Here is a 111,941-nt window from a genome sequence, read left to right as displayed (position 1 = left end):
CAACAGCGGCTGCGCAACAATCATCGTCAACAGAAAGCAGCGGATTGACAGGACACCAACCACAGAAGTGATCCTCCAAATGACAGCCGGCTGAGGGTGAGACAGGGCGCCAGCGTACCATCTGTAGCTTCTGTCTGTCACCGCTTCTCGTTCCAGCCAGGATCGAAGTAGAAGTTGCGGTCGCCGGTCTCGCCCCGGCCAGCGCCGGAAACCACATAGGCGATCCTGACGATGCGAACGCTACCGGCGCCCTGCTGCAGCCCATAGATGCCTTCCAGCCCGCGGTCGTAAAATCCCGCCGCCGGAACCGAGAGCGCAACACAGGCGAGCGATGCCTGCCAGGCGAGTTTCACGCCATTGGCTCGCAGCGAAATCCTGTTCTCGACGAGGTGCCTGGTGACGATCACAACCACAAGCAGCCCGTAGATCAGCGCATTGAATGCGGCGAACCAGTAGAAGCCGGTGGAATTGGAAGGATGATCCACCAGAAGAACCGGCAAGGACGCACCAATCGCAAGCACCACATACGGAACGATGACGCGCGCCGGCAGAAGGTCCTTGGGGCCGCTGCCCTTGGGAGTAACGCGGAAATCGACGAAGGATTTGGTCAGATAGTCGCGGATCGACGACAGCGTTCCGGCGAGCACCCATGGCCAACGCGCGAAGAACAGGAACAGCGTCCCTTCCCAGCTGAGCGTCTTGGCGGTGATCGGGCGCGAAAGCCCGAACGCCTTCAACATCATCACGAGGACGATGAGGGCAATCGAGTTCGGCGCATAGTAGAACAGGAAGTCGACATACATCACGTTGGCGAAGTTCTGGCCCGAACAGAGCGCGTAGATAGGCATGACGTACATCAGAAGCGCAAATGTGGCGAACAGCGGATACCAGAGCTGGCAAAAAAGGAACTGGAATTTCAGGCGCGGCGGCAGTTTGGAAAGGTAGCTGGGCGAGTATTCGAGCAAGATCGTCATCAGGCTCCGCGACCACTGGAATTCCTGCGTGACAAGATCGGCAAAGGTCTGCGGGCCATCGCCATGCGCGATGGCGTCGATGGCATGCACGCCGCGCCATCCGGCCGCATTGATCAGCATCGACGTCGAATGGTCCTCGGCCAGTTCCGGGCCGAGACCACCCGCTTGCCTCAGCGCGACAGTTCGCACGGCATAGTGCGAGCCGATGCAGAGCGGAGCTCCGCCGCCCGTGTGGCCGGACTGCAAGGGGCCGTGGAACATCCCTTCCGGAAACAGCCTGCCGCGCGCCGACCAGCTCTCTGCGGCATTGTTGTCGCAAATGCTCGGCGCCGAGACATAGCCAACCGCGGGATCGGCGAAGGGAAACAGGATTTCCCTCAGATAGGTTGGCGTCGGCACGTGGTCGGCATCCAACTGAGCGACGAAATCATAGCGCTCATAGCCATAATGATCGTAGAAAAATGCCAGGTTCCCCTCTTTGCAGCGTGTCCGGCGCGGCCACACCTTGCGATGATAATCTTCCCGACCATGTCGGGTCGAAATCATGACATTGTGGACCTCGCACCAGGCAATCGTGTCCTCGGATGGGTCCTCGTCTGCCAGCCAGGTATCGTGTGGATAATCCTGCACCAGCATCGCTTCGAGCGTGCGCGCGACCACTGCAAAAGGCTCGGACGGCGCCTTGGTGACCACCATCGCGACCCGCGAATGCTCAGGGATTGCGTGAAGTTTCGACGGCTTTTTCGACGCATGCACATTCAGGAGGAAGTACAATGGCATGAGCGTGAGCCATACCAGAATGAGCGTCGAGAATGCGTATGGCCCGACATGCTCGACATGCTCGGGCTTCAGCCACCAGAACCAGAAGAATCCGAGCGTGACGAACCAGAAGGCCAGGGCCAGTCTCAAGATCCATTGCTGGGTGGCCGACAGCACGGGCACCAGAAAAGGGCCCTTCCGCGCAGTGGCGAGAGCCGTCTCAGGTCGCCGTGCCCGCCTGTTCGCATGGTCGACAATGCCTGCCTGAACGGAAGCACTCATACACTTACCCGCCGCCACTTTGGGCTCTCCGCCGACAGATGGCTGAAAGCTCTCAAATCCCGGCGACAGAATCAGTCCGCGCCTTGTTAGAGTCAACTAAATTAAGCGTTCGTTAACCATGATTCTTGAGATCTGGTTAACCTAACACCTTGAATCGGGAGGGGAATAACCGCGACCGACGCAGCCCAGAAATGACGAGCCGGCAAAGTTTTCTTGTGTCGGAAGTTCGCTGTGGGGTCGAGGCTCTCCGGTCGCGATCAGGCTCGAGAGCAGCGTTAACCATGTTGTGAAAGACAGGGTTAAGCAACCGTTAATTGCGCTTGACTCCTGGCCGCGACCGGCTCTTAAATTAGCCTGGGATGATATATCGGGATATTGGCGCGAATTTGTGAGTATCGCGGCGAACCTTCTCTCTATAGCGCGTCTATGTCGGCGCCTGAGAGATAGATAATCGTTTGGTGGGCTCTGTGCGAAGGTTCGCACACCCGCCTATGGTCGCTCATAAATCCCGCGGATTCCACCAGTATTGCCGATCGGTTGGGTTGTCGATCAAGCATCGGCGCGCACGGGCGAGGCTTCAACTTCCGCAGGATGTTGAAGCTATGGGAGTATAAAACATGAAACACACCACAGCAAACGCACTTGCGATCGCGCTTGTATTGGGCGCAAGCGCCGCGTTCCCCACTGCGGGAAGCGCCGGCTCCGTGGCCACGACCGACCCCGTTCAGACGAGCAGCGCCGCGTCGGCGTTCGGATCCTATGATCCCTACGGTGACTTCAGCGCCGACAAGAGCGCCAGCATCGAAGAGTTGTTCCTGCCCTGGGAAGACGTCGACCTGGCGAGCCTTCCCCTGGCCGACGCCTATGCCCTTCAGCGAAACCGATCGCTGTTGATCACCATCGAGCCGTGGACCTGGTCGAAGGACTGGCGCATCACTCCGACCGAACTGCGCAACGGCATATTGAGCGGCAAGTATGACGCCAACATGCAGGCAATCTGCAATTTGGTGGGAGCCATGAAGAGCCCGGTAACCATTCGCTGGGCGCAGGAAATGGAGGACAAGAACGGCCGCTTCACCTGGGCCAACTGGGCTCCCAAGGACTGGATCGCCGCTTACAAGCGCGAGGTCGATATCTGCCGCAAGGCTGCCCCCGCCGCCAAATATATGTGGTCACCCAAAGGCGAAGAGGGTCTGGAAAAATACTATCCCGGCGACGACTACGTCGACGTCATCGGCCTGTCGGTGTTCGGGCTGCAGAAAAAGGACAACAACGAGACCGGACACGACCGGACGTTCGCCGAGGCGCTCAAGCCCGGCTATGACCGCGTCGCGGGCTTCAACAAGCCGGTCGTGGTGGCGGAGCTCGGCTATGTCGGGAAGCAGGAATATGTCTCGAAATGGGAAATCGATTCCCGCAAGTCCTATTCTGAATTTCCGGCCCTGACCTCGGTCGTCTACTTCAACCAGAAGGAAGTGTGGCCGTGGCTGGGTGGCTATGGACTGCCCGATTGGAGGGTTACCCAGCATATCTTGCCCTAGGGGGTGCTGTACCGGGTGTGGTGCAAAACTGGGCGTGGCGTAAAATAGTGGGGTAGGGTCGTGAAACGAGTATTGGGGAATTGTATCGGAACGGCGCTTGCCTGTTCCATCGGTGTCTTTGCCTTCCAGCTTCCCGCGGCAGCGATGACAGCGGCGCAGGTCGCCGAAATGGCGAGCCAAGCGGAGGCGGTGCCCGATGCGGGTATCTACCAGATGTACCAGAACCGTTCGTGGCTCTGGGGTCAAAACGGTGCCGGATTTTTTGCCGTGCAGCGCCGCCAATTCAGCGCCTGGACCTCGGACAAGGGCAAGCTGGGCTACGGCGACGGCATCTGGTTCCTCCCTGGAGGAGGCAAGCTGTGCTTCCGCGCAAAATGGCACGGAGCAGGAGGTGACTCCGACGCCCTTACCTGTTTCGAGCATCGCCAGGCCGGCAGGGTGGTTTACCAGCGCAAGATTCCGGATGGCGACTGGTACGTTTTCAGGAGCTCGGATCGCAACATGGCGGACGAGTTCATGAAAGTAAAATACGGCGACTACGCCACTTGGAAACAAAACCGGATCAAGGCAAGGCCGTAGGGTCATGCGCGACAAGCCATTGGCCTACGCCTTGCGCTCCCAGCGGCGGTCCGGCGTCTGCTGCCAGTAGGTGACGGCGTGGCCGGCGTCCTTCATCGTCTTCCAGTGCCTCCGGGCCGCCTCGACCTGGGCGGCATCGTGGCCGTCGAACAGGAACACCGCACGCTCGTAGCCGCCAAGCTCGGGCGGCATGGCGCCATCGACCAGGAAGCGGATTTTTGCCTCGTTGAGATTGCCGTCGCCGGTGGTCAACAGGATCGGCTGTTCACCGGGATAGGCCTCACGATCGGTTGCATGGGCGAGGAACGAATCGTCGCGAAAAGTCCAAAGATGCTGGTCGAGCGCATCGCGGCGTTCCTCGGTGCCGGTCTGCACCACGGCGCGCCAACCACGGTCGATGCTGCGCTCCAGGAGGCCGGGCAGTGCATCCTCCAGCGTCGATTCGGTCAGGTGGTAGAACAGGACGTCGGCCATCGCCTCAGCCTATACCGGATGAACCCGCTTACTGCTCATAATTGTCTCGCACCAGCCGATCGAGCAGCCTGACGCCGAAACCGGAACCCCAGGACTGGTTGATCTCGTTCGATGGCGAGCCCATCGCCGTGCCGGCAATGTCGAGATGCGCCCAAGGGGTCTCCTTGACGAAACGCTGCAAGAATTGCGCGGCGATGATGGCACCGCCATAGCGGCCGCCAATGTTCTTCATGTCGGCATTCTTGGAATCGATCAGCTTGTCATATTCGGCGCCGAGCGGCATGCGCCACAGCCGCTCCTGCGTCGCCTGCCCCGCCGCCGTCAGCCTTTGCGCCAATTCGTCATTGTTGGAAAACAGGCCGGCATGGTGCTGGCCAAGCGCCACCATGATGGCGCCGGTCAGCGTCGCCAGATTGACCATGAATTTCGGCTGGAAACGGTCGTTGCAGTACCACAGCGCGTCGGCCAGCACGAGGCGGCCTTCGGCGTCGGTGTTGAGCACCTCGATGGTCTGCCCCGACATCGAAGTGACGATGTCGCCGGGGCGCTGGGCATGGCCGTCGACGGCGTTCTCGACCAGGCCGATGACGCCGACGACATTGGCCTTCGCCTTGCGCGCGGCCAGCGCATGCATCAGGCCGGTGACGGCGGCGGCACCACCCATGTCGCCCTTCATGTCCTCCATGCCGGAGGCCGGCTTCATCGAATTGCCGCCAGTGTCGAACGTGACGCCCTTGCCGACGAACGCAACCGGGCTGTCCTTTGGCTTGCCGCCGTTCCAYTGCATGATCGCCATGCGGGCGCCGCGCGGCGAGCCCTGCGCGACACCGAGCAGCGAGCCCATGCCGAGCTTCTTCATCTCCTTCTCGGCCAGGATCTCGACCTTGACGCCGAGCGCCTCGAGTTCCTTGGCGCGGGCGGCGAACTCAACCGGCCCAAGCACATTTGCCGGTTCGTTGACGAGATCACGCGCCAGAAGCACGCCGTCCATCACCGCCTCGGCGTCAGCGAAGGCCTTCTTCGCAGCGGCCGGAGCGGCGGTGTGGATGGTGACCTTGACAGGCTTTTTCGGCTCGGCCTCGTCCTTGTCCTTCCTGGTCTTGTACTTGTCGAAGGCATAGCTGCGCAGAAGAATGCCTGCCGCGAGGCTTGCCGCCTCCTTGCCGCTCGGCGAGGCGCCGACCATTTCGAGCACCACGGCCACGTCGGTCGCCTTGCGCAGCGACCCGGCAATGGTGCCGCCAAGCTTCAGCCACGCATATTCGTCGAGCCCCGACACCTTGCCGGCGCCGATCGCCACCAGCCTGTCGAGCGACGCTCCTTCGGGCGCCAGAACTTCGACGGTGCTGGCGAACTTGCCGGTGAATTCGGCGACCGGAAAGGCCCGCTCCAATGTCTTGCCCGGATCGCAAGCCTTGGCGGCGTCGCTCAGGCCGCCCTCATCCGCCGACAGCACGAAGACCGTGCCATTCTTGGGCGCGGAAAATTTGGCGAAGGCGATCGACGGTCTTTGGCTCATCATGTCCTGCTTTCGGAAAATGCGTAGCTTTTGGGGAAGTGGTTCGAAGCGATGCGCGACATTTGGTCGTTTTCCCGCATTTGGCAAGACTTTGCCAAATTCGCACCCCATATGACCAACGGAATCGATGGTGATTCTTCGCGGCACGGCCCCGCTTTTTGCCGCAACTTGTTGTTAACCATCGATGTTTTCCCTTTCTTATCCATTGCCGCCGACACTCCGACCGCCGGGGCGCGCGCAATGTGGGACGGAACCGGATCGACCATCCATGGAGCCAGTTGTGCAGGCGCCGCCGGACAGCTACCTTGTGCGGTGGCATGATGCCGTTCGAGAAAATCGAGAAAAGCCTTCATGAAGGTCATTGAACGCTACATCATGCGCCGCGCTTTCGTGGTCTTCCTGGCTGCGCTGGTGTGGACGCTGGCCATCGTCTGGACGACGCAAGTGCTGGCCAAGATCGACCTGGTCACCGACAGCGGCCAGTCGTCGCTGACCTTCTTCGAGGTGGCCGCTCTCATCCTTCCCTCCATCATCCCGATCGTCGTGCCCTTTGCCGTGGTGGTGGCGGTGGCACAGACACTCAGCGTCATGAATTCGGATTCCGAGCTCGCCGTCGTCAACGCCGCGGGCGCCTCGCGCTGGACGATCGTGCGGCCGATCATGCTTCTGGCACTCGCGGCCAGCGTCTTTTCCTTTGCCGTCGACAATGGCATCGACCCTTATGCGCGGCAGAAGAACCGGGCCCTGGTGGCGGCGTCGCACGCGGACCTGCTGTCGCTGATCATCCAGGAAGGCACCTTCCGCAAGATCGAGGATGGGCTGTTCCTGCAGATCGGCGAGCGGCTTCCCGACAATCGGTTGGGCGGTATCTTCGTCGCTGATTCGCGCGAAGAAGGGGTCAACCTCGTCTACTACGCCAAGACCGGCAGCATCATCGAACGCGGCGGCGAAAAGGTGCTGATGATGAATGATGGCGTTATTCATCGCAAAACACTGACCGGCGACCTGTCGGTCATCCGGTTTACATCCTATGCCTTCGACATGTCGGCCTTCATGGCGGCGGCCTCGGAGGTGACGCTGCTGCCGAAGGACCAGACGACGCAGTACCTGCTCAATCCAAACCCCAACGACAAGAACTACCAGCAAATCCCGCTTGAATACCGGGCCGAACTCAACCAGCGGTTTTCGGAATGGACCTATTCCATCGTCTTCGCACTGATCGCGCTCGCGGTCGCCGGGGACGCGCGCTCGCACCGCGAGGCACGCGTCAATCCGCTGATCACGGCGATTTCAGTATCGCTGTTCGTGCGCTGGCTGGGCTTCTTTGCCGCCAGCAAGGCCGATGAGGTCCCGCAATATGCCTATATGGTCTACGGCGTGCCCATCGTGGCATCGGCGGTGGCGATCTGGTTCATCGTATCCAACCGGACCTTGGAACTGCCGGTAGCCTGGGCGGACTGGATGACCAATTTCGCCACCCGCATCGGTGACAGCTGGAACGCGCTGAAGCTGCGTTTGTCCGGCACTTCAGGGCAAGGGGTCAGCTGATGGGCTGGACGCTGGGCCGCTATTTCTTCTTCCGCTACGTGACGATCACCTTCTGGTTCTTCATCGGCCTACTGGCGCTGGTGTTCCTGATCGATTTCACCGAGCTTTCCGGCCGCACCACCGGCCTACCCGGCTTCACTTACGGGACGGCAGTGGCCATTTCCGGGCTGCGGATGCCGATGATCATGCTGCAGACGGTGCCGTTTGTCGGCCTCTTCTCGGCGATGGCGACGCTGGTGTCGCTCAACCGGCGTTACGAGCTGGTCATCGCGCGTTCCGCCGGCGTTTCGGCCTGGCAATTCCTGTTGCCGTGCTGCATCGGAGCGTTGCTGTTCGGCGTCCTGTCGGTTGGCGTCATCAATCCACTCGCCGCGCACGCCTTTTCCTGGTCCGAGCAGATCGAAACCGAGCTGCGCTCCGGCAAATCGAACACGGTTTCGGCCGATGCCGCACCCTGGATCCGGCAGAAAACCAGCTCCGGGGACACCATCATCGGTGCGCGTGCCATCCTCAACCAAGGCCTCGAGATGGCCGATGTCGTCTTTTTCGTTCTCGACCCGCAAGGCAACATCGTCGAGCGCAAGGATGCCGCGCGCGCCTTCCTGCGCGACGGCTATTGGGAATTGCAGGACGTCAGGACGTTCCAGAACGGCACGATCCAGACAGCGACAAACGATCGCGTGCCGACCAATCTGAAGCCCGAATTCGTGCAGGAGCGGCTGGCGCGCCCCGAAACCATTCCGTTTTATGATCTGCCCGGAAAAATCGAGGTTGCCCGCTCCTTCGGCCTCAAGGCAAATGCCTTTGCCATGCAGTTTGATTCGCTGGTGGCGTTGCCGTTCCTTCTCGTCGCCATGACGCTGATTGCGGCAACGGTATCAATGCGATTTGCTAGGATGGGACAGTCAGCGACGATGATTCTGGGTGGCATCGTCGCCGGCTTTCTGCTTTATGTCGTTTCGGTTCTGGTGAAGGCATTCGGCGTGGCGGGATTTGTGCCGACTGTCGTAGCCGCCTGGGTCCCGGTCGTGGTGGCTATGTTCTTCGGGGTGACTTTCCTGCTATACAAGGAAGACGGCTAGTGAGGGAGGCGTTTTTGCCCAGCAACAGGCAGGCCGGTTTGGCGCGCCTCTATGCGGCTAGCGCCTTGGCGTGCCTGCTTGCCTGCGCCGTGCCGATGCCCGCTCTTGCGCAGGACGTCAGCGACATGGCGGCCACGGTTCCGTCCGGCTCGCAGATGCTGCTGGCGGCCGACACGCTGGTCTACAACAACGACAACCAGACGGTGACCGCCGTCGGTGGCGTGCAGATCGACTACGGCGGCAATCGCCTTGTCGCCCAGCGGGTCGAATACAACCGCAACACCAAGCGGATGGTCGCTAGCGGCAATGTCGAGGTCGTCAACAGCGACGGCACCAAGATCAATTCGGAACATATCGACATCACCGATGATTTCGCCGACGGCTTCGTCAACGCTTTGCGCGTCGAAACCATCGACAAGGCCTATTTTGCCGCCGAAAGCGCCGAACGCATGGGCGGCGTGCTGACCACGTTCCACAATGGCGTCTACACCGCCTGCGAACCGTGCGAGGACAAGCCCAACAAGGCGCCGACATGGCGCGTCAAGGCCAGGAAAATCATCTGGAACGGCGAGAAGAAGACGGTTCGCTTCGAGAATGCGAATTTCGAGTTCTTTGGCTTCCCCCTTGCCTACCTGCCCGCGTTTGAGATTGCCGACCCGACAGTGAAGCGCAAGAGCGGCTTCCTGATCCCCAGCATCGTCTACAAGAGCGATCTAGGCGTCGGCGTAAAGGTTCCCTATTATTTCGCCTTGTCACCGACCTACGACCTGACCGTCACCGGCACCGGCTACACCAAGCAAGGCTTCCTCGGTGAGGCCGAGTGGCGCCAGCGCTTCAACAATGGTCAGTACAGTTTGAAGATTGCCGGGATTCAGCAGCGGGATCCTGATGCCTTCCTGGACACGGATGCATTCCCGGCCACGGCTGGCCACAACATCAATTCGGGTGAAGTTGGCGATCCGAACAAATTCCGCGGGATGATGGGCACCCAGGGGCAGTTCGCCATCAATCCGCGCTGGAATTTCGGCTGGGATGTGCTGCTGCAGACCGACAAGAACTTCTCGAACACCTACGGCATCGACAAGTACGGCAGCAGCGTCCACCAGTCGTCGGTCTACCTGACGGGCCTCAACGGCCGCAACTATTTCGACCTGCGCGCCATGCACTTCGAGGTGCAGGAAGATACGCCCAACAGCAATATCTCTGCACGCAGCAACCAGCAGCCCTGGGTGCTGCCGACGCTCGACTACGCCTATATTCCCGACATATCGGTGGCCGGCGGTCAGTTGTCACTCAATGCCAACGCGCGCGTCATCCGCCGCGACGATCTTGATCAGACCTACTTCACCCCCTACACACCGGCGTCGGGCGTCCAGCGTGTCCGCGGCATCGAAGGCGAATCCGGACGTCTCACCACCGAGGCCGAGTGGAAGCGGTCCTTCGTCACCGATAATGGGCTGGTGCTGACGCCGTTGCTCGCGCTGCAAAGCGATGTCGACTACGTCAACGCGTCATCGGCTTCGCTTGCCGCAGTCAACCAGATGGCAACGAATTTGGGCCAGCAGGACGATATGCGTTCCTCGTTTGCCCGTTTCATGGCCACCGCCGGGCTCGAAATGCGTTGGCCGGTGCTGTTTTCGGCTGCCAATTCGAGCCATGTGGTCGAACCGATGGCACAGGTCTTCATGCGCCCGAACGAGCAATATGTCGGCGGGCTTGCGGTTCCCAATGAAGACGCCCAAAGCATGGTCTTCGACGCGACCACGTTGTTCGAACGCGACAAGTTTTCCGGCTACGACCGTGTCGAAGGCGGTTCGCGCGCCAATGTCGGCCTGCGCTATTCCGGCTCCTACAACAATGGCTGGGGCACCAATGCCATTTTCGGCCAGTCGTATCAGATTGGCGGCGAGAATTCCTTCGCCGCGCCGGATCTGGTGAATGTCGGCGCCTTCTCGGGCCTCGACAACACCAAGTCCGACTATGTCGGCCTGTTTGGCGTCAACAGCCCCAATGGCTTTGCCGCCTCGGTTAGCGGCCGGTTCGACGAACAGAGCTTTGAAATGCGCCGCGGCGAGCTAAAGGCCGCCTATACCGGCCTGCCGGTATCGCTGACCGCCAAATACGCCTTCATCCAGGCACAGCCGCTTTACGGTTTCACGACCGACCGCCACGAAGTCACGCTTGGTGCGTCGACGCATCTCGCTGAGAACTGGCGCGTCTTCGGGACCGGAACCTATGATTTGCAGGAAAGCCTGCTGGTCAGCGACGGCGTCGGCTTCGCCTACAACGATTCCTGCTTCACCTATCTGATGACGTACTCGCAGTCGCGCGACCTGAACACTCGGGAGGTGTCGCAGACCATCGGCTTCAACCTGTCGTTCCGTACCCTCGGCGATTTCGGCTCGTCGAGCAGTGCCATCGACACGATCCAGTAACAGTCGGCGACATCGTTTCGCCGCATAGGGCTGGCACGGATTTCGTGCACCCGGAACGCATGAATTGGGCGGAACCGGGATAGAATTGGGATGCCAACGATGAGGAAATATCTGTTTTCAGCAGGGTTCGCGCTGCTTTTGGCGGCGACGTCCGTGTCGGTCACCGTGATGACGCCGCCGGCTTTCGCCAGCGAGATCAAATACGTCGTCAACGACGTTCCGGTCACCTCCGGTGACATCGCGCATCGCGCCGCCTTCTTGAAGCTGCAGCGCAAGAAGGGCGATGCCGCCCAGGAAATGATCGACCAGACGCTGCGACTGGCCGAGGCCAAGCGGCTTGGTATCCGCATCAGCGATGCGCAGGTCGAGGCTGCCTACCAGCGCTTTGCCTCGAACAATAAGATGCAGCTCAGCCAGCTCGACGGCGTCATGGAGAAATCAGGCGTCACCAAGGGCCACTTCAAGGAATTCATCCGCGCCCAGATGGCCTGGAACCAGGCCTTGAGCGCGCGTTACCGTTCCGGCGATGGCACCGGCGCCGTCAGCGAGCAAGACCTTGTCAGGAAGATGCTCGAAAAAGGCGGCTCCAAGCCGAGCGCTACCGAGTACATGCTACAGCAGGTCATCTTCGTGGTACCGGCCGCCGAGCGCAGCGCGACGCTGGCCAAGCGCAAGCGTGAGGCTGACGCCATGCGCGCCCGCTTCAACGGCTGCAACACGACGCATGAGTTCGCCAAGGGTCTGATCGACGTCACCGTTCGTGACCTGGGCCGGGTGCTGGCGCCGCAACTGCCGTCGGACTGGGCCGAGCAGATCAAGGCGACCAAGGTCGGTGGCGCAACCGTCACGCGCGAGACCGAACGCGGCGTCGAATTCATCGGCATCTGCTCGTCGCGCGAAGTCTCGGACGATAAGGTTGCCCAGATGGTGTTCCAGAGCGAAGGCTCAGGTGGTGACAAGAACGCCGATGAGCTCAGCAAAAAATATGTCGACGAGTTGAAGGCGAAAGCCCGCATCGTCAAGCGCTGACGTGGGCAGCACAGTGATTGCGCTCGCCTTGAGCGCCGGCGATCCGTCCGGCATCGGGCCGGAGATCGCGATTGCCGCGTTCATGGCGCGAGAGGCCGCAGCCTTGCCTCCCTTCTATCTGCTCGCCGATCCGGCGCTGATCGCCTCCCGGGCCCGCCTCCTCGGCATTTCGCTGCCGGTCGTTGAAACGACACCCGCGAAAGCGGCGCAAGTGTTTGGCCGCGCCCTGCCGATCGTGCCGCTGGCTGCTCGCTGCATCGATAGCCCCGGCCGGCCGGACCCGGCCAATGCGGCCGCCACTATCGAAGCCATCGACCGCGCCGTCGCCGACTGCCTTGCCGGCGACGCCGCCGCTGTCGTCACCTGCCCGATAGCCAAAAAGCCGCTCTACGATGCCGGCTTTGGCTTTCCCGGTCATACCGAATATCTGGCGCATCTGTCGGCCCGACACACCGGCGTCGAGGCGATGCCGGTGATGATGCTGGCCGGCCCCGAGTTGCGCACCGTCCCCGTCACCATCCACATCGCGCTGGCGGCGGTGCCCAAGGCGCTGACCACCGAATTGATCGTCGCGACGGCGCGCATCACCGCTGCCGACCTCATCGGCCGCTTCGGCATCGCCAGGCCGCGGCTGGCCGTTGCCGGGCTCAATCCGCATGCGGGTGAAGGCGGTGCCATGGGCCTCGAGGACGAGCGCATCGTGCGCCCGGCGGTCGACATCCTGCGAGCCGAAGGCATCGACGCTTTCGGCCCCCTGCCCGCCGACACATTGTTCCACGCCCGTGCGCGGGCCGGCTACGACGCGGCCCTATGCATGTACCACGACCAGGCGCTGATTCCGGCCAAGGCACTGGCCTTCGACGAGGCGGTCAATGTCACGCTCGGCCTGCCCTTCATTCGCACCTCGCCCGACCACGGTACGGCCTTCGACATCGCCGGCAAGGGCGTGGCGAGGCCCGACAGCCTGATGGCGGCGCTGAAGCTCGCCAGGCGATTGGCCGACAGCGGCACGAGGGCCGCCGCAGTATGAGCGCTTCCTGCCTGAGCCTGCGCGCATGAGCATCGATGGGCTGCCGCCGCTGCGCGAGGTGATCGAGCGTCATGGGCTGCAGGCAAAGAAGGCGCTCGGCCAGAATTTCCTGTTCGACCTCAACCTCACCGGCAAGATCGCCCGCACCGCCGGCGACTTGTCCGATGCAACCGTGATCGAGGTCGGTCCCGGCCCTGGCGGGCTGACCCGCGCATTGCTCGCCAACGGGGCGCGCCACGTCATTGCCATCGAGCGCGACGAACGCTGCCTCGCGGCGCTCGCCGAAATATCGGATCATTATCCCGGCCGGCTGGAGATTGTATCCGGCGATGCGCTGAAGACGGACTTCGCAGCCCTTGCCGATGGGGGAGCCGGCGGCCCGGTCAAGATCATCGCCAACCTGCCGTACAATATCGGCACGGAGCTGCTGGTGCGCTGGTTGACGGTCGGCGAATGGCCGCCCTTCTATGCATCGATGACGCTGATGTTCCAGCGCGAGGTGGCCCTACGCATCGTCGCCACACCCGGCAGCGATGCCTATGGCAGGCTTGGCGTGCTGGCCGGCTGGCGCACGCAGGCCAGGATCGCGTTCGACGTGCCGCCCCAGGCGTTCACACCGCCGCCCAAGGTCACCTCTTCAGTGGTGCATCTGGAGCCGCGCGCGACACCCCTGCCCGCCGATGTGAAAAAACTCGGCCGCGTCACCGAAGCCGCCTTCGGCCAACGCCGCAAGATGCTGCGGCAGAGTGTGAAAAGCCTCGGCGGCGAAGCTTTGCTCGAACGCGCCGGCATCGATCCGACACGCCGCGCCGAAACACTCAGCGTCGAGGAATTCGTGCGCCTGACCAACACGAGGTAGCTTTCTTCTCCCTGTTCACAGGGGAAGGAAGAAGCATCAGCCGGTCTTCTCGTCCAACAGCCCCGAGACGAAATCGAACAGGCCGGGCCGGCGATCGCGTCTCAGCCGCTCGGCGACGACGATGCCGCGCACTTCGGCGAAGGCGCGGTCGAGGTCGTCATTGACGATGACGAAATCATATTCCTTCCAGTGCTCGATCTCGTTGCGGGCGTTTTTCAGCCGCGTCTCGATCACCGCCTCCTGGTCTTCGGCGCGACGCTTCAGCCGCGCCTTCAATTCCTTCATCGACGGCGGCAGGATGAAGATCGAGACGATGTCGGCACGCATCTTCTCCTTGAGCTGCTGTGCGCCTTGCCAATCGATGTCGAACAGCATGTCGCGCCCTTCAGCCAGTGCCAGTTCGGCCGGCTCGCGCGGTGTCGCGTAGCAATTGCCGTGCACTTCGGCCCATTCCAGCAGGGCGTCGGAATCGCGCAGCCGCTCGAAATCGCGCATTGTCCGGAAATGGTAGTGAACACCTTCGATCTCACTGCCGCGGCGCGGTCTGGTGGTGACCGAGACCGACAGTTCGAGGCTGGAATCGCTTTCCAGAAGGTTGCGCGCGATCGTCGACTTGCCGGCGCCGGACGGCGACGACAGGACGAGCATCAGGCCCCGGCGGCGAATGCGGGACCCTAAATCCTTGGCAACCATCGGCTACTCCAGATTCTGGATCTGTTCACGAAACTGGTCGACCACGGCCTTCAGCTCCAGCCCGATCGCGGTGACCGTAGCGGCGTTCGACTTCGAGCACAGCGTATTCGATTCGCGGTTAAATTCCTGTGCCAGAAAATCGAGCTTGCGGCCGACCGCGCCGCCGCCCTCAAGCAGTGCCCGACCAGATGCGACATGCGTTTTCAGGCGGTCGATCTCTTCGCGAATATCGGCTTTGGTGGCCAGGAAAGCCGCCTCCATGTGCAGCCGGCTGGCGTCCAGATTGGCGGACGCGTCCATCAGCAGCCTGACCTGCTCGGCGAGGCGTTCGCGGATCGCCGCCGTCTCGCGAGACGGATCGGCCTCTGCCCGCAACGTCAACGCCTCGATTGCATCGATATGGCCCGCCAGCAGCAGGGCCAGTGCGGCACCTTCGCCCTGTCGCGCCTGTTCCAGTCCTTTGAGGGCCACCTCGAGCGCGGCCGTGATCGCGATGTCGAGCGCGGCGCGCGCCTCTTCGGTTTCGACAGTCTCGGGAATATCGAGCACGCCGCGCAGCGAAAGCAATCCGTCCGATGTCGCGGGGGCGACACCGAACTGCTCCTGCAACCGCTTGGCGAGCCCCGCAAGGTCCTTCAGAAAGACTTCGTTGACGACGGGCTGCGCCTGAGCGCCGGCGGCACGGCCAATGGTCAGCGTCGCCTGGAAATTACCCCGCGCAAAGCGCTTCTGAAGCGTCTGCCTGACAGCCGGTTCCAGCCGTTCGAAACCTTGCGGCAATCGCAGCCGCACCTCGACGCTCTTGCCGTTGACGGACTTGACCTCCCAGGCGATCGCGGTGCCTTCATGCTCGGCGACGGCACGTGCAAAACCGGTCATGCTCTGCAAATTCATATCGCCCACAAGTCCCTGGCACATCGCTCCGAAACCGGTTTTCCGGAGGGGAGCACGTGCGGCTTAAAAATGACTGCGCCGCAGGCACGCCGAAATCGGACGCGCGGCGCTGCTCCAAATGTCAGGGGCGCCGCCTTGTGGCAACGCCCCTCTTCGTCCTACTGGGCAGCGCCCGCATCGCCGCCGCCGCTGTCGTCGCCGGCGTCAGCCGGCTTGTCAGCATTGCCGTCAGCCGGCTTGTCGGCATTGCTGTCGCCGGCGCCGGTGGTGTTGGCGCCTTTGGCGGCGTCGTCGGCCTGCTTCTTCTGCAACGCGCGATAGCGGGCGACGTTCTCATTGTGCTCTTCCAGCGTCGCGGCAAAGACATGGCCGCCGGTACCATCGGCGACGAAGTAAAGATCGTCGGTCTTCGACGGGTTGGCCACTGCCTCCAGCGCCGCCCGACCCGGATTGGCGATCGGCGTCGGTGGCAGGCCGTTGATCACATAGGTGTTGTAGGGCGTCTGCTTCTGGATGTCCGACTGATAGATCGGCCGGTCCGCCGGCTTGCCCTTGCCGCCGAACAGACCGTAGATGATGGTTGGGTCGGATTGCAGGCGCATGCCCTTGGCCAGCCGGTTCAGGAAGACCGCGGCAACCCGTGAACGCTCGTCACCCTTGCCCGTTTCCTTCTCGACGATCGAGGCCAGCGTGACGAACTCTTCGACATTGGCCAGCGGCAGGTCCGGCGCGCGCCGCTGCCAGACTTCGTCGACCAGCTTCTTCTGATCTCCCAGCAACTTGTCGATCATCTGCTGGCGCGTCGCGCCGCGCGTGAAGCGCAGCGTATCGGTGGCGAGGCTGCCCTCGGGAGGAGTGGTCGCCGGCATATCGCCGCTCAAGGCCGGCTCATCGGCGATGCGCTGCAGCGCCTGCTCGACCGTCAGCCCTTCCGGAACGGTCAGCGAATACATCACCGACTTGCCGCTCTTCAAAAGCTCCATGATGTCGCGCATGGAAGCCTTGGGCTTGATCTCGTACTCGCCGGCCTTCAGCGCCGAGTCATTGCCGTAGGCGCGCACGCCAAGGCGGAAGATCCGGGCGTCGCTGATCAGTCCGCGGCGTTCGAGCTGGTCGGCAATATCCTGGACGCCGGTATTCGGCTTGACCAGGAACGTGTCGCCATTGGCCGAGGGGCCAGCTTCGGTGAATTCCTGCTTGCCGAAATAGACCGCGGCGCCGGCCGCCAGAACCATCAGCATCACCACGGAGATGACGAAGTTCATGAACACGACGACCTGGCTGCGCGAAGCACGCGAGCGCTTCGGCGGCGGTGTGCCGGCCTCCGGCCGCAAGGCCTCGCTCGCCGTCTTCGGCATGATCGGCCCCGATGCCGGACGCTGTCCGAATTCTCCGTTGCCCGCCGGATTTGTGTTCATTTTGCCCTACCGTTTGATCGCTCAACGAATCCCCTGCGGCAGAGTAGGGGCGAATATGGCAAAATTGACGGCATGCCGAAGCATCGCCGGGCAGTTGGACGATCAGCCATTATAGCGCTGGAAGACAAGCGAAGCGTTGGTGCCGCCAAAGCCGAAGGAATTGGACAGTGCAACGTCGATCTGGCGAGCGCGCGGCTTGTTGGGCACCAGGTCGATCGCGGTCTCGCGCTCCGGGTTGTCGAGGTTGATGGTCGCCGGCGCGACATTGTCGCGAATGGCGAGGATCGAAAAGATCGCTTCGGCAGCACCGGCCGCCCCCAGCAGATGGCCGATCGACGACTTGGTGGACGACATCGAAATCTTAGACGCGGCATTGCCGACAAGCCGCTCGACGGCGCCGAGTTCGATCGTATCGGCCATGGTCGAGGTGCCGTGCGCGTTGATGTAGTCGACATCGGCGGGCGTCAGCTTGGCCCGGTTCAACGCCGCCGTCATGCAGCGGAAGGCGCCGTCGCCGTCTTCGGCAGGCGCTGTGATGTGATGGGCATCACCGGTGAGGCCGTAGCCGGTCACCTCGGCGTAAATCTTGGCGCCGCGCGCCTTGGCGTGTTCGAGCTCTTCAAGCACGACGACGCCGGCGCCCTCGCCCATGACGAAGCCGTCGCGGTCGCGGTCGTAGGGGCGCGATGCCGTTTGCGGCGCATCGTTGCGATCGGTCGACAGTGCCCGGCACGCGGCGAAGCCGGCGATCGACAGCCGTGTCACCGGCGCTTCGGCGCCACCGGCGACCATTACGTCGGCATCGCCCCACATGATCAGCCGGGCAGCGTCGCCAATGGCGTGCGCACCGGTCGAACAGGCGGTGACGACGGCGTGGTTCGGGCCTTTCAGCCCGTGCCTGATCGAGACCTGCCCGGAAACGAGATTGATGATCTGGCCCGGGATGAAGAACGGGCTGATGCGGCGCGGGCCGCGTTCCTTGAGGATCATCGCGTTCTCGGCGATGCCTTCGATGCCGCCGATGCCGGAGCCGATCAGCACGCCGGTGGCGCACTGCTCGGCATGGGTTTTTGGCTCCCAGCCGGAATCCTTCAGCGCCTCGTCGGCGGCGGCAATCCCGTACAGGATGAAGTCGCCGATCTTGCGCAATTCCTTCGGCTCGAGCACGGCTTCGGGATTGAAGGTGGCATTGCTGCCATCGCCACGCGGAATGACGTGGGCGATCTTGCAGGCAAGATCCTCCACCTCAAACTCGGTGATGCGTTTGGCTGCGCTGCGGCCGGTCAGTAGTTCCTTCCAGCTGTGCTCGAAGCCCATGCCGAATGGCGACAACAACCCAAGGCCCGTGACGACGACACGCCTCATCGCAGGTCCTCCCCGGTGATGACTGCGGAAAGCGTCAGGCGGATGCCTTGTCGATATACTTCACCGCGTCGCCGACGGTCAGGATGGTCTCGGCCGCATCGTCGGGAATCTCGACGCCAAATTCTTCTTCGAACGCCATGACGAGTTCGACCGTGTCGAGGCTGTCGGCGCCCAGATCATCGATGAAGCTCGCCTGCTCCGTCACTTTGTCGGCATCGACACCAAGGTGCTCGATGACGATCTTTTTGACGCGCTCTGCGGTGTCACTCATTTGGGGCATCCTCGTCTTTTGTTTGTCTGTCTTCGTTAGCGGGCAGAATGCCGCTAATCAAGCTGAAAGATGGTCCTGCCGGAAACGCAACGGCCACGGACCGGTTTTTGCCCGAACCGCCGGGTTGCGGGCCGCATTACACGAAAAATAGCTGAGGTCCAAGCCGAAATGGTCTCTTTTCACAAGCCGGCAACAACTCCGCCGGACCTCGTTCAGATCATCGCCATGCCGCCATTCACATGGATGGTCTGGCCGGTGACGTAGGCGGCTTCGTTGGAGGCGAGATAGGCAACGGCGGATGCGACTTCAGCGCCGGTGCCCATGCGGCGCGTCGGGATCGCCGCCATGATCGCTTCCTTCTGCTTGTCGTTGAGCTTGTCGGTCATCGCCGATTCGATGAAGCCCGGGGCGACGCAGTTGACGGTGATGTTGCGGGTGGCGATCTCCTGCGCCAGCGATTTCGAAAAGCCGATCATGCCGGCCTTGGAGGCGCAGTAGTTGGCCTGGCCGGGATTGCCGGTGACACCGACAACCGAGGTGATGTTGATGATACGGCCGTGACGGCGGCGCATCATGGGATGGGTGAGTTCGCGGGTCAGCCTGAAGACAGCGGTCAGGTTGACCTCGAGCACGGTATCCCAGTCGGCGTCCGACATGCGCACGAACAGCCCGTCCTTGGTGATGCCGGCATTATTGACCAGGATGTCGACGCCTTCGAGATCGGCCTCCGCCTTCTGGCCGAGCGCCTTGACCTCGTCACGGTTCGACAGGTTGGCCGGGAACAGCTTGACCCGATCGCCAAGCTCCGCGGCCAGCGTCTCCAGTTTCTCGACGCGCGTGCCATGCAGGCCGACGATGGCGCCTTGCGCATGCAGCACCCTGGCGATCGCCTCGCCAATGCCTCCCGATGCGCCGGTGACGAGTGCCTTGCGGCCAGTCAATTCGAACATTTTTGTCTCCTGATTGAGAAGAGAACACCCTTTGCACGGGCAGGGTCAAATGGCACTAGATTAAGCAAGCGTCGCCAGCGCCGCCTCGACATCAGCCGCGGAGCCGACCGACGCGATGGCGATGTCGCGGTTGATGCGCCGCGCCAGGCCTGAAAGCACCTTTCCGGCGCCGATCTCGTAAAGCGTGGCGATGCCGTTTGCGCCGAACCATTCCACAGTCTCGCGCCAGCGCACGCGGGCAACCACCTGCTCGACCAGACGCCGCGCGATCTCGTCCGGATCATTGGTCGGGGTGACGGTGACGTTGGAGACGATGGGAACCACCGGGGCGGCCTTCGCCACGCTGGCCAGAGCCTCGCGCATGATCTCGGCCGCTGGCATCATCAGCGCGGAGTGGAAAGGCGCCGAAACCTGCAGCATCAGCGCCCGCTTGGCGCCCTTTTCCGTGCAAAGTTTCGCCGCCAGCTCCACTGCGCCCTTTGTGCCTGAAATGACCAGTTGGCCGCCGCCATTGTCGTTCGCCACCTGGCAGACAGAGCCAGCCCCTTGGGCAGCCTCGGCGCAGGCGGCTTCTACATCCGCCTGTTCCAACCCGATGATAGCCGCCATGGCGCCCTCGCCGGCCGGCACCGCCGCCTGCATGGCATTGCCCCGGATGCGCAGCAGCCTGGCGGCATCGGCAACCGAAACGAAGCCGGCGGCCGCGAGCGCCGAATATTCGCCCAGCGAATGGCCGGCGACATAGGCGACCTTGTCCTTCAGCGAGAAGCCGCGCGATTCCAGCGCCCTGATCGCGGCCAGCGACACCGCCATCAGCGCCGGCTGGGCATTGGCGGTCAGCGTCAACGTCTCCTCCGGCCCTTCCCAGATCAGCTTCGACAGGTTTTCGCCAAGCGCGTCGTCCACCTCCTGGAAGACCCTGCGCGCCTCGGGAAAGGCATCGGCGAGATCCTTGCCCATGCCGACAGCCTGGCTGCCTTGTCCAGGAAAGGTGAATGCAACGGCCATATGAGGGCTCCCAAGGGCTGGTTTTGCTTGCCCGATAGTCGGGTTTTTCTTGCCTGTGACGCAAGGCAGGCCGCCAAGTCAAGCCCAGTTCGACCCTGGCCGGCGGCACCATCGCCGGCCGAGTGCCTGTTCCGAAAGGCTTTTTGGCGATCACTCCTGATGAAAACCGCTCACGAATCGTTTGCTGGCTCTTCTTATTTCCGCCACAGGCGCTAGCTTTGCGTGACAATTATATGACAATCGAGTGACGAGTTTGTCGCTGGGTGGGGAAGTTAAAGTGGCAAAGAGTTCTAAACGCGTCGGCAAAGCCGCGCCACAGTTCCTGGAAGACGACCCGTCCACCGGTTATCTGCCGGGCAGGACATGGCCGGTCGTGCGCTATGGGCTGGTCAGCCTGGCAATCGCGGCCGTCATGGTGTTTGCGATCGAATTGATCGTGCGCGGCGACTTTGCCGGCACGGTCGCCTTCTTCCTGCAGCCGCTCAAGCCGGGTTGGACCACCATCGTCGTGTTCGCGCTGATCCTGATCGGCCTTGATGCCGTGCTTGGCCGCAGCCACCAGAGCCTGATGATCGTCGCACCGCTGACCCTTTCCCTTGCCTTCGTCGGCCACCAGAAGTCGCATTATCTCGGCGATCCGCTCTATCCCACCGATTTCCTCTATGCCCGCCAGATCTTCGCGCTGCTGCCCCTCCTGGTGCGCGACCGGCCGATGACCGCGCTCGCCATGGTGGTCGGCATCGTCGCCGGCCTGTCGCTGCTCGTCTATGGCTGGCGGCTATGGCGCCGCAAGGTTCCGGCGCTCAGCCGCAAGGGCCGCCTTGCCCGGCTGACGCTGGCGGTGCCGCTGCTCGCCTTCTTCGTTTCGATCATGGACTACGCCACCTTCTCCTGGACCAGGGACCGGCTGCAGATCATCCCGATCATGTGGGACCAGAAGGAAAATTATGCCTCCAACGGCTTTGCCCTGGCCTTTGCCCTCAACGTGCCGATGGCCCATGTCTCGGCACCGCCAGGCTATTCAGACAAGGCAATCGCGGCGATCGACAGGACCGATGTGACCGCCTCGATGCCGGCGGAAAAGCCCGACATCATCATTGTCATGAGCGAATCCTTCTGGGATCCGACCAAGCTGCCCGGCGTCACCATCACGCCCGACCCGATCCCCAACGTGCGCGCGTTGCGCTCGGGCTCGATGTTCTCGCCCGAATTCGGCGGCATGACCGCCAACATCGAGTTCGAGGCGCTGACCGGCTTTTCCAACGCCTTCCTGCCGGCCGGCAGCATCCCCTATCAGCAATATGTGCGCACGCCGACGCCTTCGCTCGCAACCTTCCTCAAGAGCCAAGGCTACCGGGCGCGCGCCATCCATCCCGGCACCAACTGGTTCTGGAACCGTGGCGCGGTCTATGCGGATTTCGGCTTCAACGATTTCAAATCAGAAGAGACGCTGCCCCCTTTGCAAAAGCGCGGGCCGCTGGCGTCCGACGCGGCGATGACCGACGAGATCATCAGCGAGGCCGACGCCAGCGATGAGCCGGTGTTTTTCTTTGCGGTCAGCCTGCAAAACCACGGCCCCTACGAGCCGAACCGCTATTACAATCCAACACACACGGTGCAGGCACCGATCAGCCAATGGGCACGCGAATCGCTGCTAAGCTACGCCGAGGGGTCAGCCGACGCCGATCGTGGCCTTGAACGCCTTGTCGAATGGGCGAAGAAACGCTCCCGTCCCACCGTGATCGCCTTCTTCGGCGACCATCTGCCGCCGCTGGGGCCGGTCTATGTCGAAACCGGGTTCCTGAAAGACAATGTCGCGCCGCGCAAGGAACCGACGCCGCAAGCCGCACTTGAACATCACCAGACGCCGCTGATCATCTGGTCGAACCACTCCGGTCCGGTCGAGAACCTGGGCGCGGTGAGCCCGGCGTTCCTGCCCTATCACATCCTCACCACTGCCGGCATCACCCACCCCTACTACACCGGCTTCCTGGGTGAGATGCGCGAACGCTACCGCGTCGTCGACCGCAATTTGTTGCTGACGCCGACGGGCGAAGCCACGCCAGATTGGTCACGGCAGAAGGAAATCGATCCGACGATCCGCGATTTCCGCCTGCTGCAGTACGACATGATGTTCGGCAAACGCCTCGCGGCGCCGGACTTCTTCCCCGAAACGGTCGACAAAATTGTCGCCCATACGAGTTGAGCCAAACGATCCCGCGAGGATCGGGCCTGGCGACCCTTCACACGTTCAATCCGTCAACTGCAGCTTCGAGAACTTGTTGGCGATCTGCTGGAATACGTCCGGCAGTTTGGTCGGATCGTTGACGGCATAGTAGCCGCTCGGATCCGTGGCGCACGCGCTGTAAAGCGAGCGGTTGGCGGCGGTGTCGGATTGCAGCACCATGGTGTAGATTTGCACGCCCTCGTTCTTCAACTGCGTGCAAACGCTTTTGGTCCAACCGTCGACATTGCGCGCCGCGGTCGCCTGGCTGTCCGATCCAAAACGGCCACCTGCGAGATAGCCATAGGATGTGTAGTCGGACTTCGTCGGCTGTTCGCTGGCGCCATAGACGACGTTCTCGCCGTCGGTGAGCAACAGCACGATCTTGCTGACGCCGGGCGTCTTCCACGCCGCTCCGTCCGTGTAGGGCGCGGCGGGCGACAGCACCCGCATGCCCCACGACAGGCCCTCGGAGACATTGGTGCCTGAACCGTTCCACTCGGTCATCTGGCTTGCTGCCTTGCGCAGCTTGTCGAAATCGTCTGTCAGCGGGACAACGGGTGTGGGACAAGCGCGGTTCGGGCCAACGGTGACGGGGGTGCCCGTCTCGGTGATGAACTCCTTGGCGGGCGCAACATATTTGGCGACCTTTTCCTTGGCGCTCGTACCGGGCGACAACAAATCGCCGAGCAGATCGTTGAGATCGATGCCGAGAAGGTTGCCCTTCTGCTTGGCGAGCTTGGTCTTGTCGCTGACGTCGTCGAGATAGGAATTGTTGTAGTATTTATCCGAATTGCCATAGGAGGCAGACGGCTTCTGGGCAACTTCGGGGTCGTCTGGCGCAAAATACGGAACAAACAGCGTGTCGGGCTCGTCCGGGTCGGGTGGGGTATCGGAAATGTTGTAGGCGCCCGGCCGCGCCTCGACACAGCCCTTCCATCCGGTGTTGTTCCATCCGGGCTCGGTCCATCCGGTCTGCTTGAGCTGCTTGAAAAGCGCCATATGGTTGGGACGCTTGCCGTCGATGACCGGGAAATTGACGCCGTTGGTGGAGGACTTGCCGTCCATGTCGATCCAGGACGGGTCGAATTCATCGCCATCGACGTTGACGGCCGTGACGAACGGAACCAGCGAGGCGCGAATCTGGCGCGTCGGCGATTTTGTCGCCTCGAGCGTGTCGAGCAATGATTTGGTCGCCGTCCTCAACGCCGTCATGCGCGCGCCGGCCATGGAGCCGGTGTTGTCCAGCACCAGCACGACTTCGAGCTGGTTGTTCGATTCGACGGCGGAGGCATCGACCTCGATGTGCTTTTCCTTGCCGAACAGGAAGGCAAAGTTGAGAGTGACGTCGGCTGAGGCAACCGCCTTCGTCTTGACGAAATTGACGCCTTTGTCGACCGTCAACGTCGCCTTCGCATTGCCGAGTTCGCCATGGCCGGCGATGTTGGCCTGGAAATAGCGGTCAAAGGCGTCATTGCGGGTGACATCGAGATCGCCCAGATGCGAAGAGGCAAGGTTTGCCGCATCGAGGGCATTCTGCAGGTTGCTCTTGGCCCGCATCAGGGTGGAGACATCGGTTGCGAAGGCGACAGCCGTGAGGATGGCCGGCAACCCCAGCCCCAGCACAAGCGAAAAATTGCCGCTCGTCGAGCGCCAGAACTTGTTAAAAGCATCCTTACCCCCCGGAAATGCTTGCCGCTTTTGTGCGCGGATTGGCCTGGCTTCTGCGCCTTCTTTGATGAATCGACCGTTGACGGGAGAATCTCAACTCCACACAACCTGACATTGTGGTTAAGGCCCGGTTGCCGGAAACCACGAAGCCTTGTCATTGTTGCTGCTTGATTTTTCCGCCCCTGCGACACAAGGGAATGCCGCTTGCGCTTGCGTTGTGGGCGGATTGCTATATAGACGCCCCCAATCTGCCGGTCCCAGCTGGGGGCTGAACGGAGGGCCGGAGGTTTTTTCGAAAACCTTCGTGTGAAGCCAGAAGTGCTTCCGCCTCCCGTGTCTCCGCTCTCGACCGTCTCGTCATGCTCCTTTCTTCCCCGCCCCCTTTTACCGGGAACGGCGGGTCAGAGAAGTTGCAGAGGCTTTTGCCGCCGGGAACCGGGAGAGAAACGAAGAAAGGCACTGATACACTATGGCTCTTTACGAACATGTGTTTCTTGCCCGGCAGGACCTCTCGCAGCAGCAGGTCGATGCGCTTGTCGAACAGTACAAGGGCGTCATCTCCGCAAATGGCGGGTCCGTCGGCCGGGTCGAGAACTGGGGACTGAAGTCCCTCACCTACCGGGTCAACAAGAACCGGAAGGCTTACTACACGCTGATGGACCTGAACTGCCCGCCGGCCGCGCTCAACGAGATGGAGCGCCAGATGGGCCTGTCCGAAGACGTGCTGCGTTTCCTGACCATCAAGGTCGAGGCGCATGAGGAAGGCCCATCGGCCATGATGCAGAAGCGCGAAGAGCGCTCGGAACGCGGTGGCTTCGGCGACCGTGACCGTGGCGATCGTGGTCCGCGCTCGTTCGGCGACCGTGATCGCGGCGACCGTGGCGATCGTCCGCCGCGCTCGTTCGGTGACGCCGGTGCCGATCGTGGTCCGCGCCGTCCGCGCGAAGGCTTTGAAGGGGGTGCAGAATAATGGTCGACATCAACCAGATCCCGACCCGGCGCCCGTTCCATCGCCGCCGCAAGACCTGCCCGTTCTCCGGCGCCAACGCCCCCAAGATCGACTACAAGGACGTGCGTCTGCTGCAGCGCTACATTTCCGAGCGCGGCAAGATCGTGCCGTCGCGCATCACCGCCGTCAGCCAGAAGAAGCAGCGCGAACTCGCCAAGGCGATCAAGCGCGCCCGCTTCCTCGGCCTGCTGCCCTACGTGGTTCGCTAAGACTTTCGAGCGGGCGGCTTGCCGCCCGCTTTTTTCACCTCGGCGACGGGCGCCGCGGGATCGCATTCAAATCCCGAGTTGAGGTCAGACCTCTAACTGCCTGAACAGGCAGGACAGCGACACCGGCGCCAAGGCGCGCCCCAAGCTTCCTGACCTGTTCCCAAGACAATTCGGCGTCGATCGCATGATTGCCGCCCAACTGAAGGAACAAAACCATGGAAGTCATTCTTCTCGAACGCGTTTCCCGCCTCGGCCAGATGGGCGATACCGTCAAGGTCAAGGACGGCTTTGCCCGTAACTTCCTGCTGCCGCAGGGCAAGGCGCTGCGCGCCAACGAAGCCAACAAGAAGAAGTTCGAAGGCCAGCGCGCCCAACTCGAAGCCCGCAACCTCGAGCGCAAGTCGGAAGCCAGCCAGGTCGCCGAAAAGCTCGACGGCAAGAGCTTCATCGCCGTGCGTTCGGCTGGCGAAACCGGCCAGCTCTACGGCTCGGTGTCGACCCGTGACATCGCGGATCTGCTGACAGCGGAAGGCTTCACGGTCAACCGCAACCAGATCCTGCTCAACCAGCCGATCAAGACCATCGGCCTCACCAATGTGGCCATCGCGCTGCATCCGGAAGTCGAGGTCACGATCACGCTCAACATCGCCCGCACGGCCGACGAAGCCGAACGCCAGGCCAAGGGTGAGACGCTGACCACCGCCGAAGCCATCTATGGCGACGACATCAACGACAATGCGCGGCCGGAAAACTTCTTCGACCCGAACACCGAGTTCGAAGGCGGCGAAGACAACGTCTGACGATTTGAGTTGCCGGTGCGCCCTTCCGGGCGTGCCGCACTTTAGCTTCCCAGTTGGCCTCAGCTATACTGGACCAATGCCCGGGTCTCTCGCCCGGGCATTTTTGTGCCAAATGGAACTTTTCGAACCCCTATATATTGATGCAGACTACAGCGTCGCGCGTCCTTTGGCCGCGCAAAGGACGCTGTGAAACTTTGGTTTGGCGCACGATCCCTTTCCCGAAAGTCGATTTCGATTTTCGGGGTCGTGGGCCGAGACAGCCTGTCTGAGGGGACATTTGGTCATGAATATTCTGCTGAAGCGCGTTCTCGACCGCCTGGTGCGCACCGGCAATCTCAAGGTAACCGGCCCCAAGGGCGCTGCGGTGGTGTTCGGCGACGGCAGCGGCGAGCCGGTGCACATGCACATCAAGACCACGCATGCCGAGCGCGCCATCACCTTCGATCCGATGCTGGCGGTGCCGGAAGCCTACATGGACGGCGAACTCGACATTCTCGAAGGCGGCGTGCTGGGTGTGATGCGCATCGCCTTCCAGAACATGGGCAGCGGCGGCATCGACGCCACATGGTCGAAAGCCATCGAAGGCCTGCGTCATGCCTTCCGCCGCCTGCAGCAGATCAACACCGCCTCGCGCTCACGCCGCAACGTGCAGCGCCATTACGACCTGTCGGGCGACCTCTACCGGCTCTTCCTCGACGAGGACATGCAGTATTCCTGCGCCTATTTCGAGCAGCCGGACATGACGCTCGACGAAGCGCAGGCTGCCAAGAAACGCCACATCGCCGCCAAGCTCAGGCTGAAGGCCGGCCAGACGGTGCTCGACATCGGGTCCGGCTGGGGCGGGCTCAGCCTCTATCTCGCCAAGGCGTTCGACGTCGACGTGCAAGGCGTGACACTGTCGACCGAACAGCATGGCGTCGCCACCGACCGCGCGCACGCGCAAGGGTTGGAAAGCCGCGTGCATTTCGAGCTGAAGGACTACCGCGAGCTCAACGAGCGTTTCGACCGCATCGTCTCGGTCGGCATGTTCGAACATGTCGGCGTCAACCATTACCGCACCTTCTTCGACAAGTCGGCGACACTGCTCAAGCCGGATGGCGTTATGCTGTTGCACACGATCGGCCGCTCCGGCGTTCCGTGGGCGACCACCGCCTTCGTCCGCAAATACATCTTCCCGGGCGGCTATGTCCCTGCGCTCTCCGAAGTCATGCCGGCGATCGAGAAGTCGGGGCTGGTCGTCACCGACATCGAAATCCTGCGGCTGCACTATGCCGACACGCTGAAGCACTGGGGCGAGCGCTTCGCCGCCAACCGCGACAAGGCCAAGGCGATCTACGACGAGCGCTTCTGCCGCATGTGGGAGTTCTACCTGGCCGCTTCGGAAGCCGCTTTCCGCTGGCAGGATCTGGTGATCTTCCAGATCCAGATCGCCAAGAAGAACGACACCTTGCCGACGACGCGCGAGTACATGGCCAAATGCGAGAAGGCGCTTGAGATGCGCGATATGGGTCACCGTGAAACGGATCCCATCGAGAAAAGCCCGGTAGCCAAGGCAACTCGCCGCCGCAAGGTCGCGGACCAGAAATAGCATTGCGGCTTGCCATTGCCAGCGCGTGCACTGAAAAAGGTCCAGTGATCGCCACCGGACCTTTTTCATGACCTATGTCCTCTACGTCGCTGCTGCCCTGGCCGAGATCGCAGGCTGCTTTTCGTTCTGGGCGTGGTGGCGGCTGGAGAGGTCGCCACTGTGGCTGCTCCCCGGTCTCGCCTCGCTCGCTTTATTCGGCTTCCTGCTGGCGCTGGTCGATGCCAATGCCGCCGGCCGCGCCTACGCCGCCTATGGCGGCATCTACATCGCGGCGTCGCTTGGCTGGCTGTGGCTGGCGGAGGGCGTGCGCCCCGACCGCTGGGACCTCGCAGGAGCTGCGTTCTGCATTGTCGGCGCCTCGGTGATCCTCGTCGCGCCACGCGGAGCCTGAGCATGGAGTTACCGGCCCCACTTCGCCAGGGTGTCGAGCGTCTGCTCGAGAACGTTCCGCTGGCGACACTCAAGCAGGCGGCAAAAACGCTGTCCGACCGGTACCGCGCCGAACTGCGCGATGGTCGGCTGCATATGGCTGAGAACCTGGCCGTGCAAGCCTACCTGGCGACGCGGCTGCCGGCGACCTACGCCGCCGTCCGCGCCAGCCTCGATGCGCTCGGCGACGCCAGGCCCGGCTTTCAACCCAAGAGCCTGCTCGATGTCGGCGCCGGCCCTGGTACGGTGCTTTGGGCCACGAGCGACTTGTGGCCCGATCTCGAACAGGCGGTGCTGTTCGAAGCCAGCGCCGCGGCGCGCAAGGTCGGCGAAACGCTTGCCGCCGGGGCGATTGCCGCCCGAACCAGATGGCTGGCCGGCGACGCCACCATCGACCTTGCCGACATCGAGCCGGCCGATCTGGTCACTTGCGCCTATGTGCTCGACGAAATTGTCCCTGCTTCAGTGCCAAAGCTCATCGGTCGGCTGTGGCAACTCACCGACGATACGCTGCTGGTCGTCGAGCCGGGCACGCCGGCCGGATGGCAGCGCATCCTTGCCGTGCGCCGGCAACTGATCGAGGCGGGCGCGCATGTGCTTGCGCCCTGCCCGCATCAGGCGCCCTGCCCGCTCACCCCGCCCGACTGGTGCCATTTTTCCCGCCGCGTCGCCCGCTCGCGCTTGCATCGGCTGGCCAAGGATGGCGACGTGCCGTGGGAAGACGAGAAGTTCATCTATGTCGCCGCTTCGCGACAGCCTGCTCCTTCCCTTCAGGCGCGGGTCATCGCGCCACCAAAATCAGGATCCGGCAAGGTGTTGCTGAAACTTTGCGAGAGCAATGGCAGTGCCGGCGAAAGGCTGTTCACCAAGCGCGACGGCGAGACGTTCAAGGCAGCGCGGCGGTCGGACTGGGGCGACGTTCTGGAGATTTGACCGGCACAATTGTTCTTGCTTCGTTCTTGTTTTTCGTGTAGATTGTTCCTTTGCCGAGTCAACAGAAATCGGGGGACGGGAATTCTGTCCTGTGGACGATTTGTTGTTCCTGTGAACAAGCGAACATTGATGTTGGTTGGCATCGGCACTGTTGCAGATAAGTCAGCACTGACTTTTGTCATTCTGGTATCGAAGAGCCGGGATCGAAATCGGGGATATCATGGCAGAGGCAGCGCGAAAATTCGGCGTCGCGGAAACACCGCTTTATCGTGAGGCGCCAAACAACATCGAGGCCGAGCAGGCGCTGCTCGGCGCCATCCTGGTCAACAACGACGCCTTCTACCGTGTCTCGGACTTCCTGAAGGCCGGCCATTTCTACGAACCGCTGCACCGCAAGATCTATGAGGTGGCGTCCGAGTTCATCCGCATGGGCAAGGTTGCGACGCCGATCACGCTGAAAACCTTCCTGCCGGCCGATGAGAAGGTCGGCGACATGACGATGGCGCAATATGTCGTGCGGCTGGCGGTGGAAGCCGTCACAGTCGTCAACGCCACTGACTATGGCCGCGCCATCTATGACCTTGCGACGCGTCGCGCGCTGATCACCGTCGGCGAGGACATGGTCAACATCGCCTATGACGCGCCGGTCGACATGGCGCCCACCGAACAGATCGAGGATGCCGAGCGGCGGCTGTTCGAGCTGGCCGAAAACGGCCGTTACGATGGCGGTTTCGAGAGTTTTTCCGACGCGTTGAAGAACGCCGTGGACATGGCCAGTGCCGCCTATATGCGCGATGGGCACCTGTCCGGCATTGCCACCGGCCTGCGCGATCTCGACCACCGCATGGGCGGCCTGCAGCCGTCGGATTTGATCATCATCGCCGGCCGTCCGGGCATGGGCAAGACGTCGCTGGCCACCAACATCGCCTACAACATCGCTGCCGCCTATGAGCCTGCCCAGCAGGCGGACGGCTCCGTCAAGGCGGCCAATGGCGGCGTCGTCGGCTTCTTCTCGCTCGAAATGTCGTCGGAGCAATTGGCCACCCGCATCATTTCCGAGCAAACCGAAATCCCATCGTCGAAAATCAGGCGCGGCGACCTCACGGAAGCCGATTTCGGCAAGCTTGTTGCCTACACGCAGGAGAACCACAAGCGCCCGCTCTACATCGACCAGACGGGCGGTATCTCGATTGCCCAGCTTGCGGCTCGCGCCCGCCGCCTCAAGCGCCAGCGCGGGCTGGATCTGATGGTCATCGACTATATCCAGCTCATGCAGGGTTCGTCCGCCAAGGCGTCGCAGAACCGCGTCCAGGAAATCACCGAGATCACCACCGGACTGAAGGCGCTCGGCAAGGAGCTTGGCGTGCCGATCATCGCGCTCTCACAGCTCTCGCGTCAGGTCGAAAGCCGCGACGACAAGCATCCTCAGCTGTCGGACTTGCGCGAATCGGGTTCGATCGAGCAGGACGCCGACGTGGTGCTGTTTGTGTACCGCGAGGAATACTACATCAAAAACAAGGAGCCCGAGAAAGGCACGCCCGAGCACCTCGCCTGGGAAACAAAGATGGTCGAGGTCCAGGGCAAGGCCGAAGTGATCATCGCCAAGCAGCGCCATGGACCGACCGGCACTGTCAGCCTTGCCTTCCAGGGCGAATTCACCCGCTTCTCCGACCTCGCCGAAGAGCATCATTTGCCTGAAAGATTCGAGTGACCTCTTGAGAAAGGTCTCGTTCCTTCGCGCCCCTCTCTGTCCTGCCGGACATCTCCCCCTCAAGGGGGGAGATTGGCAGCTTCATAGTACGCTCCCCTCCTTCGATGTCGAAGATTGGCGAAAGCCGATGCGACTTCCAATCTCCCCCCTTGAGGGGGAGATGTCCGGCAGGACAGAGGGGGGCACTGTCCYGCAGACCTATCTGTCAACTGGCGACCAAGCAGGCCCTGCCTGATGGCCAAATCGCGGGTTCAGTTCATCTGCCAGAATTGCGGATCGGTGCATCAGCGCTGGGCCGGCAAATGCGATGCCTGCGGCGAGTGGAACACGCTGGTCGAGGAAGGCACGTCCGGCGGCATCGGCTCAGGGCCGGCCAACACGCGCAACGCCCGCAAGGGTCGCGCGGTGGTGCTGACAACGCTGTCGGGCGACATCGAGGACGCTCCGCGCATCATTTCAGGCATCGGCGAACTCGATCGCGCCACCGGCGGCGGCTTCGTGCGCGGCTCGGCGCTGCTGGTCGGCGGCGATCCCGGCATCGGCAAGTCGACGCTTTTGACCCAGGCCGCGGCTGCACTGGCGTCAAAAGGCCACCGCGTCGTCTACGTCTCGGGCGAAGAGGCCGTCGCGCAGATCAGGCTGCGGGCGCAGCGGCTCGGTGTTGCCGCCACGCCGGTGGAACTTGCCGCCGAGACCAATGTCGAGGACATCCTCGCCACCATCGCCGACGGCAGGCGGCCGGACCTGGTGATCCTCGATTCGATCCAGACGCTGTGGACCGACCTCGCCGATTCGGCCCCAGGCACCGTCACCCAGGTGCGCGCCGCCGCCCAGGCGATGATCCGCTACGCGAAATCCACGGGTGCGGCGATCGTCCTGGTCGGCCATGTCACCAAGGAAGGTCAGATCGCCGGGCCGCGCGTCGTCGAGCATATGGTCGACGCCGTGCTCTACTTCGAGGGCGAAGGCGGTCACCATTTCCGCATCCTGCGCACGGTGAAGAACCGTTTTGGGCCGACCGACGAGATCGGCGTCTTCGAAATGTCGGACAAGGGCCTGCGCGAGGTCGCCAACCCGTCCGAGCTTTTTCTCGGCGAGCGCCACGCGAAATCACCGGGTGCAGCGGTATTCGCCGGCATGGAGGGCACAAGGCCTGTGCTGGTGGAGATCCAGGCGCTGGTCGCCCCCTCCTCGCTCGGCACGCCGCGCCGCGCGGTCGTCGGCTGGGATGGCGCCCGGCTGTCGATGATCCTGGCGGTTCTGGAAGCCCATTGCGGCGTGCGCTTCGGCAGCCACGATGTCTATCTCAACGTCGCCGGCGGCTATCGCATTTCGGAGCCCGCGGCCGATCTGGCGGTGGCGGCGGCCCTGGTTTCCTCGCTCACCGGTCTTGCCCTTCCCGCCGATTGCGTCTATTTCGGCGAAATCAGCCTTTCGGGCGCCGTGAGGCCGGTTGCGCATGCGCAACAGCGCCTCAAGGAAGCCGAAAAGCTGGGTTTTGGAAGCGCGGTTCTGCCCTTGGGCAGCGAGGAACTTGCCGGGGGGATCGGGGCCGGCGCTTTCCAGCCGACCGAGCTTGCCGACCTCGTGGCACGCATAGCCGGCACACGCCGAAGCCGCGTGGACGAGCAAGACTAGAGCATCGGACCCAAAAACTGGGAACCGGTTTTGGGAAAATCCGATGCTCCGCGCTATAATGCGGCTCATGGAGTGGGGCGAAAGACATGCCGATTACGCTGCTTGACGGAATTCTCGTCGGCTTCACCCTGGTCTCGGCGATGCTCGCCATGGTTCGCGGCTTCTCACGCGAAATCCTGTCCGTCGTCTCCTGGGCAGCGGCGGCAGCGGCGGCGTTCTTCTTCTATAAGCCGGTCCTGCCTTACCTCAAGCCTTACATCGACAACGAAAAGATCGCCATGGCGGCCGCCGCAGGCATCGTCTTCGTCATCGCGCTGATCGTCGTCTCGGTCATCACAATGAAGCTCGCCGACTGGATCATCGATTCCAGGATCGGCGCTCTCGACCGCACGCTCGGCTTTCTCTACGGCGCGGCGCGCGGCATTCTGGTCGTTGCCGTCGCGCTGCTGTTCTTCAACTGGCTGGCTGGCGCCAAGGCACCGGCCTGGGTCACGGATGCCAAGTCGCGGCCGTTGCTGGAGCAGATCGGCGCCAAGCTCGAAAGCCTGCTGCCCGAGGATCCGGAAAACGCCATCCTCAAGAAGCTCAATCCGAATCAGCCGGCTGCTGAGACGCCCGCTGCTCCGGACGCACCGGCGGCGGATGCCCCGGCAGGTGGCGAGGATGCCAACACGCCCGCTCCCGACGATGACGCCGCAGCACCGCCCGCGGAGAACGCTCCGGCCAATCCAGCGCCGGCTGCACCGGCAAACTGACGCCCGGAACGGGCGCCAGGAACTGACGATGGTGTGAACGGCTGCACGGGCGCGTTGCTTTCGACGCGAACCCGCACTATATGGCGATTTTAGCGGAGCTTAAGATGGCAGACGCAGACGACGTGCTTTCCGCCGAGGCCGACGACCATTTCCACGACGAATGCGGCGTGTTCGGCATTTTCGGCCGGCAGGATGCGGCGGCCATAGTCACACTTGGCCTGCATGCGCTGCAGCATCGCGGCCAGGAAGCGGCCGGCATCGTTTCCTATGACGGCACCCAGTTCCATGTTGAACGCCATGTCGGCCTGATCGGCGACACCTTCACCAAGCAGCGCGTCATCGACAGCCTGCAAGGCAACCGCGCCATCGGCCATACGCGCTACGCCACGACAGGCGGCGCAGGCATGCGCAACATCCAGCCCTTCTTCGCTGAACTGGCCGATGGCGGCTTTGCCGTCGCCCACAACGGCAATTTGACCAACGCCATGACCGTGCAGCGGGCACTGCAGAAGCAGGGCGCGATCTTCTCCTCCACTTCCGACACCGAGACGCTGTTGCACCTCGTCGCCACCAGCAAGGAGCGCGATTTGAACTCGCGTTTCATCGATGCTGTGCGCCAGGTCGAGGGCGCCTTCTCGCTGGTGGCGATGACATCCAAGAAGATGATCGGCTGCCGCGATCCGCTCGGCATTCGGCCGCTGGTGCTCGGCGATCTCGACGGCGCCTGGATCCTGGCGTCGGAAACCTGCGCGCTCGACATCATCGGCGCGCGTTTCGTGCGCGATCTCAAGCCCGGCGAGATGGTCGTCGTCACGTCCAAGGGCATTGAAAGCCTGTTCCCGTTCGAGCCGCAGAAGACCCGCTTCTGCATCTTCGAATATGTCTACTTCGCCCGGCCGGATTCCTCAGTCGAGGGCCGCAACGTCTATGAGGTGCGCAAGCGCATCGGCGCCGAACTGGCGCAGGAAAGCCCGGTCGAGGCCGACATCGTCGTGCCGGTGCCGGATTCCGGCACGCCGGCTGCGATTGGCTTTTCGCAAGCCGCCGGTATTCCCTTCGAGCTCGGCATCATCCGCAACCACTATGTCGGCCGGACCTTCATCCAGCCGGGCGATTCGATCCGCCACATGGGCGTCAAGCTTAAGCACAACGCCAACCGCCGCATGATCGAGGGCAAGCGCGTGGTGCTGGTCGACGACAGCATCGTGCGCGGCACCACCAGCCAGAAGATCGTGCAGATGGTGCGAGATGCCGGCGCCAGGGAAGTGCATATGCGCATCGCTTCGCCGCCGACGCGCGCCTCCTGCTTCTATGGCGTCGACACGCCGGAGAAATCCAAGCTTCTGGCATCGCGGATGTCGGTGGAGGAAATGGCCGAGTTCATCCGGGTCGATTCGCTCGGCTTCCTCACCATCGACGGCCTTTACCGCGCCGTCGGCGAGGCCAGCCGCGACAACGACCAGCCGCAATTCTGCGATGCCTGCTTCACCGGCCAGTACCCGACCCGCCTGCTCGACTTCGAAGGCCACGACAATGTGCGCACGCTGTCGCTGCTGGCGACGAGCGGGTCATAGGATTGCCGCACCGTCATCCGCGTTAGTTAAATTCCCGGAATCCATCGCATGACCCTCGACCTTACCGGCCGCGTTGCGGTCGTCACCGGCGCCTCGCGCGGCATCGGCTATTTCATCGCCAAGGAGCTTGCTGCCGCCGGCGCGCATGTCATCGCGGTAGCGCGTACCGTCGGCGGGCTGGAAGAACTCGACGACCAGATCAAGGCGGCCGGCGGCCAGGCGACGCTGGTGCCGCTCGACCTCGCCGACATGGCCGGCATCGACCGGCTGGGCGGCGCCATCCATGAGCGCTGGGGCAAGCTCGACATTCTCGTCGCCAATGCCGGTGTGCTCGGCGTCATCTCGCCGATCGGCCATGTCGAGGCGAAAACGTTCGAGAAGGTGATGACCATCAACGTCACCTCGACATGGCGGCTGATCCGCTCGGTCGATCCGTTGCTGCGGCTCTCCGACGCCGGCCGCGCCATTTTGCTTTCCGCGAATTCGGCCCACTCGGCGTGCGCCTTCTGGGCGCCCTACGCGGCGTCCAAAGCGGCGGTCGAGACGATGATGCGCTCCTGGGCGCATGAGACGCAAAGCCTGCCGCTCAGGGTCAACGCCGCCGACCCAGGCCCCACCCGCACCGCGATGCGCGCCCAGGCTGTACCCGGCGAGGATCCGGCAACACTGCCTCACCCCTCGGAGGTCGCCAAGCTTATCGTGCCGCTGGCCAGCCCGGACCTGAAGGAGACCGGACTGATCTTCCAGGCCAAGCACAACCGCTTTGTCGCCTATCGCCAGCCGGAATAGCTGCTTTTTGTCGGAAGATTCTCGGCGTCGCCGACGTTCTTCGAATGTCATACATTCGAAACCTGAACGGAGGACCACCATGCGCAGACTGCTTCTCGCCACCGCCGCCGCCCTGATCGCGGCCGCAGGCGCCGCCTATTCGCAAGACGCAAAGATGAGCTTCTTCGTCACCAGCGTTGGCTCCGGCAAGGGTGCCGACCTCGGCGGCCTCAAGGGTGCGGACGCGCATTGCGCCTCGCTGGCGGAAGCCGCCGGCGTCACCGGCAAGAGCTGGGCCGCCTATCTGTCGACCAGCGATACCGACGCGCGCGACCGCATCGGCAAGGGGCCGTGGGTGAACGCCAAGGGTGTGAAGATCGCCGACGATGTCGCCTCATTGCACGGCGACGCCAATGGCATCACCAAGCAGACGGCGCTGAACGAGAAGGGCGAAGTGGTCAATGGCCGTGGCGACAAGCCAAACCGCCACGACATGCTGACCGGCTCCAAGCCCGATGGCACGAAGATCGCCGACCAGACCTGCGGCGACTGGACGATGAGCGAAGCGGAAGGTGCAGCGATGATGGGCCATCACGACCGCACCGGCCTCGACGATTCGGCGGCCGCCAAATCCTGGAACTCCTCGCATGCCTCGCGTGGCGGCTGCAGCCAGGAGGCGCTGAAGGGCACCGGCGGTGACGGCCTGTTCTATTGTTTTGCCACCAACTAAGCCCGCTTGGGTTTAGATCTGGGCCCAGATCCGCCATCGCATCACGCGGCTGTGATGTCATGGCGGAAGGCTGCGCGGCGGTCATGCTTTCGTCATTTCGGCGGAGTTGATAGGATCGCAGCGACTCCCGCAACAAGCGCCCCAATTGGGCAGAACAAGGACATCCCCATGGCAACGACCGCAGCGTTGGTCTGGTATCTGGTAATCGCTGGCCCGCAGGGCGGCATGGTCGTGCTGCCCAGCACATTCGACAAGCGCGAACAGTGCACCGCCGCCATCACCGAATATCAGAAGCAGCCGACACCGACCGGCTGGTCGGTGCAATGCGTGCCGAGCGCCTCGCCCTTCACCGACGAGGGCGACGCCGAAGAGCCGGCAGCGCAGTAAGCATCCGGCGCACGGCGTTTCAGCGCCGTGCGCTCACCGTCAGCTGCGGCTTCTGGTTGATGGTCTGGAACACCACGCAATAGCGCTCGGTCAGCTTCAGCAGGGAGTCTACCCGCTCCTGCGGCTCGTCGGTATCGAGATCGAAATTGAGCCGGATGGCGCGAAAGCCGACCGGCGCATCCTTGGCGACACCGAGCGTGCCGCGAAAATCGAGGTCGCCTTCGGCTTCCACCGTGGCAGCGCCCAGCTTGAACTCCAGCGCCGTCGCCACCGCCTTCAGCGTCACCCCGGCGCAGGCCACCAGCGCCTCCAGCAGCATGTCGCCCGAGCAGAGCTCGAGCCCCGAGCCACCGGTTGCCGGATGCAATCCGGCGATCGCGATCGCCCTGCCCGTCTCCACCTTGCAGGCAACCGACTGGTCGTCGATCGACCCTTTGGCGCGAAGCGTGATCAGCGCCTGCGCAGCGTCGTCGCGATAGGCCTGCTTCAGTGGCGCCTGCATCGCCTTCAGTTCGGTCGCATCCATTTCCGTTCCTTCGCTCTCGTGGCCGGACAGCGGCGTGGCTTTGTCAGATATAAGTGCCGATTGCCTTCTGGAAGCAAGGTCGCCATCCCCTGCCCCAACGCAAGCTTAGGCCTGGCGTAGCGCTGTGCCGACTTTCGCCCGTATAGCTTTTGGTACGGGAGACTTCCTCTCGCGTCGCTCCACACAGCATTTTGCCGCCCCCTGCAACACTGGTCCCGCGCCTTATGGCCGATGTCGCGATTCTCGAAACACGCGAAAGGGTTCTCGCCGGAATCCTGCTGACCGGTGCGGCCTATTTCCTGTTTTCGACGCAGGATGCCTCGATCAAGCTGCTGGTCACCGGCATGACGGTCTGGCAGATCATGTTCTTCCGCAGCATCACCATTCTGGGCGCCTGCGCGGCGATCGGCGGCCAACGGCTGTTTGCCGACACGGTGCGCTCGCCGATCGTGCGGCCGATGCTGGTGCGCAGCGCCTTCACGCTCGCCGCCTGGCTTTGTTACTACAATGCCGCGCGCAGCCTTCAGCTTGCAGAACTGACCACCGTCTACTACGCGGCACCGATCATCGTCACCGTGCTTTCGGTGGTGATGCTGGGCGAAAAGGTGCCGATGCTGCGCTGGTTTGCGGTGCTGATCGGCTTTGCCGGCGTCTTCGTCGCTTGCGACCCGACCCATCTCGGCCTGTCCGTGCCGGTGCTGCTGGTGCTGGCGGCGGCCTTTTTGTGGGGCATAGCCATCGTGCTCCTGCGCAAGACCGCGCTTGCCGGGCGTTCGATGATCCAGCTTCTCCTCAACAACTTCTACTTCCTGCTCTTTTCGGCGGGACCGGCGCTGCTCTGGTGGCAAAAGCCGGACTGGGCCCAGTTGCTGCTCCTTGCCAGCGTCGGCGCGCTCGGTGGGTTTGCGCAATATCTTCTGTTCGAAGGCATGAAGCGAACGCCGGCTTCGATCCTCGCACCCCTCGAATACACCTCGCTGTTGTGGGCGTTCGCGCTCGGCTTTGCGATCTGGGGCGACGTGCCGCGCCGTGAAGTGTTCTTCGGCGCCGCCCTTATCATCGCCGCCGGGCTGCTGATTGTCGGCAACGAGCATTTCCGCAAGCGGCTATGATGTGGATCGCCGTCACTGCTGACGCTACGATGTCAGGACGCAACGGCGTAGGCTGGCGGCATGAGTGACATTGCAGCCCCGACGGACAGCACCACTGAGCGCACGCTGGGTATCCTGCTGGTGTCGTTATCGGCGGCGGTGTTCGGCCTGACCGGGGTGCTGACCAAGTCGATCCACGCCGATCCGTTGACCATCACCTGCTGGCGCGGCTTTGTCGGCTCGATCCTGATCAGCCTCTATGTGCTGTGGCGCCGCCATCGCTCCGGCAACCGCGAAACGTTGCGTCTTGGCTGGCGCGGCTGGCTGCTGGCGGTGGAAGGGGCGCTGGCCAGCATCGCCTTCATCTCGGCCTTCAAGTTCACCTTCGTCGCCAATGTCGCGATCATCTATGCCACCGCGCCTTTCGTCACAGCGCTGCTGGCCTGGGTTCTGACGCGCGAGCCGTTCCGATTGCAGACGATGGTCGCCGCCGCCGTCTCGCTGTGCGGCGTGGCGATCATGGTCTGGTCCGGCTTCGGCACCGGTCATCTGTTCGGGGACGGGTTGGCGCTGCTGATGACCATCGGCAGCGCGCTCTACATGATCATGGTGCGCGCCTTCCGGGAGACGCCGGTGGTGTGGGCCGGCGCGGTTTCGGCCTTCCTCTTGTTCGTGCTCGGCTGGTTCGTCAGCGATCCGCTGGCGGTCACGCAACGCGACGCGGTGCTGCTTGCCACCTTTGGCTCATGCTTTGCGCTGTCCTCGATCCTGTGGACGGAAGGGGCGCGGCTCATTCCGGCGGCCGAATCCGGGCTGCTCGGCTCGGCCGAAGTGCCGTTTGCGATCCTGTTTGCCTTCCTGTTCCTGGGCGAGATCGCACCAGCCGCCAGCATGATCGGCGGCGCCATCGTGTTGTGCGCGGTGTTTGCCCATGCGGGGCGAGATTGGCTGATGGCCCGCTCACAACGGCTGGCGTCAAATATTTCGTAAAAAAGTTACACAGTGACGGAACCATCGTCCGGCTCATGCATTGTTGGTGTGACGGGCCACCCCCAAGTCCCCCCAAACCCCTCGGCCCGTCCTACTCCCAAGCCGACCGCAAGGTCGGCTTTTTCTTGGGCGTTTGATCCGCAGAGAGATCGGAGCTTGTCGATCAGCCAAGGAGGCCGGGCAGAGCCAAATTGCCGCTGAGCAGTGCCGCCAGATCAGCTGCCGGACCATCCGCACCGGCGCGCAGCCGAACGGCAAATTCAGCTATCGGAGCCTGCGGCAGACCAAGGCCGCGCGGCGCTTCGACAATGCCGAAATGGGCAAAGCGCGCGGTGCGCAGCGTCAGCGCAACACCCGCATTCACCGCCGTGCGCAGACCGGCCAGGCTGGCGCTGCCGGCGGCGATGCGATAGCGGCGGCCGGCCGCATCGAGTGCGGCAAGTGCTGCTTCGCGAAAGCCGCAATACGGATCGAGCAACGCCAGCGGCAATTCTTCCTGGCGCGAGGCCAGCCCCTTTTGCGAACACAGCCATATCATCGGTTCGCGCAGCACGCCGACTTCGTCCGGCGCAGCAGTCTGGCGCATGACGATCGCCAGATCGAGCCCGCCGGACTGCATCGCTTGCGCCAGTTCGGCGGAGCGGCCGACACGCAATTCGATCCTGACGCGCGGATGGCTGACGGCGAAGGCGCGCAGCAGATCGGGCAGACCGCTGTCGGCAAAATCCTGCGTCGTCCCGATGGCAACGCGCCCGGCGGCACGCGCGCCCTTCAACGCCAGCCACGCCTCGCGGTGAGCGGCAAGGATGCGCCTTGCATGGCCGACGAGATCCTCGCCGGCCGGCGTCAGGCCTCGGCCCCGGCCCTGCGGCGCCAGAAGCGCTTCGCCGATGATTTCCTCGAGCCGCTGCATCTGCGCGGTGACCGCCGAGGGTGAACGGCCGACGCTCGACGCCGCCTGCGCCAGCGAGCCGCTGTCGACGAAAGCGATAAAAGTCCTGAGCAGGTCGGGATCGAGCATTTCCATAGTTCGATAATATCGAACCTTCAGTTGAAAACAATTCGATTTTTTTGACTCGATGACAGTGACATGGTCCTTCCAACGGCGATCCGACGCCGCTCAAACCAGGAGAAGAGAAATGCCCATCATCAACGTCAGCGTCACCGGCAAGCCTGATGCCGCGCTGTCCGCCCGGATCGCCGGAGAAATCACCGAGATCACCGCCGCGCAGCTGCGCAAGGATCCGACGATCACCGCGGTTGCCGTTTCCTATATCGATCCGCAGCACTGGTTCGCCGGCGGCAAGTCACTGGCCGAGCATGGCATCAACACGTTCTGGCTCGATATCAAGGTGGTCGACGGCACCAACACCAAGCTCGAGCTGGAGGCCTATCTGAAGGCGATCTTCGACGCCTTCGGCCGCCTTTTGGGCGGTGTGCATGAGGAAAGCTATGCCTTCGTGCATGAAGTGCCGGCCGCCGCCTATGGCTATGGCGGCAAGACGCAGGAGTTCCGTTTCATCAGCGGGCGGTTGAAGGCGGCGTGAGCTGCGGCCTTCCCTTCTCTCCCAAAAGGGGGAAGGAAGCGAGCGCTGCGCCTCCACATTGACGTTGCCCTCCATTCCGCTACGCTCTGCCCCGAAGCGGTCGCAAAGAGCCGCGATGCTAGAATCGTTGGGAGAGAAGCGGCATGATCCTGACACTGGCGCTGCTTGCGGGTCTTGTCCTGGCCTGGCTGCTGATCGGCGTGGTGGAGAAATTCCGCCTCGGCCTGCGTTTCACCCAGGCACTGCTCTATGTGCCGTTCAAGCTTGCCTACCGGATCAGCGACAACCGCGTCAGGATCGCCCGCAAGGCGCAGGCCCCTGTCATCTACGTCATCTCGCATCAATCGCGTTTCGAGCCGGCGCTGATGCTGTCGCTGCTGCCGGACGACACACTGCATATACTCGACGAGGTCTCGGCGCGATCGCCATGGCTCGAACCGTGGCGCGAGCTTGGCCGCACCATCGCCTTCAACGCCGAACATCTCTTCGTCAGCCGCAGGCTGGTGCGCGTGCTGAAGGGCAAGGGGCGGCTCGCCGTCTATCTGCCGGACGCGGTCGAGCCCAACGTCAAGACGTTTCGCCTGTTTCGCGCCGTCACCCGCATCGCCATGCAAGCCGACGCCAAGATCGTGCCGATCTTCGTCGCCGGCGCGCGCAGCCTGCCGGTGTCGCTGACGCCGGCGGACAAGGCGCCGCGGCACTGGTTTCCGCAACTGTCGATCAGCGTGCTGGAACCGATGACCATCGCCGAACTGGCAGCGCGCAACCCGGACCAGGCCTCGAACACCAACGCGCTGTTCGACCGTGTCGCCGAGGCCCGGCTTTTCGGCGCCGACCTCGATCGTGGCCTGTTCCTGGCCATGCGCGACGCTGCTGCCCGTGTCGGCGCCTCGCACCCGATCATCGAGGACGTCATCTCCGGCGCGCTGAGCTACCGCAAGATGTTCATCGGCGCCCGCGTCCTGGGCCGCCGGTTCGAGGCGGTGACGGCGCCGGGCGAAGCGGTCGGCCTGCTGCTGCCCAACGCCAATGGCGTGGTGTTGTCGTTTGTCGGCCTGCTGTCTGGCGGCCGGGTGGCGGCAATGATCAACTACACCGCCGGCCCGGCCAGCGTGACCGCGGCGGTGCGCACAGCGGTGATCCGAACGGTTGTCTCCTCCCGTGCCTTCGTCGAGAAGGCCGACCTCGCCGATATCGTCGCGGCGGTCGAGAACGGCGGCGCCAAGCTGCTTTGGCTGGAGGATGTGCGGGAAGACGTCACCGCGCTCGACAAGCTTGCCGCGGCCTTGCTGTGGCGCTGGCCGCTGCAGCGGCAGGATGCGGCCAAGCCTGCGGTGATCCTGTTCACCTCGGGTTCGGAAGGCACACCCAAGGCAGTGGTGCTGTCGCACAAGAACCTGCTTGCCAACGCCATGCAGGCCGAGGCGCGCATCACCATCTCGCCCGCCGACATCCTGCTCAACGTGCTGCCGGTGTTCCATTCCTTCGGCCTGACGGGCGGCACCATCCTGCCGCTGGTCACCGGGGTAAAGCTGTTCCTCTACCCCTCGCCGCTGCACTACAAGATCATCCCCGAGATCGCGCGCAAGGTGAAACCGACCATCATGTTCGGCACCGACACGTTCCTCGCCAACTATGCGCGCACCGCCAAGGACGGCGATTTTTCCAGCCTGCGCTTCGTCGTCGCCGGCGCCGAGGCTGTGAAGCCGGAAACCCGCCGCGTCTATCGCGAACGCTTCCAGGCCGAGATCATCGAAGGTTTTGGGCTGACCGAAGCCGCACCCGTGGTTGCCGTCAACACCGCGATCCATGGCCGCGACGGCACGGTCGGCCGGCTGCTGCCGGCGATGCGCATGAAGCTGGAGCCGGTCGAAGGCATATCCGACGCCGGCCAATTGTGGCTCGACGGACCGAACCTGATGATGGGCTACATGACTGCCGATCGCCCCGGTGAGCTGCAGCCGCTGACCGGCTGGCACGACACCGGCGACATCGTCGCCGTCGATCGCGAGGGCTTCATCACCATTCGCGGCCGCGCCAAGCGCTTCGCAAAGATCGCCGGCGAGATGGTGTCGCTGGGCGCTGTCGAGATGCTGGTGCAGTCGCTGTGGCCGGAAGAACGCCATGCGGCAGTGGCGGTGCCGGACAAGAGACGCGGCGAGCGCATCGTGCTGGTCACCACCGCCGACGACGCCAATCCCGACGAGTTGCGCAAATTCGGCAAGCAGGCAGGCGCCGCCGAATTGATGGTGCCGAACGACATCATCAAGGTCGAGGAAATCCCGGTGCTGGGCTCCGGCAAGACCGACTATGTGTCGACCAGAAAGCTGGCGATCGACAGGCTGGGGCTAGGTGTGGCGGCCTGAAGCAGACGCAAAGCGGAGCGCAGGACCCCAGGATGACGAATGCGGAGCGGCTTCGAGAAACCCTACCCGATGTCCGAAGGCGGCACTTTCTCGCCCTCCTGCTTGGCGCGCTTTGAATAGGCGCGCACGCTGAACGGCAGGAAGAGCAGATAGCCCGCGACCGAAGCGGTCAGCGTGTACCAGGGGTAGGTCATCAGCAGCAGCACGTAGAGCACGACGCCAAGGATGATCGGCAGCACCTTGTCGCCTGGCACTCTCAGGCTCTTGCCGGAATAGACCGGCAGCCGGCTGACCAGCAGGAAGGCAACCAGGATGGTGAAGCCGGTGGCGACGAAGGCAGCCGGGCGACTGGGCTCCAGACCTGTGCGCAGGAAATACAGGTAGAGCGGCAGCATCACCAGCACGGCGCCCGCCGGCGCCGGCACGCCGACGAAATATTCGGACTGCCACACGGGGCGCTCGGCCTTCTCGTCGTCGAGCACGTTGAAGCGGGCAAGCCTGAGCCCGCAGGCGATGGCGAACAGAAGTGCTGCGATCCAGCCCGGCGATCCGGCGCGGTCGAGCAGGAAGGCATAGAGCACGAGAGCGGGCGCAACACCGAAGTTGACGATGTCGGCCAGTGAATCCATCTGCGCACCGAACTTGGAGGTCGCCTTCAGCATCCGCGCCAGCCGCCCGTCAATGCCGTCGAGGAACGCCGCGAGCAGCACCATCACCACTGCCGGCTCAAAACGGCCCTCAAAGCCGAAACGGATGCCGGACAGGCCGGCACAGATGGCCAGCACGGTGACGAGGTTAGGCAGCACCATGCGCATCGGGATTTCGCGGATGCGGGGGCCGCCGCTGGCATGGGCTTCGAACTTTTTGTATTGCGTGCCCACCGGTCAGGAAATCCGCACGAGGGGAGTGCCGGCGACACCGCCGAATTCGGCCAGCACGGTTTCACCGCCGACGGCCGTCTGGCCGACGGCAACACGCGGCGTGGCGGTGAGCGGCAGGAACACGTCGACACGGGAGCCGAAGCGGATCAGGCCGAAACGCTCGCCGATGGCAATGGAGCCGCCGGCCTCGGCCCAGCAGACGATGCGGCGCGCCACCAGACCGGCGATCTGGACAGCCGCGACCGTGCCGTTGGGGCTGTCGATGACCAGGCCGTTGCGCTCATTCTCGGTGCTCGCCTTGTCGAGTTCAGCATTGAGGAATTTGCCAGGCCGGTGCTCGATCTTGGCAATACGGCCGCGCACCGGGGCGCGGTTCACATGGCAGGAAAACACGTTCATGAACACCGAGATGCGGGTCATCTCGACATTGCCGAGGCCAAGTTCGCGCGGCGGCACGGCCGGTCCAACCGCCGAGATGATGCCGTCGGCGGGGCTCACCACAAGGCGATCGTCAACCGGGGTGACACGCTCAGGATCGCGGAAGAAATAAACGCACCAGGCGGTCAGGATAAGGCCGATCCAAAACAGGATCGACGAGAAATAGCCGAGGAAAAGCGTCGCCGCGCCGAAGGCCGCGATAAAGGGATAGCCTTCGCGATGGATCGGTACGAACGCGTTCTTGACCGTATCGACAAGGCTCATCGGGCTGGGGCAGGCTCCGTTTCAAGTTCGGCCTCAATAGCCGAAAGCCCAATTCACCGCAACGCAACAATCGGCAAGGCCGCATTGGCCGCAATTGGCAGGAGCCTTGATGCGCTTGCCTGTCGGCATCATTGCCACCAGAATTCAGGCCACCGCCGGTTCGCAGCCCAGAGAAAAGGCCGACAGCCCATGATCCGACATCCCAACGGGGCCAGCCTTGATTCCAGGAGATGGGCTGAAATCGGTGCGGTTCTGGCCGCACTGCTGGCATCTAATGGCAGCGCAATGGCACAAGCCAGGCCATCCTTCGACTGCACCAAGGCCGCCAGCGCGGCTGAGAAGGCCATCTGCGCCGACCCTGCCCTGGCGCAGGCCGATGCAGACGTGGCGAAAACCTACGCAGCGGCGCTGAAGACGCTCGATCCTCACGCCGGCAAGGCCTTACGGGACGACCAAAGCGATTTCATTGCGTATCGCGACCAGATCGCCGGCTTCAACGAGAACACACCCAAGGATCGGCAGAATTTCGATCTCGGCGAATTCCTGCGCGACCGCGTGGCCTTCCTCGCCGGTATCCGCAAGCCCAAGGATACCGGTTTCATCGGCACATGGAGCAGCGTTCGCGGCACGGTCGAGATCAAGGCTGCTGGCGCGGGCAAGCTCGACCTGTCGGAAGAGGTCGCCAATCCTGTGTCCGGCAGCGGTTCGTGTGAGATCGGCGGCACAGTCAAGGCACATAAGGAATTGCGGTTGGTCGATACCGACGACAACGAAAAGCCGACCGGCTTTGTTTTCACCTTCTATCGCGATGGCGATGCGCTCGTCGTCGAGCAGGGCGGCACCGGCAAGGACGGCATTTCGGAACCGCCATCATGCGGCGCCAACGGTCATGCCGATGGCAATTTCTTCCTGAGCGAAAAACAGTAGGACTGCTGTCGGGGATCCGTCCCCTCGCCCGTCCTTGGTGAGACAGCGCTTCATTCCGCCCGCAAGGGCCGACGACGCGTGCAACGGAGGCTCCCGATCATGCAGGCATCATCTGGCAACAAAGCTCGTGTCGTGACGGAAGGCCTCGCCTTCGGGGAATCGCCGCGCTGGCATGACGGTCGCCTGTGGCTCTGCAACTGGGGGACCGGCGAGATCATCGCCGTCGATGCCGACGGCAGCCGCGAGATCGTTCTCACCGTGCCGGCTGTGCTGCCCTACTCCATAGACTGGCTGCCGGACGGTCGCCTGCTCGTCGTCTCCGGTCGCGAGGGGTTGGTGTTGCGCAGGGAACCGGGCGGTTCACTGGTTACCCACGCCGATTTGCGCAGCCTGTCGAAAAGCCCGTGGAACGAGATCGTCGTCGACGGGCGCGGCAACATCTATATCAATGGCGGCGGCCCGGCGCCGGCTCCCGGCCAGTACTTCGGCCCAGGTACCGTCGTGCTGGTCACGCCGGACGGCGCGGTCCGGCAAGTGGCGGAAAACATCGCCTTTGCCAACGGCATGGCGGTGACGCCGGACAACAAGACGCTGATCGTCGCCGAATCGCATGCCAACAGGCTGACCGCCTTCGACATCGCCGCGGACGGCAGCCTCGCCAACCGCCGCGTCTGGGCCGACCTTGATGGTTTTCCCGACGGCATCTGCCTCGATGCCGAAGGGGCGGCCTGGTACGCGGACGTTCCCAACAAGCACTGCGTGCGGGTGCTTGAAGGCGGTGAGGTGCTGCAGACCGTCAATGTCGATCGCGGCTGCTTTGCCTGCATGCTGGGCGGTGCGGACCTGAAAACGCTGTTCATCGCCGCCGCCGAATGGCGCGGCTTCGAGCACATGACCGGGGATGCCCGCACCGGCCAGGTGCTCAGCGTTGAAGCGCCGGCACCTGGCGTCGGCTGGCCGTAGAAGCCTTACACCCCGGGAATCCGCTGATAGTTGGCGATGTCGGCTCGCACGCCGAGCCGGGCGATCGTCTCCTGCGGATTGAAACCGGCTCGCGCATGCTCGGCCGTGACGATCGGCACGACTCGGTCGACGACCGCCTGGCTTTCCCATTCGACGATCGTGACCAGGTTGAATTCGCCCGGACCCGAGAATTGCTCGAGCAGGAAATCCTGCACGAAGCCATCCTGCCGGCGCAGCACCTCATGCGTTGCCTTGACCTTGGCAAGTATCTCTTCGCGGGCGGCGGCCGGGACGACGAACTTGTCCACCCTGAACACGCTGCCGCCATCAGCACTCTGATTTATCTTGCTCATTTTCGATTGTTCCGTTCCTGGATCTTGGTGTTTGCGGGCTCCAAGAACGACCTACAATCTCAACTAAAGTTGAGGTCAAGCGGTTTCTTTCCCTTCTCCCACAAGGGGGAGAAGGAGAGCCGCCGCTATGACACCTCCGACGTGCGGCGGCGGACGATGACGCCAAGCTCGTCGCCCTCGCGGGCGATGCGCAGCCGCTCCTCGGCTTCGGTCGCTTCGCGCTGGCGGTCCCACATCGAGGCGTAGAGGCCGTGCTTGCGCATCAGCTCGGCATGGGTACCGCGCTCGGCGATCTGGCCATCCTGCAGCACGATGATTTCGTCGGCGGAAATCACAGTCGACAGCCGGTGGGCGATGACGATGGTGGTGCGGCCACGGCTGACCAGATCGAGCGCGGCCTGGATCTCCTGCTCGGTGTGGCTGTCGAGCGCCGATGTCGCTTCATCCAGCATCAGGATCGGCGGTGCTTTCAAAATGGTGCGGGCGATCGCCACGCGCTGCTTCTCGCCGCCGGAGAGTTTCAGCCCACGCTCGCCAACCATCGACTTGTAGCCATCGGGCAGCCGCTCGATGAACGGGCCGATCTGGGCGAGTTCGGCCGCCTTGCGCATGTCCTCCTCGCTGGCGCCGATGCGGCCATAGCGGATGTTGTAGGCGATGGTGTCGTTGAACAGCACGGTGTCCTGCGGCACCATGCCGATCGCCCCGCGCAGGCTTTCCTGCGTCACGTCCCTGATATCCTGGCCATCGATCAGCACCTGGCCGCCCTGGACGTCGTAGAAGCGGAACAGCAGCCTGGAGATGGTCGACTTGCCGGCGCCCGATGGCCCAACGATGGCGACCGTCTTGCCGGCCGGCACCGCGAAGCTGATGCCCTTCAGGATCTTGCGGTTCGGATCATAGGAGAAATGCACGTCGCGAAACTCGACCTTCCCTGCGCTGACGGCGAGTGGCCTGGCATCAGGCTTGTCGACGATCTCCTGCGGAACATCCAAAAGGTCGAACATCTGCTCGATATCGGTCAGCCCCTGGCGGATTTCGCGATAGATGAAGCCGATGAAATTGAGCGGCACCGACAGCTGCATCAGCATCGCGTTGATGAAGACGAAGTCGCCGACCGTCTGCGTGCCCGCCTGCACTTCGAGTGCCGACATGCACATGACGATGACGGTGCCGAGGCCGAAGATGATGCCCTGGCCAAAGTTCAGCCAGCCGAGCGAAGTCCAGATGCGGGTCRCCGCGATCTCGTAGCGCGCCATCGAGCGGTCGAAGCGCTCGGCCTCCATGCCTTCATTGTTGAAATATTTGACCGTCTCGTAGTTGAGCAGCGAGTCGATCGCCTTGGTGTTGGCGTCGGTGTCGCTGTCGTTCATGTCGCGGCGGATGCCGATGCGCCAGTCGCTCGCCCGCACCGTGAACCAGACATAGACCCAGACGGTGACCGCGACGACGACGACGTATTTCCAGCCATAGGTGTAGGCGAAGATGCCGGTGGTCAGCGCGAATTCGAGGATGGTCGGCGCGGTGTTGAGCATGATGAAACGCACGATCGTCTCGATGCCCTTGGTGCCGCGCTCGATGATGCGCGACAGGCCGCCGGTGCGCCGCTCGAGATGAAAGCGCAGCGACAGTTCATGCATATGGACGAAGGTGCGGAAGGCGAGCTGGCGCACCGCGTACTGGCCGACGCGGGCAAACAGTGCGTCGCGCAGTTGGTTGAAACCAAGCTGCACCAGTCGCACGACGTTGTAGGCGACGACCAGCATGACGGGTGCCAGCAGAAAGGTTGGCAGCGGCGGCACAGACCTGGCGTCGCCGGCCAGCGCGTCGGTCGCCCATTTGAAAAAATAGGGACCGGCGACCAGCGTCAGCTTGGCGACAACCAAGAGAAGCGTTGCCCAGGTKACCCGTGCCCGGAGATCGGCGCGATCCGCCGGCCACATGTAAGGCCACAGATTGAGCAGCGTCTTGAAGGTCGAGGAGTCGGAGACGGTTTTTTCGGCCATTTCTGGTGCCTTCTTCTTATTTTCAGCGGCCGGAGCAGCAGGAATTGACGAGCGCGGCGACCGATGCGGAAACATCGGCAAGCGCGGCGTGGTCGACCGCATAGCGCGAGCGCTGGCGATCGGGCTCGAAGCGGACCAGCCCGGCCTCGACCAGTATCTTCAGGTGTTGTGACACGGTGGACTGCGCCAGATCGAAACGATCGACGACTTCACGGCAGCAACAGGAGTTGCTGGCTGACAGGTGCTTTATGATTTCGATGCGTGCCGGGTGGGATAACGCGGCAAGCCGCGCGGCAACGGTGCGGCTGTCCGGGGCGCAGTTGGCCGGCGCGGAGCGGCATCCGTCTGTTTCGGAGGGGGATTCGGTCATCGTCCATCGGCGATAAACGATGACCGGTTCTGCGGCAAGCTGCCCTTTTGGGCAGATTTGGCTGCTAGGCCGTTGGAATGTGAGAGCTGAACCAATCGAGCACCAGCTGGGGGTTTTTTCCGAAGTAGTTATATCCTTCGAAACGCTGGTCTGTCCCTTCGATCCAGAAGAGTTTCTTGTCCTCGGAGGAGATGGTGTCGTAAATTTCCTGCACGTTGGAGGGCTTGGTCAGGAAATCATTGCGGACCTGGGCGACGAGCGTCGGAACAGTCACTGCCCTGGCATAGTCCATCGGCCAGACGTCGGCGAGGTGGAAGCCAGTCCGCTTGTGAAAGGCCACGTCGAACAGATCAAGGCCATTGGCGATTTTCTGGTTTTCGACAGCTGTTTCCACGAATACCGCAGGCGTGACAGGCTGCAAGGCGATCATCGCCTTGATGTGTCTGAATTCCTCCGGATGCTTCTTCATGCCCACGATGGTGGCATTGGCTCCCAGGCAACGGCTATAAAGGGCCGTCTTCATGTCCTTGGTATCGGGCCGGGATTTCGCGTAACGCAGCGATCCGATGACGTCGCGATATTCCAGCACGCCGTGGCCATTAATGCCGCCGCTGCCCGTCCCGCTGCGACCATGGTTGCGCATGTCGTAGGTGACGATGTTGTAGCCTGCATCATGCAGGAGCTTGTATTCCGGCAGGAAATTCACTTCGAAGCCGCCAAAATTTTTCCACGGCTCCAGATGCCCCGGATAGCCGTAGCGATTGCAGGGCATGGGGTGATTGAAGATGAGCAACCTGTCTGACTGGGCAGGGATGAACCAGCCCTCGATTGTCACGCCATCCATCGCCGGAAAGAAGATCTCCTCGTATTCCATGCCGTATTCATTCGGCCACCTCAGGATCGGCGTGCGGGTTGAATGTGCCATCAAATCGGCAAGGCCATTGATGAACTCTTCGGATTTGGCATCTGTCATGGTTGCACCTGTTTGCGTTTGATTGTCCGCAGCCGTCGCAACTGAGGATGAGGCGGCGATGAAAGGGAAAGCGGCAAGCGCCACCCCGGCTTTCAGAAGCTGTCGGCGGTCATTCGAGAGAGCGCCTTCCTGCTGAACAGAATTGTCGCGCTGGTTGCCCATGTGGGCCTCCTTGATGGTTGTTGAGATGTCGATGTCCGCTGGGATTTGAGGCCAGGACGCACTCGGTGTTTCCCGCCCTGTTCGCCCGTTATGGCTGCGGAGGGACAAAACCTTCCGTGATGACAACCGTGCCTTCGGTCGAGGCAACGCGGAACTTCCTCGCGGCCGTATATTCGGGCGAATTGTAGAAGCGCTGGGCGTCGGCCAGGCTCGGAAACTCGGCTATGGCCATGACCTTTTTCGGCTGGCCTTCCACCGCGTTCGCGTTGAGGTTGAAGACGATGATCTTGCCGCCATATTTCGGGGCAAGCGGACCCGCCTCTTCCATATATTTGCGGTAGCCCGCCTGATCCTTGATTGTGTAGTTGGCGATCATGTAGCCGGGCGGCTGTGTGTTCTGCGCATAGCCTGTTGCGGCAAGAACGATGGTGGCGGCCGTGGCTGCGACCGCAGCGATGGCGAGTGTCTTCATTGTGCAATTCCTTTGGTTTTGTGGGGCCTAGAATGAGCCGTCCGTCGACCTGGACAGGTCCGCGTAGGCGCGCAGTTCCTCAAGACGCCCTTCGAGGACCGGATTGAACGCTGCAAGGGCGTCACTGCCAGCCAGGAACTGCCTCGGCGGATTCTCCATCCCGGCAAGTTTGACGAAGACAGCGCCGAGCTTGGCGGGATCACCTTGCTGCTTGCCGTCATAGCCCGACCACATGTCTTGGGCGGTGCCTTCAGCGGCGTAGTCCTGGATCGTGCTGGCGCTGTATTTGGCGTTCTGCACATCGAGGAGGTCCGTGCGGAAGAAGCCCGGCGCGACCACCACGATCTTGATGCCGAACTGTTCGACCTCCTGCGCCACCGAGAGGGAAAGGCCTTCGACCGCGAATTTGGCAGCGCTGTAGGCGCCGCAATGCTTGAAGCCCATTATGCCGGCAAGCGAACTGATGTTGATGATCCGGCCCGAGCGTTGTTTGCGCATGGCTGGAAGGACCGCACGCATGACGTGGATGACGCCGTACAGATTTGTCGAGATCAGTCCCTCGATCTGGGCGGTGCTCAACTCCTCGAAATTGCCAAGCAGGCTGTAGCCGGCATTGTTGACCAGAACGTCGATGCGTCCAAAGGCCTTCATCGCCTCGTCAACCGCAGCCTTCGCCTGTGCTTCGTTGGCGACATCCAACTGGACGCACACGAGCCTGTCGCCTGCGACATCGCTCAGCGCATTGCGGACCTTGTCGAGATTGCGGCCAGTCGCGATCACCCGATCGCCTGCCTTCAGTGCCGCCCTGGCGGTGGCGGCGCCAATGCCGCTGCCGGCACCCGTGATGAACCAGACCTTGCTCATATCCAACTCCTTGTCTTCGATGGACAGGAGATAGACCGCGCAGCTTATCCTGATTAGACGCTATTATCTGCATGAACTTAGAAATGGGATTGATAAATGCGTCATCGTCAGTCGAAAACCACTACCCTTTGTAGCGGAGCGCTTCGACCAAGACTGCGAAGGCCGGGGTTTGTTGTCGTCTGCTTGGATAATAGAGGTGGTAGCCGGAGAATGGCGGGCACCAATCCTCCAGCACACGGATGAGGCGTCCATCGGCAACATGCTGGGTGATTTGCGTCTCGAAAGTATAGACCAGCCCCAGTCCGCCGAGGGCAGCGTTGACCAGCATCTCGTTGTCGTTGATGACGAGCGACCCGTTGACCCGGACCTCAAGCTCGACGCCGTCGCGCTCGAACTCCCAGGCATAGAGCCCACCCCCTGCGCTCTGACGGTAGCTGACGCAATTGTGGTTGCTCAAATCGCGCGGCGTTTGGGGAACCTCGCGAGTGGCAAAATACGTCGGGGAGCCGACCACCGCCATGCGGATGTCCGCGCTCACCCGGACCGCAACCATGTCCTTCTCGACCTGCTCGCCGACGCGGATGCCCGCGTCAAACCGACCGGCGACGATGTCGGTCAGCCCTTCATCGACATTGATCTCGACAGCGATGTCCGGATAATTCGGCAGGAGCTTCAATAGGACGGGCCAGAGCACCGTTCTTGCCGCGTGCCGGAAGGTGGTGATGCGGATCGTGCCCGCAGGCTTGTCACGAAGGGCGGTGAGCTGAGCGATTTCATTGTCGATATGGTCGAATGCCGGACGCAGGCTGTGCAGCAGCCTTTCTCCTGCGTCGGTCAACGACAGGCTGCGTGTCGTTCGCGAGATCAATCTGACTTTGAGCCGCTCCTCGAGCATGCGGACGGCATAGCTGAGTGCCGACTGGGACAGGCCAAGCTTCGCGGCGGCACGTGTAAAGCTTCCCTCTTCGGCGACCGCGATAAACATGGCCAACTCGCTGAAGTCGCCTTTTCTCATTTATAAGTCCTGTTTCTGACTGCGCGCCGATTATAGCGCCCAATCGGCATGTTCGTCCTCGGCTATTTGTTGGACGCCGAAACCGATCACGGCCGAAGCGCCGGGGATTGATGACGAAACAGGATTGGGTCACCAGCCCGAGCGACACCGCCGCCTGGTTCAACACCGAACCAGAAGTCCTTTCTTGTGCAGGGACTCAGTCGAAGGCGTCTCGCCTCGCGGTGGAGGCGAGCGCGCTCAATACAATCACTTGGTCTTGGGCGGAGCCGTCGTGGCCTGCTCGCCCATCGCCTTGAGGTCGGCGGCTTCGCCTTCCTTCGACTTTTCCGGGACCTTGAACACCTGCCCCGGCCAGATGCGGTCGGGATCGCTGATCTGATCCTGGTTGGCGAGGTAGATGGTCGAGTAGCGCACGCCATGGCCGTAGACGCGCCGCGAAATCCGCCAAAGCGTATCGTTGCGGCGAATGATGACGGCACTGCCGGCATGCTCGAGCTTGGGCGCCACCGTCTCGGGCACATCGCTTGGCGGCGTTGCCGCAGCCACAACTCCTGCAGCGTCGGTGGCGGGAGCGGGCGCGGCCGGTGCCGTCCCGGCTGGAGCCTCGGTGGCCGGTGCAGCAGGAGCCGATGCGGATTCCGCCGGGGCGGCGCCTGCGACGGCAGGCACGGCCGGCTTTGCTTCGGCGGGCGCCACGGCGGCGACAGAATCACCCGGCTCGCGCTCGAACGGTACGGCGGCGCGGGCCACAACTGTCACCCCATCGGCATCGAGGCCATCGACATGGATGGTGTAGCTGCCGACCGGAATGTCACGCGTCGCCTCGACCAGGAAATGGCCGTCCGGCGACGTCTTCGCGTCGCCGAGCAGGATGTCATTCGCATAGGCGCGCACCTTGCGGCCGGCATCGGCGAGACCGGCGACAAAGATCTTTTTGCCGTCGATTTCGACCGCTTCGACGACGATCTTGGGTTCGGCCACTGATCCGGCGGGCGGCGTAGCCGATGCCGCCGGAGCGGGTGCTGCTGCAACCACGGCTGGCGCAGGAGCCGCCGGGGCGGCAGCCTGGTCGCCGGCAGCCGGTGCGGCCGGCTTTGTCTCGGGCGCCGGAACGGTGAGCAGTTCGGCCGGCTTGCCTGGCTCTTCGACCATGGCCAGCACCTGGCCCGCCGCATCCTTGGGAACCGAGACGACTGCGGTTTGCGCCGAGGCGGTCACGACATCGCCGGTGGTGGCGCGCAATGCGATTGTGTAGTCGCCGGGTTTCAGCGGATCGTCGAGCACGATGACAAAGGCGCCATCGGGGCCAGCGACCGTCGAGCCGAGCACGGTGGTGCCGTTGAGTATCTCTACCTTCGAATTGGGCGCCGCATTGCCGGCAATGACGATCGAGCCATTGCTCTCGACGCGCACCACATCGAAGGACGGCACGATCGGACCGGCCGCAGCCGCATCCGTTGCGGGCGCGGCTGGAGCCGTCGCATCCGTTGCCGGTGCGGCCGGGGTCGTAGCCTGAGGCGCCGCGCCGGGAGCGGCCGGCACCGCCGCTGGCGGCAGCCGCGCTTCCGTGCCGGGATCGGCTGGTTTCGGCGCCGCGGGCGGCGTCAGTGCTGCCACTTCCGCCGGCGGCGTACGAATGAGATATGGGTCGAGTGCGCCCGATACATAGGCGGTTCCTGCGGCCGCAACGGTCCCACCCGCTGCGAACAAGAACGCCTTCAGTGGATTAATTGCCATATTTCCCTACCCCTTAGCCACCTAATGCCGGTCTAGCCTGTTTTGCCAAAGCCGACAAGAAAAAGCCCGCCCCGGGCTTGACCCCGCTTTCAGACCCAATCACCAATCATCGGTATGAACACGATTCGATCCGTCTGCGTCTATTGCGGCTCGTCTCCGGGCCGCGATGAAACCTATGCCAAGGCCGGTCACGTGCTTGGGCGCTCGATTGCGCGCTCCGGCCTCAGGCTGATTTACGGCGGCGGCACCAAAGGCATCATGGGCGCCGTCGCCGAGGGCGCCTTGCGTGCCGGCGGCAAGGTGACGGGCATCATTCCGCGCTTCCTGATCAACAAGGAGGCGACCGAAACCGCGCTTGACCGGCTCGACGAACTCGTAATCACCGACAATATGCACGAGCGCAAACACAGGATGTTCGAAAAATCCGACGCCTTTGTGGCGCTGCCGGGCGGCATCGGCACGGTCGAGGAGATCGTCGAGGTCATGACCTGGGGGCAGCTCGGCCATCACCGCAAGCCGATCGTCTTCGCCAATGTCGGCGGATTCTGGGATCCGATGCTGGCCTTGCTCGACCATATGGCCGCCGAGGGCTTCATCCACACCGCGCAGCGGGTGAAGCCACTGGTCGTCAATGACCCCGAGGCAATCGTCGCCGCCATCATGGTGGCCGGCTCCTCGGTCGACGCCCCGACCGAGGGAATGCAGTCGGTGATCGACAAGATGTAGGGGAATAAGGGAGTAGGGCAGTAAGGCAGTGTGTAGATTGCCTGGAGTGATGCCCTACTGCCCTACTGCCCTACTGCCCTACTGCCCTACTGCCCTACTGCCCTACTGCCCTACTGCCCTACTGCCCTACCCTCTTCCCCCGCCGCCTCCCGCAAGCCGGTGATCACCGCGCGGCGGTCGTGACGCCGCCAGGCAAGATGGACGGAAACCGTTCGCTCGAACCATGGCAGGTCGCGAAACACGATCCGTGACGGCGCGGCGGCGCGCAGGCTGGCCTGCACCGTCGCCAAGCCAAGACCGGCGCTGACCAGGCCGAGCGAGGTCAACGGATCGGCGGTTTCATAAGCGATGTCGGGAAAAAAGCCGGCCTTGGCGCAAGCGGCCAGGAACTGGCCACGGTTGGTGTCGTCAGGCTGGCGCACGACGGTGATCCAGGTGCGGCGGTCGAGGTCATGCGGCCTGATGTCTGACAACCCTACAAGCGGGTCATCTTCGGGGATCGCCAGCACCAGCGGTTCATGGCGCAGCGCGATGCTGGCAATGTCCGGGTCATCGTCAGCCGGCGGCGAATAGACGAAGCCCAGATCGAGCGAGCGCTGCCGCAGCCCCTCCAGTTGCGCCGCCGACCGCAGGCTTCGCAACTGAAGGTGAAAATCCGGTCGTTCGCGGCGGAACTGACGCAGCATCCCGGCGACAAGCCCGGCATGCACGGCGCCTTCGACATAGCCGATGGCGAGACGGCCGACGGCGCCGCTGGCCAGGTTGCGGCCAAACTCCTCCAATCGCCGCGCGTTGGACAGCAGCGAGCGGGCCTCGGCGAGGAAGGCGCGACCCTCGGCGTTGAGATGGACCCGTTGCCTGGCTCTTTCAAACAGGGGAACGCCAAGCTGTTCCTCGAGCTGCATGATCTGCCGGCTGAGCGGCGATTGCGAAATATGCAGCATTTCGGCGGCACGGCCGACATTGCCGGTTTCGGCGACCGTGACGAAATAGCGGAGTTGGCGCAGGTCGAACATTTTTCTTCGATCTTCAAGTCCTTGGAGGTCTCAACTTTAGCCTATTCAGTCTTGGACAGTCTGGCTAGCCGCGGCGATAGTTGGCACACCCCAACCCAAGGAGACCGCCATGCAGTTCTTTGCCCTTCTCACCCGCAACACCGAAAAGTTCAGCGATGCCGATTTCGCGCCGCTGCTGCCCGGCGAGGCCGAGCAGCGGCGCACGCTTTATGCCGAAGGCGCGGTGCGTCAGGTGTGGAACCGCGGCGACATCCCGGGCAGCGGCATGATGTTCGAGGCCGGCAGCGACGCCGATGTGCGCCACCATCTCTCCACCTTGCCGCTGGTCAAGGCAGGCATGATGGACATTGCCGCCATCGTCCCGCTCAACCCCTATCCAGGCTTCGGCCCGAAGCGCTGACGGGCGCAACAGGGTGGCGGTCGGCAAAGCTTCCCGCCTCCTCTCCCTCCAAGACTTTCGCCGGATACGGGTGAGCAAACTCGTCCTGTAGCGATTTCTGTTTGCGGCTCGCGGGCGAGTTGGCTATCCGGGAATATCTGCAGGGGGACAAACTTTGGAGAACAGACCCGAGACGGAGACAGATCTCGCTCCCCGCGCCTCCGTCGTCATGACCGTCTACACCGACCAGCGCTTCCTCGACGCGGCGGTCGACAGCATCCTAACCCAGGAGTTCCGCGATCTTGAGCTTGTGATCGTCGATGACGCGACGGGCGACGCCGCGGTCTTCGAGGCGCTGGCACGTCGTGATCCGCGCATCAGGATCGTGACAAATCCGACCAATCTTGGCCCAGCCGCCGCCGCCAACCGCGGCATCGAGGCGGCCCGCGGCGATATCATCCTGCGTCTGGATTGCGATGACATTGCCGAGCCGACGCATGTCGGGCGGCTGGTCGCCGCGCTGGACGAGGACTCCGAGCTTGGCCTCGTCGGAAACGCGGTAACGCTGATCGACGAAGCCGACCGCGTCGTCGGCGGGCAGCTGATGCCCGAAACGGATCTTGCGATCCGGTGGACCATCCTGTTCCACAATCCATTCTATCATTCATCCATGGCCTATCGCCGTAGCGGCTTCGAGGCCGTCGGGGGTTACAAGGCCGATCAGTGGATATCGCATGATCACTATCTGTGTTTTGCCCTGCTGCCTTTGTGCCGGGCGCGAAACCTTGCCGAGCCGCTGACGCGCTACCGGCTGAACACGCAAGGGCTGAGCACGAAGCACTCGAAGAACGCGCGCAACCGGACGCATCCGATCCGCGAAGCGCTTTGGGCCAAGCTTGGGCTGACCTACGATCTTTATGACGACGCCTTCGCGCGCGATATGACCGAATTCATCCGTGGGCATGAGATCGCCGTCGAGCGGCGCGCCGCCGCCTACTGCAAGCTGCTTGCCGTGCTTCGCGTCTTCCTTGCCGCCGCCCGACCGTTCGAGCGGTCCGAGGATGCGGATGCCGCCAGGCAGCTGGCGCATGGCCTCGTTGCCCGCATGCTGGCCAGTCCGCCGTTGCGGATACACGAGATGCTGAGGGTCTGTTCCCTGTGCTGGCCGCTCGACCGGCGTGCTGCGACCAGAGCGGCAATGACGCGGCTGGCGGCTGGCTTGAAGGCCCGGTTGCGCGCCACAGGGAAGTGGCTCGGTGAAGCCGCGAAAATAGAGCCTTCACTGGCGCCCTCGCCGGGCGTACCGGCACTGCCACGGGAGGCTGGCCAGGCGCGCCACATCGCCGAAAAGAGTGTCGAATTTGTCCTGATTGCCGAGGCGGGCATTCTCGAAGCGCAAGCCCTGTTGCTGTGCGAGAGCATACGTTGTTTCGCCGGTGCCTATTCGCGGTGCCCGATAACGGTCGTGTCGCCAAGGAGCAGCCGTCGCCCATCCGTGTCGACGCTGCGCAAACTTGAGCAGATGGATGTCGAATATCTGCCGATCGAGATCGAGAGTTACTACCCGCAATATGGCACGTCGTATCGCATTCACGCGCTTTCTCACGTCGAACGTCGGCCGGGGCCGCCAATCATAGTGCAGCTCGACAGCGATACGATCTTTGTCGCCGAGCCCGATTTATCGTTGGGTGCCAGTTCGGCCGCCGCGCGCCCTGTAGACGTCAAGGGAATGTGCACGACGGGGGCTGGCGACCCCTTCGACAGCTACTGGAGAAAGTTGTGCGCCCTTGTCGGCGTCGACTATGACCATCTGCCACACAACGGTCGGTGGCCAGGCAGTGCGGGCGAGCTACAATGGCGGGCTTTTTGTAGCAAAAAGGGCATGCGGGCTTTTCCAGCGCACCGAAGACATTTTCAGACAATTGGTGGCCGCGGATATGAAGTCGTGGGCTGACGGGCCAACCTACAACACCGGGACCGGGGTTCTGCAAGGAGAGGCCACCGCCTATTGGGGTACAAGCCAGGCCGCCTTCTCGCTGGCGGCAGTCGCGGGAAGCCACTCCGTGCGACTTTTGCCGGATACGCACAATTTTCCTCTCAACAACCTGGCTGGGTTGCCGGCACCGGACGCGGCGCGATTGGTCCACATCCACTATCATCACCTGTTCAGCGCCGGATCGGCAGAGGCTAATCCGATATTGGACGGAACGCTGGCCCTTCCGGCAGCAATTTCCGAATGGCTTCTTGCCCGGCTGCCGCTGCAGGAACACCAGCAGCCGACGATCACGGCGCGTGACCTCGCACTCGAGCACGACGCACTTGTTCGCACCAACCACGACCTCAGCCTTCAACGCGACATGCTCGTCCGCGACCGAGACGCTCTCCGCGCAGAACGCGACGCGATCCTCGCGTCACGCAGCTGGCGGCTGACCGCACCATTGCGTTGGGCTCTAGGCCCGTTCGCGCGCCGCAGATGACGGGCAACATCGAAAGCGATGCCGGTGATCGGCAGACTGTGATCGACCGTCAAGAAACCGTCACACGCAAGCGGACTCGTCCGTGCTAGACATCGCGGTCAGGCCGCCGCCACGCGGCGCCATTTCCGAAAACTGTATCTGGTACTGCCCATGGATGTCGCTCTTGCCCCGGAAGGCACCGACCTGTCGCCTTACCTGCCCGACGAGCACGGGCTGTTCTTCATCTATCATTTCACCGCCGATGGCCTGCGCACCAAGGACCCTGCACAGGCGTGCTGGACCTGGCGCAGCTATCAGATCACCGACCTGCATGCACGCCAGGAGATCGGCGCCGAAAAAGCTTTGCCGGGGCCGGTGCGCGACGCCTTCCTTGCCCCCAGCCATGGCTGCCACATCGACTTCGAGGATGGCTGGCTCTATGGCGATCTGCCGGATCTAAAACACGACTTTTCGGAAGCGCGCGGGCTTGTCCATTTCCGCTTTGCCTTCAACGAGACGATGCTGGTCGGCGCTCGCAAGCAGCCGCTGGAATCGGTCGATGCCGTCCGCAAGACGGTGGAGAATGGATCGCGGAAATTCCGCTCGCCGGCGGAACTGATCGAGGCGGTCACGGGCCAGTCTCTCGACGGCATGTCGGTCGAGCTCGGCAAGTTGGGCGACACGCTCGACGGCATCGAGGACCGCGTCGTGCGCGATGCATGGCACAATGAGCGACAGGCGCTGGTCGAGGCGCGCCGGCAGCTGGTGGTGATCCATCGGCAGATGGCGACGATCACCAATCTGTTCCGGCATCTCGACCATTCGCATCGCAACGAGCTGCCTGACCCGATCAATGACATGGCGGCCAGGCTCTCGCAGCGGGCGCATACGCTCTATCATGACGGCGAGCAGTTGCAGGCGCGCACACGGCTGTTGCAGGACGAGTTGATGGCCAAGCTAACCATGCAGTCGAACCAGCTGCTCTATGTTCTTTCTGTCATGACGGCGGTGCTCCTGCCGATGACCATCATCTCGGGCCTGTTCGGCATGAATGTCGGCGGGCTGCCCTTGGTCGACACGCCCATGGGTTTCTGGGTGGTGACAGCGGTCTCGGTATTTATCGCGGCCGCCACCTATCTGTTCGTCAGGCGGCTTGGCCGGGGGCTGTAACCGCAGCCCGGCGACTGTTCATGCCGAAGCGCGAAGATCCTCGATGATGGTCCCGGCGGCACGGATTTCCGCCTCGTGGTCCGGGTCGCGCCAGGTCTCGGCAAGGCCGGCCGCATACCATTCGCGCATCGCCGGCAGATTGAGGAGCTGTGCCGCATAGGCCGCAGCCGCCCCCTCGAAGGTGAGCCCATAGGACCGCACCCGGAACGCCACTGGGGCAAAGAAGGCATCGACGGCGGTAAAATGTGCGCCGGCGAGAAACGGCCCGCCGAAACGGGCAAGGCCATCGTTCCATAGGTCGCCGAGGCGGAAGAGATCCTGCTTCAGCGCATCGGGCATCGGGAACGGTTTGACGCGTACGCCGCAACTCATCGGGCACGCGCCGCGCAGCGCGGTGAAACTCGAATGCATTTCGGCGGCGGCCGAGCGCGCCCAGGCGCGCGCCTTGGCCTCGACGGGCCAAACGCCATGGTGACGCTCGGCCAGATACTCGACGATGGCAAGCGAATCCCAGACCGCCCAGCCATCGTCGACCAGGCTGTTGTCTATCAAGCAGGGCACCCGGCCGCTGGGTGAGAACGGCCGGTAGAGATCCCAGCTCGATCCGGTCGGAAATGGCGTCAGCCGCTCCTCGAACGCAATATCCAGCTCGCGCATGAGCACCCATGGCCGCAACGACCATGAGGAATAGTTCTTGTTGGCGATGTGCAGCAGGTACATCGAAACTCCTTACCGGATAGAAGCCTTGCGCGCGTTCGTCAGCATCGACCAGGAATAGATCGCCAATGCCGCCCAGATCAGGGCAAAGGCGACGGCCTGGGTGGTGCCGAAAGGTTCGCCGAAGATCAGGACGGCGATCAGGAACACCATGGTCGGCGCGATGTATTGCATGATGCCGATGGTCGAAAGGCGCAGCAGCTTGGCACCGAAGGCGAACAGCAGCAGCGGCACCGATGTGACCGGACCGCAGCCGATAAGCAACGCCGTATCGACGCCGCTACCGGACACGATGTGGTCCTGCCCGGTCGCGATCAGGTAGGCGATGTAGCCGAGAGCCGGCACGGACAGCAAAAGCACTTCGAGCAGGAAGCCCTGGCTCGGGCCGATCGGCAGCGTCTTGCGGAAGAAGCCGTAGGCGGCGAAGGAAAACGCCAGCGCCAGCGACACCCAGGGCAGCTTGCCGCCCTCGATGGTCAGCACCGTGACGGCGACTGCCGCCAGCACCACCGCCGCGATCTGCAACCGGTCGAGACGCTCGCCCAAGAGCAGCGCGCCGACGACGACGTTGACCAGTGGGTTGATGTAGTAGCCGAGCGCGGTCTCCACGGTGCGGTCGACGGCGATCGCCCAGACATAGATGCCCCAATTGACCGAAATCAGCGCCGCCGTCAGCGCGGCCATGGCGATGGTGCGGGGTGAGCGAAGTGCCGCCTTGAAATCCGTCGTGCGGCCGGCCCAGACCAGCACGGCCGCGGCGATGGGTACCGACCAGACGATACGGTGGGCAATGACTTCGGCGAGCGGCAGGTGGGCGACCGCCTTCATATAGAAGGGCAGCAATCCCCACAGCAGATAGGCGCCCAGCGCCAAAAGAAAACCGCGGCGGGCCTTTGAATCGATGTCCAGGGCAGTTGCTTCAGGGGCCATGAGCCAAGGCTATGGCCCAGCCGCCTTGCCAAGACCATCACAAAGTTCTGATGGATCAACGGACTTTCGTTGATGGTTCAACCCTACTCCGCCGCCACCAGCCCGGCCATCTCGCGGTTCTTCATCAGCTTGTAGACGATGGAGTCCATCAGCGCCTGGAACGAAGCGTCGATGATGTTTTCGGAAACGCCGACCGTCCACCAGCGCGCGCCGGTGCCGTCATGCGATTCGATCAGCACGCGGGTGATCGCCTCCGTGCCGCCATTGAGGATACGCACCTTGAAGTCGGCAAGCTCCATGTCGGCGATCTCGTTCTGGAATTTGCCGAGATCCTTGCGCAGGGCAATGTCGAGCGCGTTGACCGGGCCATGCCCCTCGGCAACCGACATCTTCTCCTCGCCGTCGACCAGCACCTTCACGATCGCTTCGGACACCGTCTTCAACTGGCCGTTGGCGTCGAAGCGGCGCTCGACCATGCAGCGGAACGAGGTGACGTTGAAGAACTCCGGCAGGCCGTGCAGCATTTTGCGCGCCAGAAGTTCGAAGCTGGCATCGGCGCCTTCATACGCATAGCCCTCGGCCTCGCGTTCCTTGACCACGGCAATCAGCGCATCAAGCCGGTGGTCGTCCTTAGGCACATCAATCCCGCGCCGCTTCAGTTCGGCGAGGAAATTGGCCTTGCCGCCCTGGTCCGAGACCATGACGCGGCGGCGGTTGCCGACCGCTTCCGGGGGCACGTGCTCATAGGTCGCCGGCTCCTTGGCCAGTGCGGAGGCATGGATGCCGGCCTTGGTGGCGAAGGCCGAGGCACCGACATAGGGCGCCTGCGCTTCCGGTGCACGGTTCAGGAGCTCGTCGAAAGCGCGGGAAAGCCTGGAGACACCGGTCAGGGCTTCCGCCGAAATACCTGTTTCGAAGCGGGTGGAGAAGGCCGGCTTCAGCGCCAGGGTCGGCACGATCGAGATCAGGTTGGCGTTGCCGCAGCGCTCGCCGATGCCGTTGAGCGTTCCCTGGATCTGGCGCACGCCGGCCTCGACCGCGGCCAGCGAATTAGCGACCGCCTGGCCGGTGTCGTCATGGGCATGGATGCCGAGATTGCCACCGGGGATGCCTGAGCCGATGACCTGCTCGACAATGGCGCGGACTTCCGACGGCTGCGTGCCGCCATTGGTGTCGCACAGCACCACCCACCGCGCGCCGGCATCAAAGGCCGTCCTGGCACAGGCCAGGGCGTAGTCGGGATTGGCCTTGAAGCCATCGAAGAAATGCTCGCAATCGACCATCGCCTCCTTGCCGGCGGCGATCGCCGCCTCGACGGATGCCTTGATAGCGTCGAGGTTCTCCTCGTTGGTGCAGCCGAGCGCGACGCGGACGTGGTAGTCCCAGCTCTTGGCGACGAAGCAGATGGCGTCCGACTTCGATTGCACAAGGGCTGCAAGGCCAGGATCGTTAGACGCCGACACCCCTGCCCGCTTGGTCATGCCGAAGGCGACAAATTTGGCGCGCGCCGTGCGCTTCTCCTGGAAGAAGGCGGTGTCTGTCGGATTGGCGCCGGGATAGCCGCCCTCGACATAGTCGAGGCCGAAAGCGTCGAGCAATTTTGCGATGGCGATCTTGTCCTCGACGGAGAAGTCGATGCCTGGTGTCTGCTGGCCATCGCGCAAGGTGGTGTCGAAGAGGTAGAGGCGCTCGCGGGTCATGGTCATTTGCCCGCAAACTTGTCCGTCGCCCGGATCAGCTGACCCAGGATGCCCGGCTCCGAATAGGCATGACCGGCGCCCTCGATCAGGTGAAAATCCGCCTTCGGCCAGGCCTTGTGCAGCGCCCAGGCATAGCGCGCCGGGCACGGCATGTCGTAGCGGCCATGCACGATGGTGCCGGGTATATCCCTCAGTTTCCAGGCATCGCGCAGCAACTGCCCCTCTTCCAGCCAGCCGGCATGGACGAAATAATGGTTTTCGATACGGGCAAAGGCGACGGCATAGTCGTCCTGTCCGAAAGGCGCGCTGGTTTCGGGGTCAGGCAAAAGCGTGATCGTCTCGCCTTCCCACAGGCTCCAGACCCGAGCCGCCTCGATCTGCGCCTTGCGGTCGCTGCCCACCAGCCGCTTGCGGTAAGCCGCCATCATGTCGCCGCGCTCGGCCTCCGGGATCGGCGCCAGGAACCGCTCCCATTTGTCCGGGAACATTTCCGAGACACCGAACTGGTAATACCATTCGAGCTCCGCACGCGTCAGCGTGTAGATGCCACGCACCACCAGTTCGCTGACGCGATCAGGGTGGGTCTCGGCATAGGCAAGCGCCAGGGTCGAGCCCCAGGAACCGCCGAACACCAGCCATTTGTCGAAGCCGGCCATCTCGCGCAGGCGTTCGATATCAGCGACCAGATGCCAGGTCGTGTTGGCTTCCAGGGAGGCGTTGGGCGTCGATTTTCCACAGCCGCGCTGGTCGAACAGGATGACGTCGTAAAGTTTTGGGTCGAACAGCCGCCGGTGTTTTGGCGAGATGGTGCCGCCTGGCCCGCCATGCAGGAACACCGCCGGCTTGGCGCCCCTGGTGCCGGAGCGTTCCCAATAGACCTGATGGCCGTCGCCGACATCGAGCATGCCGGACTCGAACGCCTCGATCTCGGGATAGAGGGTGCGCAATCGACTGCTCATAGCTGCAAACCTTTGGTCGGCCAGTCCGCCGTTTCGTGGTCGGGATGCTGGAAGGAGATGATCTGCTCCTGCCGGGCGTAGTAATCGGGGTCCTGGTGGATGGGCTGGTCGAAGATCGTCTCCACCCAGGGCAGCCGCGCGGCGTAGTTGACCTGGATTTGCGGGGCGAGATCGGAGCGGTCGTCGAAGGCGCCGATGGCGATCTCCAGTCCACCGGGCTGCCGATAGGTCAGCGGCGTGCCGCAGCGGGCGCAGAACCCACGATCGATGTTGACCGACGACTGGAAATAGCTTGGTTCCTCATGGGTCCATTCGACGCCATCCCTGGGCACCGTCACCAGCGCCCCGAAGAACGAGCCGAACTGCTTCTGGCACATGCGGCAATGGCAAATCGACGGCCGGCCGAGCGCCCCCTTGATGCGGAAGCGCACCGCGCCGCACTGGCAGCCGCCGGTTCGTATTGTCTCGGTCATGATCTTTCCTTCGGCGGCCATTGTTCGGTGTCGTGGTCCGGGTGCTGGTAGGAGACGAGATCGGCCAGATAGGGGGCCGACGACATGTCCGCCATCGTCTCCTCGCCCGGCAATTGCGGGATCGTGTCGACATAGGGCAGCTTTGCCTCGGTGCCCCACTGGATCAGCGGCACGATCTCCGCCGGATTGTCGAACGCGCCGATGGCGAGGCCAACGCCGTCCGGCGCGGTGAAGGTCAGCGGCGTGCCGCAATTGGCGCAAAAGCCACGATCGACATGGCTGGACGAGCGGAAATATTTGGGCTCACCGCGCGTCCAGTCGAGCGTTGCGCCGCGCACCGAAACCAGCGGCGCATAGAACGAGCCGAACGCCTTCTGGCACATGCGGCAATGGCAGATCGAAGCGTCGCCAAGCGCGCCCTCGACGCGAAAGCGCACCGCGCCGCACTGGCAGCCGCCGGTATAGATCGGTCGGTTGTCGAGGCTCATCGCGGTTCACTCCGGGGCATGGCAGACGGCTTCGACATTGTTGCCGTCGGGATCGAAGACGAAGGCGCCGTAATAATTCGGGTGATAGTGCGGACGCAGGCCCGGCCCGCCATTATCCTTGCCACCGGCGGCAAGTGCCGCGGCATGGAAGGCATCGACCTCGGCGCGGCTGCGCGCGGTGAAGGCGACGTGCTGGTGGTCTTTCGGCCTGTCCTTGCCGGAACTCAGCCAGAACACCGGCCGGTCGCGGCCATAGCCGCCGACCTTGGCGCCGCCGGTGTATTCCGGCGGCACCATATACAGCAGCGCAGCGCCTAACGTCGCCATCGCCTTGTCGTAGAAAGCCTTCGAAGCATCGAAATCGGCAACGGTGATACCGAGATGGTCGATCATGGTACGGACTCCCTTGCTGGTTCGCTCGCCAGAATTTCAGCGCCGGCCAGGCCGGCTTCGATCACGATGTGCTGGCAGACATTGTCGATATCGCGAATGACGTCGTCGCTCCAGAAGCGCAGGATGGTCCAGCCCAGGGCTTCGAGCTTGACAGTTCTCATGGCGTCGGATGCCGACGCTTCAGCCTGAGCATGCTGAGAACCATCCAACTCGACGATCAGCTTCTTGCTAGAGCAGGCAAAATCGACGATGTAGCCGGCGATCGGCATCTGACGTCGAAACGCCAGCCCCATGAGCCGATGTGCGCGAATCTCATTCCAGAGTTTCAGCTCGGCATCGGTCATAGCCTTGCGCATCTTGCGTGCATTGTTGCGGTTGCCGACGGGCACTCGATAATGCGTCATCGCGGTTCGTCCCCCTCTGCCCTGCCGGGCATCTCCCCCTCAAGGGGGGAGATCGGCAGCTTCACCGGAAACGCCCGACCATCAACGGAGACGATTGGCGAAAGCCAATGTGACATCCAATCTCCCCCCTTGAGGGGGAGATGTCCGGCAGGACAGAGGGGGGTGTTTCGCGCCACCCTCACCGCTTCACCTCCCACGTTGTCACGCGCTCTCCGGTGACGGGGTCCTTGCCGTCCTTCAATTGTACGCCTTGTGCCAGCAATTCGTCGCGGATGCGGTCGGCGTCGGCCCAGTTCTTCGACGCGATGAGCGCGAGGCGATTGGCGATCGCCTCGGCAACACCACCTTCATCAATGTCGGCCGAGGCGACATCGAAGCCGAGGAACAGCAGCGACGCCTTCAGCGAAGCCGCCGCTTCGTTGCCGTCCACGGCCTCGCCAGCCAACTGCGTCAGGACCTGGAAGGCAGCGTAGGTGGCGAGATCGTCCGACAACGCATCGATGACCTCCACCGGCAATTGCCCTGCGGCCGGCGCAAGATCCGCCGCCCGTTTCCATTTGCGCAGCATGTTCTCTGCCTCCTCCAGCTTGCGCACGGAAAAGTCGATCGGTTCGCGATAATGCGTCATCAGCATTGCCAGCCGCAGCACCTCGCCCGGCCATTTGCGGCCGCCAAAAGTCTCCGTCTCCAGCAACTCGTTGATCGAATAGAAATTGCCGAGGCTCTTCGACATCTTCTGGCCTTCGACCTGCAGGAAGCCGTTGTGCATCCAGATATTAGCCATGACGTCGGTGCCATGGGCGCAACGCGACTGGGCGATCTCGTTCTCATGGTGCGGGAAGATCAGGTCGAGGCCGCCGCCATGGATGTCGAAGACCTCGCCGAGATAGGCGGCCGACATCGCCGAGCATTCGATGTGCCAGCCCGGCCGGCCCCTGCCCCATGGGCTGTTCCAGCCCGGCTCCTCCGGTGACGACAACTTCCACAGCACGAAATCTTGCGGGCTTTTCTTGTGCGCGTCGACGGCGACGCGAGCGCCGGCCTGCTGCTCGTCGAGATTGCGCTTCGACAATTGTCCATAGTCCGGCATCGAGGCGGTGTCGAACAGCACTTCACCCGCCGCGACATAAGCATGGCCGCGTCCGATCAGGCTTTGAATCAAGGTGATCATGTCGGCCTTGCCGTCAGCGCGGGGCTCGACGAATTCGGTGGCGCGCGGCTCGACCGTCGGCTCCAGGCAGCCGAGAACGGCCACATCCTTGTGGAACTGGTCTGCCGTCTTTTCGGTGACCCGCCGGATTGCCTCGTTGAGCGAGAGCGCGCCGGAAGCGATCTCGCCGCCGAAGTCCCGCAAGGCGCGCGCGTTGATCTTGTCGTCGACGTCGGTGATGTTGCGCACATAGGTGACGTGCGCCTCGCCATAGAGATGGCGCAGCAAGCGGAACAGCACGTCGAAGACGATCACCGGCCTGGCATTGCCGATGTGGGCGAAGTCGTAGACCGTCGGGCCGCAGACATACATGCGCACATTGCGCGGATCGATCGGGACGAAATCCTCTTTCGTCCGCGTCAGCGTGTTGTAGAGGCGCAGGCCATGCGATGCGTCAGACATTCGTGCCTTCCCGGTTCGTTATGTTTTGACTGAAGCCGGGCGCCCGCCGAGGCGCAAAACAGACTCCAGCCTGCTGGCCGGGGCGTTTGTCCAATCTGGGGAAGATGAGGCGAAAACGTCCGGACCAGCGCGAGGCTAGCCAATAATGCAAATGCCACAAATGGCGAAAGACGTTTTCATGGGCGGTTTTATCGCCTTGGCAGGTGTTGCCGTCAAGTCGCTACTTTCGACAAAAACGTCGTTGGATCACAGGTAAAGGCGCGCCGAAACATTTTATTAAACATGTCGGCACAGTGATGAAACATTCGTCGACTAGTTCAGCAGGCGTCACGATTTGGTCAGAATCGGCCATCAAACGGCAGACACGAAAATGTTACCTGGGAAGAGAGACATGCCCCGAACCAAGCAGGAATCCAACCGCGCCAAGCAACCGGCGCTGGCCAACCACTATCGCGCCATCGGCCCGGCAGCGATCGTCGCCGCCCTTCTCCATACCGCGAAGAAGAAAAAGCCGGCGCAGAAGATCGTATCGCCTCGCGCTGCCTGAACTGGTGCGCGACCGGCCCCGGAGGGGCCGGCGACATAGCGCTGACATGTGCCTCCAAAGCCGACTTGCGCCTCTAAAACAGTGTCATCTGACTATCGTCCGCGCCGGGCTTCTGGCGCCTGACCTTCTCGGGCTCCGGCCCGATCTCGCCCCTCTCCTGAATCTCCGGTCCGGTGTTGACGACCTTGTTGACGAGGTCGGACACGGGAATTGCTTCGAAAAAATCAGGCTGCGCCGGCCGCAACAGGTCGGCGACATCGCGCGGCTCGAGCGTGCGGCAATCCAGCCAACGGGCAAAGTCGCTGGGATCGATCACCACCGGCATACGGTCGTGGATGTGGGCGATGTCGGCATTGGCATTGACGGTCAGGATGGCGCCGGTGTCCATTTCCGAACCGCCCGGCTCGGCATAGGTCTCGATCAGTCCGGCAAAGGCGACCACTCCGCCATGCCGGGGCCGTATCCAATAAGGTTGCCCCTTCTTGCCCCTGGTTTGCCGCCACTCGTAAAAGCCGGATGCCGGCACCAGCGCACGACGATGGCGCATGGCGGCCTTAAACGAGGCCTTCTCGGCGGCCCCTTCCGAGCGTGCGTTGAACAACAGCGGAAACTCCCTGGTGTCCTTCACCCAGGTCGGGACCAGCCCCCAGCGCACCAGCATCGGCTGGCGGTCCGGCAGATTGGAGCCCGGCGCCCGCGGAGCACCGGCGATCACCATCAGGATCGGCTGCGTCGGCGCGATGTTGTAGCGCGCCGGGAAATCCTCAAGCCCCGCCACGCCCAGAAAGGCGGCGGTCCGATCCGGTGTCGCGGTCAAGGCAAAACGTCCGCACATGGTCGACTGGTACCCTTCGGTTGGTTCAGCTTGAAAGTGGCGATGGAACCGGCGTTGCGCAATCGCCAAAGCTTCCCCATGCTGGGCGGTCCACAACAGACCTGCCTTCAGATGAGCCTGATCGGGAATCCATGAACGAAGCGCGCAAGACACTTCCGGCCGTCTCGGTGGCCGTCGTGCGCGGCGACACCGTACTCCTGATCAAGCGGGCGCGGCAGCCATCGCAAGGGCTCTATGCCTTTCCGGGCGGCAAGGTCGAGGCCGGCGAGACGCTGGAGGCTGCGGCAAAGCGCGAACTGCTGGAAGAAACCGGCTTGCACGCCACCGAATACCGGCCGCTTCGGGAAATCCACATCGACGGCAGGGATGACGCCCACCCGGTCGATTACCTTCTGACGGTGTTCGGAGCCGCCTATGCCGGCGGCGAGGCGGTGGCCAGCGACGACGCCGAGACAGCCGCCTTCTATACGCTCAGCGAGATGGCAAGGCTGCCACTTGCCGGCTCGGTCCTTGCCGTCGCCCAAGACCTGTTGGGCCTAGGCGCAGACGTCGGGCTGCACCCCTGAAAATCGCCTTGCGGGCGACAAATTGTTTCGCCACAAAGACTTATGCTATTTGGCCAAGAGAGCTTATGAACCGTCCATCCCTGCTCCTCGCCGTATGTCTGGCCGTTAGCTCGGCCGTCTCGACGCGACCGGCGCTCAGTGCCGAATCGCCGTTCGAGCCCGGGCTGATGCGGCTGGCGGAAGTTCTGGGATCGCTGCATTTCCTGCGCAATTTGTGCGGTGAGAAAGGCGACCAGTGGCGTGTCGAGATGCAGAAGCTGCTCGATTCGGAAAATCCGGACGCCGAGCGGCGCGCCCGCTTCATCGCCAGCTTCAATCGCGGCTACCGCTCCTTCGGCGGCACCTACACGCAGTGCACCCCCTCGGCCACCGAAGCCATCAGCCGCTATATGAAGGAAGGCGAGACGCTGTCGCGCGACATCGCCTCGCGTTATGGCAACTAGGCATTCCGAACTGCCCATCCACAGATATTCGGACCTCCGACTTGTGTCAGGTGGCATCTTGGTGCAATCCTCATGTGGCACTTCTGCAACAGTCTTAACGAAACCTTACCGCACGAATGCGGAATTAACTCAAACTGAAGGTTTTCGCCCCGCAGGCCGCCCTAATCGGCTAAGTTTGTCCTGAGTTGAACGCAGCTTCGCGCAAGGCAATCGGGCTCTGTAAAAAACGATCAAAAAAATGTCGTATTTACAAATACTTAATTGACCCTGCGTGTGAAATGAACAGATCAAGCCTGATCCGCATCGACGGATCGCCGCTTGAAAGGGTGGACATCGCATATGGAACATGGTGTCAACGACATCGACGCGCTGGTCAGGGAAGAGAAGCGCCTGACCGCCGTGGAAAGCCACAGCGAAGCCTGGGCGGAAGGTCTCTCCGCCGGTATAGAGCCCGAGATCATTGCCGAGGCAGCGCTCGAGACCGCCTTCGGCGAGATGTTGCGTGCCAATGGTGAGACCTCGGCCCTTGCCCTGCTCGACCGTATGCGTGAAAAGGTGATTGCTGGCGCCTTCGAACCTGAACGGCTGCGGCACTGAACCGACATCCGGTTCTTTGACGGCAGAATGCCGCTCGGGCGTCATGCCCGGAAGCAGGGAGAAACGGGCAGTGAGTTTTTCGATGTCAGGCAAGCCGGTTGGCTTGGTCCTCTACATCTGCTTCGCCGCTGGCTGTGCCGCGATTCCCCTGGTTCTCGTCAGCAGCCCTGCTTATGCGCTGAGCGAGATCAAGCGCGAAGAGCTCCCCGCACCCGTCACGCCGCCGGCGGACGACGACATGTCGCCGCCGGGAAGCACGGTGCCAATGCCCGACCCGGTCGGAACGCCGCCTCCAACCAGCAAGCCGGCCGGCCCTGACGAAGCCGAGCCGGACAGCCCGCCGAGCGGCGGCGGCGTAACCAGGCCGCGCGTCGATCCGGAAACGCCGGTGCCCGAGGTCGTCTACGATCTCGGCAAGCTGCCGGAACCGGTACGGCGCATGCACGACCTGATCGTCGAAGCCTGCAAAAGCGGCGACATCGAAAAGCTGCGGCCTTTGATCGGCACGGGCGACAGCACGACACAATTGTCGCTGACCGATATAGACGGCGACGCCATCACCTTCCTCAAGGGTCTCTCCGGCGACCCGGACGGCCAGGAGATCCTGGCCATCCTGGAAGAGGTGCTCAATGCCGGCTACGTCCACCTCGATGCCGGCAAGCCGGAAGAACTCTATGTGTGGCCCTATTTCTTCGCGCTGCCACTGGACAAGCTCGACGCCAAGCAGCGGGTCGAACTGTTCAAGATCGTCACCGCCGGCGATTTCGACGACATGAAGCAGTTCGGCGCCTACATCTTCTACCGCGTCGGCATCACGCCCACCGGACAGTGGACATTCTTCGTCGCCGGCGATTGAGCCTTTTTGGCCCRCCTTGCGGGAGGTTGGGGCCTAGCGAGGCAATGCCTCGGAAAACTCCACCGCCCTGCCCTGGCCCGGTGCCACGATCTCGCCTTCCCACATGACGCGGCGGCCGCGAATGATGGTGCCGACCGGCCAGCCGGTGACTTGCTTACCATCATAGGGCGTCCAGCCGGCTTTCGAGCCGGCCTGCGCGTTGGTTATAGTCTCACGCCGCTTCATGTCGACGATCGTGAAATCGGCGTCATAGCCGGCGGCGATGCGACCTTTTCTCGCCATGCCGAAGATGCGCAGCGGACCGTGGCTGGACAGGTCGACAAAGCGCTGCAGCGTCAGCCGGCCGGCGTTGACATGGTCGAGCATGATCGGTACCAGCGTCTGCACACCGGTCATCCCCGACGGCGAGGCCGGATAGGGTTTGGCTTTTTCGGCCAGTGTGTGTGGTGCATGGTCGGAGCCGAGCACGTCGACGATGCCTTGCGCAATGCCATGCCAGACGCCATCGCGGTGTCTGATGTCGCGCACCGGCGGATTCATCTGGATCAGCGTGCCGAGCCGCGCGTAATCGTCAGCCGACAGGGTCAGGTGATGCGGCGTCGCCTCGCAGGTCGCGACATCCTTGTGCTGCTGGAGGAACAGGATCTCCTCGGCCGTCGATATGTGCAGGACATGGATGCGGGCGCGAACAGTGCGCGCGATGCGCACCAGCCGCTCGGTGCAGCGCAAGGCGGCGATCTCATCGCGCCAGATCGGGTGCGATGACGGGTCGCCTTCGATGCGTTCGCCCTGACGCTCGCGCAGCCGGAATTCGTCCTCAGAGTGAAAGGCGGCGCGGCGGCGGGTATTCCTCAGGATCGAAGCGACGCCTTCATCGTCCTCGACCAGGAGGTCGCCGGTGGAGGAGCCCATGAAAACCTTGATCCCGGCCGCACCCGGCAGCCGCTCGAGCTCGCCGACGTCTTTCGCATTCTCGCGGGTGCCGCCAACCCAGAAGGCAAAATCGCAGTGCATGCGACCGCTGCCGCGGCGGACCTTGTCGGCAAGCGCTGCCTCGCTGGTGGTCAGCGGATTGGTGTTGGGCATCTCGAACACGGCGGTGACACCTCCCAACACCGCCGCCCGCGAACCCGTCTCCAGATCTTCCTTGTGCTCCAGTCCCGGCTCGCGGAAATGCACCTGGCTGTCGACGACACCCGGCAGGATGTGCAGGCCGCGGCAGTCGATCGTCTCGCCGGCCGAGGCCTGGCCGAGATCGCCGATGGCAGCGATGCGGCCGTCCTTCACACCGACGTTGCGAGCCCCTTCGCCGTCATGGTTGACCACAGTGCCGCCTGTCAGGATGAGGTCGTAGGTCATGGCCATGCTCTCTTGCGGGGGGAGTGCCAGCGGCTTACGTAAAGGCCGACCGTTTTGCAAGATCAGGCTGCTTTCGCCAATGCCCTTTGCCCAGCTCAAAGACCGCGCGCTCATCTCCGTCTCGGGGCCTGATGCCGAGCATTTCTTGCAGAACATCCTGACCACCGATCTCGACGTATTGACACCCGGCCAAGCAAAACCGGGCGCGCTGCTTTCGCCGCAAGGCAAGATCCTGTTCGATTTCCTGATCTCGCGGGCCGGCGAGAATGCATTCAGGCTCGAATGCCGGGCCGACATTTCAGATGATTTCGTACGCCGGCTGACGCTCTACAAGCTGCGCGCCAAGGTCGAGATTGCCAAAGCGGATCAGGCGCTTGTCACCGTCGCATGGGGAGATGAGTCAACGCCCTCACAATCTGATTCAACGGCGGCCGACACGCGCTTTGCGAACGGCGCAGTCACGCGTTGCTATGGCCAAGCGGATGAGCGCAGCGACCTTGCCGCATGGCAGGCCTCCCGCATCGCCAGCGGCATTGCCGAAAGCGGCAGCGACTACCAACTAGGAGACGCCTTCCCGCACGACGTGCTGCTGGACGAAACCGGCGGCGTCGGTTTCAAGAAGGGCTGCTATGTCGGCCAGGAGGTTGTCTCGCGGATGCAGCATCGCGGCACGGCCAGGCGGCGCGTGCTGATCGTCCAGGCCGGACTTCCCCTGCCCGCCGCGGGCACCGAACTGACCGTCGAGGGACGGCCGGTCGGCACGCTTGGCTCGAACGCCGGCACGATCGGGCTCGCCATTGCCCGCATCGACAGGGTCAAGGCGGCGCTCGACGCCGGCCAGCCGATCATGGCGGGCGACGTGCCGGTTGCCGTGACCATCCCCGCCTGGGCGAAGTTCAGCTTTCCGCAGGAAGCCGTCAGCGCGGAGGAGGCCTGATGGCGGCCGATCGCGTCGGCGCGCCGCCACGCGCCTGGCAGCGCATGCTGTCCGGCCGCCGGCTCGACCTGCTCGACCCCTCGCCGCTCGACATCGAGATTTCGGACATCGCGCATGGGCTCGCCCGCGTTGCCCGCTGGAACGGCCAGACCAGAGGCGAGCACGCCTTTTCGGTCGCCCAGCACTCGCTGCTTGTCGAGGCGCTGTTTTGCGACCTGGTGCCTGCGGCTTCGACCGACGCCCGGCTGGCGGCGCTGCTGCACGATGCCCCCGAATATGTCATCGGCGACATGATCTCGCCGTTCAAATCGGTGATGGGCGGCAGCTACAAGGACTGTGAATTGCGATTGCAGCGCGCCATCCATCTGCGCTTCTCGTTGCCGCCGGAACCAGCTGCTGCGTTGCGCAAGGAGATCAAGCGCGCCGACCAGATCGCCGCCTATTTCGAAGCAACGCTGCTTGCCGGTTTTTCGACTGCCGAGGCGACCGAATTCTTCGGCCGTCCGCGCGGTTTCAATGCCGATCGCTTCGATTTCACGCCACGCTCGGTGACCTCAGCGCAAAATGCGTTCCTGAAGCGCTTTTCGGCAATCGAGAAGTCGCGCCACCAGGTTCCAGCACCCGTGATCGGCTGAAAAACGCTAAATTAACCGGCGGCGACCACACTAGCCCGTTCGATCACGATCCGCAGGCGCCTTATGCCCGTCGCTGATGCCAAGGATGGTTCGACCGTCCCGGAACCGGGGGCCGAAGGCATGGATCGGCCGCGCTCCATTGAAGACGAACTGCGCGAACAGAACGAACGCTTTTCGGCTGCGGTCGAGAACATGTCGCATGGGCTGTGCATGTTCGACGCCGACGAGCGCATGATTATTTGCAACGTCAACTACATCAACATCTTCTGCCTCGACCCCAAGGTGATGCGGCCCGGCATCCGGTTCCTCGACATCCTGCGCCACAGCGTCGACATCGGCATCGCCTCGCAAAGCGCCGAAGAACTCTACGCCATCCGCAAGCCCTATATCGACCAGGCCAAAGCCTCGACCTACGAGGAGACGCTGTCGGACGGTCGTATCATCAACATCTCGCATCGCCCGCTGGCTTCGGGCGGTTGGGTCTCCATCTACGAGGACATCACCGAACAGCGACGCGCAGAACGGGATCTCAAGGAGCAGCATCGCCGCTTCGACGCAGCACTTGCCAACATGTCGCAAGGCCTGCTGATGTATGACGCCGACGGCAGGCTGATCGTGCGCAACCAACGCATTCTGGAGCTCTATGGTGTCAGCGAGGCAGACCTTCCGCTGGGCATGGGTCTGCGCGAACTCCTTGAGCGGCTTGTACGCCTGGGTGTCTATCCGCCCATCGATATCGATGGCGAGGTCCTCAAAACTGAAGCCCGCCTGCAGATCGGCCAGACGCGATCGACCCCTCGTCAGCTTGCCGACGGACGAACGCTGATGATCGCGCGTCGGCCGATGAGTGGTGGCGGCTGGGTCGCCACGTTCGACGACGTCACCGAAAGCAGGCTGGTCGAGGAGCGCATGACCCATCTTGCGCATCACGACACGCTGACCGGACTGCCCAACCGTTCGATGCTTCGCGAACGGCTCGACCAGGCGCTGGAGGATGCGACTTCACCGCTGGCGATCTTCTCTCTCGATCTCGACCGCTTCAAGGCGATCAACGACACCTTGGGGCATCCGGCCGGCGACTGGCTGCTGAAAAGCGTGGCCGAGAGGCTGCGGCGTTGCCTGCGCGATGAAACAGACATCGTCGCCCGTTTCGGCGGTGACGAGTTCGTCATCATCCAGTCCAACTTCAAAGACCTTGCCGACGCGGAAAAGCTGGCGAAACGTATCGTCGAGGCGATCGCACAACCGTTTCGCGACAAGAGCCGGGAGATGCATGTCGGCATCAGCCTTGGCATCGCCGTTTTCCCCGACGACGGCAGGGATGCCGATACGCTGCTGAAGAACGCCGACACGGCGCTGTACCGGGCGAAGAGCGAAGGACGCAACCTTTACCGATTCTTCGAGCCAGCAATGGACGCCACGGTGCAGGCGCGCCGGGCGCTTGAGGTCGACCTTGAGACAGCGTTGCCGCGCCACGAATTCGATCTCGATTTCCAGCCCATCATGAACATAGGCTCCGGCGGGATCGTCGGCGCGGAAGCCTTGATGCGCTGGCATTCGCCGACACGCGGCACGGTGGCGCCGGACAACTTTATTCCCGTCGCCGAAGAAACCGGGCTGATCGTGCCGCTTGGCGAGTGGGCATTGAGGAAAGCCTGCGTGGCGGCGGCAAGTTGGCCTTCCCTGCGCATTGCGGTCAATGTCTCGGCCGTGCAGCTCAAAAGCGGCGGCTTTGCCCGCAGCGTCATCTCGGCGCTGGCCTTCTCCGGCGTCCCGGCCAGCCGGCTCGAACTGGAAATCACCGAAACCGTGCTGATGGACGAAAGCGAGACCGTGCTGAAGACGTTGCGTCAATTGCGAGGGCTGGGCATCCGCATTGCGCTCGACGATTTCGGCACCGGCTATTCCTCGCTCGGCTATCTCCGGCGTTTTCCGGTCGACAAGATCAAGATCGACCGTTCGTTCATCCGCGACATCGGCAATCGCGACACAGCAGCAATCGTTCGCACCATTATCGGGCTGGGCGCCGAGCTCGGCATCACGGTCACCGCCGAGGGTGTCGAGACCGAGATGCAGTTTGACTTTCTGCGCGTCAATGGCTGTGTCGAAGCGCAGGGCTATCTGATCGGGTTGCCGTCAAGGGCGGCGGATATTCAGCGCCTGCTGATGCCAACCGTCGCCGCCTTCGGGCAATCCGGTTGAACCGGCGGTACCCGCTATTTCGGCCCTGGCCAACTTGGCTGTGACAGATGCGCGGCCATGAAACCGGCGACGGCTTCGACCTTGGCGGGGCGCGAGCGTGCTGAGGGCGTGACGAAATACAGCGCGCCCCTCGGCAAAGTCCAGTCGGTCAGGATCGCTTCCAGGCGCCCATCGGCAAGGTATTCGCCGGCAATGAATTCCGGCAGCTCGGCAATCGCCATTCCGGCCAGCACTGTTGGAACCAGCGCGTCAGAATTGGTCACCCGCAATGGCCCGGAGGGCGTGACGGCCTCCCTGTCACCCGCGGCATTGCTGAAATGCCAGACGTCCTGCCGAGGACGATAGGCATAGCCAAGGCAATGATGCGCGTCGAGGTCGCGCGGCGTGCCTGGACGGCCATACCGGGCGAGATAGGTCGGTGCCGCGACGATGAACGGAGCAATGCTGCACAGGCGCCGCGCAACCAGCGAGGAATCCGGCAGGACGGCAATCCGGAGTGCTGCATCGAACCCATCACCGACCAGGTCGACGACCGCATCGCTCAGATGCATATCGATCGACACGTCGGGGTAGAGTTTGAAGAAATCAGGAAGCAACGGCGCAACGCACCGCAGCCCAAACGACATCGGCACGGCCAGACGTACAAGGCCGCGCGGACTGGCCGACAGCTCGCGTGCCGCATTCTCGGCATCCTCCGCGTCACGGTAGAGGCGCGACGCCCGCTCGGCGAGACGATGACCAAAATCCGTGAGGGCGAGACGCCGCGACGTGCGGTTGAAAAGCCGCGCGCCAAGCCGCTCCTCCAGTCGGCTGACGCCACGCGATACTGTCGCCACCGACAGGCCGAGCACGCGCGCGGCGGCAGCAAAGGACCGCTCCTCCGCGACTTTGGCGAACATGGCCAATCCTTCGAAGTCCGGAACTTTCGACATCACCAATCCTGCAACGATTGTTTGCAAACATTGCTATTTCGAAAAGAACTACCTGTCCATATGTCTCTGTCACCGACAACAGGAGTGACGAAAATGACACGGAAACTCGAAGGAAAGATCGCCGTGGTTACCGGCGGCAGCAGCGGCATCGGCCTTGGCATCGCCAAGCGCTTCGCCTCTGAAGGCGCCCATGTCTACATCACCGGACGGCGCCAGGCCGAGATCGACAAGGCCGTCACGGCAATCGGGAAGAACGCCACCGGCATCCAGGCCGACTCGACCAGTTTCGCCGATCTCGACCGACTCTATTCCAAAGTGAAAGCGCAAAGCGGCCGGATCGACGTGCTCTCGGTCAATGCTGGCGGCGGTTCCATGCTGCCGCTCGGGCAGATCAGCGAACAGCACTATGATGAAACATTCGACCGCAACGTCAAAGCCGTGCTGTTCACCGTGCAGAAGGCGCTTGGATTGCTGGTGGACGGTGCATCGGTGATCCTGACTGGTTCGACCACCGGCTCAACTGGCGCGGCGGCGTTCAGCGTCTATGGCGCGTCGAAGGCGGCCCTGCGCAATTTTGCCCGCAGCTGGATTCTCGACCTGAAGGAGCGGCAAATCCGCGTCAACATTCTCAGTCCCGGTCCGACCCGTACAACGGGTCTCGCCGAGCTTGCCGGACCTGAGGCCGAACACCAGAAGGGTTTGCTCGATTTCCTTGCCAACCAGGTGCCAATGGGCCGGCTCGGCGATCTCGATGAGATCGGCAAGGCGGCCGTGTTCCTGGCCTCGGACGATTCCAGCTTTGTCACCGGCGCCGAGCTGTTCGTCGACGGCGGTATTGCGCAAATCTAGCCGTCGTACCGGTCGCGTCTTCAAGCAGGGCGCGACCGGTATGCAACCGCGCAGCATCAGCGCAATGTCTCGATGTATTTTTCGTGGAAGCTGACATAGCCCGGTTCGACAATCTTCAGATGCCGCTCGATCAGCGCATGAAACTCCGGCAATTGATGAAACGGCACGCCGGGATAGGCATGATGCTCGGCATGGAACGGCATGTTCCACGCCAGCTTGCGCACCAGCCAATTGGTCAGCGTGGTCCTGGTGTTCTCCAACATGTTGGCGACGAATGGACAACGGCCATGCTCGGCCAAGAGATAGAGGCGCAGAAATGGCTGCCCGAGCAAGGCCGGCACGATCCAGACGTAGAGGAGCACCGTAAGCCGGAAATAGACGGCCAGCAGAATGACCCCGGTATAGAAGGCAAGCATGGCTTGCGCCTCGACGCGCACCTTGGCGTAGCCTTTTGGCGGCACATAGCCTTCCCGGCCGCGGCCCTTCGCATTGCCACAAAGCGTCTTGAGGTGCCCCCACCACACCGGGATGCCGGAGACATGGACGAGGTATTGCCTCCATGTCTCCGGTTTGGGGAAAGCCAGTTCCGGATCATTGTCCGGGTCCTGGGTGTATCGATGGTGGGCGAAATGGAAATAGCGGAACCAGTCCGCAGGCAGCCCGATCGCCAGGCTGCACACCCGCGCCACGGCATCGTTCAGCCACTGCGTTTCGAAGGCCGTGCGATGCACCGTCTCGTGCAGCAGCGTGAACAGGAAGACGATCAGGATGCCTTGCGGCAGCATCAGCAGCGGCCAGAACGGGACCTTGGCGGCGATCAGCGATCCGATGATGATGATCGCACCCCAATGAGCACCAAGTTGGACAAGGCCCGCGACGTCTGATTTGGCGGTCAGGCGATTGCGCTCTTGCTGCGTCAACGATGCGATTACGTCGCGATGGTCCACTGGCGTCATCCGGAGTTCGAAAATGTCGACGCCCATATCGTATTCAACAAGAAAGCTTTCTGAAAACGATGAATTATGCGATTTAGATAAGGTCAACTTATCTATCGGGCAGCATGATCGCTTTTCCATCCTTGCGCGGACTCCAGGCTTTCGAAGCGGCGGCGCGTTCCGGCAGCTTTGCCGCGGCAGCCCAGGAGCTGTCCATCTCGGCTGCCGCGGTCAGCCAGCTGATCCGGACCATCGAGGACCAGATGGGCCGCAAGCTGTTCAACCGGGTCAACCGCCGCGTCGTCCTCACCGACGCCGGCAGGGAAATACTGCCTCGGCTGACAACGGCATTCGGTGAGATCGGCAGCGTGTCACGCGAACTGGGCGGCGCCGAGTTCCGCTCCCGGCTCGTCGTGTCAGTCCCGCCATCCATGGCGATGGGCTGGTTGTCGTCGCGTCTGGCGGGCTTTGTCGCGGCCCACGGCGCTGTCGACATATCGCTCAGAGGCGAAGACGACCCGGTATCGTTCGACCGCGACCTGATCGACATCCGCCTTTCCTATGGCCGTTCGCACTATCGCGACCAGGCAACGGAAGACATCGCCAGGGATGCCGTCTACCCCGTTTGCGCCCCTGATCTCGTTGCGACGAACAGATATCTGGACGGTACCGCCCTCACCGGTCTGCCGCTGATCCACACCGACTGGGGCCCAACGGGCGCGTCGTTCCCGTCCTGGCGCAACTGGTTCGAAGCGATGGGCATCGAGCCTGGCCGGGCAGCGCAACGCGGCCTTTCGGCGAATTCGTCACGGGCCGCCCTTGATCTTGCCATTTCCGGCCTTGGCGTGGCGCTGGCGCAAGGGGTCTACTGTGCCGAAGCGCTGGAAGACGGCCGGCTGGTCAGGCCGCTGGCCCAGGCGCTGGAGCTGCGCCAGCCTTATTGCCTGACAATCCCGGAACGCAGCGCGAGACGCGATGTGGTGGCGGCATTTCGCCAGTGGCTGATCGAGGAATGCGTGCGCACGGTCAAATCGCCGGCGCTGACCGAGGGCCGTTGACTGCCGCCTCTCAGAGGTGCCCGCTCAATGCCTCCACCATGTCCTTGTTCGTCGCCACGGGAACGATCTCGAACTCCACCAGATCGGCCCATTCGATGACCCAGCGCTGCAGCAGCGTGACGTCATCAGCCTCCACCAGCAGGAAGCAGCGGCTCATATCCGCCGCGATCCAGCTATGGTGCACGAGCAACTCGTCCGGCTTCAGGCGGCCGCGATCGCTGAAGCGACGGTAGATATCCTTGCGATCGCAACCGCGAAAGTCCTCGATCACGACGAACAGCATATCCACCCCCGATCAAATTAGCGCCCCGGCCGGTCCAGCCGCTCCAGGAACCACTGCGTCAGCCGCACCCAGACCTCGTCCTTTTCGCCGGAATCTTCCCAGCCATGGTCGAGGTTCGGATTGTCGTTGACCTCGATGACGAAGACGCCATCTTTGGTTTCCTTGAGGTCGACGCCATAGAGCCCGTCACCGATGCAGCGCGCCGCCTTCACCGCCGTCTCGACGACATGCGCCGGGGTTTCCTTCAGCGTGAAGGTCTTGATGCCGCCCTGGTCGGGTTTGCCGTTGGCCTTGTGGTTGACGATCTGCCAGTGCTTCTTGGCCATCAGATAGTGGACGGCAAACAGGGGCTGGCCGCCGAGCACGCCGACACGCCAGTCATATTCGGTCGGAATGAACTTCTGCGCGATCAGAAGATCGGAATCCTCCAGCCATTCCGTGGCGAGCGTCTTCAACTCCTCGAAGTCAGCGCATTTCTTGACGCCGCGCGAGAACGACGAATCGGGGATCTTCAACACCAGCGGAAAGCCGAGCGTCTGCGCCGCCAGTTCGAGATCCGAGCTGCCGGCGATCATCACCGTCGGCGGCACCGGCACCTTGTTGTAGGCCATCAGCTCGTTGAGATAGACCTTGTTGGTGCAGCGGATCATCGACAGTGGATCGTCGATCACCGGCATGCCTTCCTGCTGGGCACGGCGGGCGAAACGATAGGTGTGGTTGGAGATCGAGGTGGTCTCGCGGATGAACAGCGCGTCGTAGTTGGCGAGCTTGGCGAGGTCCCGCTTGGTGATCGGCTCGATTTCGACGCCCATCTTTTCGGCGATCTTGGCCCAGTAGCGCAGCGACGAGATCTCCGACGGAGGCAATTCCTCATGCGGATCGACCAGCGTGGCGAAGGTGTAGCGCGCCGGCGTGCGGCCCTTGGTGTCGCGCCACTCGCGGTTGGTGTAGGTCTCCAGGCACTGGATGAAGCTTTTTTCTTCATCCTCGGTCATCCGCGCCAGCGGATGGAAGCCGATCTTGCGGATCGAAGCCCATTCGGCGCTGTCCTTGATGTGGACTTCGAGTGCCGGTGCGCGGAACCAGTCGAACAACAGCTTGGCGAACCGGTCCCAGATTTTCGACGGGCCGATGCCGAAGAAGATGCAGACCTTGGTTGGAAAGGCGCCGCCGAGATCCTTGCGACATTTGTTGAGTGCCAGTTCCAGTTCGGGCAACGCATGTTCGTAGAGCTTGCGCTCCGACAGGTCGATCATCGTCTCGACGGTCGGAATGACCTTGTGGCCGCGCGAGCCCGCCAGCAGCGAGGCGTAGTAGCCGCGGCTCTGGTAGCCGTAATTGTTCGACAGGTTGATGACCTTCGGCCGCTGGCCGCGAAACAGCGACGGATGCGCAAGATAGTCACGGTTGGTGATGATCTTGTGCGGTGTCGCCACCTGGTCGAGATCGCTCTGCCGGCCGGTAAGGATGACCCAGGTCATTGTCTGTCGCGCTTTCCCAGAGTGATGGCGGCACGCAGTCCGTCGCGGCCGAACTGCGCCATGTTCATGAAGATGCCGTACGGCACGGGAATGTTGGCGGCATCAAGGATGGTCTCCTGTCTTTCGTCCTCGACCCATGGATCGTGGATCAGGATATGGTCGCCGTCATCGCCGATCGCCAGCACCCAGTGCGGCACCTTCTTGCCGAACATAAGGAAACCGCTGATCAGCACCAGCACCAGTTTTCCCTCCGCGATCGCGGCGCGAATGTCGTCGATGGTGAATGGACGGTAATTCACCGGGATGCCGTAAAGTTCCGCGCGGCGGCGAAAGTCGACCTGGGCCAGTTCCATCACCCGGCGCTTGTCCTCGCTGCGCACCGACTGCAGGAACAGCGCGCCGTAGAACGAAACATAGATCTCCGCCGCGAGCCCGCTTTCGTAGCCCGAGACAGCGAGGCCGAACGGTTCGCAGCCACCGGGTCCCGACATCATGAAGACAGTCGTCGCCTCGCGCCACAGTCGGATTTCCATGACCGGATCCGGCACGAAGCCGCGATCGAAATTGGCCATCGCCATCATCAGGCAGCATGGGCCGCAAGTGAATTCGCAGGTCTGCTGGTAGAACGGCACCTTGGTGGCGATCGGAATGTCACCGCGCAAGGTCTTTTCATAGCGAAGCGCTGTCTCGCCGTCCTCGTAGTAGCCGGATTCGCGGCCGATCTTGCGATAGCGGGCCTGCTCATAGATGCGGATGGCCCGGCTGTTGTCTTCGCGCACCTCGAGACGCAGCATCATACGGCCGTGCTCGAAGGCGGCCTCTTCCGCTGATCCGAGCAGCATGCGGCCAACACCCAGTCCCCCGAAGAAGGGACCGGTGGCGATCGAGTAGAGACGTGCCACGCCGCTGCCCTTGCGAAACAGCACGATCGCATAGCCGGCCACGCGGCCATCGATTTCAGCGACCAGCGTCTCGGCGGTTTCGCGCTCGATGAACAGGCGGAAGGAGCGGCGGGAAATACGGTCGCTTTGGAAAACAGCTTTCTCGACGGCGGCGAGATCATCGACGTCAGACGCGCGGGCCGTGCGGATCTCGGCAGGCATGCGGGTTGAGAAAACCTCGATTGGTGGTGGGAAATGCCCTACTGGAAAACGTTCAAGACATCAGCCGAAATACTGATGACCACAAAGCGCTATCGCACCTCGAATAGGGCCGAATTGTGACAGATTCGGCGGCAACCTGGCGATGCAAAACGCTTTGAACAGGATCACTATTTATGGACTGGCGTCGCCATCAAGGCGGCGCCTTTTCAACTGGCCAGGCCAGCCAGAAGTTGGCCATAGGCGCTCTTTGCCACGACGGCCAATTGCTCGCTTGGCAGCGAACCGACGACGGCGCAGCCATAGCCCTTGTCCAGCCAGTAGACGGCCTGGGGACCGTCTTGCGCCGATGCATAGGTGCCCTTGGCATTCTGCGCCGATTGCGCCGTGACGAAGAGAGATATGCGCTCGCCCTTGTCGTCCTCGTAGAGCAGCATCGCGGCCTTGCTTTCTCCGGCCGGCAACAACCGGCCGCCGACCAGCTGGAAACCGTTCGCGGTCAGGTCCGGTGCCACCAGCTTCAACCCGACACGGTTGGACAGCCAGGTCTGGAGATGATCCTTGTCGCTGGCCGGCACCTCGACCGCATGCCGCTTTTCGGCGGCGAAGACGACGTGGGCCGCGATTGCCTGTTCGGCCAGTTGATCTTCGGCCGGATTCTCCTGTCCGATGCGGTCGATGCCGGCAAGGTAGCCGCCAAGCCCGCCGGCGACCACAAGAACGGCCGCCGCGGCGGCAAGCCACCAGCGCGAGCGCGAGGCCGCAGCCTTGACCGGCGTCTCGCCGAACACGACCTTGCGCAACCGCACTGGGACGGGTTCGTCCAGCACGCCGGCGAAGGCGGCGCGCAATGCCGTGCGATCGGCGGTGAAACGGGCGCTCCTGGCCTTCATCTCGGGATTGGCGTCGAGCCAGGCATCATAGGCGGCGCGCTCGTCAGCCGGCAGCTCGCCATCGATCGCCATGTGGATGTCACGTTCGGAGAAGTCGCGGCGGATCATTTCTCGACGATCCTTATTGCGCGACGGCGCGCCGTGTCGTCCAGCAGCCCGCGCAATTCCTCACGCCCGCGCGCAATGCGCGACATCAGCGTGCCTGCGGGGACGCCCAGAATGTTGGCGGCTTCGGCATAGGAAAACCCTTCGATGGCGACCATGACAAGAGCCGCACGGCGGTCGGGGCTGATTGCCTGCAATGCGTCGATGATCTCGCGCGAAGCGATGCTCTCCACCTGCTCGGCAGGCTGGGCCACCGCCTCGCCTGCTTCCAGCGGAAGCATCGTCGCCTCGCCGCGTCGGTTCACCTTGCGCATCTGGTCGATGAACAAATGATGCATGATCGTAAACAGCCACCTCCTGGGGCTTTCTCCCGTCTGCCAGTTGTCGAGCCGGACAAGCGCCCGCTCGAGACAATCCTGAACGAGATCGTCGGCAGCATCGCGGTCGCGCACAAGCGAGCGTGCGTAGCGGCGCAGTCGCGGTATTTCGCCAAGGATTGCTGCCTTCTTTTCGTGCATGACCGCTGGTTCTGGGTCGCCCTTGTTGATCCGATATTGAACGCGCCTTCTCGGCGCGGCGCAAGCGGCCAGCGCGAAGCGGTCCGCCGCCCCGGTCACCCAAGCAATGAGATAACGAGATGACGGGCCGTTTTATTCCCGGCTAAATTGAGTTCCTGTCGTCACTGCTCTCCGACCGATATTTTCTCTCTTGCCGCCCGCGTCAGCAGGCGCTGGTAGAACAGGCCGATGCCGATCAGCACGGCGCCAAGGCCGATGAAGGACAACGCCCGCAACACGCCTTCCAGCTCCGACATGTCGAAGACAAAGACCTTCAGCACTGCGACCGAGATCAGCACGGCCGAGGCAATGCGCAGCACCTGCGATTTCAGCCAGACGCCGGCGGTGAGCAACGCCACGCCGATCACCAACCACAGCGCCGAATAGGTGTAGGTTTCCAGCTGGCCGAGGCCGCTCCACAGGCCAATGAACTCGCCCTTGAACAGACGCCGCACCGACAGGGTGGCGTAGGCGAAGGCAAGCACGGCCGCCACCAGCGCCAGCATCTGCGCATACCATTTCGGCCGCTTGTCCCTGGCATAGAGCGCCAGTCCGCCGGCAGCGATGGCCGGCAGGAGATAGGCGAGGAACAACAGGTTGAAGACCGGGATCTGGCCTGTCGATTCGTCGGTGAACAACGGGTTCAGCACCACGAAATGCCGGATGACGATGAAGGCCACCGAAACCACGCCCGCCGCCATCGAGCCATAGCGCAGCACAGAGCTTGGCGAGCGCATGTCGATGGCGACAAGGATGGCGCCGGCGCCAATGGCGATCAGCGTGTAGATCGCCTGCTCGGCGAGCGTCATCGCACCCGTGTCGATGACGCCGCCATGCATGGCGTGGCGCACCAGCATGGCGAGCGTGAGCAGCGCAAACAGTGCCGCCGCCGCTTCCATGGCGAGGCGTGGGCGGCCGTTGGTGGTGCGGGCAAGCTGCCAGGCGGCGAAACCGAAGGCGAGCGCCGGCACGCCGTAGCCCGGCAGCAGCCAGTTGAAGACCGGCGTCGTCGACAGGAACTCTGCGCCGACAATGGTCGGGTCAAAGGCGACGCGGCCAAGCACGGCAATCACCGCGCCAACCGAAATCCAGCCGAGCACCGGATAGGAACGCCAGCGCGTCGCCAGCGTCGGCACGATCGCCGCTGCGCCGAGCAGGATGGTGGTCCAGCCGGAATTGAACGCCATATGCAGCATCAGGAGGCCGGCGACGGCCGCACCGCCCAGGGCAAACGACACCGCCACGCCGCCGGTGAGAGGCGGCTCTTCGCTGCGTGCGATCCACTCGCTGCCGGCCGTGAAAACCACGACCAGCAGTGCTGCGGCGGCGGCGTAGACAAAGTCGCGATCGAGATTGCCGAAGGTGAACCAGAGCGCCAGCAGGACGAGCAGCGGCACGATGACGCCCCACGCCGCCCATGAGGCCGCGCGGATCTGTGTCGCGGCGGCGAACCTGCGGGCGGCCCAGAAGCCGGCGCCTATGAAGACCAGGCCAAGCGCGATGCCGATACGCAATGTCAGCGCGTTGGACGTGGCCACCGGCAAGCCATCGACGCCCAGAGCGCCGGCCGAGAAGTCGGAGGCGATCGAAGTCGGCGGGATGATGCCGAGATAGATCATCACCGTCACCAGTCCTGCGGCATAGAGGAGCGGCAGCGCCAGTGGGCGATAAAGCGCGACGGCCACCATTGCGGCGATCAGCACGGCGCCCGGCAAGGCATCGCCGGCTGCGGCGAAGACCGGGTCGACTGACAGGCCGAGCGCCGAGAATGCGACGAAGAGGCCAGGCACGATGGACGGCCAGTCGAAAGCCCTGGCTGGTCCGGCCTCGTCGCCACGACGGCCGAGCCAGACAAACGCAAGTACCGCCAGCGTGACGGCGTCGATGAACAGGATGGTGGAGAGGTTCGCGCCCGGCGCATCGGTCATGTAGAGGATGGTCCAGACACCGGTGCCGAAAAAGGCGGCCGCCATCAGCAACGTCCAGTCGCGCATGCGGGCGATGACGCCGGTGGCGGCAAGCACGATCGCGAGATAGCCGAACAGCGCCCAGGGATTGGGCGCCTGCGAGGCAACCAGCATCGGCGTCACCATGGCGCCGACGAGGCCAATGCCGGCCAGCGCCTGACCATGGACCAGGGCTGCCGCAATGGTCGCCACGCCAATGGCGCCGAGCAGCGTGAAGGCGAGCGCCGGGCCGATGAAGCCGTAAATGCCATGGGCGGCATAGACGGTGCCGAACAGGATGAAGGCACCGGCCGCTGTCAGGATCGCTGGAATATAGGCGCCGGCAACGCCTTGCACCGGCACCTTGAAGCCGGTGCGGCGGATGAACTCGCCGCCGGCGACCAGCACCAGGCCGAGAACAGCGGCCATGGTCAGCCGCACGCCGGGGCCGAAAATGCCGGCCTCGATGGTGTAGCGGATCAGGAACAGGCCACCCAGCGCCAGCGCGATGCCGCCGACCCAGACCGCCCAGCGGGTGCCGAGTGCCGTTTCGACATCCGACTGGCGGGCGGCTTTCGCTGCCGCGGCCGGCTCGGCAGGTTCTGCTGCCTTCGGCGCCGCATCACTTGGCGCCCATGGCCCGGACACGGCCTCGCCGGTTGGAACTTCCGCCTCGGCAACCGGTGCCTGCGCAGCGACCGCCTCGCTCACCGCCGGCAGGACGATATCGGCCGCGGCCGCAACGGCCGGAGCCACATCGGCGGGCGGCGCGCTGTCGGCGGTTGCCTGTTCGGACGGCTTGGCCGCCAGCGGCGCGGCGCCCGAAAGGACAAAGCTGCGCAGCGCGCCAAGCTCGCGCTCGATCAGGCCGATGCGGTTCTGCTGGCGCGAAATGATGACGAACAAGGCGATGATGGCGACAAGGCCGATCAGGCTTTCAAACATGGCGGTTCCCCCAAACCGGGCCAGTTTTCACTGACGTTCAGTCTCACTGACATTCAAATGCGGCGGCCAAACGGCCTGAAAGTCAACGCGCCGCCAGATTGGCCGCGGGAAAGATCGAGCATGTTTCGGTGCCAAAAGCCAGCAGCTTGCCGCCGGCATCCTTCAGCGTCGCTTCCGACACCGCCAGAGTACGCCCCTTGTGGACGACCTTGCCCTCGCAGATCACCTCGCCGGTCTTCGGTGTAATGGGCCGCGTCAAATTCACCTTGAACTCCGCGGTCGTATAGGCCTCACCCTTTTCGAGCAGCGTCTGCACGGCGCAACCCAATGCCGAATCGAGCAGCGTCGCCGCCCAGCCGCCATGCACGCTGCCCAGCGGGTTGAGGTGGCGCTCGTTGGGCACGCCACGGAACACCGCACGTCCTTCCGACACTTCGGTCAGCGCGAAGTTGAGCTGGAAGGAGATCGGCGGCGCCGGATACTTGCCGTCGATGATACGCTGCAGCAGGTCCAGGCCGGTGTATTCCAGGATGTCGGCATGCGGAATCGTGCCGAGGCCGAGCGGTGAGACCCAGCCCGGATACAATTCGACCTTGCTCATGCTGCGTTCTCTCCGGCTATGGTCTTGCTGCGCGCGTGGTGTTTGCGCAGTGCGGCAAGGAAGCCGGCGCGGGCGTCCGGCGGTTCGATGCCGCGCGGCTCATAGACGTGGCGGGTGAAGAAAAAGCCGGTCAGCCGGAAGGCGTCGTCGACCGCCGCCGGATCGCCACGCTGGCCTGAGCCGCGCTGCAGGAAGGCCGGCAGCGCCAGCATCTTGTCGCGCCATGGCAAGCCTGCTTCACGAGACACGGCGCGTCCGGATCTGGGTGAGACATAGGCAAGGTCCTGCCGCACGCCAGTGGCGGCGCATTGACTGAGATCGAGGCCAAAGCCGAGTTCGTCCAGCACCAGAAGCTCGAAGCGCGCCACCAGTTCGCCGGCAGCGTCGGCATCGTCCAGATGGACGATCATCACGGCAAGCGTTTCGTAGAGACCTTCATGAGCGTCGCGCTCGGGCAACAGGCGCAGATGCGCGGCCATGGTCTGCAGCCCATAGACTGCCACCGCGCTGTCCATCAGCCGGGCGGCGTTCATCTCGATCGCCTCGGCCTGGAACGTGCCGAGATGCTCGTCAAGCCGCGCCCGCCACAACAGGTCGACGCGATTGCCGGGTTGGAGGACGGGCTGCTGCTTGCGCGAGCGGCCGCCACGCACCAGGCCGAGATGACGGCCATGCGCGCGTGTCATCACCTCGAGAATGGCGCTGGTTTCGCCATGCTTGCGGGTGCCGAGAATGATTCCCTCGTCGCRCCATTCCATTTCCAGAGCTTTTCACCGGTTGGATGGCGAAATCAAGGTATGGAGTTTGGCTCAACTGACAGATCGGTACAGCACAGTGCACAAAAAACCGCCCGCAGCGATAACGCTGCCGGCGGTTGGGTGAGATCAATCGATCCGTTAGAACGAGCGCTGGAAGCGGAGAATGCCGCCGACGCTGCTCTTCTTGTTGGCCTTGGTCCAGTTGCTGAAGTCGGCGTCGTCGAACTTTCCAGCATTGAGGTAATCGACTTCGGCCGTGACCGTAAAGCCGGGCACAACAGTGTAGGCAACGTTGGCGGCGACGCCGAGGTTCTTCCAGTCGTCATAAGAGATCTGGGCGTTGAACGCGGTCTTGTCGTTGAACTTGTAGGTGCCACCGCCCCAGACTGCCCAGTTGCCGCCCCACTGCTTGTAGAAGCCGCGACCTTTGGCGTTGATAGCGTTGGTCGGATCGTTGAGGTTGTCGTCCGTGCCGTAACCGCCGATGATGAACAGCGACAGTTCCTTGGTGACATTCACGTCCAAACGAACCTTGCCGGCCACTTCCTCGTAGTTGCTGTCATAGGCGACCACGCCAGTGATCGCACCCCAGTCGCTCTTGTACTTCAAGCCGCCCACGACATGCGGAACATAGCTGTCGATAGTGCCGCCCTTGCCGGCGCCTTCTTCGAGAGAGACCAATCCCGTGAGGCCGTTGCCTGCGTCGAAGTAATACTGAACGACGTTGCTCTCCTGCCCGCCATACGGAACCAGCGTATCCTGGATGACGTTGCCGGCATAGCCGATGAACGTATCGAAAGCCGTATCGTCCTTGCCGACGCGCAGGCCGCCGAGCTGAATCCAGGCGAAACGCAGCGAGGTAGACTTGTTGCGGCCTTGCCAGTCGTCCGCATTGGAGGCGGCCTGGTTGAGATAGTCGCCGCTGCTGTTGCCGTAGTTGAAGCGGGTCTCGGTGTAGGTCTTGAGGGTACCGAGCTCGGTCTCCTGACCGGTCCAAGTCTTCAGCGTGAAGCGGGTGTTCTTGTAGTAGGTCGAGTGCGTGTCGCCGGCGCTCTGATGGTCCGGAACGTGGTTGACGCCATCGAACGTGCCGGCATCGCCGACGCCGATGTCATAACGGACATAGCCGCCGATGCGCAGGCAGGTTTCGGTGCCCGGGATGTAGAAGTAGCCGGCGCCGTAGACGTCGCAGATCTTGACGTATTCGGCCGGTTCCGGTTCGGCGACGACGACAGCGTCAGCCGCGCGCGCGCCACTGACCGCGATCAGTGCCGCGGCTGAGCCGAGAAGGAGGCTCTTGATGTTCATTTTCTGACTCTCCAGTCATAATTTTAAATGGCTTCGGATTTGTGGCTGGCGGCAATGTTTTCCCGCCTCACCCCCACAACGAAAAAGGCGCGCACCGCTCGCCCTTTTCCGCGGCGAACATACCCATCGACCTTCTGCCTTCAATGACGATTCTGGAAATAATCCCCTTTCCATCAACAGATAAATGCTGTGTTGCACAAATAACACTTACCGAATTTCCAGTTAGCACAATTGGCACAACGTCATATATTCAATATACTTTCAGATAATTTCGCGGCTAATTATCTATTCGAGACATCAATTTTCTACAATTGCCGCCTGTGTGCGAAATATGCGCCTGTTTTCGGCGAAAAGCTGGCTGGATATTTCTTCACCCACCGACCATCCGATGGCATCCGTCCGCCACTTGCGCTCTGGCGCTGCGCCGAAATGCAGGGCGACGCCTGCCCGGCCAGTTTTGCTTTTGCCGAGGCGATCGAACCCGCCGGAGCGCTGTCGCGTCGCTGATTGTGACGGCAGCCAACCGATCAAGACGATTCTGTGTGAGTTGGTCGCGCGCCAATGATGCGGATCGTCCTGTAGCGACAAGACAGCGGAGCGATGTCTGTCCGGCGGAAATATCGGAAATCTTTCAGAAACCGCTCGGGATTTTTGGCCGCGTTGGTGCCAATAGACCCGGGTTGGCCGATGCGGTCGGCACGGCCTGCCGAACAATTCGGCTGGCTCGTCTCCAGATGCATGTCGACCGATCGGGCAGCCCGGCGACCTCTCGTGACCAATCTGCCCGCCGAGAGGACCCGACATGACTTCCGTCCCGAACCTGGTGCGAAGGCACCAGCTGACCGCCTTCTTTTCGCTCGCGCTTGGCCTGACCTGGCTGGCGTTCATCCCATTCTGGCTGTCGAATGGCGACAGCATTCCCTGGTTCACCTTCGGTCCTATGGCCGCCGGCTTCATCGTCGCGGCCCTGTCCGGCGGCTGGGGTTCGGTCAAGGCAATCCTCGCCTCGATGGTGAAATGGCGGGTTCACCCGTTGTGGTACCTGGTGGCATTCGGCCTGCCCTTCGGAACACAATTGATCTCGATCCTGATCAATCCGCTGTTTGGCTCGGCAGCACCGGCCTGGAGCAATATTCCGGCCCTCTCCGAGATGCTGCCGATCATAGCGCTGTACGCAGTCTTCAGCGGCCCGCTCGGGGAAGAGCCTGGCTGGCGCGGCTTTGCGACGCCACGCCTGCTCGCCAGCCATTCAGCACTGACCGGCAGCCTGATCCTCGGCGTGATCTGGGCGATCTGGCACTTCCCGCTCGGCCTGGTCGGCGACCTCAGCCTCTACAGCACGATCAATGTCGTGCTGGCTGGAATTGTGTTCACCTGGCTCTATCAAAACACCGGCAGCGTGCTGCTCGCCTTCATCATGCACGTGACGCACCAAAACAGCGTGCGCTTCCTCGGCAAGGTCTTCACCGGCGGCGACTATGTGCAGCAGCAGTGGATCGGCGTGGCCATCTGGGCGATCATCGCCGTCGCCATCGTCGCCTACTACGGCACCGAGAGCTTCGTTCGCCGGCCAAGGACGCAGCTTGCCGCGGCTGGCGCTGTCTCGGCGCGCAATGAGCGCGGTGTCCGAACCCGGCACCGCGCCATTTGTCGGCGGCGCGGATGCGTACTGCCGGCGCCCTGGGAGCAGCGGTAGCTCCGTCAACAGGGCGACATCAAGTCATCATTGCATGGACGGCAAGCACTTCATCGACCCCGGGATTAGCGCGGGAATTCGAGCCCCATCTCGCGATAGCGCTCGGGGTCGTCACCCCAGTTCTCGCGCACCTTGACGAACAGGAAGAGGTGCACCTTCTGTTCGAGGATGCCAGCGATCTCCATGCGAGCCGCCTGCCCGATGGCGCGGATGGTTTCGCCCTTGTGGCCGAGGACGATCTTCTTCTGGCTGTCGCGCTCGACATAGATGGTCTGGTCGATGCGCACCGAGCCGTCCGGCTTCTCTTCCCATTTCTCGGTCTCGATATGGGAGGAATAGGGCAGTTCCTGATGCAGCCGCAGATAAAGCTTTTCGCGGGTGATCTCGGCCGCTAGCTGGCGCATCGGCAGGTCCGAAATCTGATCTTCCGGATAATACCAGGGGCCGGCCGGCAGGGCTTCGGCGAGATAGTCGAGCAGGTCCTTGCAGCCGGAACCGGTCAGCGCCGAGACCATGAAGGTGCGCTTGAACGGCACTTTCTCGTTCGCTGCAGCCGACAGGGCCAGCAGCGCCTCATGCTTGACGCGATCGACCTTGTTGAGGATGAGCACCATCGGCTGGCGCACATCCTTCAGCCGCTCAAGGATGGCGTCGGCATCGCCCCTGATGCCGCGCTCGGCGTCGATCAAAAGCAGCACGATATCGGCATCCTTGGCGCCGCCCCAGGCGGTGGTCACCATTGCCGTGTCGAGCCGCCGCTTSGGYTTGAAGATACCGGGCGTGTCGACGAAGACGATCTGCGCATTGTCATGCGTGGCGATGCCGCGCACGATGGCCCGGGTCGTCTGCACCTTGTGGGTGACGATCGACACCTTGGCGCCGACCAGCTGGTTGACCAGTGTCGACTTGCCCGCATTTGGCGCGCCGATCAGCGCAACGAAACCGGAGTGCGTGGCGGCGACCTCCGTTGCCGGAGAGGTGTCTTCGGTGGCGGTCATGCCGCGCTCCCTTCATCAGAGCGGTTCATCGTTTCACGGAAACGCCGAACCGCTCTATCTCCTTGTTTTGACGCAATTCCCTGAGGGAGAGCGCTATACACTTTTCCCGGAATTGCTCCAGAGCGCGCGCGTCTACTTGGACGCACAAAGGACGCTCTAAAACTTTGACTCTACGCATCGTGCTTTCCAAAAATCGGCTCCGATTTTTGGCTCGATGCGCTGGCCCAGACGCCTTCACGCAAAAGAAATGCCGAAGCCGCCGCTTCTTCCGCTGCCCTGCGGGAGCCGCCGGTGCCGGTGGAAGGCGCAAAGCCGCTGACCTGCAAGGACACCGTGAAGACCGGCTGGTGGTCGGGCCCTTCGCGCTTTTCGATCACATATTCAGGGCGCGCATCGCTGGTCTTGGCAATCCATTCCTGCAAATCGGATTTCGGATTGAGCGGCTTTGCCACAACCGTGCGCGAGCGCGGCTCCCAGTAGCGCAGGACGAAGCGCCGCGCGGCGTCGATGCCACCGTCAACATAAACCGCCGCGATCAGGGCTTCGACCGCATCTGCCAGATAGTTTCCGCCCGAGCCACGCGACCGCGTCTTCAAGGCCGCGTCGGCCCGAACCATATCCTCGAGCTGCATTTCGATGCCGATCTCGGAGCATGTTTTCGCATCGACCAGTGCATTGAAACGTGGCGCAATTTCACCTTCCGGCGCGTCGGGAAACTTTTCGAAAAGCATATCGGCGACCACAAGCCCAAGCACTCGGTCGCCAAGGAATTCGAGACGCTGATTGTTGCTTGCCGCCTTGACCGCACTGGAGTGCGTCAATGCGGTCTCGAGCAAGCGGAGATCCTTGAAGACATGGCCGGTCTTGGCCTTCACCAAACCGGCCAGTGTTTCGCCTGTCGGGCGCTTCAAAGCCATCAATTGACGAAGTGGAACAGGCGCGAAGCGCGCATCAGCGTCGGCCATTTCCAGATTTCGAGCGGGCTCGCCTTGCCGGCGATCGAGAAGAAAACAAGATTGGCGCGGCCAACCAGATTTTCCGCCGGGACGAAGCCGACGGTGAAGCGGCTGTCCGAGGAATTGTCACGGTTGTCGCCCATCATGAAATAGTGGCCGGGCGGCACGGTCCATTCGCGGGTGTTGTCGCCGATCGAATTGGGCGAGATGTCCAGCGTGTCATAGCTGACGCCGTTGGGCAGCGTTTCCCGGTAGACGTCGATCGGCCGAGGCTCTTCGGTGATGTCGGGATTGTCGATCTGGCCGGTTTTCACACGCGGCACGCCGACGTCGTTGATGAACAGCTGGCCGTCCTTGACCTGGATCTTGTCGCCGGGCAGGCCGACCACGCGCTTGATGTAGTCGACGGACGGGTCAGGCGGGAACTTGAACACCACCACGTCGCCGCGCTTTGGCTCGGAACCCCAGATGCGGCCCGAAAAGATGTCGGGCCCGAAAGGCAACGAGTAACGGGAATAGCCGTAGGACCATTTGGTGACGAACAGATAATCGCCTTCCAGAAGCGTCGGGCGCATCGATCCCGATGGGATCGAAAAAGGCTGGAACAACAGCGTGCGGATGACTAGGGCGAGCAAAAGCGCCTGCACGATGACGCTGACGGTCTCGCCAAGGCCGCCGGATTTCTTCTCAGATTTATCAACCACGCTCATGTCGTCCTCGATTGTGCGTTGGATGGTATAGAGTCTCGGCGCGCGCTGGGCAACGTCGTGCCGGTCGTCAGATGCAATCAATGTGGCGCTTCTTCGACGGGCAACGCCTCGATGATCACAAAGGCTTGAGCGAGCGGGAAATCATCGGTGATGGTGAGGTGGATTGCCGCCCGATGGCCCTTAGGCAGGATTTTGTCCAGCCGCGCCTGTGCCCCTCCCGTCAGCGCCATGGTCGGCGCGCCGCTGGGCAGRTTGACGACACCCATGTCGCGCCAGAACACACCCTGCGCCAGACCCGTGCCCAGCGCCTTGGCGCAGGCTTCCTTGGCGGCGAAGCGCTTGGCGTAGGACGCAGCACGCGCGCGGCGGTTCTCGGAGCGGGCCTGCTCGASATCGGTGTAGATTCGCTGGATGAAGCGCTGGCCGTGACGCTCAAGCGACTTTTCGATGCGTCTGATATCGATCAGGTCACTGCCGATGCCGATGATCATCGTGCGGCGGAACCAATGCTTCCGCCGGGATGAGACGATTGCCCATGCCGGCTTGCGCGCTCGGCGAGGCGCTTGCGTCGCTGCTCGCGGAAAGCGTTCATGCCCCAGCGCGTGACGCCATAGAACAAGAGGCCGAACACCAGCCCGAGCGGGATCGCGCCGATCAGCATCGGCTCGAGCACGGGCTTCCACAATTGCGCGAAGGAAAGCTTGTGCAGCATCTCGCCCAGATGCGCCGGTGGGCCATGCGCAGGCAGGCGGTCATGCAGGATCAGCTTGCCGGTTTCCCAGGAGGCGCCCCACAGCAGCGGAAAGGTCAGCGGGTTGCCGAAGAAAACCGCTGCAAGGGCCGCCGCCACCAGATTGCCGGCGATCACCCAGCACAGGATGGCGGCAATAGCGAAATGAAAGCCCACGGGAAAAAACGAGGCGAAGACGCCGGCGGCGACACCGGCCGCCACGGCGTGCGGTGTGGCCTTCAGCCGCAGGATGCGCTTGGAGAAATACTGAAGCGAGCGCGAAAACGAGCGGCGCGGCCACAAATAGGTACGCACCCGCTCGAGAAGGCCATCAGGCTTGCGGCGTCGAAAAAGCACTCTGTACCCGTTTCACAGCTCCCGCGCCGGCACTTTCAGCCGGGCGCAACAGCACTATCTTGCGCTTGACGATCCCCCGATGGCAATCGCCACGTTGATATAGCGACGCGCTGGCAGGAGAACAACCAACGCCGCCTGCTTGGCGTGCGCTTGTTGCCGCCCTTGCGGGATGGCATTCCTCGCATCGAACATTGGACAATCGCGGCGAATTTAAGGAACCGGCATTTGTCGCATGGCCGAAAGGCGCGGCGGCTACCGCAAATATTCGCTGACCTCGACCAGATTGCCGTCCGGGTCGCGGAAATAGACCGACATCATCGGACCACGAGCCCCGACGCGTTCGACCGGTCCGAGTTCCACCACCACGCCATTGGCCGCGAGACGGGTGCTGACTTCGCCCAGCGGCCGGTCGGTGATCAGACAGAAGTCGCCCGAGCCGGGCGTCGGCGCCTTCGCTTTCGGCTCGAAGGTGCGGCCCACCTCGTGCACATTGATCTTCTGGGTGCCGAAAGCCAGCGCTGTCGGCCGGCCGGGCGCATCGATGCGTTCAAAACCCAGCACGCGCTGATAAAAGGCGCAGGTCACGTCCAGCGAAGCGACCGTCAGCACGAAATGATCGATGCCTGCGATCATCGCCAATTTGTTTTCATGCATGTCGTTAACCCAAAACCGCTGCACACTTTTGGGCGACACGCATGGGTCAAATATTGCGGCTGCCGGGCTTGACCGCCGGTATGGCGGCCAGCTCCGGCGGCAGCCGGTCGGCCGGATAAGCCGGAACCTCATATTCGGCGAGCGCGATCAACGGCACGCCGACATGGGTCTTGCCGGCCGAACGGTCGATGATGCAGGCGGCGGCAACCACCTCGGCGCCAAGCTCGCGCAGGCACTCGATGGTTTCGCGGATCGACAGGCCGGTGGTGACGATATCCTCGACGATGACGACGCGCGCACCGCTGGCGATCTCGAAGCGGCGCAGGCGAAACTCGCCTCCTTCCCGCTCGACCCAGATCGCCGGCACGCCGAGATGACGCGAGGTCTCGTAGGCAGGGATCAACCCGCCGATCGCCGGACCGACGACGTAGTCGATCTTGCCCGGCACGCCAGCGCGGATCTTTTCGGCCAGCGCCTTGCACAGCCGCTCGGTCTTGTCGGCATGCATGAACACGCGTGCCTTCTGCAGGAAGACCGGGCTTCTCAGGCCCGAGGTCAAAATGAAATGCCCTTCGAGAACAGCACCCGCTTCGCGGAAAATCCCCAGCACTTCATCGGTGTTCATTTCTGCCTCATCTTGATTGACCACGATCTTGTCCGAAAACCGGTCGCCACTTTTCGGGATCATGGTCTAGCCGTTGACGCGCCTTGCGTCGCTGACGCTCGAATTGTCCTTGAGCTGCGACAGCAGCCGGTTGAGGTGCTTCAGATCCCAAACTTCGAGATCGATCAACATTTCCGTGAAATCGGGCGCAGTGCGCACCATCGACAGCGTGTGGATGTTGGCGTCGTTCGACGCAACGACCTGGGCGATATCGGCGAGCGAACCCGGCGCGTTGATGGCGGTGACCGAGACGCGCGCCGGAAACCGTTCCTTGGTGCGCTCGTCAATGTCCCAGCGCACGTCGATCCAGCGCTCGGGCTGGTCGTCGAAGGCCTGCAGCGCCGGCGACTGGATCGGATAGATGGTGATGCCGGTGCCGGGCTGGACGATGCCGACGATGCGGTCGCCAGGCACCGCCCCTTCCGGCGCAAAGCGCACCGGCAGGTCGCCACGCACACCGCGGATCGGCACGGCGCCATCGCGCGGCTGGTCCTTGTCCTTGCGCGCCGCGCGGCCCGGAATCTGGAACAGCATGCCGGCGGCGTTGCGGATTTTCGACCAGCCCTCCTCGCGCTGCTTGGGCGCGGCGGTGGTGACACGCTCGTCCTTGTAGTCGGGGAATACCGCCTTCATGACATCGGTGGAGGCGAGCTCGCCACGGCCGACCGAGGCCAGCACGTCCTCGATATCCTTGCGCGCCAGCCGGTGCAGCACCTGCTTCAGGCTCTCCTTGGTGAAGGTCTTGCCGGCGCGCTCGAAGGCGCGTTCCAGGATGCGAATGCCGAGACCCGAATACTGCTTGCGGATGGCATTCTTGGTGGCGCGGCGGATGGCCGAGCGCGCCTTGCCGGTGACGACGACCGATTCCCAGGCCGCCGGCGGCACCTGCGCCTTGGAGCGGATGATCTCGACCTCGTCGCCGTTCTTCAGTTCCGTCATCAGCGRCATGATGCGGCCGTTGACCTTGGCGCCGACGCAGGTGTCGCCGACATCGGTGTGCACGGCATAGGCGAAATCGATGGGCGTAGCACCTCGCGGCAGTGCAATCAGCATGCCTTTCGGCGTGAAGCAGAACACCTGGTCCTGGAACAGTTCCAATTTGGTGTTTTCGAGAAAATCTTCCGGATTGTCACCCTCGGCAAGCTGCTCGATGGTGCGCCGCAGCCAGGCATAGGCGTTGGTCTCCTTCGAGATCGCATGGGCGGCGCCGTTGGTCTTGCCGCCAGTGTCCTTGTAGATCGAATGCGCTGCGACGCCGTATTCAGCGATCTTGTTCATCTCGCGGGTCCGGATCTGCAGCTCGACGCGCTGGCGCGACGGCCCGACGATGGTGGTGTGGATCGACCTGTAGTCGTTCTGCTTCGGCGTCGAGATGTAATCCTTGAAGCGGCCGGGCACCATCGACCAGGCGGTGTGGATGGCTCCGAGCGCGCGATAACAATCCTCCACCGTATCGACGACGACTCGGAAGCCGAAGATGTCGGACAGCTGCTCGAAGGACAGCGCCTTGGCCTCCATCTTGCGGAACACCGACCACGGCTTCTTCTGACGGCTTTTCACGCTGGCCTTGATCGCATGCTTTTCGAACAGCGCGGACAGCGCCTTCTCGATCTCGGACAGCACATCCTTGTTGCGCTCGAATATCTCGGCGAGCCGGGCAGTGACCGCGCGATAGGCTTCCGGATTGATGTAGCGGAAGGCGATCTCCTCCAGCTCCTCGCGCATGCCTTGCATGCCCATGCGCCCGGCCAGCGGCGCATAGATGTCCATCGTCTCCTCGGCGATGCGCAGGCGCTTGGCCTCCGGCATATGGTCGAGGGTGCGCATGTTGTGCAAACGGTCGGCGAGCTTGACCAGAAGGACGCGGACATCCTCCGAAATCGCCAGCAGAAGCTTACGCAGGTTTTCCGCCTGCTCGGCCTTCTTCGACACGAGGTCGAGCTTCTTGAGCTTGGTCAGTCCCTCGACCAGCTTGCCCATTTCGGGCCCGAACAGCTCATCGATTTCGGCCCGGGTCGCCGTGGTGTCCTCGATGGTGTCGTGCAGCAGGGCGACCGCGATCGTCGCCTCGTCCATGTGCATTTCGGTGAGGATGGCGGCGACTTCGAGCGGATGCGAGAAATAAGGATCGCCGGAAGCGCGCTTCTGGTGGCCATGCTTCTGCATGGCATAGACATAGGCCTTGTTGAGCAACGCCTCGTTGACGTCAGGCTTGTAGCGCTGGACGCGCTCGACAAGCTCATACTGACGCATCATGGGCGGGATCTCGCAGCGGTGAAATGAATCATGCGCCGCACTGCTGTACGGCGCATGTCATAGATAGCCACGAAACTGCCGATACGGAAGTGCGGAAGATTGTTCCAGCGACCTCCAGAACGGAGGCTCGCTTAGTAGTCGTCGCTCTTTTCCGGGGGCACCAGGCCCTCGATGCCGGCCAGGAGATCTTCCTCGGTCATCCGGTCGAAGGTGATGTTCTCCTCGGCGTCGTCGGCATCGGTGGCCGCGACTGCGGCGCCGGTCTGGTCGGCAATCGCCTCGCCATCGGCTTCGGGCTCGTCGACCTCGACATGCTTCTGCAGCGAGTGGATCAGGTCTTCCTTGAGGTCGTCGGGCGACAATGTCTCGTCGGCGATCTCGCGCAGCGCCACGACCGGGTTCTTGTCGTTGTCACGCGGCACGGTGATCGGCGCGCCCTGGCTGATCTGGCGGGCACGGTGGCCGGCAAGGAGCACCAGCTCGAAGCGGTTGTCGACCTTGTCGATGCAATCTTCAACGGTTACGCGGGCCATGGACTGCCCCTTTCATGCGATGGATTTGATGGAAATCAGGCGCGGTCCTTAACCCGAACGCCGCCAAAACACAAGCATCATGGCAATGGCGGGGTCGCAGGGCCGCCAATCCCTTCATTTAAACACCCGATCGGCCAAATCAGGCTGCATCCATCGGTTCGGCGCCCGATCACAATTGCTTGCAGTGCGCCAACACGCCCTTGGATTGCCGTGAAACTGGCGTTATCTCGGATAGCGCGAAGGTCAGCCGGTTTATTATGAGCCTGACCGATAGTCGCTATCGCATTTCGTTAGACGGCCGATTATTTCGAAAAGGACTATTTTCCATGTTCGACCCTCGTGAAAAAATCGCCCTATTCATCGACGGCGCCAATCTCTACGCGACGTCGCGCGCGCTCGGCTTCGACATCGACTACCGCAAGCTCCTGTCGAGCTTCCAGAAGCGCGGCTATCTGCTGCGCGCTTACTACTACACCGCGCTGGTCGAGGATCAGGAATACTCCTCGATCCGTCCGCTGATCGACTGGCTCGATTACAACGGCTTCAAGGTGGTCACCAAGCCGGCCAAGGAATTCACCGACTCGACCGGCCGCCGCAAGATCAAGGGCAATATGGACATCGAACTCACGGTCGATGCGCTGGAACTCGCCGATGTCGTCGACCATTACGTCATCTTTTCCGGCGACGGCGATTTCCGCACGCTGGTCGAGGCGCTGCAGCGGCGTGGCCGCAAGGTGTCGATCGTCTCGACCATGGCCTCTCAGCCGCCGATGATTAGCGACGACCTGCGCCGCCAGGCCGACCATTTCATTGACCTGACAACGTTGAAGAACGAGGTCGGTCGCGATCCGTCCGAGCGGCCGATGCGCCGGCCCGAGCCGGCCGAAGTCGACGAGGACGACTACTGAGGCCGGTCGCGTTGACCGCCCTTTCCATCTCCGAACCCGGCCGCGACTGCCTGCTCTGTCCGCGGCTGCATGATTTCATCGGCGAATGGCGGCAACGTGAGCCATCCTGGTTCAACGCGCCGGTGCCGACTTTTTTGCCACCCGATGGCGACGACGCCGTCCGGCTTCTGATCGTCGGGCTGGCGCCCGGCCTGCGCGGCGCCAACCGCACCGGACGGCCCTTCACCGGCGACTATGCCGGTGACCTGCTGTACTCGACGTTGATTTCGCACGGTTTTGCGCGCGGTGAGTTCAAGGCGCGGCCGGATGACGGACTGGAGCTGGTCGGCACGGCGATCACCAATGCGGTGCGCTGCGTGCCGCCGGAGAACAAGCCGGTGGGCGCCGAGATTGCCACGTGCCGGACGTTCCTGGTGCCGACGATCGCCCGGTTTCCCAACCTGCGCGCCGTGCTGGCGCTGGGGTCGATCGCGCACCAGTCGACGGTGCGCGCGCTGGGTGGGCGCGTCGTCGCCTATCCGTTCAGGCATGGCGGGCAGCTGCCGGCCGGGGGCATCACGCTGTTTTCGAGCTATCATTGCTCGCGCTACAACACCAACACAGGTGTGCTGACCGAGGCGATGTTCGTCAGCGTCTTCAGCGAGATCGCGGCCTTCCTGCAGAAATAGCGCCGCCCTTCAGAACCCCTCCAGCACGATCTTGCCCTTGGCCTTGCCGGTCTCGATCAGCGCGTGGGCGCGCTTCAGATTGGCGGCATTGATAGGACCGAAGGTCTCGCCCAGCGTCGTGCGGATGGTCCCGGCGTCGACAAGCCGGGCCAATTCGTTGAGGTGCTCGCCCTGAGCGGCCATGTCCTGCGTCTCGAACATCGAGCGGGTGAACATGAACTCCCAATGCACAGAGACGCTCTTGCGCTTGAACGAATTGATGTCGAGCGATTTGGGATCGTCGATCAGCCCGAAACGGCCTTGCGGCGCGATCAGTTCGGCGATCTCGGCCAGGTGCCGGTCGGTGTTGGTCGTCGAGAACACGAAGGCAGGTGCGCCGAGACCAAGGGCTGCGACTTCGGCGGCGAGCGGCCTGGAGTGATCGACGACGTGATGAGCGCCGAGCCCAAGCGCCCAGTCCCGCGTCTCGGGCCGCGATGCGGTGGCGATCACCGTCAGATCGGTCAGTTGGCGCGCCAGCTGCACCGCGATCGAGCCAACGCCGCCGGCGCCGCCAATGATCAGAATGGCCTTAGCCGCGCCAGCGACAGGTTTCCTGACATCGAGGCGGTCGAACAGAGCCTCCCAGGCGGTGACCGCCGTCAAGGGCAGCGCCGCCGCCTGCGCGTAGCCGAGCGAGCCGGGTTTGCGGCCGACAAGGCGCTCATCGACAATATGGAATTCGGCATTGGTGCCTTGTGGCGCCAGGGCGCCGGAATAGAAGACATCGTCGCCCGCCTTGAACAGGCTGGCGTCCCGACCGGCCGCAACGACCCGGCCGGCAGCGTCCCAGCCGAGCACACGCCATGCTCCGGCCTCGGGTCTGGCGCTTTGCCGCACCTTGGTGTCGACCGGGTTGACCGAGATTGCCTTCACCTCGACCAGCAGGTCACGACCTTTCGGCTCGGGCCTGGGCAAATCGATATCGACCAGGGAGGTCTCATCGCTGATGGGGGCTGGGATTTGATAGCCGACGGCGCGCATTTTGGTCTCCGCGATTGCTCTTGAGTGTTGTTCGGAGCAGAGATGCGGATTATGTGCCGGAAGCGCAAGAATGCACATATAAAGCACATAGTGTCGAAAAGGATACCGTCATGCCGCGCATTCGCCATGAGCGATTCGATTGCAGCCCCGGCTGCACGGTGGAGGGAACACTCCGCTACATCGACGGAAAGTGGAAAGGCGTCGTGCTCTATCATCTGTTCGAGGGCACGATGCGCTTCAACGAGATCCGCCGGCGCATTCCGAACTGCACACAGCGCATGCTGACCAACCAGCTCCGCGAACTGGAAGCCGATGGGCTGATTGCGCGCAAGATCTATCCTGAAGTGCCGCCGAAAGTGGAGTACAGCCTGACGCCGCGCGGCAGAAGCCTGGAACCGGTGATCACCGCGCTCAAAGTCTGGGGCGATGCCAATGTCACGCTGGCGCCGGAGGCTTCCCAGGCTGCGGCTTGAGACGACGAGCGAGGTCCCGGAATGGCGTCAGGGGATCACTTGGCTTGGGAAATCACTTGGCTTGGGAGATCACTTGGCTTGCGGAACGATCGATCCCGATGATGGCGCGGCCAACACGGCCGGACCACCCTGCAGCACATTCAGGTCGACATCGCCGTTGATGCCGTCGACGCGTCCCTTGTTGTGGTACTGCCAGTAGATCCAGTCGCCGCGATCCGGCTGCAGCAGCAACGAGCGAAGCCAGAGCGGCCGGGCGGGGATGCGCCCGGCATAGGCCTGCTCAGCCTCGTCGGTCAGATAGACAATCGCCGGCTTGCCGAACGCGGCCTCGACTGGAGCGAGGAACGCGGCAAGTTCTGCGTTCAGTTGCTCGGGTGTTGGCCGCTGCGGGCAATTGCCGCCGAACTCGATGTCGACGACCGGCGGCAGCAAGGGCTGGTCGTGCGGCACCACCGAGATGAAATTCTTCGCCTGGTCGGCGCCAGGCCGGCAGAAGGTGAAGAAATGATAGGCGCCGACAGCAAGTCCGGCCGCGCGGGCCTCACGCAGATTGGTGGAAAAGGCATCGTCGACATGATCACCACCTTCGGTCGCCTTGATGACGGCGAAGGCGACGTCGTCGGCCGCAACGCGGCGCCAGTCGATCTGGCCCTGGTGATGGGAGACGTCGATGCCTCGCACCGGATATTTGCCGCGGTCCGGCGAGAACGCCCTGAAATAAAGATAGCCGCCCGCAGCGATGAAACACACCAGGACCAGGCTGGCCAAACCCAAAAGGAGGATCCGGTTTTTCAAACGAATGCCTCCCAGCCTACCCCCGCTCTTTTAAGAGCCTGCCCTTCTCGCGCGACCAGTCGCGCTGCTTCTCGGTTTCTCGCTTGTCGTGCAGTTTCTTGCCGCGGCCAACGGCGAGCAACAGCTTGGCACGGCCCTGATCGTTGAAATAGATCTTCAGCGGCACCAGCGTCATGCCTTCGCGGTCGACGCTCTGTGCCAGCTTGGCCATCTCGCGCTTGTTGAGCAGGAGTTTGCGGCGGCGGCGCGGCTCGTGGTTGAAGCGGTTGGCCTGGAGATACTCCGGCAGGTATGAATTGATCAGCCAGATCTCGCCGCCTTCGACCGAGGCATAGCTGTCCTGGATGTTGGCCTGGCCCTGGCGCAGCGACTTGACCTCGGTGCCGGTCAGCACCAGGCCGGTCTCGATCGTGTCGAGCACCTCGTAGGAAAACCGCGCCTTGCGGTTTTCCGCAACGGTCTTGTTGTTGGGATCGGCTTTTCTGACTTGATTCATGATGTGGAGAGGTGGCGCCTCATCCCTAGTTTATCAAGCCGGCGTGCTTCATCGCCGCATCGATCCTGTCGGCGGTCGATTGTTCGACCGTCATCAGCGGCGAACGCAGCACGTTCTCGACCTTGCCCAGCTTCGACAGCGCATATTTTGCGCCGGAAACGCCGGGCTCGAGGAAGATCGCCTTGTGCAGCGGCAGCAGGCGGTCCTGCAAGTCCAGCGCCTTGGCGCTGTCGCCGGAAAGCGTTGCTTCCTGGAATTCGGCGCAGAGCCGCGGCGCGACATTCGACGTCACCGAAATACAGCCGACGCCGCCATGCGCGTTGAAGCCGAGCGCCGAAGCGTCCTCGCCCGAAAGCTGGATGAAATCCTTGCCGCACGTAGCGCGCTGCTCGGAAACCCGCTCGACCTTGCCGGTGGCATCCTTGACGCCGATGATGTTCTTGAAGTCGTGCACCAGCTGGCCCATCGTCTCCGGGCTCATGTCGATGACCGAGCGCGGCGGGATGTTGTAGATGATGATCGGCAGGCTGGTTGCCCTGGCGACGGCGGCGAAATGCGCGTAGAGGCCGCGTTGCGTCGGCTTGTTGTAATAGGGCGTGACAACGAGTGCGGCGTCGGCGCCGGCCTTCTCGGCATATTGCACCAGCCCGACCGCCTCCTCGGTGTTGTTGGAGCCGGCGCCGGCGACGACCGGGGCACGGCCCCTGGCCACCTCGATGCAGACCTTGACGACATGGCGGTGCTCGTCATGCGACAGCGTCGGCGACTCGCCAGTGGTGCCGACGGGGACCAGGCCCGTCGTGCCCTCGGCGATCTGCCAGTCGACGAACGCGCGAAAGGCTTTCTCGTCGAAACGCCCGCTCTTTTCGAACGGTGTCACGAGCGCAGTAAGCGAGCCTCTCAGCATGTCGTCCAACTCCTTGGCACTTCTTTGTTCATGCATGTCGATGTCCTAAAACCGGTACCCACTTTTAGGCGACATGCATCGGTGTTTCATCGTGCGCGCCTTCTAGCCGAAAGCGAAGCCGCGCACCATAGTCTCGACACTGTTGCGCGGCAAGCATTGCCATGGTGCCAGCAAGCGCAATTCGAACGACCGCGCTAACTCTTTGTTTACGGGCTCTTCACGACCTAAGTTTAGGCTTCGAAGCCTCTGCGCCTGCTGGTAGAATGCCAGGACAAGGAAAGACGAAAAGACCATGCCGACAAGTCGGCCTCACCTCTTCGCGCTGCTTGGCGCCACGCTCGCGCTGATGCCGGGCATGGCGATCGGCGGCAGCGTCGATGTGCAGGTCACCTCGACCATCCCGATGCCGGGCCTGCAGGCCGAGGCGCCACAGGACGCCTCGCCAAGCGTCGCCCTGTTGAAAAGCGGGCTGGATGCGCTGGCGGCTGGCGACATTCCCGGCACCCGCGCCGTGCGTGATGCCCTTCCCGGCCACACGCTCGACCAGCATATCCTTGCCTGGGCGATYGCGCTCTACGGCGGTGACAAGGTTCCGAGCGGCGATATTGCCGCCGCCGCGAAGATGCTGCCCACCTGGCCCGGCACCGTTGCCTTGCGCAAGAACAGCGAGCGCGCGCTCTATCGCGAAAACCCTGCCCCCGATACCGTCATTGCCGCGTTCGACGGCAGCCAGCCGCAGACATTCGAAGGCGTGATGGTTCTCGCCCGCGCCTATGTGGCGTCGGGCAATGCCAAGGCGGCGCGTTCGGTGCTGTCGCCGTTCTGGCGTACCGCGATCCTGGAGGCCAAGGACGAGGCGGCGCTGCTCAAGGAATTCGGCAGCCTGATTCCGGCCGCCGACCACCGTTTTCGCATGGAGCGCATGTTCTATGCCGATCGGGCGAATTCGGCGCAGCGCGTCGCCGGCCTCGCCGGTGCCCAGCAGCTTGCCGACGCCTGGGCGGCGGCGGACAGAGGCGACAAGAACGCGCCGAAACTGCTCAAGGCCGTGCCGGCGGCGCAGCGTTCGGCCGGCTACTTCTTCGCGCAGGCCGAATATCTGCGCAAAAAAGAGAATTTTGCCGACGCCGCGGCTGTCGTGATGCAGGCACCGACGGATCGCGAAGCTTTGGTCGATCCGGACGCCTGGTGGGTCGAGCGCCGGGTGTTGTCGCGCGAACTGGTCGACCAGGGCGACATGAAGACGGCCTACCAGATCGTCGCCACGCATGCCGCCGAAAGCGCCACCAATGCGGCGGAGGCCGAGTTCCATGCCGGTTGGTATGCGCTGCGTGGCCTGAACGATCCGAAAACCGCGGCAACGCATTTTGCGCGCATCGCCGACCTCGCCCAGGGACCGATGACGCTGTCGCGCGCCTACTACTGGCTCGGCCGTGCGGCGGAAGTCGGCGGCCCGGGTAGCGCCAAGGACTATTTTGCGCGCGCCGCTGCCTACGGCACGACATTTTACGGCCAGCTTGCCGCCGAACGCGTCGGCCGGCAGGCGCTCAACATTGCCTACCCGCAGCCCGATGCGGCCGACCGGCAGAATTTTGCCGGCCGTGAGGCCGTCAGCGCCATCAAGCGGCTGCAGGAGGCGGGCTACGACCGCTATGCCGAAACGCTCTATCGCGACCTTGCGGGGCAGTTGACCAGCCCAGGCGAACTGGCGCTGCTCGCCGTCTTGGCGGAAAAGCAAGGCAACCATTTCATGGCGCTGAAAGTCGGCAAGATCGCCGGCGCGCGCGGTATCGATGTCGGCGCGCTGTCGCATCCGCTCGGCGTCATTCCCGATTCGGCCAACATTTCCGGCTCGGGCAAGGCACTGGCCTATGCAATCGCCCGCCAGGAAAGCGAATTCAACATCGGCGCCGTGTCGAGCGCAGGCGCGCGCGGACTGCTGCAGCTGATGCCCGGCACCGCCAAGCAATTGGCGAAGAAGGCCGGTTTGCAATTCTCGCAGACACGGCTGACCACCGACGCCGGTTACAACGCGACGCTTGGTTCAGCCTTCCTCGGCGAGCAACTCGACCGCTTCAACGGCTCCTATGTTCTGACCTTCGCCGGCTACAATGCCGGTCCGAACCGGGCCAGCCAGTGGGTCGCGAAATACGGCGACCCACGCGGCAAGGACATCGACGCCGTCGTCGACTGGATCGAGCGGATTCCCTACACGGAAACAAGAAGTTACGTGCAGCGCGTGATGGAGAATTACGAGGTCTACAAGATGCGTATTTCGGGCAAATACGACATCGTTGGAGATCTGGTGAACGGGCGCGGCTGACGAAGCCGACCCCTCAAGAGGCGACTTCGCCGAAGCTGTCGATTCTGCCCCTGCGGATCAGCGGCTCTCTCCAACCCAATCTCAATTTGACCCCACCTTCCCTCGCCTATAGCAGTCGGAAGACAATCAGGCAGCCGGAAGGAATCGCGTCCAGATGTCGAGCAGTGAAGGTTTTTCCGACTTTTTCTACAGCGCACCGGATGGGCTAAGACTTCATGCGCGCGTCTATGGTGACGCGAATGCCGGTCCTTGGCCGGTCGTCTGCCTGCCCGGCCTGACCCGCAACGCCCGGGATTTTCATGAGCTTGCACTCCATCTTTCGGCCCGAGCTGAGGCTCCGCGCAAGGTCGTTGCCTTCGATTATCGCGGGCGTGGGCAGTCCGCCTACGATGCCGATGTCGGTCATTACAATGTCGGCGTCGAAGCCGGCGACATCCTTGCCGGGCTGGCGGCATTGGAAATAGAGGCGGCCGCCTTTATCGGAACATCACGCGGCGGGCTGATCATCCATGTGCTCGGCATGATGCAGCCGGCTATCCTGAAAGCCCTTGTTTTCAACGACATCGGGCCGGTGATCGAGGCGGCCGGTCTCGCCCATATCAAGTCCTATCTTGAACGGACACCGAACCCCAGAACCTTGGCCGAGGCCGTGGCCGCCCAACGCAGCGTTCATGGCCAGGACTTTTCCGCTCTCACCGACGTGGATTGGGAGCGGATGGTACGGGCGCTCTACCGCGAGACGGATCAGGGCCTGTTGCCAGATTTCGACCCGAAGCTGGTCGACACCGTTGCGGGTCTCGACCTGACGCAGCCTTTGCCTGCCCTATGGCCGCAATTCGACGCGTTGGCCGCGATCCCATTGCTCACCATACGCGGCGCCAATTCGAGATTGCTGTCGACAGACACGCTACGGCAGATGCAAGAGCATCATTCCATGATGAAGACAATCACTGTCGAGGGCCAGGGCCACGCCCCTTTTCTCGAAACCGGCGACTTGCCGGACGCCATCGCAGCTTTCCTTGATCGCGCCGAGCGACAGCGCATCTAAAGTAAACCCCAAGACCAAACAGGGTCCTGGGGTTGACACAACAGTATAAGCCAGCTCCCCAGCCTATTTGGCTTTTGAATTTTTCCGAGGCGCTTTCGGCGAGGGCGAGGCTGATTCGTCCCGCTGTTTCCGTCCTGTGGACGGGGACGAAGGGGTGGTCACAGGCGACGAAAACATGGAGCCTTCCCCACTGCTTGCCGGTTGCTCGCCGCGAGGTGTTTCCAGGACAACCACACAGCCATCGAGGTCATTGGTGGCCAGATGCGCATAACGCATGGTCATCGACAGCGTCTGGTGACCGAGCCACATCTGCACACGGCGGATGTCGATGCCACCCTGGACGAGACGCGAGGCGCAGGTGTGTCGCAAGATATGCGGCACCACCTGGTCATCGGCGCCAAGGCCGACTTCGGCTTTGGCATCGTTCCAGATGGCACGGAACTGTGCCTGACTGAGCTTGGTGAACGGGCCTTTGGGCCGTCGGCCTTCGGCAGCCGGCAGCTTGATGACCTCCTTGACCCGCTCGGTCATCGGAATGGTGCGGCTGCGACCGGATTTGGTGATCCAGAAACTGACGCGATGTTCCTGGATGTCGTTCCAGATCAGCCCAAGCGCCTCACCGAGACGGCACCCGGTATCGACCAAAAAAACTGAAAGCCTGTAGGCATCCTCGTTGCGGCTCCTGATGGCCGCGAATAGCCGTGCCTCTTCGTCCCTCTCGAGGAAACGAATCCGTCCCGCCCGCTCCTTCTGGCGGCGGAACTCGGGCAGGCTGTGGATATCTCCCATCTTATATGCCTTGCGCAGCAGTTTGCTAAGGGCAGCCATCTTTCGGTTGATGGTTGCGTTGCTGTTGCCGCGCTGGCGCAAGGTACCAATGAGGTTGTCCAGGGTACTCTGGTCAAAGGCGCTGAATCGCTCCCCAAGGAGAAGCTCATCTATCTCGCCGATGAAAGAGCTGACATTGTACTTATGCCGCCCATCATCCCATAATATGTCCCGGTATGCTAAAAAGAGCTCTCGAACCCTATACGACTTTACTTCTCTGATCTTGTTGTAACTGTATCGTATATTCGCATTTTGAGAAGAAAACATCGAAAAATGATCAGAAGGCTCACCCTCTTGAATCGCTTCGGTCGTCATCATTTGCCACACCCCCGAGTGGGATAGATCAGCCCTACCCGCTTGGAGGCGTCCTTTCAAGAGATTTGAATCACGCAGTTGTGATTTCATCCGCCCATCAGCGGATCCCACGAAATCACCCACGGACCCTATTCAGCTACCGTTACCCCCTGTTCCTTCTGTCTGCCTTGACCCAGTCACGAAACAAAAACAGCCCGGGCGTTTGTGCGCCCGGGCTGGATTTCACCTGTGTAGAACCAGCCCTTAGAACGAGCGCTGGAAGCGGAGGATACCGCCGACGCTGCTCTTCTTGTCGGCATGGGTCCAGTTGGAGAAGTCGGCGTCGTCGAACTTGCCTGCATTGAGGTAGTCGACTTCGGCCGTAACCGTGAAGCCGGGGACGATGTCGTAGGCGATGTTCGCGGCGACGCCGAGATTCTTCCAATCGTCATACGAGATCTGAGCGTTGAACGAGGTCTTCTCGTTAAACTTGTAGGTGCCACCGCCCCACACTGCCCAGTTGCCGCCCCACTGCTTGTACATGCCGCGACCGCCAGCCGGGAAAGCCAAGGTCCCGTCGCTGAGGTTGTCGTCGGTGCCGTAACCGGCCATGATCCACAGCGTGACAGCGTCAGACGCCTTCACGTCCAAGCGAACCTTGCCGGACACTTCTTCGTAGTTGCTGTCATAAGCGATGACGCCGGTGATAGCGCCCCAACCCTGCGTCCACTTCACGCCGCCGACGACATGCGGAACATAGCTGTCGATCGTGTAAGCGCCATAGCCTTCTTCGAGCGAGACCACGGCCGAGAAGCCGTTGCCAGCATCGAAGTAGTACTGGATGACGTTGGTGTCGAAGCCGCCGTAGGGAACCAGCGTATCCTGGATAACTTCGCCGGCATAACCGATGAAGGTGTTGTAAGCCGATTCGTCCTTACCGACGCGGAGACCACCGAGCTGGATCCAGGCGAAGTTCAGCGAAGCGCCCGAGTTGCCGGCTTCGTTGATGTAGGGGCTCGTGTCGGCGTTGGCATTGTTGAAGTTGAAGCGGGTCTCGGTGTAGGTCTTCAAGGTGCCGAGCTCGGTTTCCTGGCCGGTCCAGGTCTTCAGCGAGAGACGGGCCCGCTTGCGCCAGGTGTCGTTGCTCTCACCGGCATCCATGTGATCAGCGCTTCTTGCGCCATCGAACGAGCCGACGTCGCCGCCGCCGATGTCGTAACGGACATAGCCGCCGATGCGCAGGCAGGTTTCGGTGCCGGGGATGTAGAAGTAGCCAGCGCCGTAGACGTCGCAGATCTTGACGTATTCAGCGGGCTCCGGCTCGGCGACGACGACGGCGTCGGCGGCGCGCGCACCGGAAACTGCGAGCAGAGCCGCAGCGGAGCCGAGGAG

General features: G+C 62.9%; 114 protein-coding genes (1 of these 114 running past the window's edge). 51 read left to right on the top strand and 63 right to left on the bottom strand.

The features are described from left to right. A protein-coding gene (locus tag AC1DZP_RS24105) for a DUF995 domain-containing protein (protein ID WP_477305830.1) crosses the window boundary here: on the bottom strand, positions 1-141 show its start. It extends 489 nt beyond the left edge of the window; only the first 141 of its 630 coding nucleotides appear in the window; the start codon lies at positions 139-141; the stop codon falls past the left edge of the window. Further along, positions 138-2,015 carry a glycosyltransferase family 2 protein gene (locus AC1DZP_RS24100; protein ID WP_477305828.1) on the bottom strand — a complete coding sequence of 626 codons (1,878 nt, stop codon included), beginning with the start codon at positions 2,013-2,015 and terminating at the stop codon, positions 138-140. The genes AC1DZP_RS24105 and AC1DZP_RS24100 overlap by 4 nt, the downstream gene beginning before the upstream one ends. A gap of 617 nt (positions 2,016-2,632) precedes the next feature. On the opposite strand from AC1DZP_RS24100, the gene AC1DZP_RS24095 reads away from it, so the two are divergent. Beyond that, entirely contained in the window at positions 2,633-3,556 is a 924-nt protein-coding gene (locus AC1DZP_RS24095; RefSeq protein WP_477305826.1) for a glycoside hydrolase family 26 protein, read from the top strand. A 60-nt stretch (positions 3,557-3,616) separates the two neighbouring features. Further along, positions 3,617-4,135 (top strand): DUF995 domain-containing protein, encoded by a 519-nt coding sequence (locus AC1DZP_RS24090; protein ID WP_095086367.1) that lies wholly within the window; start codon positions 3,617-3,619, stop codon positions 4,133-4,135. Between the two features lie 24 nt (positions 4,136-4,159). Here the strand turns inward: AC1DZP_RS24090 and AC1DZP_RS24085 are convergent, their stop codons facing one another. From AC1DZP_RS24085 to AC1DZP_RS24075, 3 genes are read right to left on the bottom strand one after another with little or no spacing between them, the layout of a single operon-like run. Beyond that, positions 4,160-4,609: a DNA polymerase III subunit chi gene (locus AC1DZP_RS24085; RefSeq protein ID WP_477305824.1), complete on the bottom strand. Its 450-nt coding sequence runs from the start codon at positions 4,607-4,609 to the stop codon at positions 4,160-4,162. Positions 4,610-4,637: 28 nt separating this feature from the next. After that, positions 4,638-6,128, bottom strand: coding sequence for a leucyl aminopeptidase (locus AC1DZP_RS24080; protein WP_457153614.1), 1,491 nt, complete (start codon positions 6,126-6,128; stop codon positions 4,638-4,640). Next, positions 6,128-6,490: a hypothetical protein gene (locus AC1DZP_RS24075; protein ID WP_143748785.1), complete on the bottom strand. Its 363-nt coding sequence runs from the start codon at positions 6,488-6,490 to the stop codon at positions 6,128-6,130. Before AC1DZP_RS24075 ends, AC1DZP_RS24080 begins: the two co-directional genes overlap by 1 nt. Between AC1DZP_RS24075 and lptF the strand changes: the two genes are divergently transcribed. The 6 genes from lptF (at position 6,480) to rsmA (ending at position 14,111) form a co-directional block, all read left to right on the top strand. After that, entirely contained in the window at positions 6,480-7,676 is a 1,197-nt protein-coding gene (lptF, locus tag AC1DZP_RS24070) for an LPS export ABC transporter permease LptF (RefSeq protein WP_477305822.1), read from the top strand. The genes AC1DZP_RS24075 and lptF overlap by 11 nt on opposite strands. Next, positions 7,673-8,758 (top strand): LPS export ABC transporter permease LptG, encoded by a 1,086-nt coding sequence (gene lptG / locus AC1DZP_RS24065; protein WP_477306082.1) that lies wholly within the window; start codon positions 7,673-7,675, stop codon positions 8,756-8,758. The genes lptF and lptG overlap by 4 nt, the downstream gene beginning before the upstream one ends. Next, positions 8,758-11,193 carry an LPS-assembly protein LptD gene (locus AC1DZP_RS24060; RefSeq protein ID WP_477226281.1) on the top strand — a complete coding sequence of 812 codons (2,436 nt, stop codon included), beginning with the start codon at positions 8,758-8,760 and terminating at the stop codon, positions 11,191-11,193. The genes lptG and AC1DZP_RS24060 overlap by 1 nt, the downstream gene beginning before the upstream one ends. Before the next feature lie 90 nt (positions 11,194-11,283). Further along, positions 11,284-12,222: a SurA N-terminal domain-containing protein gene (locus tag AC1DZP_RS24055; RefSeq protein WP_457151708.1), complete on the top strand. Its 939-nt coding sequence runs from the start codon at positions 11,284-11,286 to the stop codon at positions 12,220-12,222. A 1-nt stretch (position 12,223) separates the two neighbouring features. Beyond that, positions 12,224-13,252, top strand: a complete 1,029-nt coding sequence (gene pdxA, locus AC1DZP_RS24050; protein ID WP_477305820.1) for a 4-hydroxythreonine-4-phosphate dehydrogenase PdxA — start codon at positions 12,224-12,226, stop codon at positions 13,250-13,252. Between the two features lie 25 nt (positions 13,253-13,277). Next, the gene (gene rsmA / locus AC1DZP_RS24045; protein WP_477305818.1) at positions 13,278-14,111 is read left to right on the top strand and encodes a 16S rRNA (adenine(1518)-N(6)/adenine(1519)-N(6))-dimethyltransferase RsmA; all 834 of its coding nucleotides are present in this window, start codon (positions 13,278-13,280) and stop codon (positions 14,109-14,111) included. A 36-nt stretch (positions 14,112-14,147) separates the two neighbouring features. Here the strand turns inward: rsmA and gmk are convergent, their stop codons facing one another. The 3 genes from gmk to mltG form a co-directional block, all read right to left on the bottom strand. After that, positions 14,148-14,804, bottom strand: a complete 657-nt coding sequence (gene gmk, locus AC1DZP_RS24040; RefSeq protein ID WP_095086392.1) for a guanylate kinase — start codon at positions 14,802-14,804, stop codon at positions 14,148-14,150. A 3-nt stretch (positions 14,805-14,807) separates the two neighbouring features. After that, positions 14,808-15,698, bottom strand: a complete 891-nt coding sequence (locus tag AC1DZP_RS24035) for a YicC/YloC family endoribonuclease (RefSeq protein WP_477305816.1) — start codon at positions 15,696-15,698, stop codon at positions 14,808-14,810. A 158-nt stretch (positions 15,699-15,856) separates the two neighbouring features. After that, a complete protein-coding gene (gene mltG / locus AC1DZP_RS24030) occupies positions 15,857-17,056 on the bottom strand; it encodes an endolytic transglycosylase MltG (RefSeq protein ID WP_477306080.1) in 1,200 nt (399 codons plus the stop codon). On the opposite strand from mltG, the gene AC1DZP_RS24025 reads away from it, so the two are divergent. Next, positions 16,962-17,231 (top strand): hypothetical protein, encoded by a 270-nt coding sequence (locus tag AC1DZP_RS24025; protein ID WP_477226447.1) that lies wholly within the window; start codon positions 16,962-16,964, stop codon positions 17,229-17,231. The genes mltG and AC1DZP_RS24025 overlap by 95 nt on opposite strands. Here AC1DZP_RS24025 and fabF read toward each other — a convergent pair. From fabF to fabD, 4 genes are all read right to left on the bottom strand, one after another. Beyond that, entirely contained in the window at positions 17,219-18,481 is a 1,263-nt protein-coding gene (fabF, locus tag AC1DZP_RS24020) for a beta-ketoacyl-ACP synthase II (RefSeq protein ID WP_095086397.1), read from the bottom strand. The genes AC1DZP_RS24025 and fabF overlap by 13 nt on opposite strands. A 34-nt stretch (positions 18,482-18,515) precedes the next feature. Further along, the gene (locus tag AC1DZP_RS24015) at positions 18,516-18,752 is read right to left on the bottom strand and encodes an acyl carrier protein (protein WP_006203723.1); all 237 of its coding nucleotides are present in this window, start codon (positions 18,750-18,752) and stop codon (positions 18,516-18,518) included. A gap of 212 nt (positions 18,753-18,964) precedes the next feature. Beyond that, complete coding sequence (gene fabG, locus AC1DZP_RS24010) at positions 18,965-19,702, bottom strand: 3-oxoacyl-[acyl-carrier-protein] reductase (RefSeq protein ID WP_095086399.1); 738 nt, start codon at positions 19,700-19,702, stop codon at positions 18,965-18,967. 60 nt (positions 19,703-19,762) lie between these two features. Beyond that, positions 19,763-20,710 carry an ACP S-malonyltransferase gene (gene fabD, locus AC1DZP_RS24005; protein WP_477305814.1) on the bottom strand — a complete coding sequence of 316 codons (948 nt, stop codon included), beginning with the start codon at positions 20,708-20,710 and terminating at the stop codon, positions 19,763-19,765. Positions 20,711-20,963: 253 nt separating this feature from the next. Here fabD and AC1DZP_RS24000 point away from each other — a divergent pair, with 253 nt between their 5' ends. Beyond that, positions 20,964-22,916 carry an LTA synthase family protein gene (locus tag AC1DZP_RS24000; RefSeq protein WP_095086404.1) on the top strand — a complete coding sequence of 651 codons (1,953 nt, stop codon included), beginning with the start codon at positions 20,964-20,966 and terminating at the stop codon, positions 22,914-22,916. A 45-nt stretch (positions 22,917-22,961) separates the two neighbouring features. Here the strand turns inward: AC1DZP_RS24000 and AC1DZP_RS23995 are convergent, their stop codons facing one another. After that, entirely contained in the window at positions 22,962-24,647 is a 1,686-nt protein-coding gene (locus AC1DZP_RS23995; RefSeq protein WP_477306078.1) for a pilus assembly protein TadG-related protein, read from the bottom strand. 427 nt (positions 24,648-25,074) lie between these two features. Between AC1DZP_RS23995 and rpsF the strand changes: the two genes are divergently transcribed. The 13 genes from rpsF to AC1DZP_RS23930 all read left to right on the top strand — a co-directional run bounded on the left by rpsF (position 25,075) and on the right by AC1DZP_RS23930 (position 37,136). After that, positions 25,075-25,575, top strand: a complete 501-nt coding sequence (gene rpsF / locus AC1DZP_RS23990) for a 30S ribosomal protein S6 (RefSeq protein ID WP_023761609.1) — start codon at positions 25,075-25,077, stop codon at positions 25,573-25,575. Then, complete coding sequence (gene rpsR, locus AC1DZP_RS23985; RefSeq protein ID WP_006203718.1) at positions 25,575-25,823, top strand: 30S ribosomal protein S18; 249 nt, start codon at positions 25,575-25,577, stop codon at positions 25,821-25,823. Before rpsF ends, rpsR begins: the two co-directional genes overlap by 1 nt. 215 nt (positions 25,824-26,038) lie before the next feature. Continuing rightward, on the top strand, positions 26,039-26,623 hold the full coding sequence (gene rplI, locus AC1DZP_RS23980; protein ID WP_477305812.1) for a 50S ribosomal protein L9: 585 nt from the start codon (positions 26,039-26,041) through the stop codon (positions 26,621-26,623). A 283-nt stretch (positions 26,624-26,906) separates the two neighbouring features. Continuing rightward, positions 26,907-28,211 (top strand): class I SAM-dependent methyltransferase, encoded by a 1,305-nt coding sequence (locus AC1DZP_RS23975; protein ID WP_477305810.1) that lies wholly within the window; start codon positions 26,907-26,909, stop codon positions 28,209-28,211. A 67-nt stretch (positions 28,212-28,278) separates the two neighbouring features. Further along, entirely contained in the window at positions 28,279-28,602 is a 324-nt protein-coding gene (locus tag AC1DZP_RS23970) for a YnfA family protein (RefSeq protein ID WP_477305808.1), read from the top strand. Between the two features lie 2 nt (positions 28,603-28,604). Beyond that, positions 28,605-29,573 (top strand): small ribosomal subunit Rsm22 family protein, encoded by a 969-nt coding sequence (locus AC1DZP_RS23965; RefSeq protein ID WP_477305806.1) that lies wholly within the window; start codon positions 28,605-28,607, stop codon positions 29,571-29,573. 220 nt (positions 29,574-29,793) lie between these two features. After that, positions 29,794-31,284, top strand: coding sequence for a replicative DNA helicase (locus AC1DZP_RS23960; protein ID WP_095086422.1), 1,491 nt, complete (start codon positions 29,794-29,796; stop codon positions 31,282-31,284). Between the two features lie 234 nt (positions 31,285-31,518). After that, positions 31,519-32,922: a DNA repair protein RadA gene (radA, locus tag AC1DZP_RS23955; RefSeq protein WP_457151112.1), complete on the top strand. Its 1,404-nt coding sequence runs from the start codon at positions 31,519-31,521 to the stop codon at positions 32,920-32,922. 86 nt (positions 32,923-33,008) lie between these two features. Further along, positions 33,009-33,677: a CvpA family protein gene (locus AC1DZP_RS23950; RefSeq protein WP_457151113.1), complete on the top strand. Its 669-nt coding sequence runs from the start codon at positions 33,009-33,011 to the stop codon at positions 33,675-33,677. Positions 33,678-33,781: 104 nt separating this feature from the next. Continuing rightward, positions 33,782-35,251 carry an amidophosphoribosyltransferase gene (purF, locus tag AC1DZP_RS23945; RefSeq protein ID WP_095086431.1) on the top strand — a complete coding sequence of 490 codons (1,470 nt, stop codon included), beginning with the start codon at positions 33,782-33,784 and terminating at the stop codon, positions 35,249-35,251. Positions 35,252-35,299: 48 nt separating this feature from the next. Continuing rightward, positions 35,300-36,040 (top strand): SDR family NAD(P)-dependent oxidoreductase, encoded by a 741-nt coding sequence (locus AC1DZP_RS23940; protein WP_477305804.1) that lies wholly within the window; start codon positions 35,300-35,302, stop codon positions 36,038-36,040. Between the two features lie 79 nt (positions 36,041-36,119). Next, on the top strand, positions 36,120-36,749 hold the full coding sequence (locus tag AC1DZP_RS23935; protein ID WP_477305802.1) for a hypothetical protein: 630 nt from the start codon (positions 36,120-36,122) through the stop codon (positions 36,747-36,749). A gap of 168 nt (positions 36,750-36,917) precedes the next feature. Beyond that, positions 36,918-37,136, top strand: a complete 219-nt coding sequence (locus AC1DZP_RS23930; protein ID WP_027045347.1) for a hypothetical protein — start codon at positions 36,918-36,920, stop codon at positions 37,134-37,136. Positions 37,137-37,155: 19 nt separating this feature from the next. On the opposite strand, the gene AC1DZP_RS23925 is transcribed toward AC1DZP_RS23930, so the two are convergent. Beyond that, the gene (locus AC1DZP_RS23925; RefSeq protein ID WP_477305800.1) at positions 37,156-37,662 is read right to left on the bottom strand and encodes an OsmC family protein; all 507 of its coding nucleotides are present in this window, start codon (positions 37,660-37,662) and stop codon (positions 37,156-37,158) included. A gap of 224 nt (positions 37,663-37,886) precedes the next feature. Between AC1DZP_RS23925 and AC1DZP_RS23920 the strand changes: the two genes are divergently transcribed. Continuing rightward, the gene (locus tag AC1DZP_RS23920; RefSeq protein ID WP_477305798.1) at positions 37,887-38,774 is read left to right on the top strand and encodes a DMT family transporter; all 888 of its coding nucleotides are present in this window, start codon (positions 37,887-37,889) and stop codon (positions 38,772-38,774) included. 60 nt (positions 38,775-38,834) lie between these two features. Beyond that, positions 38,835-39,743 carry a DMT family transporter gene (locus AC1DZP_RS23915; protein WP_477305796.1) on the top strand — a complete coding sequence of 303 codons (909 nt, stop codon included), beginning with the start codon at positions 38,835-38,837 and terminating at the stop codon, positions 39,741-39,743. Between the two features lie 163 nt (positions 39,744-39,906). Here the strand turns inward: AC1DZP_RS23915 and AC1DZP_RS23910 are convergent, their stop codons facing one another. Continuing rightward, positions 39,907-40,770: a LysR substrate-binding domain-containing protein gene (locus AC1DZP_RS23910; RefSeq protein WP_477305794.1), complete on the bottom strand. Its 864-nt coding sequence runs from the start codon at positions 40,768-40,770 to the stop codon at positions 39,907-39,909. Between the two features lie 112 nt (positions 40,771-40,882). Here AC1DZP_RS23910 and AC1DZP_RS23905 point away from each other — a divergent pair, with 112 nt between their 5' ends. Together AC1DZP_RS23905 and AC1DZP_RS23900 are read left to right on the top strand one after the other, a co-directional pair. Next, the gene (locus AC1DZP_RS23905) at positions 40,883-41,290 is read left to right on the top strand and encodes a tautomerase family protein (protein ID WP_477305792.1); all 408 of its coding nucleotides are present in this window, start codon (positions 40,883-40,885) and stop codon (positions 41,288-41,290) included. 143 nt (positions 41,291-41,433) lie between these two features. Continuing rightward, positions 41,434-43,656, top strand: coding sequence for an AMP-binding protein (locus AC1DZP_RS23900; protein WP_477305790.1), 2,223 nt, complete (start codon positions 41,434-41,436; stop codon positions 43,654-43,656). Between the two features lie 62 nt (positions 43,657-43,718). On the opposite strand, the gene AC1DZP_RS23895 is transcribed toward AC1DZP_RS23900, so the two are convergent. Next, positions 43,719-44,537: a CDP-alcohol phosphatidyltransferase family protein gene (locus AC1DZP_RS23895; protein WP_095086458.1), complete on the bottom strand. Its 819-nt coding sequence runs from the start codon at positions 44,535-44,537 to the stop codon at positions 43,719-43,721. A 3-nt stretch (positions 44,538-44,540) separates the two neighbouring features. Continuing rightward, on the bottom strand, positions 44,541-45,239 hold the full coding sequence (locus tag AC1DZP_RS23890; RefSeq protein WP_477287304.1) for a phosphatidylserine decarboxylase: 699 nt from the start codon (positions 45,237-45,239) through the stop codon (positions 44,541-44,543). Between the two features lie 189 nt (positions 45,240-45,428). Here AC1DZP_RS23890 and AC1DZP_RS23885 point away from each other — a divergent pair, with 189 nt between their 5' ends. Together AC1DZP_RS23885 and AC1DZP_RS23880 are read left to right on the top strand one after the other, a co-directional pair. Beyond that, a complete protein-coding gene (locus tag AC1DZP_RS23885) occupies positions 45,429-46,166 on the top strand; it encodes a lysozyme inhibitor LprI family protein (RefSeq protein ID WP_477305788.1) in 738 nt (245 codons plus the stop codon). Between the two features lie 99 nt (positions 46,167-46,265). Next, the gene (locus AC1DZP_RS23880) at positions 46,266-47,129 is read left to right on the top strand and encodes an SMP-30/gluconolactonase/LRE family protein (protein ID WP_477305786.1); all 864 of its coding nucleotides are present in this window, start codon (positions 46,266-46,268) and stop codon (positions 47,127-47,129) included. A gap of 5 nt (positions 47,130-47,134) precedes the next feature. Here AC1DZP_RS23880 and AC1DZP_RS23875 read toward each other — a convergent pair whose 3' ends face one another. The 8 genes from AC1DZP_RS23875 to AC1DZP_RS23840 all read right to left on the bottom strand — a co-directional run bounded on the left by AC1DZP_RS23875 (position 47,135) and on the right by AC1DZP_RS23840 (position 55,081). Continuing rightward, a complete protein-coding gene (locus AC1DZP_RS23875; RefSeq protein WP_477305784.1) occupies positions 47,135-47,482 on the bottom strand; it encodes an antibiotic biosynthesis monooxygenase family protein in 348 nt (115 codons plus the stop codon). 125 nt (positions 47,483-47,607) lie between these two features. Then, positions 47,608-49,488 carry an ABCB family ABC transporter ATP-binding protein/permease gene (locus tag AC1DZP_RS23870; protein WP_477305782.1) on the bottom strand — a complete coding sequence of 627 codons (1,881 nt, stop codon included), beginning with the start codon at positions 49,486-49,488 and terminating at the stop codon, positions 47,608-47,610. Between the two features lie 22 nt (positions 49,489-49,510). After that, on the bottom strand, positions 49,511-49,858 hold the full coding sequence (locus AC1DZP_RS23865; RefSeq protein WP_457155640.1) for an ArsR/SmtB family transcription factor: 348 nt from the start codon (positions 49,856-49,858) through the stop codon (positions 49,511-49,513). 64 nt (positions 49,859-49,922) lie between these two features. Further along, on the bottom strand, positions 49,923-50,993 hold the full coding sequence (locus tag AC1DZP_RS23860) for an alpha/beta hydrolase family protein (RefSeq protein WP_095086473.1): 1,071 nt from the start codon (positions 50,991-50,993) through the stop codon (positions 49,923-49,925). A gap of 88 nt (positions 50,994-51,081) precedes the next feature. Continuing rightward, positions 51,082-51,465, bottom strand: a complete 384-nt coding sequence (locus AC1DZP_RS23855) for a DUF1330 domain-containing protein (RefSeq protein ID WP_477305779.1) — start codon at positions 51,463-51,465, stop codon at positions 51,082-51,084. Positions 51,466-51,492: 27 nt separating this feature from the next. Beyond that, positions 51,493-52,329, bottom strand: coding sequence for an SDR family oxidoreductase (locus tag AC1DZP_RS23850; protein WP_095086479.1), 837 nt, complete (start codon positions 52,327-52,329; stop codon positions 51,493-51,495). Positions 52,330-52,450: 121 nt separating this feature from the next. Further along, positions 52,451-53,344 (bottom strand): LysR family transcriptional regulator, encoded by an 894-nt coding sequence (locus tag AC1DZP_RS23845; RefSeq protein WP_477305777.1) that lies wholly within the window; start codon positions 53,342-53,344, stop codon positions 52,451-52,453. 246 nt (positions 53,345-53,590) lie between these two features. Then, the gene (locus AC1DZP_RS23840; RefSeq protein WP_477305775.1) at positions 53,591-55,081 is read right to left on the bottom strand and encodes a LysM peptidoglycan-binding domain-containing protein; all 1,491 of its coding nucleotides are present in this window, start codon (positions 55,079-55,081) and stop codon (positions 53,591-53,593) included. A 114-nt stretch (positions 55,082-55,195) separates the two neighbouring features. Between AC1DZP_RS23840 and AC1DZP_RS23835 the strand changes: the two genes are divergently transcribed. After that, a complete protein-coding gene (locus AC1DZP_RS23835) occupies positions 55,196-55,807 on the top strand; it encodes an LOG family protein (RefSeq protein ID WP_477305773.1) in 612 nt (203 codons plus the stop codon). A 110-nt stretch (positions 55,808-55,917) separates the two neighbouring features. Here AC1DZP_RS23835 and AC1DZP_RS23830 read toward each other — a convergent pair whose 3' ends face one another. Then, a complete protein-coding gene (locus tag AC1DZP_RS23830; RefSeq protein WP_477305771.1) occupies positions 55,918-56,823 on the bottom strand; it encodes a LysR substrate-binding domain-containing protein in 906 nt (301 codons plus the stop codon). 109 nt (positions 56,824-56,932) lie between these two features. Here AC1DZP_RS23830 and AC1DZP_RS23825 point away from each other — a divergent pair, with 109 nt between their 5' ends. From AC1DZP_RS23825 to AC1DZP_RS23810, 4 genes are all read left to right on the top strand, one after another. Then, complete coding sequence (locus AC1DZP_RS23825) at positions 56,933-57,223, top strand: muconolactone Delta-isomerase family protein (RefSeq protein ID WP_477305769.1); 291 nt, start codon at positions 56,933-56,935, stop codon at positions 57,221-57,223. Between the two features lie 154 nt (positions 57,224-57,377). Then, positions 57,378-59,156, top strand: coding sequence for a glycosyltransferase family 2 protein (locus tag AC1DZP_RS23820; RefSeq protein WP_477305767.1), 1,779 nt, complete (start codon positions 57,378-57,380; stop codon positions 59,154-59,156). Next, the gene (locus tag AC1DZP_RS23815; protein WP_477305765.1) at positions 59,128-59,679 is read left to right on the top strand and encodes a hypothetical protein; all 552 of its coding nucleotides are present in this window, start codon (positions 59,128-59,130) and stop codon (positions 59,677-59,679) included. Before AC1DZP_RS23820 ends, AC1DZP_RS23815 begins: the two co-directional genes overlap by 29 nt. Positions 59,680-59,829: 150 nt before the next feature. After that, positions 59,830-60,828 (top strand): transporter, encoded by a 999-nt coding sequence (locus AC1DZP_RS23810; RefSeq protein ID WP_477226256.1) that lies wholly within the window; start codon positions 59,830-59,832, stop codon positions 60,826-60,828. Between the two features lie 18 nt (positions 60,829-60,846). On the opposite strand, the gene AC1DZP_RS23805 is transcribed toward AC1DZP_RS23810, so the two are convergent. From AC1DZP_RS23805 to cysS, 9 genes are all read right to left on the bottom strand, one after another. Further along, complete coding sequence (locus AC1DZP_RS23805; RefSeq protein ID WP_477305764.1) at positions 60,847-61,548, bottom strand: glutathione S-transferase; 702 nt, start codon at positions 61,546-61,548, stop codon at positions 60,847-60,849. A gap of 9 nt (positions 61,549-61,557) precedes the next feature. Then, on the bottom strand, positions 61,558-62,475 hold the full coding sequence (gene rarD / locus AC1DZP_RS23800) for an EamA family transporter RarD (protein ID WP_477305762.1): 918 nt from the start codon (positions 62,473-62,475) through the stop codon (positions 61,558-61,560). 83 nt (positions 62,476-62,558) lie between these two features. Beyond that, positions 62,559-64,181, bottom strand: a complete 1,623-nt coding sequence (gene cimA, locus AC1DZP_RS23795; RefSeq protein ID WP_477226255.1) for a citramalate synthase — start codon at positions 64,179-64,181, stop codon at positions 62,559-62,561. Then, on the bottom strand, positions 64,178-65,134 hold the full coding sequence (gene pip, locus AC1DZP_RS23790) for a prolyl aminopeptidase (RefSeq protein WP_477305760.1): 957 nt from the start codon (positions 65,132-65,134) through the stop codon (positions 64,178-64,180). The genes cimA and pip overlap by 4 nt, the downstream gene beginning before the upstream one ends. Continuing rightward, positions 65,131-65,607, bottom strand: a complete 477-nt coding sequence (locus AC1DZP_RS23785; RefSeq protein ID WP_457151885.1) for a GFA family protein — start codon at positions 65,605-65,607, stop codon at positions 65,131-65,133. The genes pip and AC1DZP_RS23785 overlap by 4 nt, the downstream gene beginning before the upstream one ends. Continuing rightward, positions 65,604-66,095, bottom strand: a complete 492-nt coding sequence (locus tag AC1DZP_RS23780) for a GFA family protein (RefSeq protein WP_095086514.1) — start codon at positions 66,093-66,095, stop codon at positions 65,604-65,606. The genes AC1DZP_RS23785 and AC1DZP_RS23780 overlap by 4 nt, the downstream gene beginning before the upstream one ends. A 6-nt stretch (positions 66,096-66,101) precedes the next feature. Continuing rightward, positions 66,102-66,488: a VOC family protein gene (locus AC1DZP_RS23775; protein ID WP_477305758.1), complete on the bottom strand. Its 387-nt coding sequence runs from the start codon at positions 66,486-66,488 to the stop codon at positions 66,102-66,104. Further along, complete coding sequence (locus tag AC1DZP_RS23770) at positions 66,485-66,892, bottom strand: endonuclease domain-containing protein (RefSeq protein WP_477305756.1); 408 nt, start codon at positions 66,890-66,892, stop codon at positions 66,485-66,487. The genes AC1DZP_RS23775 and AC1DZP_RS23770 overlap by 4 nt, the downstream gene beginning before the upstream one ends. 178 nt (positions 66,893-67,070) lie before the next feature. Beyond that, positions 67,071-68,504, bottom strand: coding sequence for a cysteine--tRNA ligase (gene cysS, locus AC1DZP_RS23765; protein ID WP_477305754.1), 1,434 nt, complete (start codon positions 68,502-68,504; stop codon positions 67,071-67,073). 391 nt (positions 68,505-68,895) lie between these two features. Between cysS and AC1DZP_RS23760 the strand changes: the two genes are divergently transcribed. Continuing rightward, positions 68,896-69,051, top strand: a complete 156-nt coding sequence (locus tag AC1DZP_RS23760; protein ID WP_111549195.1) for a hypothetical protein — start codon at positions 68,896-68,898, stop codon at positions 69,049-69,051. 73 nt (positions 69,052-69,124) lie between these two features. Here AC1DZP_RS23760 and AC1DZP_RS23755 read toward each other — a convergent pair whose 3' ends face one another. Further along, positions 69,125-69,886, bottom strand: coding sequence for an SOS response-associated peptidase (locus AC1DZP_RS23755; protein ID WP_477305752.1), 762 nt, complete (start codon positions 69,884-69,886; stop codon positions 69,125-69,127). Between the two features lie 131 nt (positions 69,887-70,017). Here AC1DZP_RS23755 and AC1DZP_RS23750 point away from each other — a divergent pair, with 131 nt between their 5' ends. From AC1DZP_RS23750 to AC1DZP_RS23735, 4 genes are all read left to right on the top strand, one after another. Next, entirely contained in the window at positions 70,018-70,452 is a 435-nt protein-coding gene (locus AC1DZP_RS23750) for an NUDIX hydrolase (protein WP_477305750.1), read from the top strand. 65 nt (positions 70,453-70,517) lie between these two features. After that, positions 70,518-70,895: a TIGR02301 family protein gene (locus AC1DZP_RS23745; protein ID WP_095086530.1), complete on the top strand. Its 378-nt coding sequence runs from the start codon at positions 70,518-70,520 to the stop codon at positions 70,893-70,895. A 339-nt stretch (positions 70,896-71,234) separates the two neighbouring features. After that, positions 71,235-71,492, top strand: a complete 258-nt coding sequence (locus AC1DZP_RS23740) for a hypothetical protein (protein ID WP_008874920.1) — start codon at positions 71,235-71,237, stop codon at positions 71,490-71,492. 70 nt (positions 71,493-71,562) lie between these two features. After that, on the top strand, positions 71,563-72,348 hold the full coding sequence (locus AC1DZP_RS23735) for a hypothetical protein (RefSeq protein ID WP_457153426.1): 786 nt from the start codon (positions 71,563-71,565) through the stop codon (positions 72,346-72,348). A 33-nt stretch (positions 72,349-72,381) separates the two neighbouring features. On the opposite strand, the gene AC1DZP_RS23730 is transcribed toward AC1DZP_RS23735, so the two are convergent. Further along, a complete protein-coding gene (locus AC1DZP_RS23730; RefSeq protein ID WP_477305748.1) occupies positions 72,382-73,713 on the bottom strand; it encodes a dihydroorotase in 1,332 nt (443 codons plus the stop codon). A gap of 73 nt (positions 73,714-73,786) precedes the next feature. Between AC1DZP_RS23730 and ygfZ the strand changes: the two genes are divergently transcribed. From ygfZ to AC1DZP_RS23715, 3 genes are all read left to right on the top strand, one after another. Further along, entirely contained in the window at positions 73,787-74,644 is an 858-nt protein-coding gene (gene ygfZ / locus AC1DZP_RS23725) for a CAF17-like 4Fe-4S cluster assembly/insertion protein YgfZ (RefSeq protein WP_477305746.1), read from the top strand. Beyond that, positions 74,644-75,279 (top strand): HD domain-containing protein, encoded by a 636-nt coding sequence (locus AC1DZP_RS23720; RefSeq protein ID WP_477305744.1) that lies wholly within the window; start codon positions 74,644-74,646, stop codon positions 75,277-75,279. The genes ygfZ and AC1DZP_RS23720 overlap by 1 nt, the downstream gene beginning before the upstream one ends. Before the next feature lie 63 nt (positions 75,280-75,342). Continuing rightward, the gene (locus AC1DZP_RS23715; protein ID WP_477226252.1) at positions 75,343-77,481 is read left to right on the top strand and encodes a putative bifunctional diguanylate cyclase/phosphodiesterase; all 2,139 of its coding nucleotides are present in this window, start codon (positions 75,343-75,345) and stop codon (positions 77,479-77,481) included. A gap of 14 nt (positions 77,482-77,495) precedes the next feature. On the opposite strand, the gene AC1DZP_RS23710 is transcribed toward AC1DZP_RS23715, so the two are convergent. Then, complete coding sequence (locus AC1DZP_RS23710) at positions 77,496-78,413, bottom strand: LysR family transcriptional regulator (RefSeq protein ID WP_457153770.1); 918 nt, start codon at positions 78,411-78,413, stop codon at positions 77,496-77,498. A 93-nt stretch (positions 78,414-78,506) separates the two neighbouring features. Here AC1DZP_RS23710 and AC1DZP_RS23705 point away from each other — a divergent pair, with 93 nt between their 5' ends. Continuing rightward, positions 78,507-79,262, top strand: a complete 756-nt coding sequence (locus tag AC1DZP_RS23705) for an SDR family oxidoreductase (protein WP_477305743.1) — start codon at positions 78,507-78,509, stop codon at positions 79,260-79,262. Between the two features lie 56 nt (positions 79,263-79,318). Here the strand turns inward: AC1DZP_RS23705 and AC1DZP_RS23700 are convergent, their stop codons facing one another. Further along, the gene (locus AC1DZP_RS23700; protein WP_457153775.1) at positions 79,319-80,209 is read right to left on the bottom strand and encodes a fatty acid desaturase family protein; all 891 of its coding nucleotides are present in this window, start codon (positions 80,207-80,209) and stop codon (positions 79,319-79,321) included. A 113-nt stretch (positions 80,210-80,322) separates the two neighbouring features. Between AC1DZP_RS23700 and AC1DZP_RS23695 the strand changes: the two genes are divergently transcribed. Beyond that, entirely contained in the window at positions 80,323-81,255 is a 933-nt protein-coding gene (locus tag AC1DZP_RS23695) for a LysR substrate-binding domain-containing protein (protein ID WP_457153772.1), read from the top strand. Positions 81,256-81,265: 10 nt separating this feature from the next. Here AC1DZP_RS23695 and AC1DZP_RS23690 read toward each other — a convergent pair whose 3' ends face one another. The 9 genes from AC1DZP_RS23690 to AC1DZP_RS23650 all read right to left on the bottom strand — a co-directional run bounded on the left by AC1DZP_RS23690 (position 81,266) and on the right by AC1DZP_RS23650 (position 91,232). Continuing rightward, positions 81,266-81,538 carry a DUF3303 domain-containing protein gene (locus AC1DZP_RS23690; RefSeq protein WP_457153773.1) on the bottom strand — a complete coding sequence of 91 codons (273 nt, stop codon included), beginning with the start codon at positions 81,536-81,538 and terminating at the stop codon, positions 81,266-81,268. Between the two features lie 17 nt (positions 81,539-81,555). Beyond that, positions 81,556-83,019 carry a RimK family protein gene (locus tag AC1DZP_RS23685; RefSeq protein ID WP_477226250.1) on the bottom strand — a complete coding sequence of 488 codons (1,464 nt, stop codon included), beginning with the start codon at positions 83,017-83,019 and terminating at the stop codon, positions 81,556-81,558. Then, positions 83,016-84,122, bottom strand: a complete 1,107-nt coding sequence (locus tag AC1DZP_RS23680) for a peptidase C39 family protein (protein WP_477305741.1) — start codon at positions 84,120-84,122, stop codon at positions 83,016-83,018. The genes AC1DZP_RS23685 and AC1DZP_RS23680 overlap by 4 nt, the downstream gene beginning before the upstream one ends. A 206-nt stretch (positions 84,123-84,328) precedes the next feature. Further along, a complete protein-coding gene (locus tag AC1DZP_RS23675) occupies positions 84,329-85,120 on the bottom strand; it encodes an anti-sigma factor family protein (protein ID WP_457153972.1) in 792 nt (263 codons plus the stop codon). Next, entirely contained in the window at positions 85,117-85,635 is a 519-nt protein-coding gene (locus tag AC1DZP_RS23670) for a sigma-70 family RNA polymerase sigma factor (RefSeq protein ID WP_457153973.1), read from the bottom strand. The genes AC1DZP_RS23675 and AC1DZP_RS23670 overlap by 4 nt, the downstream gene beginning before the upstream one ends. 161 nt (positions 85,636-85,796) lie before the next feature. Further along, complete coding sequence (locus AC1DZP_RS23665) at positions 85,797-88,565, bottom strand: DUF2339 domain-containing protein (RefSeq protein WP_477226248.1); 2,769 nt, start codon at positions 88,563-88,565, stop codon at positions 85,797-85,799. Between the two features lie 82 nt (positions 88,566-88,647). Next, on the bottom strand, positions 88,648-89,166 hold the full coding sequence (locus AC1DZP_RS23660) for a PaaI family thioesterase (RefSeq protein ID WP_477305739.1): 519 nt from the start codon (positions 89,164-89,166) through the stop codon (positions 88,648-88,650). Beyond that, entirely contained in the window at positions 89,163-89,924 is a 762-nt protein-coding gene (gene recO, locus AC1DZP_RS23655; RefSeq protein ID WP_477305737.1) for a DNA repair protein RecO, read from the bottom strand. Before recO ends, AC1DZP_RS23660 begins: the two co-directional genes overlap by 4 nt. 138 nt (positions 89,925-90,062) lie before the next feature. Beyond that, positions 90,063-91,232, bottom strand: a complete 1,170-nt coding sequence (locus AC1DZP_RS23650; RefSeq protein WP_095086569.1) for a porin — start codon at positions 91,230-91,232, stop codon at positions 90,063-90,065. A 231-nt stretch (positions 91,233-91,463) separates the two neighbouring features. On the opposite strand from AC1DZP_RS23650, the gene AC1DZP_RS23645 reads away from it, so the two are divergent. Both AC1DZP_RS23645 and AC1DZP_RS23640 read left to right on the top strand, forming a co-directional pair. Continuing rightward, a complete protein-coding gene (locus tag AC1DZP_RS23645; RefSeq protein WP_477305735.1) occupies positions 91,464-91,739 on the top strand; it encodes a hypothetical protein in 276 nt (91 codons plus the stop codon). A gap of 295 nt (positions 91,740-92,034) precedes the next feature. Further along, positions 92,035-92,928, top strand: a complete 894-nt coding sequence (locus tag AC1DZP_RS23640) for a CPBP family intramembrane glutamic endopeptidase (protein WP_477305733.1) — start codon at positions 92,035-92,037, stop codon at positions 92,926-92,928. Between the two features lie 65 nt (positions 92,929-92,993). Here the strand turns inward: AC1DZP_RS23640 and era are convergent, their stop codons facing one another. From era to rpoZ, 9 genes are all read right to left on the bottom strand, one after another. After that, positions 92,994-93,926, bottom strand: coding sequence for a GTPase Era (gene era, locus AC1DZP_RS23635; protein ID WP_379026024.1), 933 nt, complete (start codon positions 93,924-93,926; stop codon positions 92,994-92,996). A gap of 170 nt (positions 93,927-94,096) precedes the next feature. Beyond that, positions 94,097-94,843: a ribonuclease III gene (rnc, locus tag AC1DZP_RS23630; protein ID WP_457154092.1), complete on the bottom strand. Its 747-nt coding sequence runs from the start codon at positions 94,841-94,843 to the stop codon at positions 94,097-94,099. Further along, the gene (gene lepB, locus AC1DZP_RS23625; RefSeq protein ID WP_477226243.1) at positions 94,843-95,592 is read right to left on the bottom strand and encodes a signal peptidase I; all 750 of its coding nucleotides are present in this window, start codon (positions 95,590-95,592) and stop codon (positions 94,843-94,845) included. Before lepB ends, rnc begins: the two co-directional genes overlap by 1 nt. A gap of 77 nt (positions 95,593-95,669) precedes the next feature. Then, positions 95,670-96,083: a holo-ACP synthase gene (gene acpS, locus AC1DZP_RS23620; RefSeq protein ID WP_477305731.1), complete on the bottom strand. Its 414-nt coding sequence runs from the start codon at positions 96,081-96,083 to the stop codon at positions 95,670-95,672. Beyond that, on the bottom strand, positions 96,080-96,679 hold the full coding sequence (locus AC1DZP_RS23615; RefSeq protein WP_095086584.1) for a DUF2062 domain-containing protein: 600 nt from the start codon (positions 96,677-96,679) through the stop codon (positions 96,080-96,082). The genes acpS and AC1DZP_RS23615 overlap by 4 nt, the downstream gene beginning before the upstream one ends. A gap of 252 nt (positions 96,680-96,931) precedes the next feature. Next, positions 96,932-97,333, bottom strand: a complete 402-nt coding sequence (locus AC1DZP_RS23610; RefSeq protein WP_477305729.1) for a VOC family protein — start codon at positions 97,331-97,333, stop codon at positions 96,932-96,934. Positions 97,334-97,379: 46 nt separating this feature from the next. Next, the gene (pyrE, locus tag AC1DZP_RS23605) at positions 97,380-97,958 is read right to left on the bottom strand and encodes an orotate phosphoribosyltransferase (protein WP_095086590.1); all 579 of its coding nucleotides are present in this window, start codon (positions 97,956-97,958) and stop codon (positions 97,380-97,382) included. 66 nt (positions 97,959-98,024) lie between these two features. Further along, positions 98,025-100,253, bottom strand: coding sequence for a RelA/SpoT family protein (locus tag AC1DZP_RS23600; protein WP_477305727.1), 2,229 nt, complete (start codon positions 100,251-100,253; stop codon positions 98,025-98,027). Between the two features lie 131 nt (positions 100,254-100,384). Continuing rightward, positions 100,385-100,786 carry a DNA-directed RNA polymerase subunit omega gene (gene rpoZ, locus AC1DZP_RS23595; RefSeq protein WP_095086596.1) on the bottom strand — a complete coding sequence of 134 codons (402 nt, stop codon included), beginning with the start codon at positions 100,784-100,786 and terminating at the stop codon, positions 100,385-100,387. A 326-nt stretch (positions 100,787-101,112) separates the two neighbouring features. Here rpoZ and AC1DZP_RS23590 point away from each other — a divergent pair, with 326 nt between their 5' ends. Then, complete coding sequence (locus tag AC1DZP_RS23590) at positions 101,113-101,694, top strand: LabA-like NYN domain-containing protein (RefSeq protein WP_095086599.1); 582 nt, start codon at positions 101,113-101,115, stop codon at positions 101,692-101,694. 11 nt (positions 101,695-101,705) lie between these two features. Then, on the top strand, positions 101,706-102,362 hold the full coding sequence (locus tag AC1DZP_RS23585; protein WP_477305725.1) for a uracil-DNA glycosylase: 657 nt from the start codon (positions 101,706-101,708) through the stop codon (positions 102,360-102,362). Between the two features lie 9 nt (positions 102,363-102,371). Here AC1DZP_RS23585 and AC1DZP_RS23580 read toward each other — a convergent pair whose 3' ends face one another. Then, a complete protein-coding gene (locus AC1DZP_RS23580) occupies positions 102,372-103,385 on the bottom strand; it encodes a zinc-binding alcohol dehydrogenase family protein (RefSeq protein ID WP_477226239.1) in 1,014 nt (337 codons plus the stop codon). A 110-nt stretch (positions 103,386-103,495) separates the two neighbouring features. Between AC1DZP_RS23580 and AC1DZP_RS23575 the strand changes: the two genes are divergently transcribed. Next, a complete protein-coding gene (locus AC1DZP_RS23575) occupies positions 103,496-103,858 on the top strand; it encodes a winged helix-turn-helix transcriptional regulator (RefSeq protein ID WP_167392168.1) in 363 nt (120 codons plus the stop codon). 69 nt (positions 103,859-103,927) lie between these two features. Here the strand turns inward: AC1DZP_RS23575 and AC1DZP_RS23570 are convergent, their stop codons facing one another. Genes AC1DZP_RS23570 through dapA form a run of 3 tightly spaced genes read right to left on the bottom strand, consistent with a single transcriptional unit; the run spans position 103,928 to position 106,056 of the window. Further along, complete coding sequence (locus AC1DZP_RS23570) at positions 103,928-104,653, bottom strand: glycoside hydrolase family 25 protein (protein ID WP_477305723.1); 726 nt, start codon at positions 104,651-104,653, stop codon at positions 103,928-103,930. 16 nt (positions 104,654-104,669) lie between these two features. Continuing rightward, positions 104,670-105,149, bottom strand: a complete 480-nt coding sequence (gene smpB / locus AC1DZP_RS23565; RefSeq protein WP_013896388.1) for an SsrA-binding protein SmpB — start codon at positions 105,147-105,149, stop codon at positions 104,670-104,672. Between the two features lie 25 nt (positions 105,150-105,174). Further along, complete coding sequence (dapA, locus tag AC1DZP_RS23560) at positions 105,175-106,056, bottom strand: 4-hydroxy-tetrahydrodipicolinate synthase (protein ID WP_095086797.1); 882 nt, start codon at positions 106,054-106,056, stop codon at positions 105,175-105,177. A 292-nt stretch (positions 106,057-106,348) separates the two neighbouring features. Between dapA and AC1DZP_RS23555 the strand changes: the two genes are divergently transcribed. Then, on the top strand, positions 106,349-108,379 hold the full coding sequence (locus AC1DZP_RS23555) for a lytic transglycosylase domain-containing protein (protein ID WP_477305721.1): 2,031 nt from the start codon (positions 106,349-106,351) through the stop codon (positions 108,377-108,379). Positions 108,380-108,533: 154 nt separating this feature from the next. Next, positions 108,534-109,427, top strand: a complete 894-nt coding sequence (locus tag AC1DZP_RS23550; protein ID WP_477305719.1) for an alpha/beta fold hydrolase — start codon at positions 108,534-108,536, stop codon at positions 109,425-109,427. A gap of 63 nt (positions 109,428-109,490) precedes the next feature. On the opposite strand, the gene AC1DZP_RS23545 is transcribed toward AC1DZP_RS23550, so the two are convergent. Both AC1DZP_RS23545 and AC1DZP_RS23540 read right to left on the bottom strand, forming a co-directional pair. Further along, the gene (locus AC1DZP_RS23545) at positions 109,491-110,573 is read right to left on the bottom strand and encodes a tyrosine-type recombinase/integrase (RefSeq protein WP_477305717.1); all 1,083 of its coding nucleotides are present in this window, start codon (positions 110,571-110,573) and stop codon (positions 109,491-109,493) included. Positions 110,574-110,813: 240 nt separating this feature from the next. After that, positions 110,814-111,941, bottom strand: a 1,128-nt coding sequence (locus AC1DZP_RS23540) for a porin (RefSeq protein ID WP_477305715.1), incomplete at its 5' end; no start/stop codon positions are given.

It is taken from the genome of Mesorhizobium sp. P2_F8, from assembly GCF_056403655.1.
Note: the sequence above shows the minus strand (reverse complement) of the source record. Positions and strands in the feature narration are given on the sequence as shown.

What these genes read in the sequence shown, in the direction of transcription:
- pip (WP_477305760.1), bottom strand. Translation starts at nt 65,134, where the DNA reads ATGAGCAGTCGATTGCGCACCCTCTATCCCGAGATCGAGGCGTTCGAG.
- AC1DZP_RS23760 (WP_111549195.1), top strand. Translation starts at nt 68,896, where the DNA reads ATGCCCCGAACCAAGCAGGAATCCAACCGCGCCAAGCAACCGGCGCTG.
- dapA (WP_095086797.1), bottom strand. Translation starts at nt 106,056, where the DNA reads ATGCTGAGAGGCTCGCTTACTGCGCTCGTGACACCGTTCGAAAAGAGC.
- AC1DZP_RS23685 (WP_477226250.1), bottom strand. Translation starts at nt 83,019, where the DNA reads ATGACCTGGGTCATCCTTACCGGCCGGCAGAGCGATCTCGACCAGGTG.
- AC1DZP_RS23875 (WP_477305784.1), bottom strand. Translation starts at nt 47,482, where the DNA reads ATGAGCAAGATAAATCAGAGTGCTGATGGCGGCAGCGTGTTCAGGGTG.
- rpsR (WP_006203718.1), top strand. Translation starts at nt 25,575, where the DNA reads ATGGTCGACATCAACCAGATCCCGACCCGGCGCCCGTTCCATCGCCGC.
- rpoZ (WP_095086596.1), bottom strand. Translation starts at nt 100,786, where the DNA reads ATGGCCCGCGTAACCGTTGAAGATTGCATCGACAAGGTCGACAACCGC.
- AC1DZP_RS24015 (WP_006203723.1), bottom strand. Translation starts at nt 18,752, where the DNA reads ATGAGTGACACCGCAGAGCGCGTCAAAAAGATCGTCATCGAGCACCTT.
- radA (WP_457151112.1), top strand. Translation starts at nt 31,519, where the DNA reads ATGGCCAAATCGCGGGTTCAGTTCATCTGCCAGAATTGCGGATCGGTG.
- AC1DZP_RS23940 (WP_477305804.1), top strand. Translation starts at nt 35,300, where the DNA reads ATGACCCTCGACCTTACCGGCCGCGTTGCGGTCGTCACCGGCGCCTCG.
- AC1DZP_RS23775 (WP_477305758.1), bottom strand. Translation starts at nt 66,488, where the DNA reads ATGATCGACCATCTCGGTATCACCGTTGCCGATTTCGATGCTTCGAAG.
- AC1DZP_RS23885 (WP_477305788.1), top strand. Translation starts at nt 45,429, where the DNA reads ATGATCCGACATCCCAACGGGGCCAGCCTTGATTCCAGGAGATGGGCT.
- AC1DZP_RS23905 (WP_477305792.1), top strand. Translation starts at nt 40,883, where the DNA reads ATGCCCATCATCAACGTCAGCGTCACCGGCAAGCCTGATGCCGCGCTG.
- pyrE (WP_095086590.1), bottom strand. Translation starts at nt 97,958, where the DNA reads ATGAACACCGATGAAGTGCTGGGGATTTTCCGCGAAGCGGGTGCTGTT.
- AC1DZP_RS23910 (WP_477305794.1), bottom strand. Translation starts at nt 40,770, where the DNA reads ATGGAAATGCTCGATCCCGACCTGCTCAGGACTTTTATCGCTTTCGTC.
- AC1DZP_RS23810 (WP_477226256.1), top strand. Translation starts at nt 59,830, where the DNA reads ATGGATGTCGCTCTTGCCCCGGAAGGCACCGACCTGTCGCCTTACCTG.
- AC1DZP_RS23975 (WP_477305810.1), top strand. Translation starts at nt 26,907, where the DNA reads ATGAATATTCTGCTGAAGCGCGTTCTCGACCGCCTGGTGCGCACCGGC.
- AC1DZP_RS23755 (WP_477305752.1), bottom strand. Translation starts at nt 69,886, where the DNA reads ATGTGCGGACGTTTTGCCTTGACCGCGACACCGGATCGGACCGCCGCC.
- AC1DZP_RS23580 (WP_477226239.1), bottom strand. Translation starts at nt 103,385, where the DNA reads ATGCGCGCCGTCGGCTATCAAATCCCAGCCCCCATCAGCGATGAGACC.
- AC1DZP_RS24085 (WP_477305824.1), bottom strand. Translation starts at nt 4,609, where the DNA reads ATGGCCGACGTCCTGTTCTACCACCTGACCGAATCGACGCTGGAGGAT.
- AC1DZP_RS23750 (WP_477305750.1), top strand. Translation starts at nt 70,018, where the DNA reads ATGAACGAAGCGCGCAAGACACTTCCGGCCGTCTCGGTGGCCGTCGTG.
- AC1DZP_RS24025 (WP_477226447.1), top strand. Translation starts at nt 16,962, where the DNA reads ATGAACACGACGACCTGGCTGCGCGAAGCACGCGAGCGCTTCGGCGGC.
- fabG (WP_095086399.1), bottom strand. Translation starts at nt 19,702, where the DNA reads ATGTTCGAATTGACTGGCCGCAAGGCACTCGTCACCGGCGCATCGGGA.
- AC1DZP_RS23745 (WP_095086530.1), top strand. Translation starts at nt 70,518, where the DNA reads ATGAACCGTCCATCCCTGCTCCTCGCCGTATGTCTGGCCGTTAGCTCG.
- AC1DZP_RS24100 (WP_477305828.1), bottom strand. Translation starts at nt 2,015, where the DNA reads ATGAGTGCTTCCGTTCAGGCAGGCATTGTCGACCATGCGAACAGGCGG.
- AC1DZP_RS23965 (WP_477305806.1), top strand. Translation starts at nt 28,605, where the DNA reads ATGGAGTTACCGGCCCCACTTCGCCAGGGTGTCGAGCGTCTGCTCGAG.
- AC1DZP_RS23890 (WP_477287304.1), bottom strand. Translation starts at nt 45,239, where the DNA reads ATGAGCCTTGTCGATACGGTCAAGAACGCGTTCGTACCGATCCATCGC.
- AC1DZP_RS23670 (WP_457153973.1), bottom strand. Translation starts at nt 85,635, where the DNA reads ATGCACGAAAAGAAGGCAGCAATCCTTGGCGAAATACCGCGACTGCGC.
- AC1DZP_RS23880 (WP_477305786.1), top strand. Translation starts at nt 46,266, where the DNA reads ATGCAGGCATCATCTGGCAACAAAGCTCGTGTCGTGACGGAAGGCCTC.
- fabD (WP_477305814.1), bottom strand. Translation starts at nt 20,710, where the DNA reads ATGGCCGTTGCATTCACCTTTCCTGGACAAGGCAGCCAGGCTGTCGGC.
- AC1DZP_RS23770 (WP_477305756.1), bottom strand. Translation starts at nt 66,892, where the DNA reads ATGACGCATTATCGAGTGCCCGTCGGCAACCGCAACAATGCACGCAAG.
- AC1DZP_RS23860 (WP_095086473.1), bottom strand. Translation starts at nt 50,993, where the DNA reads ATGGGCAACCAGCGCGACAATTCTGTTCAGCAGGAAGGCGCTCTCTCG.
- AC1DZP_RS23780 (WP_095086514.1), bottom strand. Translation starts at nt 66,095, where the DNA reads ATGAGCCTCGACAACCGACCGATCTATACCGGCGGCTGCCAGTGCGGC.
- AC1DZP_RS23930 (WP_027045347.1), top strand. Translation starts at nt 36,918, where the DNA reads ATGGCAACGACCGCAGCGTTGGTCTGGTATCTGGTAATCGCTGGCCCG.
- rplI (WP_477305812.1), top strand. Translation starts at nt 26,039, where the DNA reads ATGGAAGTCATTCTTCTCGAACGCGTTTCCCGCCTCGGCCAGATGGGC.
- AC1DZP_RS23695 (WP_457153772.1), top strand. Translation starts at nt 80,323, where the DNA reads ATGATCGCTTTTCCATCCTTGCGCGGACTCCAGGCTTTCGAAGCGGCG.
- AC1DZP_RS23545 (WP_477305717.1), bottom strand. Translation starts at nt 110,573, where the DNA reads ATGATGACGACCGAAGCGATTCAAGAGGGTGAGCCTTCTGATCATTTT.
- AC1DZP_RS23740 (WP_008874920.1), top strand. Translation starts at nt 71,235, where the DNA reads ATGGAACATGGTGTCAACGACATCGACGCGCTGGTCAGGGAAGAGAAG.
- AC1DZP_RS23575 (WP_167392168.1), top strand. Translation starts at nt 103,496, where the DNA reads ATGCCGCGCATTCGCCATGAGCGATTCGATTGCAGCCCCGGCTGCACG.
- AC1DZP_RS23785 (WP_457151885.1), bottom strand. Translation starts at nt 65,607, where the DNA reads ATGACCGAGACAATACGAACCGGCGGCTGCCAGTGCGGCGCGGTGCGC.
- AC1DZP_RS23845 (WP_477305777.1), bottom strand. Translation starts at nt 53,344, where the DNA reads ATGAGAAAAGGCGACTTCAGCGAGTTGGCCATGTTTATCGCGGTCGCC.
- AC1DZP_RS23935 (WP_477305802.1), top strand. Translation starts at nt 36,120, where the DNA reads ATGCGCAGACTGCTTCTCGCCACCGCCGCCGCCCTGATCGCGGCCGCA.
- AC1DZP_RS24075 (WP_143748785.1), bottom strand. Translation starts at nt 6,490, where the DNA reads ATGACCTTCATGAAGGCTTTTCTCGATTTTCTCGAACGGCATCATGCC.
- lptF (WP_477305822.1), top strand. Translation starts at nt 6,480, where the DNA reads ATGAAGGTCATTGAACGCTACATCATGCGCCGCGCTTTCGTGGTCTTC.
- AC1DZP_RS23660 (WP_477305739.1), bottom strand. Translation starts at nt 89,166, where the DNA reads ATGAGCAAGGTCGAATTGTATCCGGGCTGGGTCTCACCGCTCGGCCTC.
- AC1DZP_RS23970 (WP_477305808.1), top strand. Translation starts at nt 28,279, where the DNA reads ATGACCTATGTCCTCTACGTCGCTGCTGCCCTGGCCGAGATCGCAGGC.
- AC1DZP_RS23900 (WP_477305790.1), top strand. Translation starts at nt 41,434, where the DNA reads ATGATCCTGACACTGGCGCTGCTTGCGGGTCTTGTCCTGGCCTGGCTG.
- AC1DZP_RS23850 (WP_095086479.1), bottom strand. Translation starts at nt 52,329, where the DNA reads ATGAGCAAGGTCTGGTTCATCACGGGTGCCGGCAGCGGCATTGGCGCC.
- purF (WP_095086431.1), top strand. Translation starts at nt 33,782, where the DNA reads ATGGCAGACGCAGACGACGTGCTTTCCGCCGAGGCCGACGACCATTTC.
- AC1DZP_RS23915 (WP_477305796.1), top strand. Translation starts at nt 38,835, where the DNA reads ATGAGTGACATTGCAGCCCCGACGGACAGCACCACTGAGCGCACGCTG.
- ygfZ (WP_477305746.1), top strand. Translation starts at nt 73,787, where the DNA reads ATGCCCTTTGCCCAGCTCAAAGACCGCGCGCTCATCTCCGTCTCGGGG.
- AC1DZP_RS23640 (WP_477305733.1), top strand. Translation starts at nt 92,035, where the DNA reads ATGACTTCCGTCCCGAACCTGGTGCGAAGGCACCAGCTGACCGCCTTC.
- AC1DZP_RS24035 (WP_477305816.1), bottom strand. Translation starts at nt 15,698, where the DNA reads ATGAATTTGCAGAGCATGACCGGTTTTGCACGTGCCGTCGCCGAGCAT.
- fabF (WP_095086397.1), bottom strand. Translation starts at nt 18,481, where the DNA reads ATGAGGCGTGTCGTCGTCACGGGCCTTGGGTTGTTGTCGCCATTCGGC.
- AC1DZP_RS23610 (WP_477305729.1), bottom strand. Translation starts at nt 97,333, where the DNA reads ATGCATGAAAACAAATTGGCGATGATCGCAGGCATCGATCATTTCGTG.
- AC1DZP_RS23710 (WP_457153770.1), bottom strand. Translation starts at nt 78,413, where the DNA reads ATGTCGAAAGTTCCGGACTTCGAAGGATTGGCCATGTTCGCCAAAGTC.
- AC1DZP_RS24055 (WP_457151708.1), top strand. Translation starts at nt 11,284, where the DNA reads ATGCCAACGATGAGGAAATATCTGTTTTCAGCAGGGTTCGCGCTGCTT.
- rarD (WP_477305762.1), bottom strand. Translation starts at nt 62,475, where the DNA reads ATGGCCCCTGAAGCAACTGCCCTGGACATCGATTCAAAGGCCCGCCGC.
- AC1DZP_RS23590 (WP_095086599.1), top strand. Translation starts at nt 101,113, where the DNA reads ATGTTCGACCCTCGTGAAAAAATCGCCCTATTCATCGACGGCGCCAAT.
- mltG (WP_477306080.1), bottom strand. Translation starts at nt 17,056, where the DNA reads ATGCCGAAGACGGCGAGCGAGGCCTTGCGGCCGGAGGCCGGCACACCG.
- AC1DZP_RS23855 (WP_477305779.1), bottom strand. Translation starts at nt 51,465, where the DNA reads ATGAAGACACTCGCCATCGCTGCGGTCGCAGCCACGGCCGCCACCATC.
- AC1DZP_RS23680 (WP_477305741.1), bottom strand. Translation starts at nt 84,122, where the DNA reads ATGCCTGCCGAGATCCGCACGGCCCGCGCGTCTGACGTCGATGATCTC.
- AC1DZP_RS23550 (WP_477305719.1), top strand. Translation starts at nt 108,534, where the DNA reads ATGTCGAGCAGTGAAGGTTTTTCCGACTTTTTCTACAGCGCACCGGAT.
- cimA (WP_477226255.1), bottom strand. Translation starts at nt 64,181, where the DNA reads ATGACCATGACCCGCGAGCGCCTCTACCTCTTCGACACCACCTTGCGC.
- AC1DZP_RS23715 (WP_477226252.1), top strand. Translation starts at nt 75,343, where the DNA reads ATGCCCGTCGCTGATGCCAAGGATGGTTCGACCGTCCCGGAACCGGGG.
- AC1DZP_RS23960 (WP_095086422.1), top strand. Translation starts at nt 29,794, where the DNA reads ATGGCAGAGGCAGCGCGAAAATTCGGCGTCGCGGAAACACCGCTTTAT.
- AC1DZP_RS23950 (WP_457151113.1), top strand. Translation starts at nt 33,009, where the DNA reads ATGCCGATTACGCTGCTTGACGGAATTCTCGTCGGCTTCACCCTGGTC.
- AC1DZP_RS23825 (WP_477305769.1), top strand. Translation starts at nt 56,933, where the DNA reads ATGCAGTTCTTTGCCCTTCTCACCCGCAACACCGAAAAGTTCAGCGAT.
- rnc (WP_457154092.1), bottom strand. Translation starts at nt 94,843, where the DNA reads ATGGCTTTGAAGCGCCCGACAGGCGAAACACTGGCCGGTTTGGTGAAG.
- AC1DZP_RS23865 (WP_457155640.1), bottom strand. Translation starts at nt 49,858, where the DNA reads ATGACCGAATCCCCCTCCGAAACAGACGGATGCCGCTCCGCGCCGGCC.
- AC1DZP_RS23690 (WP_457153773.1), bottom strand. Translation starts at nt 81,538, where the DNA reads ATGCTGTTCGTCGTGATCGAGGACTTTCGCGGTTGCGATCGCAAGGAT.
- AC1DZP_RS23730 (WP_477305748.1), bottom strand. Translation starts at nt 73,713, where the DNA reads ATGGCCATGACCTACGACCTCATCCTGACAGGCGGCACTGTGGTCAAC.
- AC1DZP_RS23705 (WP_477305743.1), top strand. Translation starts at nt 78,507, where the DNA reads ATGACACGGAAACTCGAAGGAAAGATCGCCGTGGTTACCGGCGGCAGC.
- AC1DZP_RS23835 (WP_477305773.1), top strand. Translation starts at nt 55,196, where the DNA reads ATGAACACGATTCGATCCGTCTGCGTCTATTGCGGCTCGTCTCCGGGC.
- AC1DZP_RS24095 (WP_477305826.1), top strand. Translation starts at nt 2,633, where the DNA reads ATGAAACACACCACAGCAAACGCACTTGCGATCGCGCTTGTATTGGGC.
- smpB (WP_013896388.1), bottom strand. Translation starts at nt 105,149, where the DNA reads ATGAATCAAGTCAGAAAAGCCGATCCCAACAACAAGACCGTTGCGGAA.
- AC1DZP_RS23720 (WP_477305744.1), top strand. Translation starts at nt 74,644, where the DNA reads ATGGCGGCCGATCGCGTCGGCGCGCCGCCACGCGCCTGGCAGCGCATG.
- AC1DZP_RS23675 (WP_457153972.1), bottom strand. Translation starts at nt 85,120, where the DNA reads ATGATCCGCCGCGACTTCTCCGAACGTGACATCCACATGGCGATCGAT.
- rsmA (WP_477305818.1), top strand. Translation starts at nt 13,278, where the DNA reads ATGAGCATCGATGGGCTGCCGCCGCTGCGCGAGGTGATCGAGCGTCAT.
- lepB (WP_477226243.1), bottom strand. Translation starts at nt 95,592, where the DNA reads ATGAGCGTGGTTGATAAATCTGAGAAGAAATCCGGCGGCCTTGGCGAG.
- AC1DZP_RS23805 (WP_477305764.1), bottom strand. Translation starts at nt 61,548, where the DNA reads ATGTACCTGCTGCACATCGCCAACAAGAACTATTCCTCATGGTCGTTG.
- AC1DZP_RS23650 (WP_095086569.1), bottom strand. Translation starts at nt 91,232, where the DNA reads ATGAACATCAAGAGCCTCCTTCTCGGCTCAGCCGCGGCACTGATCGCG.
- AC1DZP_RS23925 (WP_477305800.1), bottom strand. Translation starts at nt 37,662, where the DNA reads ATGGATGCGACCGAACTGAAGGCGATGCAGGCGCCACTGAAGCAGGCC.
- AC1DZP_RS23665 (WP_477226248.1), bottom strand. Translation starts at nt 88,565, where the DNA reads ATGTTTGAAAGCCTGATCGGCCTTGTCGCCATCATCGCCTTGTTCGTC.
- AC1DZP_RS23920 (WP_477305798.1), top strand. Translation starts at nt 37,887, where the DNA reads ATGGCCGATGTCGCGATTCTCGAAACACGCGAAAGGGTTCTCGCCGGA.
- AC1DZP_RS23840 (WP_477305775.1), bottom strand. Translation starts at nt 55,081, where the DNA reads ATGGCAATTAATCCACTGAAGGCGTTCTTGTTCGCAGCGGGTGGGACC.
- gmk (WP_095086392.1), bottom strand. Translation starts at nt 14,804, where the DNA reads ATGGTTGCCAAGGATTTAGGGTCCCGCATTCGCCGCCGGGGCCTGATG.
- rpsF (WP_023761609.1), top strand. Translation starts at nt 25,075, where the DNA reads ATGGCTCTTTACGAACATGTGTTTCTTGCCCGGCAGGACCTCTCGCAG.
- cysS (WP_477305754.1), bottom strand. Translation starts at nt 68,504, where the DNA reads ATGTCTGACGCATCGCATGGCCTGCGCCTCTACAACACGCTGACGCGG.
- AC1DZP_RS23830 (WP_477305771.1), bottom strand. Translation starts at nt 56,823, where the DNA reads ATGTTCGACCTGCGCCAACTCCGCTATTTCGTCACGGTCGCCGAAACC.